Below are 115343 nucleotides of genomic sequence, written 5' to 3'. Positions count from 1 at the left end.
GGGGTGTAGATGCTAATGCGCTGCATAAGCCTAAACGTTTCTTTGGGGCAGCACGTAACATAGAAAATGGTGGTTCTTTATCCATTATTGCAACGGCTCTTACAGAAACTGGTTCTAAAATGGACGAGGTTATATTTGAAGAGTTTAAAGGTACTGGTAATATGGAATTACAGTTAGATAGAAGAATATCTAATAGAAGAATATTCCCTGCTATTGACCTTATTTCTTCTTCTACAAGAAGAGACGATATATTGTTAGATGACAACACCATTCAACGTATGTGGATTTTAAGAAAATATCTTGCAGATATGAACCCTGTAGAAGCTATGGAGTTTATGGAGCAGCGTATTAAACAAACTAAGAACAACGACGAGTTTCTACTCACCATGAATGAGTAGTTACTTGTATAAGAATATGATTGTGAACCCCTTTGAATAATTTCAAAGGGGTTTTTTAATGCCATTTTATGAAGAATTCATTTATATTTACAACCGTTCCCCATTAATACTAATCACATTTATAACCTATGAAAACAACACGCAAACACCTAAATGGCGGTTTAACTACTACATGGGGCACCCTGTTTTTAGCTATGCTATTTGTAGCAAGCTGCGCAGAAACTCCCAAAAAAGAAAAAACTCCGGAACAAGAAAAGATTACCGAACAAGAACCCACTACTAAAATGGTTTCTGCCCCTAAACAAATTATAAGTATAGAAGAAGCAGACCAACTTTTTACTAATTATACTGAACGCCGAGCCAATGCCATATTAAAAATGGAATTAGCAGAACAAGCTGCGGAAGAAAAAGAATTTGTACCCACACGTTTTGTAACGTTTGATATTAATGTACTAAAGGAGTATATAGCCTTTGTGGAGCAAGAGGGAAAAAAAGGAGGTACGCAAGTAGACAGTCTTAGAGTTTATCTGGGTAACTACGGAAAAAACAAAGAGAGCTGGAAAAAGAAAAAAAGAAATACCGTATTTTTTGTACCAGCTGCTAAAACAGCAGAAGGTTACGGTGGTATTTTTATAGGAGACCTAGGAAAAGCAATGCTTATCAGAGATTTTTTTGCAAGTGACCAAGATACGCCACAACAAAAAGCATCCTTATTACCGTCTTTTGCTCCCGCACCACCACAAAGTCAAAGTTTAATTTTAAATGTTGGTGAAGGTGGGCCACCGCCAAGACCTGATTTTCAGTAATCACCAAAAATGCTACAAGAAATAACCACAATTATTAAGGGTCACTATAGTATTATAATATACTTGGTGACTCTTATCATAAGTTTAATTACCTACAGAAAATATTTTGATACTGTTTTAAAATATTTTCCAATGCTTATTGCTTATACTTTTCTTAATGAACTATTAGGTTATTTTATTAGATACAATGAAAACTTTCTATTATTCACTAACCTATCATTGAGTAGCGCTAATGATATTATCTACAACATTTTTCTAATTATTTTTTACAGCTATTTCTTTTTTGTCTATTACCGTCTTGTACATAAAGTTAGCTACAGAAAAATAATTAAATACCTCTATTTTTTAGTAGTGTTAGCTTTCTTGGTAAATTCTATGTTTACCAATCCACTGACGTATTTACTTTATGCTGCCAATGCAATCGGTTCTTATGGCCTACTCGTTGTTATTGTTTTGTACAAATTAGACCCAAAAGAATATAGACCTTGGCTCATAGAAAAACTAAACCTAATGTCTTGGATTAGTTTAGGGTTATTTATTTTTCATACCTTTTTTCCCATCATATTAATTATTGGTTTTGTAAATGTAGACTTATGGTATTTATTACACTTAAGAACAGTTTTACGCTTACTAATTATACTTATGTATTCTTTATTTAGTATTGGGTTTATGCTAAGCACAAGACGTGCATTTAGATAACTTTCTCATTTCAAGACACTTTTAACACTTGTTGAGTTTTCCTTATTTTTGCCGCCACAATTCGAGCAATGACTAAAAACCAACTGTGACTATTCTTATTGTTTATTTTATAACATTAATAGTAAGCCTTATAACCTACAAACGTTATTCTGACACCTACTTGGCATACTTTCCTATCTTAATTGCTTATACCTTCTTAAATGAATTACTAGGGTTTCTTATTATTAAATTTCCAGAATTTAGCCTGGTAAAAGAAATAAAATACCACACCCACAATACCGCTATTTACACGCTTTACTCACTAATATTTTTCTCTTACTGTATTAGTGTTTACCATAAGGTTTTTAAAGCTAAGCTACAGAAATGGATGTGTAAAATTGCTTGTATTATAGTTTGGTTGGTTTTTGGAGTTTCCTACTTTTTAAAAAACGTTTTTTATCAGAACTTCTATGTCAGTAATAGCATTGGAGCTTTTTTAGTGGTGCTACTTATTGTACTATACTTTTTACAGCTTCGTAAACATCAACACAGAGCTTACCGCTATAATCTCTTATGTTATTTTAGCATAGGAATGGTATTATCTAATCTTTATTTACCCATCTTTATGCTAACAAGCAATCTTTATCCAGAAGTTTACCAAGCATTATATTTAAGAGATATTTTATTCTTAGTCACCAGTACTGTCTATGGTATTTTTACCATAGGTTTTTTAACATCTAGAAGATGGGCTTTTGCCTAATCTTTTTTAATTAGAAGAAATAACCTGCATTACTTTTTTTGGCTCACCCTCGTAATTAAGAACTCCCATATGTTTTTGTGGTATTGTAACCCATGGTTTTTTACCAAAAATAGCAGGAGGTAATTCTTTAAAATCATACAACGTCCAGGCAATAAAATGCTGCTCTTGCTCTCTCACTTTATCCAAAATATACTTGTAATGTGCCTTCTGTTTGTTTTCTGAGTTACCAAAAAATGCCTTTTTCCAAGTATGCAGCCCAAATTCTCCTACCACTACAGGTTTATCCGTATGGCTTTGCCATTTGTTGTACTCTCCTGCAAAACGGTCTAAATCTTGGTAAAAGTGAAACGTTAAAAAATCTGTAGGGCTATCCTTTGCTAAAAAGGGATGTGGATGCAACCAGCCTATGGTTAATAAGTGATTGGGGTCATAATATTTAATACGTTCCATGGCAAATTCTAGCCAAGATTTTACTTCTGCCTCAGAATGGACTTGCATATCTAAATCTGCCTCATTTTTTACATCCCAAGCCAAAATAGCTTTGTGTTTTTTTAATGGTGCTACAATTTGTTTTATGTGCTGCTCCGTCAAAGACCAATTAATGATATTGTAATTCCCAAAGAAGTCAAAAAGTGTAACAATCACCTTTACTTCCTCTTCTTCTGCGATATCCAAGGTTCTTTTTAACTGCGCTAGCAAAACAGGATTTACATTCTCTCTCCCAAAATCATTAAAATTGACAAATATCCGAGCCGTGTTGAATCCCAATTCTCGAATCAATTTAAAATCTTGAGCTATAATACTATCGTTAAATTTAGAACCAAACATTTCCCATGGACTGTCTTTTGGATAGTAATTTATACCCCTTATATAAAATGGAACTCCATTATACACCAAGTTTTTTTCTTTACGTTGAACCAAATCTGCAACAATACTATCTGGCTTAACTTTAATAGTATCTTCAGCGTTAGAACGCACCATATGGCGAATACGCCAAAAGCCATCCTCTAACAGCATTACTATTTTGTAGTTAGAGATACTCTTATGTTGCCCTACTAAACTATCGCCCTTAAAAATACGCTGCACCTCTCTAACCCCCTTATCGTCAAATGCTACCAATTTACCATCTGCAGAAAAGAAATTGATATCTATATTATGACTTAGCGTTGTACTGTGTACGGTAACATTATTTTTCTTGTTTAAATCGATATAATCATAAAGATTTACACGGGAACTATCCGTATAAAAATCAGCTATCCCCTTAGTTGTATTTACAGAAAAACTGATATTCCTTACATACCAAGAATCGGTGTAATCCCGTTGCAATTCTCCCATATTTTTTTCTAGAAACTCACGCCCCGGATTCTCTACATTACTAAAAGAAAACAGTGGTTTATAGTAATCATTGACCCTTAGCACTTTTGCCATCATCTGCTCCCTATCTGCCCCAGATTTCACAAATGCCAATACACTCCCTATTCCCCGTACGATAAAGAAATTAGCTGCTAAAAAAATAGCAATTAGGATCACTCTATAAACCCACCTACTCATCTGTTAATGTCTTAGTAAACTGTTTTTCTAAGCCTAATAAGGCCAGTTTAAATTGATATTTTCCTGACGGATAATAAAAATCCCTTAGGATAAACTCCGTAGTACCACCAACGGTATATTGTACAACTTCTTTTTCCTTACCATTGCTTATTATGGTTAGCACTACCTCTGTACCATTTGGGACCAGTTGCCCCATATAACTTGTAATAGGCCCTACTATTATTTTACGGTCCTTATTTACAAAAGCTACAGGAAAATCTTGTGTTATATTTTTAAAAGAAATTTCTAGCAAATTGCTTTTTGCAAGACCTGGAACGAATGCCTGCACCGACCAATTAACAGCCTGAACAGGATGCTGAATCTTTGTAGTTGCAACCCCTTTTACGGTTTTAGCAAAAGCGGAGAGCTTTTTTCCTGAGTCTGTAGTAATTAAAAAACGGACAATAGTTCCATTTTGCAATTCATTGCCATAAATATCTAGAAGGCGTTCCGTTTTTAAAGTAACCACCTCATTACCATCTGCATATCCGTGTTCTTTAGATTGATAAATTGTAAAGTCGTCTGGAGAAAAAGGATATACATCCGTAGTTTTCTCTTTAGTGGTCACTCCATTTTCACTGGTCATGGACACTGTAATTTTACCCGTTTGCGTGTAAGAATAAAACCGTTTGTACGCCACATAATCTTTTGTTTGCAACTCGTGAACGCTTTGTGTTTCTTTAAAATTTTCGTTTACAGTAATTTCTGTTTTATCTGGCATAGGATTATCATAATCGTCTACAGGAACCACAGTTAGCATCGTAAAATCTCTACCGCCTGCCAAAATAATTCTAGGCCCAAAATAAGATTCTATAAAATCTATTTTCTCCGTTGCTGTAGTGACATTTATTGCATCTGTATAAATCACCTTTTCCCCATAAGTTAAGGTAAGTTGTACTACCCCTATCTTTTCTGCTACGTTATCTGGCAAGGTAAAATTCACTTTACCATTGATTATTTTTTCTGTTAAGACTACTGGTCCATAAGAGGTGTGCGCAACAGCCATTAAATCAACATTAGGATAACAAGGCACTAAGTACTCCAAACTAATCTTTTGACCAGCTATGAATACTTCTGAATGATTTGATTGCACCTCACAATTATAAGTTGCATATACTTTTTCTCTATAAGTAACTAGGTCTGTTTTGGTAATTGTTTTGGTTATTAGTAAGAGAAAAAGTAATACTATTATTGGACTTGCTATACCAAAAATTCTACTAAACGGCCTTAACTTTTTATAATCTGAATAAGGAAAAATCCATATTCTTTTAATGTACTTTAGGTTAACCCATACAAATTTAAGTGGCCAAAATAACCATCCCTTACGGTACCATTTCCTAATTTTTTTTTGGATAGGCACCAAAAAGAAAAGCAGTAGCTTTTTAAAATATGTAAACAGCTTTTTTAGCATTCTTTTAATCTGGAGACCCTATATAATTGTTGATTTCTATTTTGATGTAGGAGTAAATATCACCGTCTACAGGAATCAAATCTGTGTAAAACAATTCTGGTTTACGGTGCTCCAAATATTTCTGCTTTATATCGTCATTAGGCAATCCATTTACAAACCAAGAATCCTTTTCTTGGTGATAATTAAAGTAACATGGAAATTTTTTCAACTTAAATTCAAAAGGGCTTTTACGCTGTGGGCGTATGGTTTGCATCACTATATCTTCATCTACCCAAACCAACTCGTTATCATCATTGTAGTAAGAAATTATGAGCTGTGGAATGGTAACATCAGAAATTCCGTAATTGTAGAGATAGCCTGTTACCCTATCGTCCTCTATTTGTACATCATTCAACGTAACTTCTCTATACAAATCTTGACTAGAACCATTGGCAGATATTTGTAAATCAAAAATCTGAGGATATTCTTGCCATACCATAGGTGTAAACGTATCTGGGTCAAACACCTGTGGCATGCTATCTTTTATCTTTTGCCATGCCACGGCTTCAAAGTGAATTTTAAAAGCCGAATGTTCTTTTGGTAGCAACTTGTGTTTTACAAAATTCTGAGCATTATATACTCCCATTTCTTTGTAATCCTTGGTATAAATAGTAGACTTTACGTTAATGTCTGCGGGTAGATTGTCTATATTTTGTAGTCTGCCAATAATGTAAAACTGATTATCACTTTCTATAAGCTTGGCTTCTAAAACCTCTACAACAGGCTGAGGAACAATATCTTCATGAAAAGTTTGTTGGGTTGTCACTCTACGCCTTCCGTGATTTTTATACTTAGGCTCACTTACAGAATAAAGTTGCTCATTGGGCACATCAACATCAAAAACATCTGGTACTATGTACCATTTATTGTCTTTCTTTTTATTTAGCTCATACACCGTGGTATCTAAAACATAAGTGAGCGGCGTAATAAATTCTGTATATACCCTAGCCTTGGCATGATTTTCCGTTCGGTCAAAAATATCAAACTCAATTCCATTAAGTTTTCCGTAAGAATTTAAAAGACCATCACTTACAGAGGTTTCCAGCATAAATTGGTCAAAGGTCTTACCATAGTCCTCATCATAATAACTATGCGCTTTTTTAAATCGCTTAAAATCCAAATCATCATGGTAGGCTAAAATTACATTTTCCGGAGAAATTTGTTCTTGACTTTGAATAAAGAAGAAATAAATAATATAGAAGATACACCCTAAGGTAAAAACAAACCACCCTGCCATAATACCCGCTAATTTTGGCTTAAATCCAAAAGTTACGGTACGGAATTTTTCGTACGCTGCGGGTTCCGTTTTTTTAAGCTTAAATGCCGAAATAACAATTAACCTAATGTTTACAAATAAAGCAATCAACACCGTAGAAACAGGTATAATACCCCACATAAGTCTTTGATATCTAGGGTAGTCTTTATACGGCTTTATCTCAGGTATTGGTTTTATTCCCAGACGCTGCCAGACCGCAATACCATTGGCCAATGGCTTTATTCGTTCCCAACCGCAGAAATATAAAATTGGATCATAAAACTTGTCATTAGAAAATATGAACTTAATATTATACTTATCTGGCACTGTTAAAAACTGCTGTAGCGAGCCCAAACCCTCTACGCCTAAAAACTTAGCATTTTCTAAGCGTTCCACTGCTCTGGTTGTCAACTCCGGCAATCGTCTTGCAGAATGGTAATTACCATCTATTTGTAAAGCATTTGTATTGGCAGAAAGCCAAGCCATTTGGTCTCCAAAACCTAATGTTAAATACCGCCACTTGTAATGTTCATCTGCTTGCAAGAAGTTGATGATAGGCTGCATATTTATTTTCTGAGGTTGCAATGGTTTAAAATATCCCAAATTAACTATAGAAACCGCGTTGAAAATAATCAGAAAACCAACCACAGCTCCCATTGCCCTGTGGGTTACAGAACCTAATTTTTTCTGTATAAAAGCTTTTAAATCTGTATGCGCAAAACGATATAAAAACTCACCATAAAATGGTAGAGCCATTATAGAGCCCCAAAGTGTAAAACGGTCTAAGGTTAAAATATTAAACGCTGTATCTCCTAATAATAATCTAGGTAAAGGTGTGGTACCCCCTGTTCCTAATAAGGATAACATAGCAAAAGACAACCCAAAGAAAATAAATCGTTTAGAAAAGAAACGATAATAGAAGTAGGGAAAAATAAACATCATGAAACCCCACGGAATAATAAAGAATGCCAATCCAGAAGAAGTCACCTCTAAAAAACTATCCCTAGAACCATGCGGTATAGGAACCTGAGTAATTGGCTCATTATGCGTAGTTATCCAATAGGGTAAAATCAACATTACTAAACAGAATACTACACTTAAACCAAATATGACAATACGTGGCAAACATGGTTTTAACGCTTCCATAAAATGGCGTAACCGTACAGCCTTAAAACTACCAGCCCGTTCTGAAGCTACATCCATCACCACCGTACCCATTAAAGGAGCTATAAAAAATACCATGCCAAACAGGGGTGTTACGTGGTGCGATGTAATTGTAAATGCCATCATGGACATGCAAACCAAGTAATACTTACCCTTACCTGTTTTTATGTATTTATATACTTCTGGCATAGCGTGCATTAGCATAGATACCCCAAAAAGACTTGGCAACTGCCCAAACACATGCAATGTTTCTATAAATGAAGAAGAAAAAACAGCAATTAAAGCTGTAAATCCTGCTATATCTCTGTTACCAGTCATCATCTTACCGTATCGGTAGGCGCCAGTAGTAAAAAGTGTTATAGCAACAAAACAGCAAACAAATAACCCAAACTTTAACCCTCCAATATAAGAAAACAGCGCAATAAGTTGATGCACCAAAGGAGGATAAGTCATTACAGAAAAACCGGTATACCAACGTGGCTCCCATGGATCCCACCAACTATTTGCATAGTGATCTGCAAAGAATAAGTGTATCAATGCATCGTAAGTCTTCTCTATAGTAAAGAAAACTCCTGCCCCATGGAATATTAGTGCCAAAATTAAGGCTGCTACCAGATATTTATTTGTTGTTATACGCATTACCTATTAAAACGCTAAAATATTTAGAAATAGGATAAATCTAATTTCTTATTATGGCAATACACAACGTATTTGTCAGATTTTACAACATTTTTCTAATGTGCATTAAATTTTGGACAAAAAAAAAGTCCTGATGGATTACCATCAGGACTTTATATCAAATAAAAAGTACTGCTTAAAGTGCAGCTACTTTTCTCATCAACTTACTCTTTAAGTTAGACGCCTTGTTTGTGTGAATGATATTCTTCTTAGCTAACTTATCAATCATACCAACAACTGTAGGCAACAAAGCTTCTGCTTCTTTCTTGTCTTCTTCATTACGAAGCTTTTTAATAGCGTTACGTACAGTTTTATGTTGGTATCTGTTACGTAAACGAACGGCTTCGTTTCTTCTAATTCTCTTTAATGCTGACTTATGATTTGCCATTTTAAATTTTTGTTTTTGTAGCCCGTAGGGGAATCGAACCCCTGTTACCAGGATGAAAACCTGGCGTCCTAACCCCTAGACGAACGGGCCATTAAAATATGAACAATTCTTTCAAAAAAAACTTCGTAGCCCGTAGGGGAATCGAACCCCTGTTACCAGGATGAAAACCTGGCGTCCTAACCCCTAGACGAACGGGCCATAATGGTTGCATAATTGCGGACGCAAAAATACAACTATTTTTAAGTATTGCAATACCTAAACCATTTTTTTTTAATTCTTAGTATGCTTTTGCAAAAAGTACCCTATAATTTGCTGGTTTTCCTGTTACCATACAAGCCCCATTTTCTTGTTTAACCCCAATAGGAATGCAGCGTATGGTTGCTTTGGTATCTTGCTTTACTTTTTCTTCTGTTTCTTTGGTACCATCCCAAAAAGCAGAGATAAATCCGCCTTTTTCTTCTAAAACTTGTTTAAATTCATCGTAAGAGTTTACTTCTGTGATGTTTTCTTGCTGAAACGATTTAGCTTTATTGTAAATGTTTTCTTGTATTTCTGTCAGCAAACCTTCTACTTTTTCAACAACCTCTTCTAATGCTACAGAAGTTTTTTCCAAGGTATCTCTCCTAGCCAATTCTACGGTACCGTTTTCTAAATCGCGTTTCCCCATTGCTAAACGCACAGGCACACCTTTTAATTCGTATTCATTGAATTTAAATCCAGGTTTATGCGTATCACGGTCATCAAACTTAACAGAGATATTCTTTTCTCGCAACGCGGTTACTAATGGATTGATTTTTTCTCTAAGCACGTCTAATTGTTCTTCGCCTTTGTAAATAGGTACAATAACTACCTGTATTGGCGCCAAATTAGGAGGCAAAACAAGTCCATTATCATCGCTATGCGTCATAATTAAAGCCCCCATTAAACGCGTAGACACGCCCCAAGATGTAGCCCAAACATGTTCTTGCCCGCCTTCTTTAGTAGCATATTTTACGTCAAACGCCTTTGCAAAATTCTGACCTAGAAAGTGAGAAGTTCCTGCCTGCAAAGCTTTACCATCTTGCATTAGTGCCTCTATACAATACGTTTCTACAGCACCTGCAAAACGCTCACTTTCTGTTTTAACGCCTTTTATCACTGGCACCCCCATAAATTGCTCTACAAAATCTGCATACACTTTTAAGATAAGCTCTGCTTCTTCTATAGCTTCTTTTTCGGTAGCATGAGCCGTATGCCCTTCTTGCCATAAAAATTCTGCCGTACGTAAAAACAAGCGCGTACGCATTTCCCAACGTACTACATTTGCCCATTGATTTAACTTTAAGGGTAAATCTCTATAGGACTGTATCCATTTTCTATAAGTATCCCAAATGATGGTTTCAGAAGTAGGTCTTACAATTAACTCTTCTTCTAATTTTGCATCTTCATCCACTACAATACCGCTACCGTCTTCAGCATTTTTTAATCGGTAATGTGTAACTACAGCACATTCTTTGGCAAAGCCTTCTACGTGACTAGCCTCTTTACTTAAATAAGATTTTGGGATAAAAAGTGGAAAGTAGGCGTTCTCATGACCCGTTTCTTTAAACATTTTATCTAATGCAGCCTGCATTTTTTCCCATATGGCAAAACCGTAAGGCTTTATAACCATACATCCACGTACTCCTGAATTTTCTGCCAAATCTGCTTTGACTACCAATTCGTTATACCATTTAGAATAATCCTCTGCCCTGCTCGTTAAGTTTTTTCCCATCCAATTTAGTTTGGCACAAATCTTGTGACTAGTTTTAACAAAAATAGAACGGTAAAACTAACTATTTTTTAGTATGTTCAATAATAAAAAGATTTGTTATGTACCATAATTTACCCCTCTCCAAGATATCTACAGTGATTTTATGTTCACTAGGATTGGTTTTAGCCTCTTGTGGCTCTTACCAACAGGCTTCTTACTATGATAATGATGGCATCTACGGCAATAGCAACGAAATGGTTTCTGTAGAAAAAAGAAATGCAGAAGGCGTAAGAAACCAACAAACAGCAACCAACACCTATGGAACTTACTTTGGCGAAAAAGCAAATCAGTACGGAGAAATTCTAGATTCTGAGGTTTTTACGGATGTAGATGAGTACTATGGGCAGCAATACAATGACAGTGTTGGGGTAAATATTCCACAAGATTATTATGCGCAAAATGACTACCAAGGTTATGGTGGTTGGGGTGATAACGCTACTAGCGTACAGATAAACGTTTATGATAATTCTTGGGGATGGAATGACCCTTGGTTATGGAATGCTGGCTGGAATGGCTGGGGATGGAATGCTTGGAATACTGGCTGGGGATGGAACAACAGATGGTACAACCCATACCGATGGGGACATGCCGGATGGGGTTACGGCTGGGGATGGAACGACCCTTGGCTCTTTAATAGTTGGAGTTATGCTGGATGGGGTTACGGCTGGGGTTGGAACAACTGGGGCTACGGAGGTTATTACGGTAGAAACTGGGGTAGACCTTACTACAATAACTACAACAATAGGTATTATGCGTACAACAGAACCCGCAGAGGATATAATGCTATAAATACCAATTACAATAGAGGTAGATCTAGCGCTTACAGCAGCTCTAGAAGAGCCACGAGCGCCAGAAGCACAACTGGGCGTTCTAGTCAATATTCTAGCGGTCGTAGTACAGGCACAGTAAACCGCTCAGCAATCAACAGAAATCAACAATACCGTACTAGTAGAAGTTCACGATCTGTACCTAGATACAGTGGTGCCACTAGGGGCTACCAATATTCTAGATCTTCTGCAGGTACTAGTAGGTCTGGTTACAATAGAGGTTCAAATTCAGCATATAATAGAGGAAATTCCACTGGGACATATAGCCGCAGATCTAGCAATACAGGTGTAAGCAGAAGCTCTTCTGGTACCAATAGGTCTTACGGACGCACCTCTTCTGGCTCATCTAGCAGAAGCAGGTCTTATAATAGCGGTAGTCGCTCTAGCAGCAGAAGTAGCGGTAGTTACAGAAGCTCTGGAAGTTCTAGCAGAAGTAGCGGTAGTTATAGCAGGTCTAGCTCTTCTGGTAGCAGATCTTCTAGTTCTGGACGTTCAAGTTCTGGCAGAAGCAGTGGTAGAAGACAATAATTTTCTAAAAAAACACAGTATTTAAAACAACGCTATGAAAAGAATATTAACACTCATATTGGGATTGGCATGCCTAAGTGCAAATGCCCAGAATATAAATGATGTTTTGAGATTAGGGTTAGAAGAATCCCAAGGCACAGCTCGGTACCAAGCAATGGGCGGCGCGTTTGGTGCATTAGGTGGTGATTTATCATCATTAAATAGCAACCCCGCAGGATCTGCCATTTTCAATTACGGACAGTTTGCCATTTCGGGCTCCAATTACAATAGGTCTAACGACCAAGGCTACGGCAGCTCTTTTAATAATACCACCCTGAATTCCGTTGAATTAAACCAAGTTGGTGGTGTTTTTGTATTTAACTCTCAAAATCCAAATAGCAATTGGAAAAAAATGGCATTAGCTGTTAACTATGATTTAGTTGACAGTTTTGACAACGAATACCGAATTAACGGAAACAGTACAACTGGGGTTGACCAGTACTTTCTAGGGTTTGCCAACGGAGTCCCATTTGGCAGTATTAATTACGACCCTAACAGCGAATTTGTAGACGATGTTTACTTAGAGATTGGAGAATTACAAAACTTTGGCAACCAACAAGCCTTTTTAGGTTATGCAGGTGGATTAATCTCTCCAGCCGACCCAGATAATCCGGATGGTGAAAGTTACTTATCTAACACAGAATACAGTCAAGTAAATCAGCGTTATTTGCAATCAACAGCTGGATACAATAGTAAGTTTACCCTAAATTTTTCTGGTCAATACCAAGAAAATTTATACTTGGGTGCCTCCTTAAATTTTCATTCGGTATTATTTGAAAGATTTACCCAATTAGATGAAGATGGTTACATTACTGATTCTCCCGTTAATTTTTCTTCCTTTGATAATTTATTGCAAACTGAAGGAAATGGCTTTTCTTTTAGTCTGGGTGCTATAGCCAAACTAAATGACAATATTAGGGTTGGTGGTAGTTATCAATCGCCTACCTGGTACTATTTAAACGATAATTTATCACAACAAATTAATTCTAACCTGGCTGATAGTGAAATTCGTTTTATCAATTTTAATCTTATTAATTTTTACGAAGATTACACAATTCAAACTCCAAGCAAAGTGACTGGTAGTGCCGCTATAGTTTTTGGTAAAGATGGATTACTAAGTTTTGATTACAGCCATCAGGATTTTAGCAAAGCGGAATTAAGGCCAAACAACGACCCTGTATTTGAAGAAGAAAACACCTTTATAGCAAGTGAATTAGGCGCAGTAAATAGTTATAAATTAGGAGGTGAATACAGAATAGAAAGATTGAGTCTTAGAGGTGGATACCAAATAATAGAGAGTCCCTATGCAGACAAGCAAATCATGGATGATTTAAGCGGATATTCTGCAGGATTGGGGTATGATTTTGGCGGTAGCAAACTAGATTTATCCTTTGTACACACAGAACAAGACATGGATTTTGCATTACTAGATGCAGCTTCGAATACTGCAGCGAGTACCTTTACCAACACTAATGTGACTCTAACGTATACATTAAAGTTTTAATAGATAAACTCTTATTGAATTAGCTAAATAGCCGAGTGAAATCCACTCGGCTATTTTTTTATCGTAATAAAGAAAAATGATTACGGACGGTCTTAGCCACTAAAACACTTTCTTCATTTTGATTGTATTCTAGCTTAAACCAATAGTCTGAAGAAGGTAAAGGGCGCCCATTAAAAGTACCGTCCCATCCTGCATCAGCTGGGCCTAGTTGTTTTAATAATTTTCCATACCTATCAAAGATATAAAGCACCGCACTATCTAACTGAGACATACCTAACACCATCCAAGTATCATGAGCAAAATCTCCATTGGGAGTGAAAAATTTTGGGTAACCAATGACTAAGAATGGTAAAGGTTCTGTAGTACCACAACCATTTTTATCGTTTATAATGATTGTATTTTCTCCGGGAGGCACATCTAAAAACACGGGAGAATCCTGAAACTCTCCACCATTAATGGCATATTCGTAATCTCCTGTACCATCTACCACAATCTCCACTGCATATTTATCAGGGTCATTGGCATTAGACAAGTCCTCTATTATGAGTACCTCTTGCAACGCAGGTGTTGGATAAAATGTAATTAAAATATCATCAGAATATGTCTGGTTTGAGCTATTCGTAATAGTAGCAAAATAGCGTCCAGAATCTGGACTAGAGACTACCAGCTCTCCGCCAAAATCTCCTGTACCTACCAACGTCGTATCTATAGTACCATCATCATCGTAATCTACAGACCAATCAACGCTTACAATACCACTCCCTGCAGGAGAATTAAGTGCTGATAGTGTAATATCTGGGTCGCCTTCACAAGCAATGATATCAAACCCTAAAAATTCATCTCTCAATGTACAATCTAGTGCCGTATCCTGATTTTCGTCTACGGATTCTCCAGTGAATGTTAAAACGTAAGACTCTGGTTCATTATCAAAATTAGTATTGTAATTGTTTATAAAAAGATAATAAATTTCCCCCGCAACAACATCTAACCACTCATCATAGGTATTATTGTTAGATGCTAAGGGTGGAGCTCCAGCTTGCCCGTTTTCTGGATTTACTCCAACACCAGTAAATTGTGTATCGTTTACCTCGTAGTTACAACGTATGGGTTGCATAGAACCATCACCAATTACACCACAATAATTTATGTTGTCTTCTTCATCAAAAGGACCATAGAGGGCAAAATCCCACTCTGCCGTTATTGCTGTATTTCCATTTGCCGGCAAAGCTTCTATATCAAACCCAATTCTGCCGTCTGTACCTGCTCTAAAAACAAACCAAGAAGTATTGTTTTCAATGTTCGCAGAACTGTTACTGCCTTTTTCTAAACAGCCGGTTTCTCTAATAACATCAGGATCAAATTCGTCTATATCTCCACTGCCTTCTGCAATGCCAATAATAGGTGCATCGGCACAAACAGGAATGGCGGTACGGCAATCTGCAGAGTTCTGCGCGCGTACCAAAAAGGTAGTACCTAACAGAAAGGTAAAAACAATAAGTAGTGTTCGCATGGGTTGGGGCGCTCTAGTTTTCAATAGAGTTTAACTGCAAAACACCCAAATTTATTATATAAAACCTAGTAAAATATCGATAAATCGATGTATGGCAAGTGAATAGAATTAACGTCTTAGCGCAAAATGGTTCTGAATATATTTAGCCTCTACACGAGCTCCATCTGAATTTAGATACGATAAACTAAACCAGTAGTCTGATGAAGGCACGGCCAATCCTTTAAATGTACCATCCCAGCCACTATCGTGAGCGGTTAGTTCCTTTAGCAATTTTCCATATCTGTTGTAAATCCGCACTACGGCTTCATCCAACTCTTCAATGCCCTTAATATGCCAAGTTTCATTTGCACCATCGCCGTTAGGACTAAAAAAAGGAACGAATCCCAATACCACAATCTCTTCTTTTACTACTCCACAACCATATATATCCCTCATATGAATCACGTGATTTCCTGGCAAAACGTCTATAAACGTATTACTAGACTGAAAATCATCACTATCCAATCGGTATTCAAATTCACCCCCATCTACAGGAACAATAGTAACTGTGTTACTCACATTAAAATCTTCTATTATCACTTCTGCAATAGCCGGCATAACAGAAGCTACTACTTTATACGTTTTTGTACGAACACAAAACGTATTTCCACTATTATTTTGAGCTGTTAAAACATATTCTCCGGGAGTAGTAATTTGTATCAAAGGAGTGCCCTCTCCAGTGTTCCAAGAATAAGTGATATCCGGGTCCGGCGCTGTAATTCCAATAGTTAACTCTCCGTTTTCTGCACAAATGAGTAATTCTTCATCTGGACCCAAATCTGGAGAAGCTAAAGTGGTTAATATAAACTGTTGTGTGCTATCAAAACACATACTATTTTGACGATTAGCAACCCTAATATAAATAGTTTCTTCCCCAACCGAACCAAAATAGGGAATAGGCAAAGGATTGCTACCCAAATCTGCATCTAGTTGACTGCCATGATAACTGACTAAGTAATCGTTTGGACTTTGAGCTCCTAAAACCTCGTTATCCTTAGTGTTTAGATTGAACCCTATTTCATTTTGACACGTTATTTCGTCTGCAACGCTATTGGCAGTAGGTATTGCCATAAAAACCACTTGCACGTCACTAATTATTGTTTCTGACCCCTTTAAAACCTGCACACGGTAAAAAGCATCATTTATAACGGTTAAGGTTTCTAAATTTTCGCCATTTATTTGCTCAAAACCATTACCTGTATCTCTAAACCAATTGTACCCCAAAGCTCCTTCTGTGGTTGCATCTAAAGTAATTTGATCCCCTTGACAAGCTACTTGCGGACCGCCCAATAAATTATCTATGATAGCACAATCCAAGGCATCATAAGGATTCGTAACAAATATTTCCCCTGTAAACTGAATAGAAAAACCATTATTATTGTTCGTATAGTTATTTACCAACAAATAATATTGTTCACCCGGCTCCACCGTAAGCCAATCTTCAAAATGTAAAGATGCCGTATCGCCAGAAGGGTGCTCCCCTACTCCCGTGTAAGCGCTGTTGGTTCTGTTATCTGCAAAATTGCAACGAATAGGTTCTCCTAAAGCATTACAATCCTCTGCTCTGTAAAGTGCAAAATCCCAATCCTCTGCGGAATCATGGCCAATATTAAATCCCAACTGTCCACTAGCTCCGGTTCTAAAAAAATACCATGCACTATTAGATTCTATTGTACCAACCCCTGACTGCTGTAAACATCCCGTGTCTGCAGCTCCATTAAAATCATCTACGCCATACCCGTTGGTACCACCATTAATAGGCGTATCATAACAAATGGGTATAGCTGTACTACAATCCGGTGCCGTTTGTGCTATTGCTCCTAGCGATAATAACCAACAAAAAATGAAGAAGATCTTGTGAGACCTAAACATAAGTAATTACGTATTTGGAAGTTGTAAATCTATAGCACCGCCCCCCTTAACAATAATTTATGTTGTCAATGATCGAATACAAGATGTTAAATAAGGCATTAATGTATATCTTTGTGGGTCATATTTTAGGGCTAATGAAATTAGATCAGACTTTGGAAGAACAGTATGAAGAAAGAGGCGACGACCACGTTGGCTCCTCATCGGACACCCCTTTACGCAAAGATGCATTTTTACTTTCCGATGACGAAAAGATAGACAGAATCCAAGATAATGTAAGGGAAATATTGCTCACGCTAGGCATGGACCTAGACGACGATAGCTTAAAAGGAACTCCAAAACGTGTAGCCAAAATGTTTGTAAAAGAAATATTTGGCGGCTTACATCCAGACAAAAAACCAAGCGCATCTACTTTTGACAATAAGTACAAGTACGGTGAAATGCTGGTAGAGAAGAACATTGTACTTTACTCTACTTGTGAACACCATTTACTCCCTATAGTAGGGCGCGCACATGTGGCTTACATCTCTAATGGTACTGTGGTAGGCCTTTCTAAAATGAACCGTATTGTGGATTATTACGCAAAAAGACCACAGGTACAGGAAAGGCTCAACATACAAATAGTAAAAGAACTACAAAAAGTATTAGGCACAGAAGATGTGGCTTGCGTTATAGATGCGAAGCACCTTTGTGTAAATTCAAGAGGTATTCGTGATATAGAAAGTAGCACGGTTACAGCAGAATACGGCGGTAAATTTAAGGATGAAGCCGTGAGAAGCGAATTCTTGGATTACATTAACCTAGATACCGAATTTTAATGCAACTGTACAATCAGCAAACCTTAAAAGTCAGCAATTCCTTAACCGGAAAAAAAGAAGTTTTTAAATCCATAAAAGATGGCTATGTAGGCATGTATGTTTGCGGACCTACGGTATATAGCAATGTACACTTAGGCAATTGCCGTACGTTTATGTCTTTTGATATGATTTTTAGATACCTTAAACACTTAGGGTATAAGGTGCGCTATGTACGTAATATAACAGATGCCGGGCATTTAGAAAATGATGCAGACGAAGGAGAGGATAAAATTGCCAAAAAAGCGAAGTTAGAACAGCTAGAGCCTATGGAGGTGGTGCAACGCTATACGGTAGACTTTCATGAAACCTTGCAGCATTTTAACCTATTACCTCCAAGCATTGAACCCACAGCAACAGGGCACATAATTGAACAAATAGAAATCATCAAAAACATTTTAGATAATGGATTTGCCTATGAGGTAAACGGTTCTGTATATTTTGATGTAGTTAAGTTTAATGAAAGTAATGACTATGGTAAACTTAGCGGCAGGAATTTAGAAGATATGGTTGCCAATACCAGAGTGCTTACGGCGCAAGATGACAAACGCAATCCGCAAGATTTTGCCCTCTGGAAAAAAGCAGAACCCCAACACATTATGCGCTGGCCATCTCCTTGGGGAGATGGTTTTCCTGGATGGCATTTAGAATGTACCGCAATGAGCACCAAATACTTGGGCGAAACATTTGATATTCATGGCGGCGGAATGGATTTAAAATTTCCACATCATGAGTGCGAAATAGCTCAGGCAGAAGCTTGTAATAGCCAATCCCCGGTTAACTATTGGTTACACGCCAACATGTTGACTCTTAATGGTAAGAAAATGTCTAAATCTACCAATAACAACATTTATCCATCAGAGATATTTAGTGGTAATAACGACATTCTTAGTAAAGCATTTACCCCTGCCGTAGTTCGGTTTTTTATGATGCAAGCGCACTACACCAGTATCTTAGACCTGAGTGATGAGGCCCTATTAGCTTCAGAAAAAGGCTATTACAAGTTAATGGAAGCTATGAAATCTTTAAGTAAGTTAGAAACAGCTACCACCACAACTAATTTTGATGTAGATGCATTTAAACAGCAGTGTTATGATGCCATGAACGATGATTTTAATACACCCATACTTATAGCAAAACTTTTTGATGCAGTAAAACGCATCAATCTTATAAAAGAGGGTAAAGAAACCATTAGCGAGGCCGATGCTAAAAAATTAAGTGCCACTATGGAAGTTTTTGTAAGTCAAGTATTAGGCCTTAAAGACCAAGCCACTACAGATAACAATAGTGAAACCTTAGAAGGTGTAGTAAATCTTCTAATCAATTTAAGAAACCAAGCAAGAGCTAATAAAGATTTTGCAACTTCTGATAAAATTAGAGACGAGCTAATAGCTATGGGCATACAGTTAAAGGACGGAAAAGATGGCACCACCTTTAGCATCAACTAGCCTTAAAAAAATACTGATAGCGCCGTTCATTTTTCTAGTTCGGATATACCAAAGATTTATTTCGCCTTTAACCCCACCAACGTGCCGTTATTCTCCTACCTGTTCTCAATACACGTTAGAGGCCTTACAAAAATACGGCCTATTTGTAGGCGGTTGGTTAGCCATAAAACGTATTTTAAGCTGCAACCCGTTTGGTGGTAGCGGTCATGACCCTGTACCCTAAGGTTAGTTTTTAATTTTACAAAAATCTATACGCTAAAACAAAAGCCAGCTTATTCCTATAATAATTATCTTAGCCCAAAACAAATGCACATGTACTTTCTTGGTTTTACCTGGAATCCAGACGACACCCTATTTACAATAGGTTTTATACAGATTAAATATTACAATTTACTTTGGATTGCAGCCTTTGTATTAGGCCTTTACATCATGAAGCGAATTTTTAAGCACGAGAATAAGTCTATGGAAAAACTAGACTCTCTGTTTATGTACTGCGTAATCTCCATTATGTTAGGAGCAAGGTTAGGCCATGTTTTTTTCTATGATTGGGAGTATTATAAAGACCACCTTTTAGAGATTTTACTACCCATAAGAGAAAGTGCCAATAGCAGCCTTTTTGGTTTTATTAATGGGTATGAATTTACAGGTTTTACAGGATTGGCTAGCCACGGAGCTGCTATTGCTGGGATATTAGGGCTATACTTGTTTTCTAGAAAGTATAAAGACATGAGCGTACTTTGGCTCCTAGACCGTGTTGCAATTACTTGTGCTATAGGTGGTGCTTTTGTACGTATTGGCAACTTTTTTAATTCTGAAATCAATGGCAAGGTAACCGAAGAGTCTTTTCCGTTGGCTGTGCGTTTTATACGTGACTCTGATGATATGTCTGGCTACCAAGCAATGATGTTAACTAAAGAAAGAACTGCAAGTGCAGCTTATAAAGCTATAGAAAACAATCCAGATTTTGCTTCCGTATTAGAAAGTATCCCTTTTAGGCACCCTGTACAATTGTACGAAGCTTTTGGGTATTTAATTGTATTCTTAATCATGTATTTTTGGATGTATTGGAAAACCAATCTTCCAAAGAAAGAAGGTTTTCTTTTCGGGTTTTGGCTAGCCACCATGTGGGGTCCAATTCGTTTTTTCTTAGAGTTTTTTAAGAAAAGTCAAGGTGGATTTGAATCTAATTTAGGTGAAACGTTAAGTACAGGACAATGGCTTAGCATCCCTTTTGTCCTTATAGGCTTGTATTTAATGTTTAGACCTACCAAAGAAAAAACAGCAATCTCCTAAGTATGAAATATTCCTTTGCACTATTATTCTTAGCACTTGTAAGCTTTACCGCCTGTAAAGAAACCGAAAGCAAAACTATAACTACAGAAAAAATTGCATTTACCAAAGAGGGTGAATTACGTATACATAAAAACGACTCGCTCTTGGTGCAGTTAGACATAGAATTTGCAGAGACGGAATACGAAGTGCAAACTGGCTTAATGTACAGAGACCATATGGAAGAAAAACAGGGTATGCTCTTTATATTCCCAGATGTAAGCGTGCATTCCTTTTATATGAAGAATACAGAGATTCCGTTAGACATCATTTATATTGATGAAAATTTGAATATTGCTAGTTTCCAAGAAAACGCAAAACCTTTTGATGAAACCGGACTTTCTTCTTTGGTACCTATCCAGTACGTCTTAGAGGTCAATGCGGGCTTAGCAGAAAAATGGAATCTAGAAGTTGGCGATAAAATTACTTATAATAGATAGGAGATGTCATCTTCTTACTTATTAGAAGGAGAAGAAACGGAGCGTTTGTTCTTTAGAAAGGTGTTACCATCTGATTTTGACGCATGGTTACCCTTCCATCAAGACAAAAGAAGTTCTCAATATTGGTACGGCCTGCCACAAGACCCAAAAACTGCCTGTACACAGCAATTTGAAGGTATTTTTGAACGATACCAAAATAATACTGGTGGCATGAATGCCTTAATCAGCAAACAAACCAATGAACTGGTAGGTCTTTGCGGCTTGCTACTACAGGAAGTAGACGATAAGATGCTATGGGAAATTGGCTATTCTATCTTACCACAATATTGGCAGCAAGGTTACGCCACAGAAGCAGCCACGGCTTGTAAAATTTATGCCACTCAAAAGCAGCTAGCCCAAGAATTAATTTCTATTATAGCAATCAAAAACCTACCCTCCATAAAAGTAGCAGAAAAGAATGGCATGAAACTCAACAGAACCACAATATATAAAGGAAATACGGTTGGCATTTATACCGTACATTTAAGCTAAAATAGCTTATGCAAAAATCCGTTGCTCTACTGATACCTAACGATACCAATACTGCCACCCTTCATACAAACATTTTAGCAAATAAATACAAAGAAATACCTATCACTAACTCTAAAAGTGTTGGACTTTTTTCTAACACCACAATAGCCCATTACATAGATTTAGAAGACCGGTTAGCGCAGAAGATTTTAACCAAAAATACCGACCAAGCCTTAAAAACCATGAGTAGCGGTGAACGCAAAAAATTACTACTGCACTATTTACTAGCACAAAATTATGAAACTTTATTACTGATTAATCCTTATGATAATTTAGATGTAGCAACACAAGAGCATTTAAAAAAAGATTTTGATGCTTTGTCTAAGACACATCAGATAATACAAGTAGTAACAAGACCTTCAGATATACTTCCCAGTATATCTCAATGGTATTATTTAACTAAAGATGGTATCGCCAGCCACGCAACTAAACCTAAAGAACCAACTATTACGTTTACCGAAGACATTCCCCAGCCACTAACCACCACAAAGGTTTACAGAAACATTGCTAAGTTCACAGCTGTTTCCGTATCCTTTGGTGCTAAAAAAGTTCTAAAAAACATCAACTGGACTATTAAACCAGGGGAATTCTGGCAGTTAATTGGCCCAAATGGTAGTGGTAAGAGCACCCTTTTAAACATAATTACCGGTGATAGCCCTATGGGATACGGTCAGAATCTAGAGTTGTTTGGCCATAAAAAAGGTAGTGGAGAAAGTGTTTGGGACATCAAAAAAATGATCGGTTATTTTTCTCCTGCAATGGTAGATAAATTTAAAGGCTATCACACTGTTGAAAATATGCTTATTGCAGGTTTACATGATTCCGTAGGTTTATACACCATTCCAAATGCTATAGAAAAAAACTTGGCTAAAAAATGGCTTAACGTTTTGGGTTTTACATCAAAGGCAAACAGCTATTTCAAGGACTTGAGTACAGGAGACCAACGATTATTAATGGTAGCAAGAGCCATGATAAAGCACCCACCATTACTCATCTTAGACGAACCTACTGTAGGTTTAGATGACGAAAAAGCGGCACTCTTTGTAGCCTTAGTAAACACTTACAGCAAACAGAGCAAAGCAGCCATTTTATATGTATCGCACAGACAAGAAGCAAATTTAAAACCCTCAAAACAATTTGTATTAACTCCTACAGAAGAAGGTAGTATAGGACGCCAAGCATAAAAAAAGCCATCTGTTTCCAGATGGCTTTTTTTTAAAATTAAATTATAACGTTTACGCTTCCTCTGTAGCAGTTACCGCACCAGAAGAAATTTTCTTCTTCAAAGAATCGTACATAATTGGCGTTGCAATGAATACCGATGAGTACGTACCTACTAATACACCCACAATCATAGCAAACATAAACCCTCTTAAGCTTTCACCTCCAAAAATAAAGATGGCCAATAACACTATTAATGTAGTTAAAGAGGTATTTAACGTACGGCTTAAGGTACTGTTCAAAGCTTCATTTACATGCGCACCAGCACTCCAACCTTTAAGGCCTACAATTTCCCTAATTCTATCAAAAACAACCACAGTATCATTCAAGGAATAACCAATAACCGTAAGTATTGCCGCAATAAATGCTTGGTCTATTTCCATGTTAAAAGGCATTATAGCACTTGTTAAAGAGAAAATACCCAATACAATCATAACATCATGGAATACCGCTACCACAGCCCCTAAAGAAAACTGCCATTTTTGGAAACGGAATAAAATGTACAAGAATACTACTGCTAAAGAACCTAGAATAGCCAAATAAGCATTCTTTTTAATATCATCTGCAATCGTTGGTCCTACTTTAGTTGATTGTAGAATACCAATAGATTTTTCCGAGGCACCTACTGTAAAATCTTCAAAAGACGTACCATCTGGCAAATACTTTTGTAAAGAAGTATAAAGCTTGTTCTGTATTTCATTATCCACCTCTATGCCTTCTTCCTCTACTTTATAAGGCGTAGTTACTTTTATCTGGTTAGCATCACCAAATGTTTTAACATTGGTACCACTACCAAATTCATCGTTCAATTCGGAAGCAATTTCTGATGGATTCACCTCTTTCTCAAAACGAATTTGGTACGAGCGACCACCAATAAAATCTACACCTTGTTGTAACCCATTTCTAACCAAAGAAAATACCCCAACAGCTACTAATATACCCGATAAGATATAGGCAATTTTACGTTTACCTAAGAAATCTACACTTAAGTTAGAGAACAAGTTCTTAGTCATAGGTGTAGAGAATGCAAGTTCTCTTCCTTTCCTAGAGATGTACCAGTCTACTAATAACCTAGTTATAAATATGGCAGTAAATAAAGAGGTAACTATACCGATTAATAAGGTAGTTGCAAAACCTTTAATTGGTCCAGAGCCAAAGATAAACAGTATAATTGCAGTTAAACCTGTAGTAATATTGGCATCTAAAATAGAAGACAATGCATTACCAAAACCATCTGCAATGGCTTGCGATTTTCCTTTTCCTTTCGCTAACTCTTCTTTAATACGCTCAAAGATTAACACGTTAGCATCTACAGACATACCAATAGTTAATACAATACCTGCAATACCTGGCAAGGTCAATACCGCACCAAGGCTAGTTAAAACCCCAAATATTAAAACAATGTTGAATAGTAAAGCAATATCTGCAAACAAACCAGCTCTACCATAGTAGAACACCATCCATACCAAGACAAATGCCATTGCAATTAAGAAAGACATAAAACCGCTATCAATTGCTTCTTGTCCTAAAGATGGACCAACAACCTCTGACTGAATAATATCTGCAGAGGCAGGTAATTTACCTGCACGTAGCACGTTTGCGATATCTTTAGTTTCATTGATTGTAAATGTACCTGTAATCTCTGAACGTCCTCCAGATATAGGTCCTGTAGATACTCCCGGAGCGGTATACACTTTGTTATCTAAAACAATAGCAATACCGGTTTGGTTATTAAAAGCATCTCCTGTAAGTTTTTCCCATTCTCTAGCTCCTTTGGTATTCATTGTCATGCTTACCGCTGGCTTATTAAATTGATCAAAAACATCTTGCGCATCAGAAACAACATCACCACTAATTCTAGGCTTACCATCTCTATTAGATTTTAAAGCATATAAATCTGCAACTTCAGAATCCTTTGGTGGCTTTTCAAAAGCAAACTTTGTAAACTGAATATCCGCAGGCAATAGCCTTTTAACCTCTGGCATTCTTAAGTAACCACCTATCTCTGCAGTATCCGCAACCAATACTCTTGCAATAGCGTGGCTACCGGGTACTGGCGGTAATAATTTACTTATTAATGGATTAGACGCTGAAGAAACATCTAATGTATCTTCTGCAACATCTGACAATAAAGAATCTAATTCTGATTCTGGCTTAACGGCTTCTTCTTCCTTTGACTCTGGCTCTAGAATTGCTCTAAGCTTTTCATTGGCATTTACAAAGAATAAACCTAAGCTTTGGTTGTTTTGAGAATAGGTTTCCCAAAACTCTAGTTGTGCCGTACTAGATAATAACTCTTGAGCTCTTTTTACATCTTTAGCACCTGGTAATTCTACTAAAATACGACCAGAATTACCTTCTCTTTGAATATTTGGCTGGGTAACACCAAAACCATCAATACGCTTACGCAACACTTCAAACGCAGAAACAACAGATTCATCTATTTTTCTTCTGATGATAGGCTTAACCTCGCTATCTGTCATTTGAAAATTGATTTCATCGCTTAGACCTTTGTTCGCAAAAATTTCTGGAGAAGCTAATTTTGTCTCGCCTTTAATTGCATCAAAAGCATTAAAGAAAAGCTCCAAATAGGTCTCATCACTATTTTTAGATGCTTCATCTGCATCTGCTAAGGCCTTATTAAATACCGCATTTTTGGTATTGTTAGCTAATCCTTTTAAAATGTCTTTAACAGAAATCTGTAGGGTAACATTGATACCCCCTTTAAGGTCTAAACCTTTATTTAACTCTTTTGTCTTTGCCTCGTCATAAGTTGTATATCCAAAAACTGGGTTACTCCCTATGGAATCTAAATAAGAAGTTTCTAGCGCTTCTCTTTTAGCCAAGTAATTATCCTCTGCCTCAGAAATTTGATTCACTGCAAAGGTTTCTGCATCATTTTCAATCTTATTGGTTATAAAAGTGTAAGAGAGTTGATATATACTCACTAAACCAAAAAGAAGCGCAAAAAGCTTTATTAATCCTTTATTTTGCATGCTACTAAATAATTTAATTTAAGTTGATTACTAATTATTGTAGTTGTGACAACTACGGTAGTTTGCTAGCACTTTTAGCTACTACATTTTTTATTTTTGTGTTGAAGTGAAACTTTTCTGTTTCTTAGGCAATAGGGCCGGCCCTTACCTCTGGGATGTTATACGAAGTATTTTTCTTAACACTAAAACTATCGCCATAGATTGCTTGCAAACCACGGACATCTATTCTTTTTATGCTATGTTCTGCCGCAATTAAATTAGCAATTGTAGGGTATGTAAGTTTATAAAGCTTTTGGTCTTGACTAGTAACCAAGGTTGCTTGTAACATTAAATTGCTATCTAACTGCATGTGCAAGTCAGATACCACAATACGGTATTTTTCCGGAATATTCTCTTTAGGTAATTCTACAGGAAATTCTTCTCCATCAGTTGTTATAGGAGTTCCAGTAAGAAAGTCTTCTACCAGATTGGCATCCATTGCGCTGTAATAACGGATACTAAGCTGCTGGGTATCATTAGTCACAACCTCAATAGCATCTGCACCAAGGAACTGCAGTTTTTGGGTAATAAGTACCAACACCTCCTCATGAGCAGTATCAGAAGACAACGCTACATCTACAAATTGTAAAGAAACTTGTTGATTAGAGGTCTTTTTTTGCTCTTGACTTAGCCCAAGTAAGGCCAGAATAATAAATAGTATACTAGCGTACCATTTTGCATTCATGCGGCAAATATAAAAAGATTTAAATGCTAGGTAGTATATTTTTTACAATATATGCCCTTGTTTGCTGTCTTCTAATAAATAACAAGCCCTTTGCAGTCTTGCTACAAAGGGCTTACTCTTTTTACATGCAGTAAAGTACTACAGCTCTAAAAGACCGTTAGTTTTAGAAACACCTTCTGCAGATTCTTGCATTTTGGCCTTTTCTGCATCTGAAAGTTCTATCTCTACAACTTTTTCTATACCGTTTTTACCAAGAATTACTGGCACACCTATACAGATATCATTTAAACCGTATTCTCCTTCTAAAAAGGTAGAACACGGAAACATTTTCTTTTGGTCGCAAGCAATAGCTTGTACCAATCCAGAAACCGCTGCACCAGGAGCATACCAAGCGCTAGTACCTAATAAACCAGTAAGCGTAGCACCACCTACCTTAGTTTCCTGTACTACGTAATCCATTTTTTCTTGGTCTAAAAATTCAGAAACTTTTACACTGTTTCTAGTAGCATGTCCAATTAACGGAACCATACCTTTATCACTATGACCACCAACTACCATCCCATCTACATCCGAAATTGGCGCTTCTAAAGCTTCTGCTAAACGGTATTTAAATCTTGCGCTATCTAAAGCACCACCCATACCTATAATTCTACTTTTTGGCAAACCTGTGGTTTTATGCACCAAGTAGGTCATAGTATCCATAGGATTGCTTACTACAATAATGATAGTGTTAGGAGAATGTTCCAATAAATTTTGAGATACCGTTTTAACAATACCAGCGTTAATACCGATTAGCTCCTCTCTTGTCATTCCAGGTTTACGTGGAATACCAGAAGTAATTACTGCAATGTCACTATTGGCGGTCTTAGAATAATCATTAGTACTACCAGTGATTTTAGTATCAAAACCGTTTAAAGAAGCAGTTTGCATTAAATCCATGGCTTTACCTTCTGCATAGCCTTCTTTAATATCTAATAATACTACTTCTGAAGCAAAGTTCTTAATTGCTATGTATTCTGCGCAGCTTGCACCTACGGCGCCTGCACCAACTACAGTGACTTTCATTTATATTGATTTTTTAAGTTCTAAACAGCCCAAAAATAGCGAATTTTAAAGCATTCTTTAAGGATTTTTATCATTGTTTAAAAAGAATAAGAATTTGTTATAAATTCTATAATATCATCTCTAAACATCGATAAACGACCATTTCACTACCGTTTATCGAAAAATTACAACATTACCTTTTCTTACAGCGTTCTAATAATCCCAAATCTTATTGTTATGCTTATGAAGAGGCTCTTATACATTATGGGCATTTTTGCCATTGTATTGGTTAGTAATTGTTCTGAAATTCCGGAAAACGATGACCCTATTTTAGGTGTCTGGGTCAAGACCGAATTACAACAAGACGCATCCAAAAACACAAATTCTAACGTGAAAGAAGAATGGACATTTAACGATGTTTACTTAGGTAGGTATGAGCGTTTTAAAAATGGCTCTTTGGAATATTCTACGGACTTTAGCTGGGAAGTAGACAACGGGGTTTATTCCCTAAAGTACGAAGTAGACCAACTAAACCCTTTACAACTTACCATGGATTTGCCTGAGCTATTATTGCAAAACGGTGAAATTTTCGCAACCAAACAATAATGTATATTAAAAAAGTTGAAAAAGGCGCTTGATAAGTATATCAAGCGCCTTTTTTTATACTCTTAACTCGGATGTTTATCTAAAGCCAAAATGCATCCCAGCTGTTAGTGTATTAAACTCAGCTATATTATAATCTACGTTAAGTCTAAAAAATCCTATTTTTATCTTGGTTCCTAAAGTAGCAGCAATTCCGCTAGCATCATTTTTTAATGTAAATGGATCAGTAACTGTAGAAGTAAAGAATGGACCATTAGCTTCATAAGTCCCTAAAAATGCCGTTTCTGATGTACCAGTAATATATCCTAATCCGCCGTAAAAATTAATTACAGGAATTTCTCTTGTAGAAACTACAGCACTAAAATTCCAAGTTTTAAAATTGGCATCTATACGCTGATTATCCCCTGCAATTAAATTAGCATCTGTAAAATTATACTCGCCGTTTAAATTGGTATATCCAATCACTGCAGAAATAGCTACAGGCAGTATTTTATCTGCAGGTAAAAGTTTGGTAAAATCGTACTGCAAACCCGCACCAAACAAGCCTATTTTTACATCATCCGTGGCTATTTTAGGTAAAAATCTAGCCTTAACTTCCATTCCCTTAATAAGGCCGACACTGGCTTGCACAAAACCCGTAGGCACAAAATTGATGTTCTCCCCTGCCAAACCCGAAGGCAACTCAAATTCCTCACTAAATAAACCACTTTCATCTTCAATTAAAACACGTACACCCTCAATGTCTCCTAAAGCTGTAGAAACTAGTTTTGAGGTACTACCATCTGCAAATTGAATATTTTCATAATCTGCGGTATCTAGGTTAAAAGCCTGTTTGTCATCTTTATTCTTAAAACCAGTGATATTCCCAACAATAGAAATTTCAAAACCACCCAAAGGTTTTGCATCCGCAGTATTATACCACCCGTTAGACATACTAAATATGGTTGCTTCTGTTGCAGGCATAAAGTAAGCATTGGCAAAACGTTCTGCATCTTCTACCCCTGCTGCAAACAAATTACCAATACTAGTTTGAGCAGAAATTATAGAAAATGAGGCAAATGCGAAGACAAGAGCTATGTATTTCATCTGTTTATTTTTCTTAAAACTAAAAAACCTGGTCTTTAAACCAGGTTTTTTTGTTGTGAAATTACCGTTATATGTACACCTAACTATGCGTCAATGTTGGCATAAACCGCATTTTTCTCTATAAATTCCCTTCTTGGAGGCACTTCGTCTCCCATAAGCATGGAGAAAATTCTATCAGATTCTGTAGCATTATCTATAGTTACTCTCCTCAAAGTTCTGAACTCAGGATTCATGGTTGTATCCCACAATTGTTCTGCGTTCATCTCACCAAGACCCTTATAACGTTGTATGCCTGCTTGGCCTCCCATAGATTCTACAATCTCATCGCGCTCTTTGTCATTCCAAGCATAACGTTTTTTAGCACCCTTCTTAACCAAGTATAGTGGTGGTGTTGCAATGTAAACATGTCCGCTTTCTATCAACTCCCTCATGTATCTAAAGAAGAAGGTAAGAATCAAGGTTTCAATATGGCTACCATCTACATCCGCATCACACATTATCACTACTTTATGGTAACGTAACTTTTCTAAGTTCAATGCCTTACTGTCTTCTTCCGTACCAATTGTAACACCTAATGCCGTGTAGATATTTTTAATCTCTTCGTTCTCAAAAACCTTGTGCTGCATGGCTTTCTCCACATTAAGAATTTTACCCCTTAATGGTAAAATAGCTTGGAAGTTCCTATCTCTACCCATTTTAGCTGTACCCCCTGCAGAATCTCCCTCTACTAGGAATATTTCGCATTTTTCTGGGTCTTGGTCAGAGCAATCTGATAATTTACCTGGTAATCCGCCGCCACCCATAGGGTTCTTACGTTGTACCATTTCTCTTGCCTTAGCAGCTGCATGCCTTGCTTGAGCGGCTAATTTTACTTTTTCTACAATTTGCTTAGCATCATCTGGATTCTCTTCCAAATAGTCTGTAAGCATCTCAGAAACTGCTTGGCTTACCGCACTGGTTACTTCGCGGTTACCCAATTTTGTTTTGGTCTGGCCCTCAAACTGTGGTTCTGCAACTTTTACAGAAACAATGGCCGTTAATCCTTCACGGAAATCATCACCAGAAATTTCGAACTTAACTTTATCTAATAAACCCGAACTATCTGCATATTTTTTTAAGGTTGATGTTAAACCTCTTCTGAAACCAGATAAATGAGTACCACCCTCATGCGTGTTAATATTGTTTACGTAGGAGTGCAGGTTCTCTGAAAAACCTGTGTTGTACACCATGGCTACTTCTACAGGAATACCATTCTTTTCTCCTTCCATGCTAATAACATGGTTTATCAATGGTTCTCTTGTGGCATCTAAGAACTTGATAAATTCTTTTAAACCTTCTTCTGAATGAAAAGTTTCTCCAACATACTCACCTTTCTCGTCCTTCTCTCTTTTATCTGTAATGGTAATTGTGATTCCCTTATTTAAATAAGCCAACTCCCGCATACGGTTAGCAAGGGTTTCATAATTGTATTCTGTAGTTTGTGTAAAAATAGTATCGTCTGGGTAAAAGGTAACTACAGTACCTGTAACATTGGTTTCACCAATACTTTTTACAGGATATAGCGCCTTACCCCTTTCGTACTCTTGTTCCCAAACTTTACCTTCTCTATGTACAGTAGCTTTTAAGTGATTGGATAATGCGTTAACACAAGAAACACCAACACCATGTAAACCACCAGATACTTTGTAGGAATCTTTATCAAATTTACCACCTGCACCAATCTTTGTCATTACTACCTCTAGGGCAGACACACCTTCTTTTTTATGCAAGCCAACTGGGATACCCCTACCGTTATCTTCTACAGTAATTGAGTTATCTTCATTAATGGTGACTTTAATGTTATCACAGTACCCACCCATTGCCTCATCAATAGAGTTGTCTACCACCTCGTAAACCAAGTGGTGCAATCCTCTAACGCCTACGTCTCCAATATACATGGACGGACGCATACGCACGTGCTCCATACCTTCTAGGGCCTGTATACTGTCTGCTGAATATTGTTTCTTATTTAGTTCTTCGCTCATAGTTTAAAGCTGCGTTTATTGCATTTTTCAAATCTTACAAATATAACCAAAACCTATACAAAACGTGGTATTTAGCACATTTTACCCCACCAAGTTATCAACAAACTACTGTGAAAAAATAAGATAAAGTAGGCTTATTATCCACGATACTTATCTGCTAGTAATAACTTACTCATAGTAAAACAGAAAGCGCCTTGCGGCGCTTTCAATCGACTAATTAAAATGAATAAAACTACTCCTCTTCTAAAATGAAAACAAGCTTTATTTTACGTAGGCATCTGTATGCACTTTGGCTACAGCCCTACCAGACGGATCGTTCATGTTTTTAAATGCCTCATCCCATTCCAAGGCAATTTTTGTACTACAAGCTACAGATGGCTCTTGTGGAACACTTTTAGCTGCGGCATCTGATGGAAAATGCCCTTCAAAAATACTTCTGTAATAGTACTCTTCTTTTGTAGTTGGAGTTTGTATAGGAAACTTAAAGTGTGCATTCTGCATTTGCTCATCTGTTATTTCCTCTTCCACCAAGGCTTTAAGCGTATCTATCCAGCTGTAGCCAACACCATCAGAAAATTGTTCTTTTTGTCTCCAAGCTACGCTTTCTGGCAAGTAATCTTCAAATGCTTTTCTGATTACCCATTTCTCCATACGCTCGCCATTGATCATTTTATCCTTTGGATTGATACGCATGGCTACATCCATAAATTCTTTATCTAAGAATGGCACTCTACCTTCTATACCCCATGCTGCTAAAGACTTGTTTGCACGCAAACAATCGTACATATGTAGTTTGTCTAACTTACGTACAGTTTCTTCATGAAAATCTTTAGGACTAGGTGCCTTATGAAAATATAAATACCCCCCAAACAACTCGTCCGCACCTTCACCAGACAACACCATTTTAATACCCATAGATTTAATTACTCTCGCCATTAAATACATTGGCGTAGAGGCTCTAATGGTAGTAATATCATATGTTTCTAAGTTGTAGATTACATCTTTTATAGCATCTAAACCTTCTTGAATTGTAAACTTAATTTCATGATGAATAGTTCCTATATGGTCTGCTACTTTTTGTGCAGCCGCTAAATCTGGACTCCCGTCTAAGCCTACACTAAAAGAGTGTAATTGTGGCCACCATGCATCTGCCGTATCTCCTGATTCTATTCTTTTTTGCGAGTATTTTTTAGCAATAGCAGAAGTAACTGAACTATCTAAACCACCAGAAAGCAATACCCCATAAGGAACATCTGACATTAATTGACGGTGTACTGCAGCTTCTAAAGCATCTTTTAATGCTTGGATGCTTGTTTCGTTTTCCTTTACAGCATCGTACTCCATCCAGTCTCTTTTGTACCACCTTACAAACTCGCCAGAACTACTGTGCATGTAATGCCCCGGAGGGAACAGCTCTATTTTTGTACAAGTACCTTCTAAAGCTTTTAATTCTGACGCTACGTAGAACGTTCCGTTTTTATCCCATCCAATATATAATGGAATAATCCCCATATGGTCTCTAGCAATGAAATACTCATCTTTATCTGTGTCATAAATTGCAAAACCGAAAATGCCGTTTAACTCATCAATAAAATCTGTTCCTTTTTCTTGGTATAAAGCTAGAATTACTTCACAATCAGATTGTGTTTTAAATTGATATTTTCCGTCAAATTGCTTTCTAAGTTCACTATGATTATAAATTTCGCCATTAGCGGCTAAAACCAGTTTATTATCTTCACTAAATAAAGGTTGTTTTCCAGAAGCAGGGTCTACAATTGCTAATCTTTCGTGTGCTAAAATAGCTTTCTCATCAGCATAGATACCACTCCAATCCGGCCCACGATGTCTAACTTTCTTGGACATCTCCAACAACTGTGGTCTTAAAACCTCAGCAGTTTGCTTTAAATCAAATGCGCAAACAATTCCACACATATCCGTCTATTTAATTTTAAATTACAATACAAATGTGGGCATTGACTAACAGAGATGAAACTATAATCAACCTTTTAATTACATATTAAAACTAAAAAACACTAAATAAAGTTTAATCATAATAAAACCAACAGTATCCTTTAAAAATTGTTTTAAAGTGAATTCTAAAAATTTAACGCCAGTTTAAGGTTTGTCTGTTAAGTACATTATAGTTTTAACGACTCAAGAAACGAGATTCAAAAAAAAATTAAAAACATCATGAAGAATTTATTAGGATTAGGCCTTTTACTTACCGTATTCTTAACAACTAGTAATTTAACTGCACAAAAATTTAGCGGTTTAGACAAAAGTCCTGCAGATATTGCTTCTTTCCCAACGAGCTACAAAGAAAGTGACAAAGCAGTACGTGTTATTTACGGAAGACCACAATTAAAAGGAAGAGATTTAGAAACATTGGCTCCTACTGGTAAAGTTTGGAGAACGGGTGCTAACGAAGCTGCAGAAATTACTTTTTATAAAGATGTAAATTTTGGAGGAGAATCTGTAAAAGCAGGTACTTATGCTTTATTTACTATTCCAGGCGCAGATGAGTGGACTATTATTTTAAATAAAAACCTTAATCAATGGGGAGCTTATTCCTATGACAATGCAGCAGACGTAGTGCGTGTTAGCGGAAAAGTAAGTAAAGGTTCTGAATCTTTAGAAGCCTTTTCTGTCGCTTTTAAAGAAGTAGATGGTGGTGCCCATTTAATAATGGGCTGGGATACTACAAGAGTAGCCGTACCTGTTACTATGTAATTAAATACCCTTTAAAACTTAGAATCCCCGATACTAACAAAGCATCGGGGATTTTTTTATTTTACTTTTTTGCCAGATAAATAAACCTGTTCTGCCTTAAGCAGTGGAATGCTGTCTACGGGCACCTTCATAATATCAGAACTTAGGATGGTAAAATCTGCAAACTTACCAGGTTCCAAACTTCCTTTTTCATCCTCTTCAAAATTGGAATAGGCTGCCCAGATAGTCATACCTTTTAAAGCCTCTTCTCTAGTTAAAGCTTCTTGCATTTGAAAACCGCCTTCTGGATACTTATCCGTATCCTGGCGTGCTACTGCTGCGTAGAAAGTTAAGAATGGGCTAACCTGCTCTACTGGAAAATCCGTACCTAAGGCAACTTTACCCGCCTTCTTTAATAATGTTTGATATGCGTAAGCTCCTTTAATACGTTCTTCTCCTAAACGGTCTTCTGCCCAATACATATCACTGGTAGCATGGGTGGGCTGCACTGAAGGGATAATTCCTTTTTCAAAATAATCAAAATCTGCCTGCGAAACTACTTGAGCATGCTCCACCTTCCATCTTCTATCCGTTTTTCCCTTAAGCGCTTTATCGTATGCTCGTAAGACCACGATATTGGCAGAATCTCCAATGGCATGTGTATTCATTTGATACTCTGTGGCAGCAATGCGTTGCGCTAGTGCATCAATTTGGTCTGCAGGCGTAACTAAAGCACCAAAATGATGTGGCTTATCAGAATATTCTTCTCGTAAAGCAGCTCCTCTAGAACCTAATGCACCATCACCATATACTTTTACGGAACGAACGTTTAGTTTATCGGTCTTTAAAATTCCTTTTTCTAAAAAGTGGTCTAAATTCTCTGGTGTATTACTAACCATAGCATAAACACGCATATCTAGTTCTCCTGCCTTTTGCAAACTATCTATTAGGTAAATGGTAGCTTTATCTAAACCCGCATCGTTCACAGTAGTAAGCCCGTAATCAAAACAAATTTCTTGAGCCGCCTTTAGTGCTTCAATTTGTGATGCAACGTTTGGTTTTGGCATAACTTGATCTACCAATGCCATGGGGTTATCTACCAAGACACCACTAAGCTCTCCATTTACCAAAACTATTTCTCCACCTTCTATCTTAGTTTCTTTGGTAATCCCTGCCAACTGTAAAGCAGCATTATTTACAAAATAAGCATGACCATCTACACGCTCAAGAACTACTGGCTTATCCGGGAATAACTGATTCAATTTGTCATTGACAGGAAATTCCTTAACCTCCCAATCATTTTGGTCCCACCCGCGACCACGAATTACGTTCGCCGGATTGTCTTTGGCAAAAGCCGAAACACGCTCCAGCACCTCTTCATAACTATTTGTACCTACTAAGTCTACAATTTGCTGATTTAATCCTAAGCCGTAAAAATGGCAATGGGCATCTATTAGACCAGGAACAATGGTTTTACCTCCCGCATCCAACATTTCTTTAGAAGTGTACTTTTGATAAATATCTGCTGTTTTTGCAACAGCTACTATTTTACCATCTTGGATAGCCATACAGCAAGCCTCTGAAAACTCTGAGTCTACCGTATAAATCTTAGCATTATTGACAATTAAGTCTACCTCTTGCTTTTGAACGCAAGAAACCCCTAGTACTAAAAATACTAAGGGTAGCATATATTTTTTCATGTGCGCTTTTGGTTTTTACCAAAAATAAGCAAATGGTATTACATTAATCTTGGTAGTGTGTCATTACAAATTCTACACGGCGCTCTCCAAGACCTTGTTTTTTTAGCCCATCTTTTTGTAGCGGCTTAGAACTACCTACACCTTCCCACACTATTCGCTTGTCTTCTATACCTAATTCTTTTAGATATAAAGCAACCGCCCTTGCACGCAAAGAAGAAACAAACTTGTTATACTCTGGACTACCGGTGTTGTCTGAGTGGCCCGTAATTTTTAACTGCAGTTCTGCATTATCTTTTAAAAATTTAAATATTTTTTGAATGTTGGCCATAGCCGTATCGTCTAATTCATAACCTTTTGGTTGGTACGGATTACGCTCTAACACATAAATCTTGTCCTGCTCGTAATTAATTCTTGGCAACTCTTGTAAATCAAAATCGTCTATAAAATAATACGCATAATCGCTAGTAGTAGATTTGGAAGTCAACACCTGCGTTTTAGTACCGGTATTTGTTTCAAAATTTCCTATAAGAATGTGTTTTTCAAAACCCTTTGCTTCAAATTCTGCAGTTAAGGTTACCCATCCGTCTTTGCTTGCCAGAGTACTATTCTGCTGAAGCCTCACTTTGGTAAATTCTAGCCCATCTTGTAAATGCAACCTATTTTCCGTCAATAAAGTATTGTTAGGTAATGTCAATGGCTTATTCAACAAGACTATATACATTTCTTGTAATGCTAAGGCAGAACTTTCTGCTAAACTCACTTTAAATTGTAATCTGTAAGGATATTTTTCTCGCAATGTTTTGGTTAACCCTAATTGCAAATATTCTCTGTAGTCTTTTAACGCATGAAAGTAAAGCCCCGTATACCCAGCACCTTCTGCTGCTTTCTCAGCACCTCTAAAATTAGATGGTACTGAAAAATCTCCTGTACTACACGCATTAAAATAATCTCCTGAGCTACCCGTAGGTATGGAAACATTTTTAAGTAATACGTTAAGGTTTGATACGGAAGAAGGACAATTGTTCTTCTCTTCAAAACTAGGATTGAGAATAAGGTTTTGCGCACTCAAGCCAAAACTACCTAAAAGGCAAAAAAACAGAACTAAACGAGTGTAAAAATTGGTCATAGTTGGTCAATTTTTATAGGCTCTCGTTTTCAGGAATAAAAACGCCACTCCATTGGCATTATTGCATTTTGATGCTTTTAATCGAAAAAAAGGTGTAATTAAACTCTTGCGACACTAAATATTAGCGCGTTACCGTTATCACTATCCAAATCTTACTGTAATGCGCAAATTGACCTCAGCGTTATTTATGTCTGCGGCCTTTACTTTTGCCTATAGCCAACATACCGTAAAAGGTAAGGTTATAGATGAATTAGGCCTACCTGTTTACATGGCTCAAATACAAATTTTGGGTGCAGATACAACAACATTCACAGATGTGGATGGTTATTTTAAATTAGAAAGCGAAAAGGGTTTTCACTGGAAATTAGATATCGGCTCCGCAGGCTTTAAACCAGAGACCTTTTTTGTGTTAAGTGCTGGCCGCACTGAAGATATTGTATTAAAATACGATACGGCCATCAAAAGTTTGATTGGCCGTACCGAGAACTAATCTAAAATCGAATTTTATTCTTGGAAGTCTTCAAACTCTGTAATTACAAATTCTACTCTTCTATTTTTTCTCAAAGAAGTCATATCTAATCCATTATACAAAGGATGTTTTTCTCCGTATGCTTCAATTTTAATATTATCGGCAGGCATACCTAAAGAGGCTAAATATGCTTTTACAGAGGCAACCCTTTTCTCTGACAACATTAAATTATATTCTTGACTCCCTATATTATCTGTATGCCCTTTTAAAACAACTTTGTCTTTATCTGGATTGGCTAAGGACGCATACAATTCTTTTAAATATACTTTTGACGCCTGATCAAGTGTAGCACTATTTTCATCAAAATTAACCTTATCTAATACAAAAGATTCGTTATAATCTATGTCTAAATCTATGTTGCTTTGCTTGGTTAGTTTAACATCGTCAATATAGAAATAAGCCATCTGTGCACTACCTGGGGCAGGATTTGGCACCTTCATTAAATAATCTTTGGGCACCTTACCAAAACTACCGATGGTTACGAATTTTTCAAAGCCGTCTGCGGTATATTCTAATTCTACAGGTATCCACATTTTTGTATTGGTAAGTTTGGCTTGAGCTTTCATATTTTTTAAAGAATAACTGCCATACTGCTCCCCTACGTCTCTTAAATTAATAGTGGAGGTGTTTCTAAATTCCATCTTTTTACCAGTAAACAAGGCATTTACTTCTTTCACTGAGAATTGTGAATCTTCCGCTAAACTTACATAAAACTTAAGGGTATATTTTTCTCCGGCAACCAATTGTTGTTTTAATTGCAATTGAATGTATTCTTTGTATCCACCACCAGCAAACAAATACATTCCCATGTACGTTTTACCGCTTTTTGGTTTTTGATATCCTCTAAAATTTCTGGGCACACTACTTTTTCCACGAGCACATTTACTAAATACATCTGTGGTCCCTTTAGAAGGGGTTGTAACAAACTCTACATATCCGTTAACCTTACTAAGACCATCCGGACATTGAGTCATACTCTCAAAATCACCGTTATGCACTAAGTTTTGTGCCTGTATACCAGTTAAGATAGAAAATAATAAAACGAATATACTTGTTGCCTTCCAAGTAGTTATCTGTTTCATATGGTGTACGTATTACTAGTTAGTGTTTAATTAGCTTATTACACCACAAACCTACAAAACGAAATATTTTTCTTACAAAACAGAAAGTTTAAACATACAAGAGTGTCGACGGATGGTAAACATCCGTCGATGAATTAAAAATCAAATTTATAAGAAATCCCTGCTAAAGCCTGAAAACCTTGCACATAGTAGGTACTCCAACGCTCATAATTCTTATTACTTAGATTAGAAAACTTAGCAAATACAGCCAACTGGTCATTAAAACGATATCCTAAATGCGCATTGGCATCAAAATAACTATCTAAGGTTACCCGTGTAGCTTCAAATTCATTTGCAGGAATACCTGCTGCGGCTATAGATTGTAAATCTTCTCTTTCCCCTACAAAGAATAAATTAGCACCGGCATACCAATGGTCTGTAATCTGATAATCCATAAAAACAGTGCTTTTTAGTTTTGGTAAGTTCCAAGCCGGGTTATCTGTTTCTGTGCTGTAAACATTATACTCTCCATTAATACCAAGGGTAAAATTACGATTGATATCGAAATTCAACTCTGCAAAAGCGCCTACAGTTTTTACATCGTCATAAAACACTTGAAACGAATTACCGTAAGCGTAACCTTCTTCTGAACGAGCAGAATTTAATGGATTAAGCAAATACAATGGTTTTCTATTTTCTGCCTTATAAAAAGCCCTTACATTATACCCAATATTATTTACTAATTGTCCTTTAATACCTGCATATGCATTGTATTGCATATCTGTGGGCTGTATACCCAAAGTTGGTGATACATAAGGATTATTTGCCACCAAACTTTTATAGGTATTTTGCTCCAAGTTACCCTCAATACCACCATAAGCAATGACTTGGTCTTCCATAACACGGTAAGATGCCGTTACAGCAGGATAAATGTAAAAACTACCCTCACTACGCTCCATGTCTAAACCGTACACAAAATTAGCGCCTAATTTTAGCGTAAGTTCGTCCCTATAAACCATAAAAGAAGGACTTACTCCTGTGATAAGCTGGCCGTAGTCTATGCCCATCTCGTTTGTAGTACTATTAAGGCTGGCGTTCTCAAAGCTGCCTGTAACGTAATCTGCCTTGGCTGTAATGGATACCATTTCTGAAGTAATAGGTAGCTCCACAGTTACTGCACCATTTGCCCTTATTTCTGCAGATTCTTGACTATCCCAAAAACGATTTACTGCTAGTTCCGCATGCTTAAAAAACGAATCTTCTACATTAATAAAACCATTCACCCCTGCATTAAAATAATTTTGACGCTCATCTATACTATCTACTTGGTCTTGAGTAAAAACACCACTTTGTAAGCCATACCAATTATACAGTTGATGTCCAAGTTCCAAGCCTGTACCCCAATCATAATCCATGTCTTTTTTAGACAAAGAGATAACTGCGTCCGTATTGTAAAAATCGGTTTCTAAAGGCGTGCTGTTAATATCTCCTCTAGAAGATTGATGCGTTAACCCTACATCTAATAGTTTTTCATCTCTTCCCAACTCTCTACTCGTATAAAAATCTACTAAGGCATTATTATAATTACCAAGCCCTACGGCGGCATAGCTATTATACAGAGTAGGTGCTGGAGTACGTTCTACTTTGGCTGCTTTTGCCTTTGCAGGTGTAAAAGTAGACGCTACTGGTACGGAAAAAATATGGTAGGTTATAGGTTTCTTTTTAAGCGCTATGGAATCTGTAATTTTAGGAGCTGTTTTTACCTTAAAAGCATCAGAAACAGATGGTGCGTATGGTTTTACTACGGTAACTGTTTCTGTACCTATATTATCTTCTTTTTCTTGCGCGTTACTCCAAAACACAAATAATAATGCACTTAGAGTTGCTATATATTTAATCATCTTCATAGTGTGTCTCTAGATTATTTACCGTTAGGATTTACGGATGAATTGCGTTGTGCTTCTTGCGATTTTATCAAGGCCAATTCTCCTTTAGCTTCTGCCACCAATTCTGGAAACTCACTAAAGTTCTCTTGCACACTTTCTAAAATATAAGTGGCTTGGAAAGCATCTTCTAAAGCGTAAAAATTCTTAGCCATAAGTAATAGCCCCTTGCCGCCCCATTCTTTGTAAGAACTAAAATCTTTTACCAATTTTTGTACAGAGACATTAGAGTCCTCATAATTGTTATCTTGGCGTTTAAAATAAGCATCGTAGTACCAAGCTTCTGCCCCAGCTCTGCCAGTTGCTATCTCCTTTACCTCTGAAAACGCCTGCTCTGCTAATTGCATATCTCCAGTTTCTATAGCGGACCTTGCAATCATTATTTTAGCATCGCTACGTATTCTATCATCTAAATTGGGGGCTTGCAATACTTTCTCTGCATACACCAAAGTTTGCTGATATTCTTTTTTATCGTAATACCCTTTCATTAAATTGCTTTGAGCAAAAACTCGGTTTTGACTAATCTCCGCCACCGTTTCTAGTTGCTTTAAATAAGGCATTGCGCTTGCATAATCACCTTTACCCACGTATATCTCACAAACACGAGTTAAAGCCTGCTCCATATATTCACTACTACCTCTATCTGCAACATTTTTATAGTTAACTAAAGCTTTCTCCTTTCTATTTGAACTAAAGTGTAATTGTGCCAATGTAAAGTTTGCTTGTACCGCATGAACTCCATTTGGAAATTCTTTTAGGTAATTTTCAAAAGCCTTTACTGCTGCATCTGTTTTACCTTCTACGTATTTACGGTCAGCCGCCTCAAAACTAGCTTCTTCTAACTCACTATCCGTAACTTCTACAAAATCTAGATTACGTGCCCAAGCAGCATACTCATTTACCTTACCTATATCTACATACACTTGCTTTGCAGTGCTTACTGCCTGTACCGCTTCTTGGGATTTTGGATATTCTGATACTACATGTTTAAACTTATTTATGGCTTGTTCATTTCTGCTTGCATTGTAATGTACCAGTCCTTGTCTTAATAACGCCTGCGGTGCAAATTTGCTATTAGAAAATTGAGATACCAATTTATCATAAGCAGCAAGGCCTTCTGTTTCTTTATTGGTTTTAATGTACGTATTCGCCAATTCAAACAAAGCATCATCTCTTAATGAAGATTTTGGATGATACGTATTGAAAGAAGCTAATTGCGAAATTTTTTCTGAATTCTTACCTAAAAACCCATTACTCATCGCTACTTGATAAGCAGCATAATCTCTTTCCGGTCCATTGTAAGATGATGCCTTGTCATACGCTTTAATAGCTCCATTATAATTACTGCTTACAAAATAAGTGTCTCCTAAACGGATTAGAGCATCCGTTTTTATCACCTCTTCTAAATTAGTATTGGTAGCGGCGCTATTAAAATGGCTAATTGCTTTATTGTACTCCTTTAATTTAAAATAACAGTAGCCTAAATTATAATCTAACTGCTCTATTTCTTCTATTTCTGAGCCGTTCACTGCTTTAAAACTACCTAAAGCTTGTGCAAACTGATTAAGGCGATATTCTGATTCTGCCTTCCAAAATTGCGCTTTAGCCGCCAACTGCACGTTTTCTTTCTTCTTTAAGGATTTATCAAAAGCCGCTAAAGAACCTGTATAGTCCGTATCTGCAAATAATTCTACTCCCCTGTAAAATGCAACTTTCTGGTAGGTAGCATCACTAGCAAAGGAGGGATTTTTTTCTAGCAACTCCATCGCACCAGCAAAATTTTTAGACGTTATGTAAGAGTCTACGAGTAAACTTTGTATTTCTTCTTCATTCTCATCTTTAGGATACTTTTCTAGATAGGACATCATTACCTGCGGCACGGGTTCATAAGCATTACCAATCTCGTAACTTAATCGTGCATAATTTAACAAGGCATCTTTGCTAATCGCATCATTAAAATCCATACTTGCTGCATTCCTAAAAGCATTTAATGCTTCGGACTTTTTATCTAACTTTAAATAACACTCAGCTAAATGGTAATATGCATTTTGTGCTACGCTGTTGGTACCATTTATAATTTTATTAAACTGCCCAATAGCACTTTCAAAATCGCCCTGTTTATAAAAACTATAACCTAATAAATAGTAATCTGTATTGCTCCATTTACCCCTTTTGCCTTTGTATTCTTGCAAATAAGGAACGGCTTGATCATACTTTTCTAAGTTAAAATAACTTTCTCCTATGATTTTATTTAGTTCAGAAACCTCTCTTCTATCAGACTTTGGTAATTGTTTTTTAGCCATTGCAATGGCTTCTTCAAACTTGCCTAGTTTAAAATTTAAATCGGCTTGGTAATAGGATAGCTTTTCCTCTAAAATTTCTGGGTCATTTATCTGGTCAAAGCGTTGGTTAGCTTCATCATAATCGTCTTGTTCATAAGAAATATACCCTAAATAATATTTAGCTTGGCTACCAAACTTGTTAGAATTGGTCACCTTAGAAAGGTATTTTTCTGCCTCGTCTGGTCTGTTACTGGCATAATAACTGTATCCTGTATTAAAATTAAAGCGTTCCTTGTCTTTTTTAGACATGCTATTTTGCTCTACTTTTTTATACCATTTTAAAGCATTTGGGTACTTGCCCGTTTCAAAATAGTAATCTGCCACATCCATAAATGCAGAATTTCGTTTGGTAGAAGTTGGGTAACGCTCCACAAAATCTTCCATCAATTTATCTGCACCACGTTGGTTTAAACGTATAGCAGCATTAGCCACATAGTAAACGCTATTTGCTTCTGTTTCTTGGTCTGTTGTAGATTCTTTAACCTTATAAAACAGAGCCTGCGCGGCTTGGTATTGCTGTTCATTATACAATGCTAATGCATCTTGGTATAACTTATTATCATGTGTATAAATCTGGGTTTCTTGGGCATAGGCAATTGTAGTAAGCCCCATCCCCAGAAGGAGTAAGGTATATATGTTTTTCTTCATAAGTGTTCTGTGCTCTCTAAGCTTATTTCCATTAACGTCAAATTCCACGCCAAAGTATGTTACTATCCTTGGTTATGATAAAATTAGCAGTAAAAATCTAGATATACATAGAACTTGTTACCTTTAGCCTAAGAATCTTGAACACATGTCCACACCCATTTTAAAATTACAAGACGTTTCAATTTTTCAGAATGAAAATCTTGTATTAAGCAACGTTACCCTACAAGTAAAGAAAGGTGAGTTTGTCTATGTTATTGGTAAAACCGGAAGCGGAAAGAGTAGTTTTATGAAAACTCTTTATGGTGATTTATCTCTTAGACAAGGTACTGGTAGCGTTGTTGATTTTGATTTAAAAACTTTAAAGGAAAATGACATTCCTTTTTTAAGAAGAAAACTAGGAATTGTTTTTCAGGATTTTAAGTTATTACCAGACCGAAATATTAATAACAACCTTTTATTTGTTCTAAAAGCCACAGGTTGGACAGACACCAACAAGATGAATGCTAAGATTGAAGAAGTCTTGGATAAAGTAGGCATGAAAACAAAGGGCTTTAAATACCCGCACGAACTTTCTGGAGGCGAACAACAACGCATAGCTATTGCTAGGGCATTGCTGAACGACCCTGAATTGATTCTTGCCGATGAACCCACTGGAAATTTAGACCCACAAACCAGTGTAGAGGTGATGAAAGTACTACAAGAAATAAATGATAACGGACGTACCATTTTAATGGCCACCCATGATTATGCCCTAATTTTAAAGTACCCGCATAAAACTATTAAGTGCGATGGCGGCAAAATGTTTGAAGTAATACAAAAGGCAGTGTAAGCAGTTGGTCTACTATTCTTTTAAAATTACTATACGTTTTGTTTCTTTGTTAAAATTATTTTAAAATTTCCTATATGAAGCTTCTAGGGATAGATATTGGCGGTACTGGAATGAAAGGTGCCATTGTGAATGCGGAAACCGGAGAAATGATAACGGAGCGATTTAGGGTACCCACCCCAAAATCTAAAAAGCCAGATGACATGGCTAAAGTGATTAAGGAAATTACGGACCATTTTGATTATGAAGGCCCTGTGGGTTGTGGCTTTCCTTCTATTGTAAAAAATGGGGTGTGTAAATCTAACGGAAACTTACACAAAAGCTGGGTTGGCGTTAATATAGATGAGCTTTTTACGGCAGCTACGGGGCACGAATTTACCGTACTTAACGATGCTGATGCAGCTGGTTATGCCTCAATGAATTACGGTGTTGGCAAAGGCAAAGATGGCTTAGTAATAATGCTTACGGTAGGCACAGGATTGGGAAGCGGTGCATTTTTTAATGGACAACTATTACCAAATTTTGAGCTGGGGCAGATTCCCTACAAAAAATATAAAAAGATAGAACTCTATGCCTCTAACTTTGCTAAAGAACGTGACGATTTGTCTATGGAAAAATGGGCAAAACGTTTTAATAAATTTCTGAACTACGTAGAATTGTTGGTGAATCCAGACTTGTTAATTGTAGGGGGTGGTATTTCTAAAAAATGGAACGATTTTGGTCATCTACTAGATACTGAAACCCATATTGTAAAAGCTGAATTAATGAACCATGCAGGAATTATTGGCGCTGCAATTGCTTGCCTAAAAGAGCATCATCATGGTCATCTAGTCAAATAAAAAAATACACTTGTATACAAAAAAACCGGGCTGATGCTCGGTTTTTTTTTAATTATGATGCTACTTATACTTAGAGTTTCTTTGCTCCTTCTGGCATTTCAAAGAAATCTTTAGGCAATTCGGTTACAAACTCCATATCGCTAATTTCGATTTTGGTAATGTATTCTCCCGGCATACCATCTACCGTCCAATGCGTTTTCAATAAACTAGGCAATAGAACTCCGTCCACATCTACTAATTCACCAACCTCCATAAATTTTTCTGGATTGTGGCCACCATCTTTAAAGTATTCAGGATAAGAAACAATATATCTAGTTGCCATTAGCAAATACGTCTCTGCATCAAAATGTAAAATATAGTAATCGTCTGGAGCATCTCCTGTACCCGCATCATATGTCACTTTAACAACCTTGGTGTTCTTATCTTTATAAGTAGCATCTGGCAATAATTCTAAATTAACGCCCTCCCCATCTTCTACAAACGGGTGTCCCATTAAATAAAGTGGTGTTAAAGCCCAAAATTTGGTATCATAAGCAAAAGCGGTTGAATCTGCTTTTATCCATGCTATTTCTCCAGTATAACCAAACGTGGCCTCTTTATCTGTAGTACTGGTATGCACTACCCTATTGTTCCATGGGTCTACAATTTCATAACTGTCGCGCTGTGTTTTATCTTTTTCTAAAGGCTGGTAATTAAAACGCATACCCAAGGGCCCATTTTCAAACCAAGTAGCTAAACCACCGTGCGCTTCCATGGACTTCCAAATTACAGTACCAGCCGAAGAAGCTGTTAGGCGTTCCTTTGCTTTTTTAACCCTATTTGTAATCCATGTATCTGGTATGGCTACACTATTTTCTACCACTGTTGGATCTGGTAGAACATTTTCTTCGTTTTCTTTTTTTTGCTCTTTACAAGCTATTGTACTGATTAATAGGGCGGTCACCCCTATCTGTTTAATTAAGTGTTTCATTTTGTCCATTTTAAGCTTTGGTAGTCGGCGTATATTTAAAAACCTTTCAAAAAAAAGCCCCGATTAAAATCGGGGCTTAAACTTATACTTTGTTACGTTTTCTGTCTACCTCTTTAAGAAATACCTTTCTTAACCTTAAGTGGTTTGGCGTAACCTCTACATATTCATCTTTCTGTATGTATTCCAAGGCTTCTTCTAGAGAAAATTTAATTGCTGGTACAATCTTAGCCTTATCATCTGCTCCTGAAGAGCGTACGTTAGACAGCTTTTTGGTTTTAGTAACGTTTACCGTCATATCATCTTGGCGTGAATTTTCACCTATTACCTGGCCCTCATAAATATCCTCTCCTGGATCTACAAAGAATTTACCTCTATCTTGTAATTTATCAATAGAATAAGGAATTGCAGTACCGGTTTCCATAGAAACAAGAGAACCGTTGATTCTACCTGCAATGTCTCCTTTAAGTGGTTGGTATTCCACAAAACGGTGTGCCATTATAGCTTCACCAGCTGTTGCAGTTAATAACTGGTTTCTTAAACCAATAATACCTCTAGACGGAATCATAAATTCGCACAACATACGCGAACCTTTGGCTTCCATACTCACCATTTCACCTTTACGTACAGATACCATTTCTACAGCTTTACCAGATACTTCTTCTGGTAAATCTATTGTCAATTGCTCTATTGGCTCGCATTTAACACCATCTACCTCCTTAATAATTACCTGCGGCTGACCAATTTGCAACTCGTACCCTTCTCTACGCATGGTTTCTATTAGTACAGATAAGTGTAACACCCCACGCCCAAATACTAAAAATTTATCTGCGCTATCTGTTTCTTGCACTCTTAGCGCCAAGTTCTTCTCTAATTCTTTTTCTAGACGTTCTTTAATGTGTCTAGAAGTAACGAACTTACCGTCTTTACCAAAGAATGGACTGTCATTAATAGTAAATAACATACTCATGGTAGGCTCGTCTATAGCAATAGTCTTAAGCGCTTCTGGATTTTCTATATCTGCAACGGTATCTCCAATTTCAAAACCTTCCATACCTACAATAGCACAGATATCTCCGGTTTGAATTTGCTCTACTTTTACACGTCCTAAACCTTCAAAAACGTATAGTTCTTTTATTTTAGACTTTACAACTTTACCGTCTCGCTTAACCAATGATACTTGTTGTCCTTCTTTTAAAGTGCCACGCTGTAATCTACCAATAGCAATTCTCCCTGTAAAAGAGGAGAAATCTAAAGAAGTGATTAACATCTGTGTAGTACCCTGTTCTGGTTTAAATTCTGGAACGTGGTCTAGCACCATATCTAATAATGGCTCAATATTTTCGGTTGGTTTTTTCCAATCCTCACCCATCCAGTTGTTCTTTGCAGAACCATATACGGTAGGGAAGTCTAATTGCCATTCTTCTGCACCCAACTCAAACATTAGGTCAAACACCTTTTCGTGTACACCTTCTGGGTCACAGTTTTCTTTATCTACCTTGTTTACAACAACACAAGGTTTTAACCCTAATTCAATGGCCTTTTGCAACACAAAACGTGTTTGTGGCATAGGACCTTCAAAAGCATCTACCAACAAAAGAACACCATCTGCCATGTTTAAAACACGCTCTACCTCACCACCAAAATCGGCGTGACCAGGAGTATCAATGATATTAATTTTGGTATCCTTATAGATAACGGAAACGTTCTTAGAAACAATTGTAATTCCTCTTTCTCGTTCCAAATCGTTGTTGTCCAAGATTAAATCTCCTTTGTTTTCGTTCTCACGAAACAACTGACAGTGAAACATAATTTTGTCTACCAGGGTAGTTTTACCGTGGTCTACGTGCGCTATGATAGCGATGTTCTTGATTTTCTGCATCTTCTGATAATAAGGGCGCAAAATTACATTGTTTTTTTTGCATTCTTATTTTACCTAACAAAAAAATAATCTGATTTTGGGATTTTAAGGCTATTTAAGTCTATTATTCCCTTTAATTGAAAAAATAGAACCCTTAGTAACTTACTCCAAAATCTGCCTGTTGCTTTCTGCGTTTGGTGGCCACCCAACCAAAAGTGAAGTTTAGCATTGGCCCATGACCATTTAAAACACCATCGCCACGGTAATAACCATAACCCGCTTCTATACTGTAATTAAATCCTTTTTTATTGGTACGTTGTATGCCGTAAACCCCACCATAAAATGCCACTGCAAAGTCTTTATCCGGTGCCATATTTTGAGACAATTGTAGTTTTCCCCAGAAGATAGAACGGGCTGGAGCCAAATAGTTGGCCGAATTGCCTATTACATTTTTGTTGGCATCCAAACGTTTTTGAATGTTATGGTAATACCTAATACGAGTATGCCATGCGTAACCAAAAGTGTATCCTTCTTGATATGTTGCCAGGCCAGGTGAAAAACTGGTAGATGCGGTTACATTACGTAGTAAACCAATTTCATATCTAAATCCAGGTCCTAAAAGGTTAAAAGTTACTTGGTGTTTTTCTAAATGTAATAACCCAGTACCTTTTTCACTTAAGCGATACTGCGCCTGTAAGGTTGGTAATGCCGAAAGGCAAAGTACTAGCCAAAAAATACGTTTCATGATGGTTGTTTAGGGCATAAGATAATTTTCTTATACCCTATTTCAGTCGGCTTTAGCTAATTTTTAGGATTTTAACTGATAAGTTATCGTCTTGACTTCCCCAACACAAAGCCCAGTTTTAGTGCTGTAGCTATGGCAAAACCGCCATCGTATTCTGAAAAGAGATATGCAGGCCCCACTTCAAACCGAAACTGCAAACCTTTCTTACCCGTACGCTGCAATCCGTATACTGCACCTGCCAAGGCAAAATAATCCTCGTAAAAATCCAAATCGCCAATAAATGCCTTTCCGCCTTGTACCGCCAACAATGGCGCTATATAATTCCCAGAATTACCGGCAATATTCTTGCCTTTAGACAATCTTCTATCAAAATTTAAGTAGTTGCGGTACTGCAAACGACCAATCGGGTAAATACCAAAACCACTTTCTGAAAATGAAGATTCCACATACTGAAAGCCAATCGTTCCTTCTAGAGCCATGGTAGATTTGTCTCCTACCGCTGCCTCATAAATTACTCCAGGCAACAGCAGATTAAGTGTTATTTGCGATTCTTCTACCTGTCTATTCTGTGCCATAACAGGCATAATTAGCCCTATGGCCAATAGTGTGGTGTAAATGATTTTCATGATGGATTGTTTAAGCATTTAGGCTATCAAATAATGAGCCAAAAAAGTATCTTTGTCAAAATACTACATTATGAATCTTTCTTTAATACCGCAACTAAAACATGCCCAAAGCGATAACTTTTTTTTACTATCTGGCCCCTGTGCCATCGAGGGCGAAGACATGGCCATGCGTATTGCGGAGCATATTGTTACGGTAACGGACAAGCTTAAGATACCCTATGTATTTAAAGGAAGTTTTAAAAAAGCCAACCGCAGCAGAGTAGATTCTTTTACTGGAATTGGCGATGAAAAAGCACTTAAAATCCTTAGAAAAGTTTCCGAAACATTTGAAGTACCTACTATAACGGATATACATGAAATCTCGGATGCAGCCATGGCTGCAGCATATGTAGATGTATTACAGATTCCCGCTTTTTTGGTAAGACAAACAGATTTAGTAGTTGCTGCCGCTGAAACTGGAAAAGTTGTAAACTTAAAAAAGGGACAGTTTATGAGCCCAGAAAGCATGCAACACGCCGTAAATAAAGTTAAGGAAAGTAATAATGACCAAGTTTGGATTACGGACCGTGGTACCATGTTCGGTTATCAAGATATGATTGTAGATTTTAGAGGCGTACCCACTATGAAGCAATATGCTCCAGTGGTCTTAGATGTAACCCACTCTTTACAGCAACCCAACCAAGCTTCTGGCGTTACTGGTGGTAGGCCGGCATTAATTGGCACTATGGCAAGAGCAGGTATTGCTGCAGGCGTAGATGGCATCTTTATGGAAACACACTTTGACCCAAAAAACGCAAAAAGTGATGGCGCAAATATGCTCGATTTAAGTCTTTTAGAGAAAGTTCTTACGGATTTAACCGCTATAAAAAGAACCATCAATTCTTTATAAGTTGCCTAATTCGCAACCAGCATTATTAAATTTTATAGAATCCGTTTCCCCTTAAAGAATATGCCTCTTCTAACACCTCATGCAAAACTTGGTCATCTATTGCTTCTAGAGAAGAATACCGGAGTGATTTTACCACTTTACGATTTTCGGAATTCATTTTGTCTAAATGCTTGGTCAAATGTGCGGAATTCCAAAAAGCGATGTCAACATATTTGTTTTTGTGCGAAGCATTTAAATAACAAATTGGGCTTTTACCCACATAAAAACAGGGTATATTCCATTTGTATTTGAGTTCCACATCTGGTACTAAGCTTTGTATGGTCATTTGTAAGTGAAGTAGTATGCTACGGTACGGTTCTGGTTGATTAAGTATGTAGGCCTCGGCTGGATTCATTTTATTCTCACAGGCATTAAAATTGTTAATTTACCAAATCTAACTTACTACGCTCCCCATTCATAAAAGCATTAAAGTTTTTGAAGCCGTTTTCTCTGTATTTGAGTGGTGTTTCCTTTGCTACCTCTATTTTACCAGATTCTATGTGTACATTAAAACTGAAAGAAGAAAAATCTCCACTACAATCTTGGTCAAAATGCTCTAATAGGTAACGAAATAGTTTAGGGCGTATAAGATACTCCAACTCTATACGCTTCTTTTCTTGAGCCTCTCTGGTTGTTGGATTATATATCCAATTAATTTTCACTTTTTAATTGTGTTTATCTTGGAACAAAGTACAAAAAATACCCTTATTATCAATTGGTTATAAATCCTAATCGGTAAAGGGATTAATTTTCCCCTTAAAACAACGATGTCTAATTAAAAAGCTACAGGCACTTTACCAAACTCCGCTTTAAAGGCCTTCTTAATTTTTTTCTTATATTCCTTTGGGGTATCCTTTGCAATACGCACAATTCTCTGGTCCAAGTCTACATCAAAATAGAAACAAGAAAAATCTGTGCAACATTCATCTTCAAAAGTTGCTAGTAATATACGCACGATTTTTGGTCGTATTGCGTACTCCATTTCCCTCTTCGCTTCATAAAAGTCAGCGGAAGCCTCTGGAGATTGAATCCAATTAAAATACATTTGATTAACGTAAAAGAAAGGTCAAATTTACATTTATTTAACATAAATGCAAATTTTTTTATAACTCTTTAAATTTAACCCAACACATAATCAGCAAGATATTGGTATCGCTGCGTTAATTGCCCACCCTTCGTCATCCTTGCTCTTTCTAAGATACCGTCTTTATCATTATTAAAAAAGGCAGGAATTACGTGTGTCATAAATGCTTCTCCAAAGCCCCCACTAGCATCTCTAGGTAATTCTGCAGGCAAATTATCTACAGCCATTACTGCAATAGCGTCTTTGTGTAAGAAATCTACTTCTTTCTCCGTTTGGGCATCATAACCGTAAATGGGTTCTGCAATGGTAGATGGTTTAATGGTACTTGCCACTGGCCCATCTATATCACAACTTATATCTGCTACAACCTTTATCTTAAAATCTGGGTGCTTTGCATCTTCTCTAGTAAATAAGTACGGTGCTCCATCTCCATAAAAATGCCCTGCAATGAACATGTTTGACACTTTTGCAAAACGGAAGAAATTAGATTCGTATCCAGATGGATCATTAAAAAACGCTTGCTTATCCCCATCTGAACCGTCTTTAGGTTTATTATAATCCAATACATCTATTTGGCAATACACGGCCTCTTGATATTCTTTAATTAAATAGTCTGCAACGCTAACCTCTTTAATACCCATACCATCTAGCATTTCTTTAGCACCATTACCTACTCTGCCCATACCAGTAAGCACAATTTTAATGGCTGGCAATGTTATTTTTTTGAGTTCTGTGATTAATGCAGCTTGGTCCTTAAGGTTTTCTGCTTTGGGTAAGTTAAAAGATTGTTCTTTGAGACCAAATGCTCTTATCCCATTATAAGCACCTACAATACCTGCATACCTACCAAAGGCTACTAAACGTTGGCCCTGGGTATTGGTAATTACTTCATGATCATACAATTCTATATTCTTATCTAATATAGCCCTAAGCAAATCTCTATTGTAAGGTTGCTTTTTTATGGTATGCGAAAAGAAAAAGTATTTTTTATTGGGTAGCAATGCGTTTATCGGCACTTCTTTTACACCTAAAAGTACATCACAACTTTCCATAGCATCTTGTACCGGCACTCCTGCATCTAAATATTCCTGGTCTGTAAACACCCGAATAGATGACGGCTCTACAACGAGTTGTGCCTCTGGATAGGTTTCCATGACGGTTTGGCATAATGCTGGCGGCAACACTACGCGCTTGTCTGGTGGATTTTTACGTTCTTGTATGATTCCGAATTTCATTGCAGTTGTGGTATAATTTTTGTCTAAATTACCTAGATTGCTAAGGTTGTACAAACTTTTTAGTTGTTTGGTGAAATACTATTACCTTTGCGGTCCGTTTTCCCGAAAGGGAAAATGTGCGTTAGGGATTGCGGCTTTGTTGGAGCTCTTCTTTTTACTCTTGAAAAGGATAAATAGAAAGCGACTGCCAAAAGCCCGACCTGCCAAGGCAGGGAACGCCCTACCGTTCTTTGAAAAAAGTGGGCAGTATTTTTTTACTGACTTACTAATGGGGCCGACTGGTTTTGACAGCAAGACCAATGGCGGTGTAAGCATGCCGAGCTATGGGAATGATGCTCGTAAATACAATGTCTCAACTTTTTTAAATGGCGAGTCTAACTACGCTTTAGCTGCTTAATTGACTGAATTATAGTAAGTCCAAGCCTAGTCGCGCAAGGCGCGAAAGCTGAATGTTCCATGGTAGCCCTTGTTGATGGCGACCAGTTTAGGAGCACCATAAAAGTCAACACCGAATTGTTTGTGCTTCGGTAACAATTCTAAACTAAAGAAGCTAAGCTTAAGATAGGCGGTTTTGGGTCGGTCTTAAGTCGAAAAATGAACCAAGACTAAGCATGTAGAAAGCTCAGTTATTGCTTGTTTGGACGGGAGTTCGATTCTCCCCGGCTCCACTTTAAAAGCCACCTTACGGGTGGCTTTTTGCATTTTACCTACGGTATTCAAAGGCCTGGGCGGCAGGCTCGCTCCTGCACTAAAAAGGTCTACCAGACCTTTTCTTAACGTTTGGCCGTCCCCGGCTCCACTTAAAAAGCCACCTAATAGGTGGCTTTTTTGTTTATTTCTACATTTTAGCACAACTAATTGTACCCGTTGAGGGTTAACAACTGCAATACCATTTTATAGAATTGAAAGCCTGCTCTAGCTTTTCCTTAAAGTGAACTAAATGCGCTTTTAGCCCTAGCCAATCTTCCGCAGCAATTAAATCTGGTTTAAAAAGATTACCCCCCATACCAAATGCCTTTGCCCCTGCTTGGGCAAATGGACTTAGATTATCTATTGTGACACCTGCGGTGGGCATAAGTTCTATTTGGTCTAGTGGAGCCAATACATCTGCTATATATTTTGGCCCAAGCTGGGTTGCAGGAAAAACCTTGACCATTCTAGCCCCTGCTTTTGAAGCAGTATAAATTTCTGTGGGCGAATAAGCTCCAGGAAAAATAGGCACTGCTTTAGCAACACAATGCGCTATAACTGCCATATCTACCACTGGCGATACAATAAATTGCCCTCCTACTGCTACAACTGCATCTACTTGCTTGGCATCTAAAACAGTACCTGCCCCTATATTTAATTGCGTTTTAAAGGTTCTTGCTAATTCTTCAATGATTTGAAGCGCATTCGGCGTATTCATGGTAATTTCTAAATTAGTAAACCCAGCATCAGCATATACTTCTGCAATCTGCATTACCTGTTTTACTGTATACCCCCTAAGAATACCAACCACAGGTGTTGTTTTAAAAAGGGATTCTGAAAAAGAACTCATTTGGTATATTTTATATTTAAACGTACATGGCTTGCTCTAGCTCCAAACAATTAACAGGTTCTAACCCGTGCTTTATAAGAAACCGAAGAGAACTAATGTAAATAAGTCCTAAAAGAACAACAACCAGAGTCTTTCTATACAAATTTTAAAACATTGCAAACCCAATAAGTAAAGGGTTCAAAGTAAACAGTGTACAGTTTTTATCTAGTAGTTGTGGATTTTAAGGTGAAGTATATCTAAGCAATTACTATGCTTTTGTCCAAATACGATTGCTAATATTAAGCTCTGTAATTGAATTCTGGACTACATTTAAGTCCTCCTTAATAGCTTCTAGAGAATTTACTTTAACTACTTTCTCTTCTACCGTAATGTTCTCAAAAAAGTCTTTGTTCATTGGTACCGCCAAATATAACTTACCATTTTTTAACGTCATGGATAAATCTTTTGTTTTTATGCGCTTTTTCAGCTTGTAAGTACAACAAACAATGCAAAGCAATCTATGAACGCATAGTAGCTAAGGGAAAAAGCAAAAAACTTGCTTTGATAGCGGTATGCAACAAGCTTTTGAAACAGGCTTTTGCTATTGCAAAATCCGGAATACCTTACGATGAGAAATATGTGTCGAAATTGAACTAAAAGAACTTGTTTTTTAACTCAGTTCTTTGTTGTGTATAGTGTTTTTATTTATTCCAATAATTAGAAAATCTTTCGGTTATCATTGTTCCTAAAACAAAGAACAATTTTCTTGAATTAGTGAATTCCTCTAACTCAACATTATGAGGGTTATTCTCGTATAATTCCATAAATATCCAAGCACCAATTGCTTCTGAAAGTTCATTTAAGCTATTGATTTTATTTTCAGAAGTTAGATTATTTATGTACCTGCCAAATTCAATCAATAATTTTGAACTTTGAGAGTTCCAATTAGATGTTTCTCTATTTATTGCATAAATGTATTCTTGGGTTTCTCTTGGATTGTATGAATATCCTATTTGAGTCATTACTACTCCAATTGAGGCAGTAGTTACAAGAATATCAAATTCATCAAGTAGTCCAGAGTCAGAAATTAAGGTCAGTTTGGGAAATTCGTCGACTAATGGCATATAAAATGTAACAGCTGAAGCATTAGCGACCTTAACTAATTTAATAGCTTCAAGAGATTTCGTTTTATCTGAAAATCCGTTTTCTTTTTTTCCAAAGATTTTTTTGAAAATTGACATATTTATAATGTATCTAACCTGTCATTTATTAAATAAAGTTTTCCGCTCAATTCCGAGTTAGATTTTTTGAGTTCGTTTATGTCAGCTTGCAAACTCTCTATTGTCGTCATTAAGTCAATAATTGTTTGTTCTAATCTTTGTATGTCAGTCATAATTTCTTTGTTTGGTCAAATGTTGCACAACGGTTGGGCTATGATTTCGTTGCGGACTTTTCCAACGGAAAATGTCCGCCCGTCTCTAAAGATAATTGATTGCAGGAATTAATTATACACCGTGTTGCCTGTAGTTTTTTATAGTTCCAGTAATCTTTTTTTTCAGTTTTTCAAAAACTTCGGGTTCAAAACTTGGTCTTTCTTTTTCGATATCCATTAGCATTTCCATTCCTTTCGTTCGGTCGCCTGTTTTGGCAAAAAGAAACGAAGCCACATATTTTGGATTCGGCCAATGGGTATTATACACTTTGTCGTCGAATTGACTTTTTGCAATTTCAATAGAACCGTCTATTGTTTTTCCTTTTTCCAGCCATTCGAAAATTTCTATCTTTCTTTTATCAAATAATTTTGAAATAGATTTTCGACACTCCTTTTCTCCCCAGGTCGATGTTACTCCATTTTCCAGGTCTGATTTTTTGTTTAGAAAATTGTCGGTTGTAGCAGAAGATTGAAATAATTGAGGTCTTGCTGATTTGAAAGTCCTTTGCAGAACAATTCTTTTTCCGCTTACCATTGGAAGAAAATCATAGCACATTCCCCAGATAAAAGTCCCCATCAGTCCCTTTCCGACTTGATGCTTTAGCACTTTCCTTATTCCATTTTCAGAAGGACCAATCCATTGGTTTTTCCCATTCCATTCAAGTCCAATTTTGGAAACTTCGGGCGAAATGTAGTCCATTAGAACGCTACGCAGAGTTTCCGCACTTACTGGCTCAGGATGTTTTTTAAAAAGTGAACTAATGAATTTCAAAATTACAGGCAACAATTCAATATCCGTCATAGCTAACGCATATCTCTTTTGCATAAAACTAGCTATAAAATTAAAACCAAAACATTCTTTTTATCAACATAAAAAATCTTGCGCTTAACTTAAGCCATAGCATTACGCTACACCTTCTGTTTTCTATACCTCCAAGCTACCTACTGTAATCATCCAAATAAGAAGAAAACAACCACTCACACCTAAAGCCACAACAAAACAAAAATGTTAACGTTAAAAATTTTTAATTAATAATAACTAACTAAAATGTCGATTAAAAATTACTTTTCTATTTTTTTATTTGTTGCGGTCTTAACTTCTTGTTCTTCTGATGCAGACAATGACACCGAAACCGTAAACCAACCAGAACCGCCAACCGAAGTTACGCTACAAGCCTTTGAACAACCTTATGCCTATGTCAATGATCAGGTAACTCTTGTAGGTACCAATTTTACCACCAATGCAAGTGAAATTAAAGTCTTGCTAGATGATATTGAGGCCACACTTATTTCTGCTACCGCCACAGAACTTACTTTTACCATACCTGCAGGAACTAGCGCCAGCCCTTTTGTTGCTATTGAAATGCCAAATACAAATGTTTCCTATGCAGACACCTACCAACCTATTGCCGTAGTTGATAACACCAAAGGTGAATGGATTACCTATCCATTCTATTTGGAAGCTATTAACGCAGTAAGAAACATACAAGCCACTGGCAAAGAGGAAATTTATTTTTCAACCGAAGCCAAAAGAGAAGAAGGTGGTGGAACTGGCATAATGAAAGTGCACAATACCTTAAATGGCGGTGTTTCTATTGCATTTTTTAATCAGGCGTATGCTTTTACCGAGGAAAATGGTGACTTTTTGGTTGGTCCGCAAGGGGGTGAATTCCTTCTGGGCTCAAATTATTTATCTTATCTAAAAGCTGATGGCACACAAACCATTTTTGAGAATTTTCCCAGTAATGTAAATTCTTGGACCAGAGGTTTGTTTGTTAATGAAAACGAACAAACCATAATTATTGGTTCTGCAGAAGGTAGAATCTACAAGTCTACAAACGGTGCACAATCTTTTGACATGATACATTCCAGAGAAAGCAATACTTATGAATTTTTGAGCTTTTATGCCCATTCTGAGAATCAAATATGGCTAGCAGGCTACACCTTTCCTTTTCCAGAAAACCTAGATTACTATCCCGCCAAACAATTGAGACTAAAAGATGGGGTTTGGGAAGATAGTGCCATACAAATAGAACCCGGAAACAGAACAAGGGAAAGGATAGAGCGTATTAAGTTTATAGATGGCGTTACGGGCTATGCTTCTGCTTACATTGTAGATTTGGATACTGGAGCAGAGAAATATGTTTTAATAAAATCAATTAATGGCGGCGATAGTTATGAAATTGTACAAGAAGAAGATACCCGTATAGACGATTTTACCTTTAAAAACACCAACGAAGGTTGGTATATTTCTGGGAACGAAATATTTGCTACCACAGATGGAGGCAGCTCTTGGCAACTAATGCACACCACTGCCACTTCTTGTAAAGGTATTTTATATAATGATGGTATTTTATGGGTAATTACCGATGGCAAATTATTGAAATACTATTTCTAAAATTCTAGCAAACACTTTTAAACTCCTTGTAAATCCTTACAAGGAGTTTTTTATGCGCTTTTGGGAACTGACTTAGATAAGCCTCCGTTTTTAGTTTTTAACATGGGCGAACACTAATTCTTTTTAATTTTAAGAACTAAAAGGAAAGGGTAGCTTTGTACACGGTAATAGATGTTGAAACAACAGGTAATGGATTAAGAGGTAATAAAATTACTGAAATTGCAATCTTTAAAACCGATGGCACCGTAATTTTAGAAGAATTCACCTCTTTAGTAAATCCTGAACAGCCCATTCCCTACCACATTACAGCGCTTACCGGTATAGATGATGCTATGGTGGCTAATGCACCAACGTTTGCAGAAATTGCTCCACAAATTATAGAAATAACCAAAGACACTATTTTTGTTGCGCACGCTGTAAACTTTGACTACGGGGTTATTAAAGAGGAGTTTAAACAAATGAATCAGGATTTTGTGCGTAAAAAGTTATGCACAGTTAGGTTAAGTAGAAGGTTGACCCCTGGATTTAATTCGTATAGCCTAGGAAAATTATGTTCTAGTCTTTCTATTCCTTTAACAGACCGCCACCGAGCTAGAGGGGACGCCCATGCAACGGTATTACTATTTCATTTGTTGTTAGAAAAATCAGAGGCTCCAGGAGTGGTAACATCATTTCTAAATTCTAAAAGCCAAGAAGCCACCTTACCACCACATTTAAATCGTGCAGAAGTAGAAAGAATTCCTGCAAAACCAGGGATCTATATTTTTTACAATCAGAAAAGAGAAATTATATACGTTGGCAAAGCTAAAAACCTAAAAAAAAGAGTTCTTGGACATTTTTATGATAAAAGTGAACACGAGATTATGCTTTGTAGAGCAGTTGCCCATATTGATTTTGAGCTTTCTGGGAGCGAATTTTTAGCCTTGTTAATGGAGAGTCATCGCATTAAAAAACACTTTCCAAAATTCAATAGAGCACAAAAAAGAAAAGACCAGCAATTTGCTATTTTCTACTATGAAAATAGAGCTGGCATTTTACAATTGGGCTACAACAATCTAAAATTGGTAGCTGCGCCATTAGTGGTTATGAACAATCCTACGGCTTGCAGAGATTTACTGTATCAGCTAGCAGAAGATTTTAAACTGTGTCCTAAATATTGTCAGCTACGGCAAGGAGCAGCAATCTGCAAAGACATTCCCATCAGTAATTGTGAAGGTATTTGTGCAAAACAAGAAGCAATTAGCGCGTACAACGCCAAAGTAAAAAGGGCTATTGCTCATCTTAAAGCCACCGCAGAAGAAGCTGTAATTCCGCTACCTGGCAGACATAAAGAAGAAAAAGGTTTTGTTTTTATAGAACAAGGACAATATCGTGGTTATGGTTTTATACCTAAAGACCAAAATATTTGCAATATTGCTGATTTAGAAGCTTTTTTAATTCCGCAACAAAACACCATTGAGGCGAGACAAATTATTAATACTTTTAGAAATAAAGTAGAATTTATACCAATTGCACAACTTTATGTTTAACTTACCGTAGGTAATGTTCTAAATTATGTTGTTCAAAAATTCTAAGCCCTATACTGGTTTTGATGATAAATATTTTGTCTTAGCCGCTATTTTCTTGAACACCCAAATACTTCTTTCCTTATTTTACCAAGGCGCTCTGTATGCTTTACCGTTTAGCACTTATTTAAAAAAATGGGTAGAATATGGTGGCATTACCCTTTTATTGATAGGGGTTTTACGTGTGGTATATTTTATTCAATTAAAAAAATATCCTGGGTATCAAAACCGTAACAAGAGATGGCTAACTTTACCCCTATTGCTTATTCCTTATAGCATTATCTTAGGGGGCTACCTTATTTTTATAGAACCTTACATAGGTAATGAGCTGCCTGGTTACCAACAACCTACCATGCAAACGCTTTTAATAAATGGTATAGTGCTACTCATCTGCAATGTAAGTCTATATACAGTGCTTATCTATATTTACCAGTTAAACAAAAGTAAAATTGATGCAGAAGTATTGAAACGAGAAAATGCAATCGCCCAATTGAAAGCATTACAGCAACAAATGGACCCACATTTTTTGTTTAACAGCCTTAATACAATGGTTTATTTAACAGAGAATGACCATGCAAAGAGCATAGAGTTTTTACACAAACTTGCTTTTCTTTACAAGAGAATGGTTTCACAAAACAATAAAAACCTCATCTTTTTAAAAGAAGAACTAACCTATATAGAGGCTTACGCTAGTTTGTTACAAATTAGGCATGGAACTAATTTAGATTTTGTACAAAAAATAGATAATGACTTACACGCCACCTACGTGGTACCAATGGCCTTACAAATAGGGATAGAGAATGCGGTAAAACACAATGCTGTTTCTAAAAAGGAAAAATTGGTAATTGCCATATACAATACCGATAAACACCTAATCATCAGAAATAATATTCAAAAAACGAACAAAACGGCAGAAAGTACAGGGCAAGGTTTAGACAATATAGCAAAGCGGTATCAACTAGTCTGCAAAAAGAATATAGAATGGCATAGAGATAATAGGTATTTTGAACTAAAAATTCCTATTGTAAAAAGCTTAACAGAGCTTGTTGTATAATGTTAAATCGTAATAGAGCTTAGCATAACTTCTTAGGCTTACGTATTTTGCACTTGGTTACAATAAGTTGTTAATTTACATATGATAACAGCAGACGATTTTAATTTAGAATGATTGATTATTTTAGCAGTTGATGGTAGATTCTCTAAAAATTGTAATTGTAGAAGATGAGCCTATTTCCACGGCTTATTTAAAAAAGTTAATACGAGATACAAGAAAACCACATAGTATTATGGCAGAAATAGATTCTGTAAATGATGCTTTACAGTTCTTTGGAGTGGCAGAAAATTTTGATTTGGTGTTCATGGACATACATTTGGGAGATGGCACTTGTTTTGAAATTTTGAATGCGGTACAAATTAAAAAACCCATTATCTTTTGTACTACTTTTGATACCTATGCCATTGATGCCTTTAACTACAATAGCTTGGATTATATTCTAAAACCACCAAAATTAGAAGATATACAAGATGCATTAAACAAATACTGGTCTTTAAAGGCTATTGAACGCCAAAGTTATGTACAACGTACAGACCAAATGGTAAGTTCTTTTACGCCTCCCAGTTACAAAAAGCGTTTTTTAATTAGAAATGAAAATAGAATAACGCTAATAGAAACTAAGAATATTTTCTGTTTTTATTCTGATAATAGCAGTACCTATTTGGTAGAAAAGTGTGGTGCGAAACATTTGGTAGAATATACGCTAGATAAATTAGAAGGACTATTACACCCAGAGTACTTTTTTAGAATTAATAGAAAAGTGACCATCTCTATTGATGTAATACAATCTGTCAAAGACTATCCCAACCATAGGCTATTGATAGAACTAGAAAACGATTTTGATTTGGATTTAGTAGTGAGCAGAAACAGGGTAAAGGATTTTAAAAATTGGCTAAAGGGGATTGCTTAAGAACTATTTTTTCATCTTTTTATACATCCTTGCTACAAATATCAGCCAAACGACAAATACTATAGCTACGATAATGGAATACACTAGAATAAAATCCATTATTCATTGAGTTTAAAATAAATCATAAATCCTAATATCGTAGGCGCCCAAAAAGCAATAAATATTGCTTCTAATTTTTCTCCTCTTAAAAAAAGAATTTCTGACACTACAATAATTGAGAGCACTACCACTAGCATAATGCAGTTCATTACGCCTAGTTTTTCAATAAATTCTTTGAACATAACAGTTTACCCGTCTATTTTCATATTTGAATATACACATTACTTTGCATAAAATGTTAAATTTTTTTAGTTTTATTTAACATATTAGGGATTAAGCAAAAAAAGCCCCAAAACTTGGGGCTTTTCGCAATAAATACAACAACCTACATAAACTGAGCCGTCTCCGTGCTCCCCTCCATGGCTACCGTAGAAGCCTTACCGGAGGTTACCGTATTCTGCACCGCATCAAAATAAGTGGTGCCAACAAAAGCTTGGTGTTTTACAGCTCTAAAGCCATGCTTTTGCAATAAGAATTCTCTTTCTTGGAGTTCTGAGTACCCTGCCATACCTCTTTCTTTGTACGCCTTGGACAACTCAAACATACTGGTATTTAAGGCATGGAAACCAGCAAGGGTAATAAATTGGAATCTATACCCCAAAGCAGCTAATTCCTCTCTAAAAGTTTCCATTTCTGGAACACTTAATTTAGAGGCCCAGTTAAATGATGGAGAACAGTTGTATGCCAACATTTTTCCAGGAAACTTAGCATGGATGGCTTCTGCAAATTTTCTAGCCTCTTCTAAGTTTGGGGTAGAGGTTTCTAACCAAATTAAATCTGCATAAGGTGCATAACTCAATCCTCTATCTATGCCTTGCTCCAAGCCATTTTTTACATAAAAGAAACCTTCTGGAGAACGTTCTCCTGTTACAAACTTCTTATCTCTGTCATCAATATCACTCGTTAGTAAATTTGCGGCATCGGCATCTGTACGAGCAATAATAATGGTAGGCACATTCATAACATCTGCTGCCAATCTTGCTGCAATAAGCTTATTCACCGCCTCTTGAGTAGGCACCAATACCTTACCGCCAAGGTGTCCGCATTTTTTAGCAGAACTTAATTGGTCTTCAAAATGTACACCAGACGCTCCATTTTCAATCATTCCCTTCATCAACTCAAACGCATTTAAATTGCCTCCGAATCCTGCTTCTGCATCTGCAACTATAGGCACTAGATAATCTTTTTTATCTGCTACCCCATTTACCGTCTGTATTTGGTCTGCACGTAATAGTGCATTATTTATACGCTTAACCACCATCGGCACACTATTAGCGGGGTAAAGAGATTGGTCTGGGTACATTTCTCCCGCAAGGTTAGCATCTGCTGCTACTTGCCATCCGCTTAAATAAATAGCTTCTAAACCTGCTTCTACCTCTTGTATTGCTTGGTTACCCGTTAACGCTCCTAAACCAGCCACCCAATCTTGGGTATTTAATTTTGTCCACAATTTCTCTGCACCCAACCTTGCCACAGAATAATCAATATCATAAGAACCTCTTAGATTAATTACCTCCTCTGCAGTATAAGGCCTTTCTACTCCTTTCCATCTTGGATTAACCGTCCAATCTGTTACCAATTGTTGGATCTTTTCTTTTTTTTCCATAATTTTAGATTTTCGAAATTGATATCTATCCCAAGATGTGTTCGCCCACGCTTGGGATTTTTTTTGTTTAAATAATTTCTGTATACGCTTTTAGCGTTAAGAATTCTTGAAATTCTCTATTGGTCACCAATTCATCAAACAGCTCAAAGGCTTTATTAAATTGTGTGCTATGCATATTGGCTTCGCCTACCAAATGCTTAATTTTTTCTTTTTCCTCCTTAAAAATGGTTTCGTATAATTCCTTTTTAAAGCTACGACCATCATCTAGCCTAACATTATACTTTAACCACTGCCAAATCTGAGTTCTAGAAATTTCTGCCGTAGCGGCGTCTTCCATTAAATTGTATAAGGCTACACAGCCCTGCCCACGCAACCAGGATTCTATATAAAGTACGCCAACATTGATATTTTTTCTAATACCTTCTTCTGTAATGGTACCTTTAGGAATGGCAATTAAATCTTGTTCTGTGATTTGCTCGCCCGCTCTCATTACATGCATTTGGTTATTACTAGGCATGTGTTTATTGAATACCTCTAGTGCAATTGGCACTAAAGCTGGGTGAGCCACCCAAGTACCATCATGACCATTCTTAACCTCTCTTTCTTTATCTGCACGTACCTTTTCCATTGCTTTTTCATTCGCAGACGGATTATTTTTAATTGGAATTTGTGCCGCCATACCACCGATAGCTAAAATTCCTCTTTTATGGCAACGTTGAATTACCCGTTTAGAATAGGCATCCATAAAGGGCACCGTCATAGTTACTTGGTCTCTATTGGGCAAAATAAATTGAGGGTGATTTCTAAATTTCTTGATGTATGAAAATATGTAATCCCAACGGCCACAGTTTAGTCCCACAATATGGTTTTTAAGCTCATAGATAATTTCATCTAATTGAAAACTAGCTGTAATTGTTTCTATTAAAACAGTTGCTTTGAAGGTACCTCTAGGCACTTTTAAATAGTTTTCTGCATAGGTAAAAACCTCATCCCACCATCTTGCTTCTAAATAATGCTCCAATTTTGGCAGGTAAAAATAGGGTGCACTGCCTTTTTCTAACAGCACACGCGCGTTATGAAAAACATATAAGCCAAAATCTATTAAACTAGCAGAAGCTTCCTCACCATTAACTAACAAATGACTTTCATCTAAGTGTAGTCCTCTTGGCCTAACCAATAAGGTCGCCGGATTTTCATTAAGCTCATACTGCTTACCTTTCTTGCTATCATAAAACTTAATAGTACCTAAGTTAGCTTCTAATAAATTCTGCTGTCCTAACATGCAGTTGTACCAAGTTGGCGCATTGCTGTCTTCAAAATCTGCCATGAATGTGGTTGCCCCAGAATTGAGGGCATTAATGACCATCTTTCTATCTACAGGACCAGTAATTTCTACTCGCCTATCTTGCAAATCTTTTGGTATGTGCGGCACTTGCCACTCCATATTTCTTGTTTGCTCTGTCTCTACCGGAAACGTAGGAAACTCGCCCGCATCTAATTTTGCCTGCGCCTTGACGCGCTCTTGCAACAATTGCAATCTGGCCTTGTTGAATTTGCTATTTAACGCAATCAAAAAATCCAAGGCACCATCTGTCAACAATTCTGGATAATAGTTTTTAACGTTATCCGCGAACTGAATTTCCGAAGTGGTCATCATACTTTCTTCCATGACTTCTTTGTTTTTGTTGCAACAAGAATAGATCAAACTTTGAAACAAAACAAGCGAACGTTCGCTATTTTTATATTTTTCGCTATTTTTAAATAATTCGCAAAAAATTGTACTTTTGATCAAGAATAATGGAAGAAGAGTATATAAAACTGATTTTTGGACTTAAGTTGAAGCAGCTTCGACTTAAGAAAGACTTGTCTTTGTTTGGCTTAGCAAAGCTTACAGGACTTTCTAAATCATACTTAAACGAGATTGAAAAGGGAAAAAAATATCCGAAAACGGATAAAATTATTCTATTAGCAGAAAAACTAGAAATACCCTATGATAGTTTGGTTTCTCTTAAATTAGATAAGAATCTAGCACCGGTTGGTCAGCTATTTCAATCTAAAATTTTAAAAGAAATTCCGCTCGACTTATTTGGCGTAAAGGAGCGCGACTTAATAGAAATAGTTGCTAATGCCCCTACAAAGGTCAATGCTTTTATCAGCACCATCATAGAAATTGCTAAACAATACAACTTTGGCAAAGAGAGCTTTTACTTAGCCTCTTTACGCTCTTTTCAAGAAGCGAATAATAATTACTTTCCAGAATTAGAACAGGCTGTTGTAGATTTTGCCAAAGCGTACCATGTAGATTTAGGCAAGAGTGTTTCTTCTAATGAACTAGAAGAAATATTGGTAGAGGAATACGGCTACACTATAAATAATGACGATTTAAATAAACATAAAGAGTTAGATTCTTTGCGTTCCGTCTTTGTACCAAAAACCAAAACTCTTTTAATCGCTAGCCATATAGATGAACCACAACGTACATTTATCTATGCTAAAGAACTTGGCTATAATTACTTAAAAATAACAGAACGCCTCTATACTTTTAGTTGGATAAATTTTGACCATTTTGATCAAGTACTGAACAACTTTTACGCTTCTTATTTTGCGGGCGCATTACTAATCCCTAGAAATTTACTGAAGCAACAGATTGACCAAATGCTAGCTAAAACAGCGTTTGACAAATCTTTTTTATCTGAAATACGTAGTAATTACAATGCGTCTCCAGAATCTTTATACCAACGATTAACCAATTTGCTGCCTCACGATTACCAATTAGAGAACTTATTTTTTCTACGATTTTCTCATACCAAGGGTAGCACGCGTTATGATATTACTAAGGAATTGCATCTTACCCATCAGCATTCTCCTCACGGTAACCAGACGAATGAAAAATACTGCCGCAGATGGGCTTCTATACGGGTTTTAAAAGACATTGCCAACCAGAACGAGGAACATATTATGGATTTACAAGTGTCTCATTACCCAGATGACCAATTGTCCTATCTTATTTTGGCTTCTGCCACCAAAGACCCCTTTAAAGAAAGTCAATACCGTAGTGTAAGTATTGGATTGCAAATTACCGATACATTAAGCAAGAAAGCTAAATTTTTAAAAGACCCTGCAATTAAACAAATGAATGTTGGGGTCACCTGCGAGCGCTGTTCTATTGCTGACTGTGCTGAGCGAGCTGCGGCCCCTATTTACTTACAAAACCGTGCAAAACACCAAGAAACTGCACAGGTAGTGCGGCAATTGCAACAAAAATTTAGTTAACTACTAGGTGTTAATTTAACCGAAAAATTCACTGGAGCATGCAAGTGCTCAAACCCCTCATGCAATTGTGATTGTGGCACAGCGTATGGGTAAAAACTTATGGGTTCTATACACACCATGTTACGCACCTCTGTCCAACACATAAAATTTCCAAAACCCGTAGTAGTAATTGTAAGCTCCTTAGCGTCTTTGAGCGTAATACTACTGCAGTTTGGCACTTCCAGAGCTCTACTGCCTACTGCTAAAACCTCATCTAAAGTAATTGTGGTATCCCCTGCTATTATTCTTGGGTCTGTAGTATGTATATTAAATGCAGGATGATACCCTAGCATGTAAGGCATATCTTTATCACCTTCTACTAAAAAGCTAATCAAGACTCCTTCTTCTGTAAGTTCTATGGTTTTTGTAAACTTAAAATCATAAGGCCAAACCAAAAATTTGCGATTGCTTTTTTCTGGATATTTACTATTTTCTATCGGCGTCATTGCCTTATATTCTTTGACAAAAACAGCTTTTGTAGCGTTTGCCTCTTGTAGCTGATACGGAAACTGACGCAATAAACCATGTTGGTCCTGTATGGCTTGCCCTTTATTTACCTGAACCATAAATCTAGCTTCATTCACAGGACCTATAATGGGGAACATTTCTGTATCTGTGGAGCCCCAACCTGGACTTCCTTTTTGATGCATAAATTCGTGCTCAGAAACTTTATAGCTTACTAATTCTCCTTTATCTATCTGTACAGACTGTGTTCCTAATGTTAATGTTGTCATTTTTAGTATTGATTGATGAGTCTATAAATTAAAACTGCCGTTCTTTTAGTCAATGCTTCAAAGGTATTAAGATTTACGGTTTCTTCTGGGGTGTGTGCCCCTGTACCCATAGTTCCTAAACCGTCTAAACAATCTACATAACTTGCCACAAAAGAGACATCTGCTGCTCCACGCTTGCCTGGGTCATAAGCAACTACTTCTCCTTGACCTAAATCCAAACTAACTTGATTAAGAGTTGCTAATAATTGTTGATTACCTGCTGTGTGCTGCATGGCTGGGTAACTGTCTTTAAACGTAATCTCTGCCGTGGTTTGGGATAAATTTTCTTTGATAATGGCCCGCATTTTATCTCTTGCTCTTTCTTTCTGCTCTTCAGAAATAAAACGTAATCCACCACGTACTACTGCAGATTGCGCAACCACATTTGTTTTACCAAACGCATCTCCTTTCCCTGTTTTTGTGTCATAATTTAAAAAAGTACCTCCTAAGAGCACACCAGGATTAAAGGTTAATAAATCTTCTCCTTTTACTTCTGTATAAAACTGATGCAATATTCTAGACATTTCAAAAATGGCCCCAGCACCAACACTTTCATTAAATATTCCCGAAGAATGGGCACGTTTACCCGTAACTTCTACTGCCCATCCAGATGAACCTCTCCTTGCCACAGTAGCATAATTAAACCCTGTAGAAGTTTCGAACCCCAAAGCAACATCGCTACGCTTTGCTGCATCAACTAAATCTTTGCGGCTAACCGATAAAGGACTACCTGTACTTTCTTCGTCCCCAGTAAAAGCAACAATTACCTGTGCATCTTCTAATAAGCCATTTTCTTGTAACGCTTTTAAGGCATACAATACGATAACATTACCACCCTTCATATCGTTACCACCTGGAGCATGGGCTATAGAATCATTTACCATGGTAAAAGTTTGGAAAGGACTGTCTTCTTCAAAAACCGTATCTAAATGCCCTATAAGCAATACTTTTTTGCCCTTTTTTCCGCTAGTTTCTGCAAACAAATGCCCTGCTCTATTCATTTCATCTGGCATAGCTATCCATTCCGTTTTAAAACTGATAGCATCAAAAGCTTCCTTAAAAATTTTACCTACCTTTTGCACGCCTTTTAAGTTTAACGTACCGCTATTAATATTTACTACCTCTTCTAAAAATTGTAATGCCTCTGAATTATTTTTTGCAACCGTCTTTACTAGCTTTTTCTCTGTTTTGGTTAATTGTTGCGCTTTTAGCATGTAGCACCCTAAAAGTACTAACATGGTTATAAGTGTATTGGTTTTCATGTTGTATTGTGTTAGTTCCTTAAAGTTAAGCTATATCCTGTTAGCACATAAAAGTTACTTTTACTACTCTAAACTATTCTCTTTTTTAAATCGACTTAAAAATTCGTGCGTAATACCAAGGTAGCTAGCAATTTGCTTATCTGTAAGTTTAGCCGCTATTTCTGGATACGTAGTTATAAAGTATCCATAGCGTTCCCGTGCGGTTTCACAATGATTTCGTATCAACCTGCGTTGCCACGCTACAATAGCTTTTTGAAACATCACCCTAAATAATTTCTCTACTACCGGGTATGCCTCATACAACGCTAATTTATCCGTTTTTGAAATGAAAAGGACTTCACTAACTTCTAGCGCTTGCACATTAAGATTAGATGGTGTATTGTTCATAAAACTATCAATATCCATTAACCACCAATTTTGTACAGCAAAATAGAGTGTACTCTCATTCCCTTTTTTATCTAAGGTAAAAACTCTGAAACAACCAGAAACTACAAAGAACTCCTGATTAACAATACTGCCCTGGGTAAAAACAAATTCTTTTTTCTGATATTTTTTTAGTGTAAAAGCATCGCAGATAGCTGTTGATTCTTCTTCTGTAAGTTGAACCGAATTTTTAAAATGTTGTTCTAAAAGGTAGTGTCCCATTTAAAAAGCAAGATACTAAGTTTAGTGCAACTCCAAACCTACTCAAACTTAATGGCTTTAACAGGCGCTATTTTGGAGATAGCGTAAGACGGAATAAGTAACATAAGTAAACAAAGTACCATTACTCCTACATTTAAAATAATAATGGTAGGCACATCTATAGATACTGGAATATATGTAACGTAGTATTCTTCTGGATTCGGGAATTTTAAAAACTGAAATCTATTTTGAAGGTAAATTAGACCTAAGCCCAGTAAATTTCCCCAGAATAAACCTAAAAATATTAGGTATGCTGCATTGATTAAAAACATTTTACGAATGCTCCAGTTGCTAGAACCCAAAGCCTTTAATACCCCAATCATGGGCGTGCGCTCCAAAATAAGGACCAACAAAGCCGTTATCATATTAATGCCCCCCACTATAATCATGATACCTATAATAAGAGCAATATTAAAATCAAACAGTGGTAACCATTCAAAAATTTTGAAATACTTGTTTTTAATATTTTGTGTATCTAAAGTGGACAGGGTTTTATCGTAAATCTCTCCTGTTTTTTGCTCCAGCTTATCAAAATCATCTAAAAAAACTTCAAAATGTCCAATCTGGTTTTCATTCCAACGATTCATACGTTGTATATGCCTTAAATCAACTAAAATGTAAGAGGCGTCTAATTCCTCAAAACCACTTTCATATATACCTTTAACGGTAAATCTGCGGTTATTTGGTGGTCTAGATGGGTCTCCTTCTTTAAGAAAAATAGCAAGAAATGTATCTCCTACCTTTAATTCTAATTTTTGAGCAAGTACTTTAGAAAGTAATGCTTCTTGGTTTAGTTCTCCAGAGAAATTTGGTAATTTGCCTTCCACTAAGAATTCATTAAAAGAATCCCATTTAAAATCTGCGCCAACACCTTTAGCTAAAATACCTTCAAAGGTTTTTTCTGTACGGATTATGCCTGCCTTAACCGCAACAGCTTGTACGTGATTTACACCTTCTACCGAGGTAAATTCAGGATAAAAATCTTGTTGTAAGGATAGGGCTTCTACAGAAACATCAGAACGATTGTTATCATAGTTATAAATCTGAATATGCCCATTAAAAGCCGCTATCTTTTCCCTAATCTTTTCTTTTAATCCCGCGCCACTAGCAAGGGCAATCAACATCATCACCACCCCAATTGCAATTGCCGCAATTGCAATTTTAATGATTGGAGCAGAAATACTACTTTTATCTCCCTTGCCTGTAATTAGACGTTTGGCAATAAATAACTCTAAATTCAACGAATGCCATTTTTATTTCAATTCAAATGTACAGTTTTATGGTTTAGTTGTATGCTGATGGCATGCGGACAAGCAAAAAAAACGGAGGATATAACAATAACACCTATAAAAACAGTAAAAGATACCAGTTTGGTTTTAGCTGCCAACCAAACAGAAGCTTATTTACCTCTTTTGAAAGACAAAAAAGTAGCCTTAGTGGCAAACCCAACTTCTGTAATTTTTAAGAAAGATGGTAGCTACACCCATTTGGTCGATTCTCTTTTAGCGCATAAAATTCAACTACAAAAAGTATTTGCCCCTGAACATGGTTTTAGGGGAAATATAGATGCAGGCGAGGTAGTTAAGGACGGTAAGGATACCAAAACAGGTCTCTCTTTAATATCATTATACGGAAAAAACAAAAAACCTAGCCCAACCCAACTGCAAGATATAGATGTTGTTTTGTTTGATATACAAGATGTTGGAGTACGCTTTTACACCTACATTGCCACTTTGCAATTAGTTTTAGAAGCTTGTGCAGAAGCTGATATTCCTGTTGTGGTATTAGATAGACCTAACCCTAATGCCCATTACATAGATGGCCCTACCATGGAAGCAGAACACACTAGCTTTTTAGGGATGACAGAAATACCCTTGGTATATGGAATGACTATTGGAGAATATGCCAACATGATTAATGAGAAAGGATGGTTAGCCAAAGGAATTAAGGCGAAACTTACCGTTATCCCTTTAAAAAACTACACACATACCACAGCATATTCCTTACCTATACGTCCTTCTCCAAACTTACCTAACGACCAAGCCATACAGTTATATCCTTCTTTAGGATTGTTTGAGGGCACAAACATAAACGCAGGTAGAGGCACGGAACATCAGTTTCAACGGTTTGGAGCCTCTTTTTTAGATAGTACGCAGTTACATTTTTCATATACACCACAACCCAATTTTGGGTCAAAATTTCCTAAGGAAAAGGGTAAAAAATGTTATGGCATGGATTTATCTAATACTCCAAGATTGAATAAGGTTAGTATGGAATATCTGGTAGCAGCTTACAACCATTGCCTTGCTAAAGAAAAGTTTTTTTTAACCAACTCATTTACCAAGCATGCAGGCACTAAAAAATTACAAAAACAATTAATGGATGGACTTTCCGCTACTGCAATACAGGCAAGTTGGCAACCACAAATAGCGGATTTTAAAAAAATAAGGGCGAATTATTTGTTGTATCCTTAGTCTATCAACATAGGTTTTAAGACTTCTAATTTACCATCCACAGGCATTAGCATCTTTAATCCTAATAATTCTGCGACTAGGGGATAAATATGGATATTCTCTACAGGAGCTAGAGTTGTATTCTTTTTGATTCGTGGACCTTCTACATACAAAATACCACCCATTTCTTTTATTACGAAGGGGTCGAACCCGTGCGTACCTTCAATCCTATCAAATTCTCTTTTATTACTTTCTGTATGTGTAAACGTATAAGGAGGTTCCGCAATTAGGACTAAATCCCCAATTCTACTGTTTTTATTAAAATTGAGGTAATCTGGAACCGCTTCTCTTGTATAGGTAAGAAAACCTTTTTGTGCATTTAACTTAGTTAGATACCGCTGTTTTTCTTCTTCTGATTTAGTATAAATCATCCCCACGGGACCACCAAAAAATTGGTCTTTAGGCACGTCTATATAATCTTTTACATTGATAAGATTCTTAATTTCCGCCATACCGTGGTCAGAGGTTACAATTAAATATACTGGCAAACCAGATGCAGCTATCCCTTCTCTTAAAGCTCCTATTTGCTCATCTACATATTGTACTGCCTCTTTTGTTTCTTTACCATTAGGACCAAATCTATGCCCTTGGGTATCTACCAAAGAAAAATAGAGTGTTATCATATGCGGGCGTTGACTTTCTGGTAATTTTAACCAATCTAACACACGTTTTACCCGTAAATCGTAAGGTAATTTTTTATCGTACTGGTAATAGTATTTAGGATGCAAACCATTTACATTAGCCTCACTACCAACCCAAAAGAAAGAAGCCGCAACCATGCCTTGCAACTGTGCTAAATTCCAAAGCGGCAATCCACCGTACCAACTACCATCTTCCACAGCATTTCTATTACCAATACTATATCTTTTTTTGGTTTTTGTATCAATAAAAGAATTGGCTACAATACCATGATGCTGCGGATATAATCCTGTGGCTAACGTATAATGGTTTGGAAATGTTTTGGACGGAAAGGATGGCAATAAACGCTGTACACTTGATCCTTGCTGTGCCATTTTTAGAATATTACTGGCACCGTGCTTTTCTGCATAATCATACCTAAAGCCATCTAAAGAAACCATAATTACGTAAGGTTTCTCTTGAGCGCTGCTGGTATTTTCTATACTATTGGCAATTATTTCTTTGGCCAAAACCTCATCATACGTTTGGTTTTGTGCTATTCCTAAAAAATGTATCGCTAGTGCACCATAAACGAATAAAATCCACTTCATTACCAACTTAATTTAAGCCAGTGAAACTACAAAAAACAATGTAATCTTTGGGTTAAGAATAGGGTTTAACCAGTTGTTGGTTTGCGGTATTTATGAAATGGTTGTTTTAAGAGCCCTTTAATGCTGCTATTCTCTTTTTCATTTGGAAAAGTATCCACACCATATACAATCTTTTCTCTGTCTAGTTCCATGTAAGTACCAAAAATACGGTCCCAAATAGAAAATATATTACCATAATTAGAATCGGTGTAAGGCAACACATAATGATGATGCACCTTGTGCATGTCTGGGGATACCAGAATATAACTTAGTAATTCATCCGCCCGTTTGGGTAAGGAGATATTAGCATGATTAAATTGAGAAGACACCACAGACAAACTTTGATATAGCATTATAATGCCTACAGGAGCACCTACAAGAAACACACCTATTAGCGTAAAAATATAACGTATAAAACTCTCTAACGGATGATGCCTATTGGCGGTGGTAGTATCTACATGATGGTCTGAGTGATGCACTAAATGCACCATCCACAAGGGTTTAACCTTGTGTTCCACTAGATGAGCCGTATACGCACCTATTAAATCTAACAGCAATACCCCTAAAACTACATATAGCCAGAGTGGCATTTCTGGTAACCAATTTATAATTCCAAACTTGTGTTCAATGGTCCATCTAGAGGTTTTCAATAGCAAGAAAGCTAAGGGAAAATTGACGACTATAGTAGTTAACGTAAAAAATAAGTTGGGCAATGCATGCCTCCATTTTTTGTAACCAACGGTAAACAGTGGCAAAATCCCTTCTAGAATCCAAAAAAACGTAATACCACCTACCAAAATTAAGGTACGGTGTAAGGAGGGTATGTTTTCAAAATAGGTAATAACACTTTCCATGGCAGTTTAGATTGGTGTTCTTTAACAAGATACCAAAAAAATAAATTTACAGAGATTACTCTTAATTAACATGGCTACAATTTAGCCTTCATGGCTTCTACAATGTTATAAGCCGCTGGGCAAATAGCTACGTTTTTAAGGGTAAGATTACTAATTTGATGAAATTTTTTGCGGTCCGTATGCGGAAACTCCCTACAGGCTTTAGGACGGACATCATAGATAGAACAAAAATTATCTGCCCCTAAAAAAGGGCAAGGTAGCTGTTGTAATACATAGTCATCATCTTCATCTATACGCAGATAATTTTCAATAAACACAGAAGGCTTTTGCCTAAAAGATTTGGCTATCCGTTCTACATCTGCATTTGTAAATAAAGGACCAGTAGTTTTACAGCAATTAGCGCACGTTAAACAATCTGTACGTTCAAACTCCTTTTGATGTAAATCTGCCATAACATAATCTAAATCCTTAGGCGGCTTTTTTTTAAGCTTGGCAAAGAATTTTTTATTCTCGTTATGTTTTTCGCGTGCTTTCTGTGGTAATTCTTGTAAAATATGTTCCATTATTCTCCTTGCAAGAGCAGCACCGCAGTTTGGTACAAATCCTTACTCCAATATTCAGACACCGCGGCAATTTCCTTAGTTAGCGCTGCTTTTTTTTCGTTTAGTTTTTGACCAACAGGTGAATAAAAGAAGTCTTGTACCGTGTTGCGTTGGTCTTCTGTCAATTCTTCTTTATTTGCTACGAGCTGTTTGCCTGTATCAGAAGTGTAAAAACTAAACATCTGATTCAGCTCTTCTTCCGTAAAATGCTGAATGTAAATGGGCGCTAACAAATCTTTAATTTCCATCAACGCTTTTGGTTCGTTTCGTTCTAAAAAAGTCCAGCCATTTTTGTTAGCTTCCGTTTTAGGGTATTGCTTTTCCATCAAAATCAAAAGTTGTTGGTACGCATCTGCATATTGCCGCATAGTGCCATTGGCTTCTAGGTAGGTGCCAACTTGCGTTACAACTTTATTTTCTTGGGCCCTAATTAATGCTGGCATACACGCCATAACAAAAAGGATTACGGTAACTTTGAACTTTTTCATAGCTATTGTCAATGGTTCTTGAACGCAAAATACAAATAAAATTATGTCAGATGTATTTGGTAACGCCCTTTTAGATTATCAGCAAGGTAATTACTCAGAAGACATTACCACACACTCTTCTTTAGGCGATACAGACTGTATGCCTTTACCTTATATTTTCAGGGATTTTAAAGCAATGCCTACCATTGAACAGAAAGCTTTGCATCTTGCTGAAGGCAAAATTTTAGACGTAGGGTGTGGCGCTGGCAGTCATAGCTTATGGCTACAAGAACAGGGTAAAGAAGTGGTGGCTCTAGACGTATCTAAAGGCGCTATAGCAACAAGCAAAGCAAGAGGGGTAAACAGCACATTTTGCACAGACATTCTTAATTATAACGATGATAAATTTGACACCATAATGCTATTGATGAATGGTATTGGGCTTGCTGGCACATTGACTGATTTACCAAAATACCTATCTCACTTAAAATCACTTTTAAAACCAAACGGACAGCTACTTTTAGATAGTAGTGATATCATTTACATGTTTGATGCGGATGAAGACGGTGGTTATTGGGTTCCTGGGGATGGAGATTATTATGGCGAAATGGAGTTTGTAATGGAGTACAAAGGAAAAAAAAGCAAGCCTTTTCCTTGGCTCTATGTAGATTTTAACACCTTACAGCGAACCGCTCTTTACTGTGGCTTGACTGCGGAGTTGATAGTTGAAGGGGAGCATTACGACTATTTAGCTAAACTTACGGCAGTACAATAATAGATTGCCGTAATCCACGTTTTAATAGCTAAAAGAATTGGTATGAAGAAGGTGTTTCTTGGGTTAATCTGTTGTTTTATTTTGTTTTTATCAGCATGCTCTAAGTCTAGTGATGATGGGGAAACCAATACAAGCGCTACTGATGATGATGGGGTTGCTACGGTAGACAGAAGCTTAAACAGACAAATAATTGGTAGTGCTGCTAATGCTATTTTAGCCAACGATACCTATGATAGAATACAAATACAAATAGTACATGCGCAAGGTTTTAAACCGCAAGAAGCCTCCATTACTAACTTTACTGCGTTCTTAAGACAATACACATTTAAAGAGGATATTGAAGTTTTTTACACGGAATTAGAACCTACAGGGCAAGAAAAGATAACCTTGCAAGAAATAGATGCTATTGAACAAGAGCATCGTACGGCTTTTAACCAAGGGAATACTCTAGCCATATACATATATTTTACGGATGCCGCCTCTGACACTGATAATGAGGAAGAAAACTTAGTAACCCTAGGTGCTGTTTACTGGAACACATCTATGGTTATTTATGAAAATACCATCCGCACTATAGCCAACCGAAGTTCTAATTCTACCGAAGAAATTGAGACTGCTACATTAAACCATGAGTTTGGCCATTTATTTGGTTTGGTAAATTTAGGTGGTAATGTAAATGGCGAACAGGTAGTTTTTACACCTATGGTTAATCCGCACGAAGATGAAGAGGCGCCAAATCATTGCAATGTAGAAGGCTGCCTAATGCGTGCAGAATTGCAGTTTAACAATGGTATTTTAGGTAAAAACACAACAAACCACTCCGGTGACATTAAAGTAGGTTGCCAGATTTCTGCTGCTAGTGTTCTTAAAATACTAAATGCAAAAGCAGCACAAAATTCTCGTGTTCCAGGACTAGACCAGGAATGCATGCTAGACCTACAAAATAATGGAGGGCGTTAAGTTTAAGGGATATTTAGGTATTTATGTGTTTGTAAAGACACTTTCCATTTAGGATTAGCCATAACATAATCTACAATCATAGGCACCACCTTGTCACGTACGCTCCATTCTGGCTGTAGGTATAAAATACACGTATCGCTTACTTTGGCCGCTTGCTCTTCTGCAAAAATTAAATCGTGCTTATTATAAACAATCACCTTTAGTTCGTGTGCCAAAGGGTAGATTTCGTCCACTGGTAACTTCATTTTTTTAGGAGATAGGCAAATCCAATCCCAGTCACCCGTAAGTGCGTAGGCTCCAGAAGTCTCTACATGCGTTTTTAATCCTTCATTTTTTAATCCTGCAGTTAATGGACCCATATCCCAAGTCAATGGCTCCCCACCAGTAATCACAATGGTGTCAGAATAACTTTTAGCGTTGGCAATAATTTGTTCAATGGCCGTTGGCGGGTGGGTACCGGCATTCCAACTTTCTTTTACATCGCACCAATGACACCCTACATCACAACCACCAACCCTAATAAAATAAGCCGCTGTACCTTTATGATAGCCCTCTCCTTGAATGGTATAGAACTCTTCCATCAGTGGCAACATCTGCCCTTTCTCCACCAAATCCATTGCTTCTTGTAAAACCATGCCACAAAGATAACATTACTTTACCGCAATCACATCAATCTCTACTTTGGCATTCAATGCTAAATTTTTAGCCGCAAATGTGGTACGTGCAGGTTTTTTGGTAAAATATTTACTGTAGACCGCATTAAAGGCTGCAAAATCTTCCATAGTACTTAATACCACGGTGCACTTTACAACATTATCCAATGTCATACCGTGCTGTTCCAATACTGCTTTTATATTTTTTACTACTTGTTCTGTTTCTGTAGTTATTCCAGGCTGCACCATAGTTCGGGTACTATGTTCCATTCCTATTTGCCCTGATAAAAAGAATAAGTTCCCTGCTTGTACGGCATCAGAATAGGGAGCGTTTGCTTTTTTAGGTTCGTGAGTAGGGTGAAAAACAATTTCTGTTTGCGCAAAAACTTCATTTGTCACTCCACAAAAAAGAAAAAGTAGTACTAGTGGTAAGGATATTTTCATAATGTTCTTTTTAAAACGATACGATTAACGATTTACTGTTTTTTAACTTCTCCTAAATTACCCTATTTTTATCGCAAACTAAACCCCTATGGATACTAAAGAAGTATTTTTTAATACTATTGAAAAAGGATACACCACTAAAGGTGATGCTTTAATCATGGGTGCTGGTATGTTAGACGGGCAAGCCGTAACCAACGCTTTAGTTAAAGTGCCTTTAAAGACTATGAATAGGCACGGTCTTATTGCTGGCGCTACAGGAACTGGCAAAACAAAAACACTGCAGGTATTAGCAGAAAACCTATCGGATAAAGGAGTACCAGTTTTATTGATGGATTTAAAAGGGGATTTAAGTGGTATTGCACAACCAAGTCCGGGACATTCAAAAATAGATGAGCGCCACGCTGCCATAGGCATCCCTTTTGAGGCCAAGGGCTTTCCTGTAGAGATGCTCACGCTTTCTGAGCAAGATGGTGTACGTTTACGTGCTACAGTTTCTGAGTTTGGACCCGTTTTATTGTCTAGAATATTAGATTTAACAACTACCCAAGAGGGTATTATTGCAGTAGTTTTTAAGTACTGTGATGATAATAAAATGCCTTTGTTAGATTTAGAAGACCTAAAAAAGGTATTGCAATACGCTACCGGTGCTGGTAAAAAAGAATTTCAAGAAGAGTATGGGAGAATTTCTACCAGTTCTACCGGAACCATTTTAAGAAAGATAATTGAACTAGAACAACAAGGAGCTGATTTATTCTTTGGTGAAAAATCTTTTGAGGTCGATGATTTAACCCGAATTGATGAAAATGGTAAAGGGTATATTAATATAATCCGTTTAACAGATATACAAGACAAACCAAAGCTGTTTTCTACATTTATGCTAAGCTTACTAGCAGAAATATATGCTACCTTTCCAGAACAAGGAGACAGTGACCGTCCAGAATTAGTTCTTTTTATTGATGAAGCACACCTGATATTTGAAAATGCCTCTAAAGCGCTATTAGATCAAATAGAAAGTATTGTTAAACTTATCCGTTCTAAAGGAATAGGGCTTTACTTTGTAACGCAAAATCCTGCGGATATTCCAGATGATGTTTTGGCCCAACTTGGTTTAAAAGTACAGCATGCGCTTAGAGCTTTTACTGCTAAAGACAGAAAAGCAATAAAACTAGCCGCACAGAATTATCCAGAATCAGAATTTTACGATACCGAAGAACTTTTAACCTCCTTAGGTATTGGAGAGGCGTTGATTTCTGCTCTAGACGAAAAAGGAAGGCCTACCCCGTTGGCGGCTACCTTATTACGTGCACCTATGAGTAGAATGGATGTTTTAACCAACAAAGAATTAAAAGAAGCCATTAGCGCGTCTAAATTGACTAAAAAATACAATGAGGTCATTGATAGAGAAAGTGCTTATGAAATTTTAAACGAGAAGATTGCAAAAGCAGAAGAAGAGGCAGAAAAAGAAAAAGAGCGCAAAACAACAAGCAGAAGAACCACATCTAGAAGAAGTTCTACGCGTATGAATCCGGTGGTAAAAGTACTCACTAGCGCCACTTTTATTAGAGGAGTTCTTGGAGTCTTAAAAAAAGTAATTAGATAATATTAGAATGAAAAAAGTACTTGGTCTTTTGACCTTAGGCATATTAGCCAATATATCTTGCGGAGATAAAGACAACACCTTTGTAATTACCAATGACAGTATTGGCAAATTAGACCGAATTAGTTTGGTGCGAGATTTAGAACTTATTTACGCAGATGACTCTATTGTAAAAGACACTTTTGCCACTAGAATACAGGCGAGTAATAAAAAGATTAAGGTTTTTGAAAAAGGAGGTAAACATCTGTTAACTTTAACACCTACGGATGATAGTATTCCAAAGATTGAAAACATACAAATAATGGACCCCCGTTACACCACGGAAGAAGGTATTGGTTTGAGCAGTACTTTTAAAGATATACAAGCTAAGTATACCATAAAAAAGATTGTAAACGCTACCAATAATATTATCATCTTCATTAACGAATCTAACCTCTATTTTACCATTTCTAAAGAAGAATTACCAGAAAGTCTTCGGTATAATAGAAGCTCCATAGAAGCAGTACAAATTCCGGATGAAGCTAAAATTAAGTACCTAATGTTGGCTTGGGGAGCGTAATCCATAACGCGCCCTATTTGCCATAACTTTAGGACTATTCTCGTGCATCCATTCAGTTAACTCTAAAAGTTTTTCTACATAGTCTTTACCAAACTGTGTTAGGTTATACTCTACTCGTACAGGCACTTCTGCGTAAGCCATACGTACAACGTAACCGTCCGCCTCTAATGCTTTTAACCGCTGGCTTAGAATTTTATTAGAGATACCATACACGTACTTTTTTAATTTATTAAAGCGCAGCACAGGAAAATACGCCAGCCATAATAATATTAGGGTGCTCCATTGGTCAGAAGCGACAGACATGACATCCCGCACAGGACAAAGCTCTGGAGGATGCTTGTAGTCTATATGCCCGAACATTTTTTTCATTTTTTCTGACACGATAAGCTGCTGATTATCAATATTAGTTTCCATAAATCAACTTAGTTTTACAATGAATACCGCTTGTTACAACCAAATGCAATGCGTATTTTAGTTACCTATACAGCCTAAGTTACCAAAAGAAACCAAATGAAAAAAGTGATACAAAAAGCGATGCCTTTAGTTTACGGCAAATACTTAAACGTTCTTGCTACAGTTAACCCTAGAAAGGCTGCTAAAGTGGGATTTGATATTTTTTGTACCATTAGAAAAGGTAGAGTAACCGAACTGCAAAAGGAATACTTAGATAGTGCTAAACTAAACGTTGAAAAAGTAGGAGAACAACACATACAAAGTTACCGATGGCCCGGCACAAAAGAAACCGTACTATTGATGCATGGTTGGGAGAGCAACACCTATAGATGGCGTAACCTTATTAAATTTTTACAAGAAAAAGATTTTAATATCATTGCATTTGATGCTCCAGCACACGGATATTCTACTGGCAAAATGCTACATGTTCCGTTATATGCAGAGACAACTCGCCATTTTATTACCAAATACCAACCAGATTACGTAGTGGCACATTCTATTGGCGGTATGACAATCTTATTTGATCATTACCAACATCCAGAATCTAAGGTTAAAAAAATTGTGACCGTAGGATCCCCTTGCGAGTTTCAACAATTTATAAATCACTACCAAGCTTTGCTCAAATTTAACGCTAAAGTGAAAGCTGCAATGGACCAACGACTAAAGCAAGAATTTGGTTTTCATATTCATGAGTTTTCTAGTGCTAAGTTTGTTTCTAATAACACTAAGAAAGGATTGCTCTTCCATGATAAGTTAGATTTACAAGTACCCCACACCGAGTCAATACGCGTTCACGAACACTGGCAAGGAAGTAAATTGGTCTTAACAGAAGGTTTAGGACACAGTATGCATCAAGATGGTGTAAATGAGCAAATAGTAAGTTTTTTAGAGGAAAGTTAAAAGAACACACTATCGTACTTTCAACCTAAAAAATTATGGCAAGTACAGATAGACCTCAAATTAAAAATGATGAACAATATGAAGCTTTGCGAGACAAAGGCTATAGCAAAGAAAAAGCAGCTAGAATAGCCAACACAGAAAATGCAGGTAAAAAAGGTGGTAGTGCTAACACTTACGAAGAACGTACTAAAGAAGAATTATACCAACAAGCAAAAGAATTGGATATAGAAGGCCGTTCTAAAATGGATAAGAAAGAGCTTATTAACGCCCTACGTAACAATTAAGAAGTACTATCTTTAACCATAAATAGTATTTATGGATATTCTTAATCCCTTTCATTTAGCAATTCCCGTTCATAATTTAGATATCTGTAGAATTTTTTACAGAGATACCTTGGGTTTTACAGAAGGTAGAAGTAGTGAGCACTGGGTAGATTTTAATTTTTTTGGGCACCAACTGGTTATCCACTACAAACCAAAATCTGAAGAAGTTTTACACACCAATGCCGTGGATGGCAAAAACGTACCTGTACCTCATTTTGGGGTGGTATTAGAATGGGAGGCATTCCATACCTTTTCTAGTCATCTACAAAACAAAAACATAAATTTTGTAATTGAACCTTACATACGCTTTCAGGGCGAAATAGGCGAGCAAGCAACTATGTTTTTTTTAGACCCTGCTGGCAATGCTCTAGAATTCAAAGCTTTTAAAGATAGGAGTCAGCTATTTGCCAAATAGCTACTCTAGCTCAACCATTTCAAACGCAGCTAACAATTTACTAATGTAAGCATGTAACTTTTCTCCAGTTTCTAACGCAGCGTCTAATTGTCCATCATACACCGCATTTTCTGTTTGCTTACATAAGTCGTACCCTTCTTCTACTCCTAAAGAGCCAAACGTACCAGTAAAGTAATGCGCTTTCTTTTTAATATTTTCATAATCTTTCTCATCCAGTGCTAAACGAAATTCCTCTAAGGGTTTTGGTATAGTACGCAAAAACACCTCCACCACTTCATTCGCAAAACCATCCATAAAATTTTCATTGAACGATTGTAGCATTGCTGTCATCTCATCTGTGGCTATCGTTTTTTCTGTTTCCTCCACATTTTCAGGAGTCATTAAAACTTGTTGTTTTTCCTGGTCTGTAAAAAATTGCAATAAAGAATTTAAAAGTTCTTGTTCCGTATAAGGCTTGCTTACGTAATCATTCATCCCGATAGCTAAGCATTTTTCTTTTTCATTTACCATAGAATGTGCGCTACAACCAATAATAGGAGTTGTTACATTAAGCTCAGTACGAATTACTTCAGTAGCCTGGAACCCATCCATCACAGGCATTTGCAAGTCCATAAAAATAGCATCAAAAGCTTGTTCTTTAACCAAATCAATACCATCCTGACCGTTATCTGCCATTACAGGATTAATACCCCATAATTTTAAGTAATTTTTAATTAGCAATTGGTTGTGCGGATTATCTTCTAAAACCAATACATTCTTCCCCTGTAAAATGGGAGATAGCTGACTGGTATTTAGATTTTCTACAACTCTAACATCCTCTTCCGCAGCATGCTCAAAAGATAAATCTACCGTAAAGCATGTCCCCTTACCCAAGGTGCTTTCTACTTTTATCTCTCCCTGCATAAGACCTGTTAGCCCCTTAACGATACTAAGTCCCAACCCAGTACCACCATATAAGCGAGTTGTACTAGATTCTGATTGGGTAAAGCGTTCAAATATTTTATCTAAATTTTCTTGAGCTACACCTATACCGGTATCCGTTACCTGAAACCGAATTTTACTGCGCTCCTCCCCTACTTCTAAAACAAAAGCTTTTAACTCTACTTGACCTTCATGGGTAAATTTAATTGCATTACTAATCAGGTTATTAAAAATTTGTGCTAATCTGGTCTGGTCCCCTTTAATATATTCTGGCAAATCCGCATCAAAACTTTTTAATAATCGAATACCTTTCTCATTTGCTAACGGCAACTGCAGCTTCATGATATGGTCCAATAAAGCATTTAAAGAAATAGGCCTTGTTTCTAAATCTATTTTTTCACTCTCTAGTTTAGAGTAGTCTAAAATGTCATCTATAATAACTTTTAGGTTTAAAGAAGATGTTCTTATAGTATCTAGATATTCTTTTTGCGTATTATTTAATTCCGTTTTTCTCAATAAGTCATTAAACCCAATAATGGCATTTAAAGGTGTTCTAATTTCGTGGCTCATATTAGACATAAACTCTTCCTTAGCCTTAGCCAACTTCATGGAGTCTAACCTGCTTTTACGCAAAGTAATTAAACTCATAGCTGTTTTTGCTAAGGTTTGCATAAGTTTAGTTTCTTTCTCTGATAATTCTTTTGGTTTTTGGTCAATAGCACAAAAGGTACCTATAGTATGGTTATCACCGTCCGTAATAGGAACACCAGCGTAAAAACGAACCTTGTAGTCACCTGTTACAAATATGTTATTCCTAAACTGTTCACTTTCTAATGTATTGTTAATGACCAGAGGCTTATCGTCTAAAATGGTGTACTTACAAAAAGAAATATCGACAGGAGTCTCGTTAATATCTAAACCCACCTTAGATTTAAACCACTGGCGCTCACCATCTATTAAGCTAATGTATGCTATGGGTACATCTAATATTTGGGCTGCTAATAAGGTCAACTCATCAAACATGGCTTCTTCTTGGGAATCCATTATCTCATAATGGTCCAATTTTTTTAACCTGGCCTCATCTTGTAATATTTCCTCAGCTTCTGCCATTTCTATTAATTGTAGGTTTTTTCTTATAACTTAAAATAACACATAAAATTGCGTTTACCTTAAAAAATGATGTTAAACTTTTTGGGTTAAAACACACCTTAAATTACTGTATTTAAGCTAAAAACCGGATAAAATATAAGATTAAGCAGGAAAAAACGTTGTCGTTAGTACCCAAATGCAAACGTATGAGTACCATCCTACTTATTTTAACCATAGGTTTTACTATCATGGCCGTGCGCAGCTGCCTTACCGAACAACAAGAAAATGTTCCGCCAGAAAGAAAATTAGAGAGTAAAGAAAACAGCCTTAAGAGCGACGTTTTCTAGCCAAAAGTGTATTTTGCAATAGCATTGCAATGGTCATTGGACCAACGCCTCCAGGAACAGGAGTAATATAAGATGCTTTAGGGGCTACCTCATCAAAATCTACATCTCCAGTGATGTAATATCCTTTTTCTGAGCTGTCTGGTACACGTGTAATCCCAACGTCTATAATCACAACACCCTCTTTAACCATATCTGCTTTTAAGAAATCTGGTACGCCAAGGGCAGAAACAATGATATCTGCATTTTGTGTAAACTCTTTTAAGTTTTTGGTTCTACTGTGAGTTAAAGTAACAGTGGCATCTGCTGCTTTCCCTTTTTGACTCATTAAAATACTGATAGGCCTACCTACAATATGGCTTCTACCAATAACTACCGTATGCTTACCAGAGGTATCCACGTTGTACCTGCGCAATAATTCCATAATACCAAAAGGTGTTGCAGGAATAAAAGAAACCATATCTAATGCCATGCGCCCGAAGTTTTCTGGATGAAAACCATCTACATCTTTACTAGGATCTACCGCCAATAATACCTTTTGCTCGTTAATGTGTTTTGGAAGTGGCAACTGAACAATATAACCATCTATCTCTGGATTATTATTAAGTTCAGCTACTTGCGCTAACAATTTTTCTTCAGAAGTATCTTCTGGAAGTTGTATTAGGGTTGACTCAAATCCAATTTTTTTACAAGAACGCACCTTACTACCCACATAAGTTAAACTAGCCCCATCATTGCCAACTAAAACAGCTGCTAAATGAGGTACCTTCTCCCCACGGTCTTTCATTTTAGCTACTTCTACTGCAATTTCTTGTTTAATATCGTTAGATATTTTTTTTCCGTCTAGGATTTCCATAGGTGTATGTTGTGGGTAGATACTTAGTTTTATTATTTTTATTAACGCATATTTTGCATCATCTGCATCATACGCTTTCCGCCGCCGCCTTGCATCATTTTCATCATTTTGCTCATTTGGTCAAATTGTTTCAGTAACTGATTTACATCTTGTACTGAACGACCACTACCTGCAGCAATACGCTTTTTACGACTTGAGTTTAATTTATTTGGATTAGCACGCTCATCTGGCGTCATAGAATGGATAATGGCTTCTATATGCTTAAACGCATCATCATCAATATCTATTCCCTTCAAGGCTTTACCCATCCCCGGTATCATGCCCATCAGGTCTTTCATGCTACCCATTTTCTTAATCTGCTGAATCTGGGATAGAAAGTCATCAAAACCAAATTTGTTTTTGGCAATCTTCTTTTGGATTTTACGTGCCTGTTCTTCATCAAACTGTTCTTGTGCACGTTCTACAAGAGACACTACGTCTCCCATACCTAAAATCCTGTCTGCCATTCTAGAGGGATGGAAAACATCTATGGCATCCATTTTTTCCCCTGTACCAATAAACTTTATTGGCTTATCTACAACGGACTTGATAGATATCGCAGCACCACCACGCGTATCACCATCTAACTTGGTTAATATAACCCCATCAAAATTTAAAACATCATTAAAGGCTTTGGCAGTATTTACTGCATCTTGCCCCGTCATGGAGTCTACTACAAATAAAGTTTCTTGCGGTTGTATAGCTTTATGGATGTTAGAGATTTCATCCATCATTTCTTGATCCACAGCTAAACGTCCAGCGGTATCCACTATAACTACGTTACAACCTGTTGTTTTTGCATGGGCTATACCTGCCTGTGCAATTGCAACTGGATTAGTATTACCCCTGTCTGAATATACTTCTACCCCTATTTGCTCCCCAACCACATGCAATTGGTCTATTGCCGCAGGACGATATACATCACAAGCAACTAATAAAGGCTTTTTAGTTTTTTTGCTTTTTAAAAAGTTGGCTAGTTTACCAGAAAAAGTGGTTTTACCAGAACCTTGTAGACCAGACATTAAAATTACGGATGGTGCACCAGACAAATTAATATCTTCTGCCTCACCCCCCATTAGTTGGGTTAGTTCATCCTTTACAATCTTAACCATTAACTGGCCAGGTTGCAAAGTAGTAAGTACGTTTTGCCCTAGCGCCTTATCCTTTACCTTATTAGTAAACTCTTTGGCTATCTTAAAGTTAACATCTGCATCTAATAGTGCCCTTCTTACCTCTTTTAAGGTTTCTGCAACATTAATTTCCGTTATCTTTCCATGACCTTTAAGGTTATGGAGGGCTTTGTCTAGCTTATCACTTAAATTATCGAACATCTGCTTACAACAATTTATTTTTGAAGAGCGACAAATTTAAGCAATACCAATGGATTGCACAGAAAGTAAGCGTGCTTATTTTCTAGAAGTTAAACCAAAAAAGAAAAGGACAGCTTTGAGGCAAACTGTCCTTTTCGGGTTAATGAGTTCTGTAAATTAATGTGATATTAGGGTTTCTTTTCAAAAACTACCACTTTTACGGTTTCCTCATTTTCATATACCATTTTAATTCTATTCTCTGACACTTCCGTTATGTACCAAGCTTCTGACAATACTCCTAAATCATAAACATCTGCTTCAAAATTCAATGCCATTCTTAAATCTCCTGGATAATCTCTGTAATTTCTCCAAAGCCCTGCAGTAATTGGGTCTTGGTTGATACTCAATTCTACTTGATGCATCGTTTTAAAATCAAAATCGAAGTCAGAATGATTGGCTGTTAAAACCATGTCTCCTTCTGTCAGCTCAGTAATATTCCATAAGCCACTCATTAAAATGGTTCTTATGGATTGTACATCTTCATCATTTTCTTGCTCGCACACACGTTGTATGGTCAATTCTTTTCCTGTTTCTTCAATTTTAAAAGTTAGTTTTTGCTCCAGCATTTCTACAAGTGGCCACTCAAAATTTAATTCTTGTTCTGCCATCATAGAAATTACTATTGCTAATTGACCGCTGGCATTAAACCCTAATTCCCAATTGCCTTCTGACACCACTTCTGCCTCAGCTTCTAAAGTCACCGTCCCATTAGCATTAAAAAGAAACTCATAACCTAAATAACGATTGTATCTAGCTCCTTCTTGTTTCATTCTTTGAATAACCCAAGAACACTCTTGCAAGATAGTTGCTAATCTGTCTGCAGAAGGCAACTCAAACTCACAATCTTTCTCTAAAACTACGTAAGCGTTATCCGCGTTACCTAATTTAATGCTACCAGGTTCGCATTCTAAAACAGACCACTCTCCTAATAAGCCCTCTAAATTGGCAGAGAATAAGGCATTAAATTTAAATTTACCTTCTTGGGTTAACTCCCAATTCCCTTCGTCTACAAAAGCACCGCTATTCTGGTATGCATGTATATTGAAGTTAGAAAAGTCTATAAGACCATCAAAATCTATGTCCCAACTAGCGTCTGCAATTCTCCATTTACAACCAGAAAGATTAGCTGCCACATTGGTTATATCACAAATAGTGTTATCTGTGCATGCTCTTCTTAACACCATCTTATTGTCATTGTCCGAGTAGAATTTAATAATTCCTTCTTCTAACTCATACACCCGCCATTCTAAAGAAAAATCGGTATTCGTATCAAAAGCCATAAGAATTTTTGGCCCATCTTCTGTAAACGCTAAGGACCATTCCCCAGCAAAACTGTTACCTAACATTCCTTCTACCTCAACAACACCCTCGTCATCAAATTCAAATATAAACTCAAGATATTGCCCTGTTTGGTCACCACCATTTCTAACAATTTCTTTTAACACCCATTCACAAGACGTTAAATATTCCACAAAGCTATTATCTTCAAAATCATCATCATTATAGTCATTATCATCATCCTCGTCACATTCATCTTTTGCATTAGATAAAGCCGCTGCTAAACCGGCATTATTCACTACTTCTAATGTAGTACCATCCGCTTTTTTAAGGGTGATAGGAAAATCTATACTCACCAATTCCCCTAGCGTTTTATCCTTAAAGAATAAACGCATTTCCCTGTCACTGTTTACCGTAACCGAACCGGATTGTTGGTTTTGCACATCAAAAGTGAAAAGCGTAATAGGGTATACAAAATCTATACACTCAATATCATCATCGTCCCCACCCTCTAGGCAGTCTGCTGCTAATTCTCTTAGTGCTTCTTTATTTTCTATTACTACTTCTGTAAAATCGGAAAGAGTTACCGTAACCGGGAAAAATATTTCCAATAAATCATCATCAGTATCTACCTCATCAAATAACTCTTCTATCACCTTTAGATCCGCAATAGAATCAATAGTAATCTCTACCCCTGCAACTGCTACGGTGTAAGGAAACTGTACAGCAATACAACTACTACCGTCCACAATGTTATCAAAAGAGCCATCATTAGCACTTGTATTTTCTATTAAAAGGGCTGTATTGCTACCCACTTCTATAGCTTGTTGTTCTTCCTGATTCCCAATCTCTTCAAATTCTTCTTGGCAAGATGTAAACGCAAGCGCCATAAAAAACAGGCTAGCGTAGGTTAGTTTTTTTAATATTTTTTTCATAATCCGATTTGGTTTTTACGTTTATTCATCTTCTAAACAATCCCAATTAAAATTACCCTACCAAAAAAATTATTTTTTTTAAAATATCTTTGATTGCAACTAAATATGCCGGTATGGATAATGTGTGCGAGGAGCAACAATACAATACTATTTTTAAGACCACTAGTAAAACGGTCTTTAACTATATCTATTATAAGTTTGGGAACGAAGAAAAGGCGAATGACGCTGTACAAGAAGCCTTTGTTAAACTGTGGGAAAATTGCAGCAAGGTTGCCCCAGACAAGGCAAAATCTTATTTGTTTACCGTGGCCAACAATTTATATTTAAATGTAATCAAGGCAGAAAAAGTGCGTTTGAAACATGCCGACAAACACCGAAATGAAAGCACTAACGAGTCGCCCGAATTTCTATTAGAAGAACAACAGTTTAAAGAAAAGTTGGAGAACGCTTTGGATGCGCTACCCGAAAACCAACGAACCACCTTTTTGTTAAATAGAATTGATGGTAAAAAATATGCAGAGATAGCAGAACTAGAAGGTGTTAGCGTAAAAGCAATTGAAAAACGTATGCACCTGGCTCTAAAAAGCTTAAGAGATAAAATTGATGGTATTTAGGAAAAGGTTATAGAATTAATACTGAGTTCCATAAATAAGTTTATTATAGAATATTATCTAAAATAAGTAGGGTTTTTGCAAACCCGATTGTTATATCAATATAAAGTGAAGAAAATGCAAGAAAATTACTTAGCAAAATGGCTCAACAATGAGTTGACGGATGAGGAGTTAGAGGCGTTTAAGGCCACGGCTGAGTATGCACAATACCAAAAAATAAAAGAGACCACGGATAAACTTTCCCCACCAGAATTTGATATAGACCAAGCATGGATGCAACTAAATAGTCAACGAACGGAGAAGGCACCTAAGGTGATTACGTTGAGCCCATTTAAAAAGTTTCTACGCGTTGCTGCGGTTGCTGCCGTACTTATTGTAGGTTCTTATTTTTATTTAGGTACGCTAAACACACAAGTTACCACACAAATGGCAGAACGTACGGAGCTTACTTTACCAGATAACTCTGAAATTATTTTGAATGCGGACTCCAAGGTAACCTACAACAAAAAGAATTGGGACAACGAGCGTAATGTTGAATTAGAAGGAGAAGCCTTTTTTAAAGTAGCTAAGGGCAAAAAATTCACCGTAGCTACAGATTTAGGTGACGTTGCCGTATTAGGCACACAATTTAATGTACAACAGCGAGATGATTATTTTAAGGTAACCTGTTTTGAGGGCTTGGTACAGGTGAGTTATAAAGACCAAATACTTAAATTACCTGCGGGCCATTCTTTTGCTGTAGTTAATGGTAGTATCACAAAACAAAGCACTACCGCTACCCAACCCTCATGGATGCAAAACGAAAGCACCTTTAATAGCGTACCCTTAAAGTATGTTTTGGCAGAGTTTGAGCGCCAATATGATTTTAAGGTTGAAACTAAAAACGTAGATACCGAACAACTTTTTACGGGAACATTTAGCAATTCTGATTTTAATGTAGCTTTGGAAAGTATAAGCACCCCATTGCAATTAAAATACACTGTTGGCACTCTAAATGTTGTTTTCTATGCGGAGGATACTCCATAGGCGTTTACCCTTTCTTTTAGGGGTTCTAGTTTTCTTTTTACCTATATACCTATCTGCCCAAGATAGTACCACCATAGGTCTTAAAGAATACATTGCTAAAATAGAGCAAGCTTTTGAAATAAAAATTTCCTATGCCGATGAAGACGCAGCTGGTAAAACCATTTCTTTTTCTTCTTTAGAAGACCTAAAGACAGCCCTATCTAGCATTGAACTACAAACCGGTTTAACCATAAAAAGTATAAGCGAACGCTATTACAGCTTGTACTATCCCAACACCATTGCTATTTGCGGAAAAGTGTTGGATAATTTTGCCGCCAATACCATTCCCGGGGCTACCGTAGCTGTGCTGGGAACGGACATAGCACTGGTCACAGATACCAATGGTGTTTTCAATATTTCTAACGCACCTAGAGATGCATCTTTACAAATACGCTATTTAGGTTTCCAAACCAAAGTGGTACCCGTCAGCAATTTTATAGGCAAGGAATGCCCAAAGGTGTTATTGTCAGAACAACGAGAGCAATTAGAAGAAGTTATTGTATACCAATTTTTAACACCGGGATTGGTTAAGGAAACAGATGGGAGTTTTAGCCTAAACACAGGAGAATTGGGTATTTTACCTGGTTTAATAGAACCAGACGTATTGCAGTCTATACAGGCCTTACCAGGAATAGAAAGTGTGGATGAGACCGTATCTGACATTAATGTGCGGGGCGGCACCAACGACCAAAACCTTATCTTGTGGAACGGAATTAAAATGTACCAATCTGGGCATTTTTTTGGGTTGATATCTGCCTTTAACCCCTACCTAACAGATAAAGTAACGATTTATAAAAACGGAACGCCCGCCCAATACGGTGATGGGGTTAGTAGCGTAATTAGCATGCAGACCCAAGACGAAATAGGGTATACGGCTACAGGCGGGGCCGGCTTTAATCTAATTAGTGGAGATGTGTATGCCCATCTTCCACTAAGCGATAATTTTGCCCTTCAATTTTCCGCAAGAAGGTCTACCACCGACTTTTTGAACACCCCCATCTATGGTAGTTTTACCGATAGGGTTTTCCAGGATACCGAAATTAAAAATGAAGACAACGAATCCGTAGACAACTTTATAGAAACAGCCGAAAACTTTGCTTTTTTTGATGTTTCTGCCAAGTTATTGTACAACATTAACCCAGACCATAAATTAAGATTAAGCCTAATAGGTATTGACAACGATTTAGACTTTATAGAAACCAATACCGATAACAATACCAGCTCCCAAAGCTTTCTAGACCAAACCAATGTAAGCGCGGGCCTGCAATACCAAGGACAATGGAACAATAAACTTACCACAACGGCTAATGCCTATTTTTCTCAATATACCTTAGATGCGCAAAACATACTAAATAACAACCAACAGCTATTTCAAAAAAACCGGGTAGAGGAACGCGCCGCAAAATTTAATATTAATTATGCGTTGAGCGATGCATGGCAATGGCAAAATGGCTTTCAGTACATAGAGACGGGAATCACCAATTTAAGTGATGTTACCCAGCCACCGTTTCAAAGTAACATAATTGAAGTAATACGCACATTTGCACCCTATTCTAGCTTTACCTACACCGCTTTTGAAAACAAATTGATTGCCACGGGCGGCTTACGTGCCAATTACATTATAAACCTAGATACTTTTGGGGCCGATTTTAAGACATGGCTTTTAGAACCACGCCTAAATCTTAACTTTAAATTGGCCAATTTCTTGCGGGCACAGGTAATGGGCGAATTTAAAAGCCAAACCACCAATCAGGTTATCGACTTGGAACAAAATTTCTTGGGTATCGAAAAACGCAGGTGGACATTGTCTAATCAAGAAAACTTACCACTTACCCAGAGTAAACAAGCATCGGCTGGTATAGTTTATGAAAAAAATGGGTTTCACGCTGGGGTAGAAGCTTTTTATAAAGAAGTAGATGGCGTAAGTACACGAACCCAAGGCTTTCAAAATCAAGACCAGTTTAATGGAGAAATTGGTCTGTATAAGATTAAAGGCATAGAACTCTTGTTGAATAAAAAAGGAGAAAATTACAGTAGCTGGTTAAGTTATACCTATAATAAGAATGATTATACTTTTGACAGTATTGTGCCGGCCCGCTTCCCTAATAATTTAGATGTGCGCCATAACATTACATTGGCCAGTACCTATACGCTGGGCAATCTAAAACTAGGGCTTGGCTTAAACTATAGAACGGGTAAACCTTATACGGAACCAGATGCTGAAAACTCAATAGACAACACCGTTTTTCCCAGTAAAATAAACTATGCCGCACCTAATAGCAGTAGATTACCAGAGTATTTACGTTTAGATGGCTCTGCTACCTACAGTTTTAAAATTTCTAATAGCATTAAGGCAGATACCGGTATTTCTTTGCTGAATATGACCAATAGAAAAAACCTCTTGAACAAATACTATCGTATCAATGAAGATGAGGAAATTCAAAGTATAGAACGTATTTCTTTGGGCATTACCCCTAATGCCAGTTTTAGGATTCGGTTTTAATACTATTAAAAAGCCGATGCATTACAATTACGTGAGGAAAAGTAATTAGTAAAAGCATGTAAAAAATTACGTTCAAAAAATCATAATGATCAAAGCTAAAGAACCAGTACAATACAATTATTCCTAGGAGCGAAATCAGCCAATACGGCCAAGAAGATTTAATATATCCAAAATAGGCCTGTTTATCCGTTTTTCCATACAAATGCTTTATCTGGTCTCGTAAAGAAGGTAAGCTATGCCAAAACACAAAATATATGGCAAAACCAAGAGGAAGAGACACCAAGTATAGTATACCTGTTATGATAACAAAATAAGCCAATTCTATTGCTACTTCCTTTTTAAGCAAGTTTCTATTATAACCTAATATAAAAAACGACAGTACCAAAATCCCCAATACTATAGTAGGCACATAAACCAATAGCACCGGTAAACTATAACCACTAAAATCAAAAACAATTTGTTGAACCTTGTTTAGGTTTATAGAAAATATAATAAACAATATTAAATTACCGTAAAAAAGGTAAAGCACACTCAATAGCCTTGAGGGTTTAAGCACATATTTAACCAAATGTTGCTCCCCAAAATGAAAGCCACTCACAAGAATAAATAAAAATAAGGTAAGTGGTTGAAAAAGAATAAAAAGAAGAGAAACTCCAATTATCACAAACACATACCACAGTAAATAGCCTACAATACCAGATGAATTAGAAACTTTTCTAATGATACTTAAATCATTAGCCCCATGCAGCAAGCCTATTGTTAGAATTAGTGAAAAAGCAAATAATTGCACCTGACTCCCGTCCATTTTTGTAGAAATCCAAAGACTTAAAAAAGATAATATCAGAGCGGTTTCCTTCACCTATATTCTAGTTTTGTTTAAATATATTGATTTTTTATTAAACATTTATGATTGTGTTTTGTTTATTGTTTTGTAATTTTAGTTCAACAATAAATTGCTAAAAAAGATGTTATGAAAACTTTATTACTAAACTTACCTCTGTTTGCGGAGGTTACAAAAATTGCCAATGACGACTACGTAGGCTTTACATTCTTTGTTGGATGTATGGCTATGATGGCCGCGTCTGCATTTTTCTTTTTATCAATGAACAATTTTGATAGAAAATGGAAAACTTCAATTTTGGTTTCTGGACTTATTACTTTCATTGCTGCGGTTCACTATTGGTACATGAGAGATTATTGGGGTGCAATTGGGGAGTCACCAACCTTCTTTAGATATGTAGATTGGGTTCTTACGGTTCCCTTAATGTGTGTAGAATTTTACTTAATTCTAAGAGTAGCCGGAGCAAAAAAATCTTTAATGTGGCGATTAATCTTCCTTTCCGTAATTATGTTGGTTACTGGCTATCTAGGAGAAGCCGTTTACATAGACCAAGCATGGTTTTGGGGGCTAATTTCAGGTATTGCCTACTTCATAATAGTTTATGATATTTGGCTAGGTAGTGCTAAAAAGCTTGCGGTACAAGCAGGCGGCTCTGTACTTAACGCTCATAAAATGCTATGTTGGTTTGTATTAGTGGGTTGGGCTATATACCCTATCGGTTATATGGCGGGCACACCCGGCTGGTACGAAGGAATCTTTGGTGGACTTGCCATGGACGTAATTTATAATATTGGAGATGCCATCAATAAAATAGGATTTGGCTTGGTTGTATACGGTGCTGCAGTGGCCAGCCAAGAAAAATCTGCTTAATAGTATTTAGTTGGTTGATGTAGAGGGGTAAATCTTGTCCAGCGCTTTGCCCCTTTACTTTAGCTATTTAGTAGAAGTACCCAAGTTAAATATCCTGGTCATCAAATAAAATAACCCAGGATAATGGGTTTTAAATTCTGACGGGCTCTCCACAAAATTTTCTACTGCTACCGCAAAAAACTCTATAAAACTTGTTTTACCATAGGGTCTAAAATAAGTAGAACCTTCCAGTACTTTTTTAAAGTTTGGATTCTCAAATAATTCTTTAAATTTCCGAATACCCAATCTAAACTTACGCGCTTCCCAACTGCGCATCCTATCAAATTCAAACATTAATGCATGGGCGGCCTCATGCAACCCTAGGTTCTTGTTATCGTTAGGAATTCTAAAACCATGTGCTAATTCATCCGCGGCAAACACAAGTGTTTTAAACCGTGGATTGTATTCCCCTAGATGATACCGCTTCGCTATCTTGGAATAATAGGCAGATGGATAAATTATAATTCTTCGTATAGAATTTTCATACTTATAATTTCTCAAACCCATAGTCAATAAAATTGCAGATGCCGTTACGTAGGCTTTTATCTGTTCTGGCTCCTCAATAGCACCGTAAAAAACAAAAGATTTTCTAGATCTAAACCAAGCGAATCGTTTTAAAAATTGTTTTCGTTCCACATGGGTAAATTGTTGATAGGGCAATAAAAACGCAGCAATAAAATGACGTTCCTTTTCGGTAATGGGTTGCACCTTATTAAAAAGCTTTCGCCAAGCAAAACGCTCTTTTGCCAGTATTTGATTCACGCCTTTTAGCACCACTACTAGAATAGAGAACGTTAAAAAAATTAGCGCAATGTACTTTTCTGTTGGATTAAGGACCATCCAGATTACATTCTCACAGGCACATGAATCCCTAGCAATAAAAATGCATCTTTAATAACATCTGCTACCTTTTTACTAAGGTTTACACGGAAAGCCTTTATTTGAGCATCCTCTTCACCTAAAATAGATACCTGTTGATAAAAAGAATTGAACTCCTTGACCAAATCATACACATAATTTGCCACCAATGCAGGACTATGGTTTTCTGCGGCTTCTTGTACTTTATCCGGGAATAACTCTAATTGCTTCAACAATTCTTTTTCCTTTGGATGCACAGAAGTTACAGCCACTGTTAAGTCTAAATTCAACTCATTCGCTTTTCTAAGAATACTTTGTATTCTAGCGTAGGTGTACTGTATAAATGGCCCCGTATTACCTTGAAAATCTACAGACTCCTCTGGGTTAAATAGAATTCGCTTTTTAGGGTCTACCTTTAAGATGTAATATTTTAGAGCTCCTAAACCAATGGTGCGGTAAAGTGCTTGTTTTTCGGTATCTGAATAACCATCTAGCTTACCTAGTTCTTGAGAAATTTCTGCGGCTGTATCTTCCATATTCTGGATAAGGTCGTCCGCATCTACTACGGTTCCTTCCCTACTCTTCATTTTACCGGATGGTAAATCTACCATTCCGTAGCTCAGATGATACAACTTATCTGCCCAGCTATAGCCTAGTTTTTTTAGTATTAGGAAAAGTACTTTAAAGTGATAGTCTTGCTCATTACCTACGGTATAAACCATGCCATTAATATCTGGAAAATCGGTAACACGCTGTATGGCCGTACCTATATCCTGTGTCATATACACCGCGGTGCCATCAGAACGAAGTACAATTTTCTCGTCTAAGCCATCTTCGGTTAGGTCTATCCAAACGCTACCGTCTTCTTTTTTAAAGAAAACACCTTTTTCCAGTCCGTCTTGTACCACATCTCTACCTAGCAAATAAGTATCACTCTCATAATACAGCTGGTTAAAATCCACACCAAGATTCTCATACGTAGTATCAAAACCTTTGTATACCCAACCATTCATCATTTTCCAAAGCTCCACCACTTGTGCATCTCCGGCCTCCCATTTACGAAGCATTTCTTGGGCTTCTAATAAAATAGGCGCTTCCTTCTCCGCTTCGTCTTTACTTTTACCGGCACTTATCAATTCCGCAATTTCTGCTTTATAGACCTTATCAAAAGCCACATAATACTTACCAACCAAATGGTCTCCTTTTAAACCTGAAGAATCTGGTGTTTCTCCCTCGCCAAACTTTTGCCAAGCCAACATACTTTTGCAAATATGTATACCCCGATCATTAATAATTTGGGTTTTATATACCTTATGACCGGCAGCTTTTAAAATTTCCGCAACGGAATATCCCAATAAATTATTTCTAATATGCCCTAGGTGTAGTGGCTTATTGGTATTAGGACTAGAATATTCCACCATAACAGCGTCCTTAGAGTTGGCCGGCGCATAGCCAAACTGCTCTACCGCCAATATAGATTTGAAAAAGTTAATGTAATAGGCATCACTCACCACCAAGTTCAAAAAACCTTTTACCACGTTAAACTTGGCAACTTCTTCTACATTTTCTACCAAGTATTCCCCAATTTGCGTACCAATAGCTACTGGATTACCTTTAACCACACGTAACATAGGAAAAACCACTACGGTGATGTCTCCCTCAAAATCTTTACGAGTTGGTTGAAATTCTACAGCAGGCAAGTCCTGACCAAAAATAGATTGTACCGCTTCTTTTACTTTTTCTTCTAATACCGTGGTAAGCTTCATAAACATGCCTTTTTGTGGCCTGCAAAACTACATTATTTTACCGTTTTTTCCCTGTTTTATATGCAATAGTGCCATTTCCGCCGTATCTTTAAAAGAAAAGATTGCACGGAACATTTGCTTGCTACCAAGCTTGTTTTAGATTCATTTATTGGTTTTAGAACGTAATACTTCTGAGGATAGAAAATAAATTTAACCATATGGCTTGCAAGAATCTCGCTTTTTTAATTTAATAGCGTAACGTTTATACTTGTAGCAAACACATCTTTTATCTAAGAGGGCTATTAAATTTGTTTTGGGCAATCTCTAATACTATTAGATTATGCTATTGAACGTATCTTACAATAATAAAGAGATTACCAGAAAAATAGATGCTGAAGTGGGTAAGCCTTTTCCACTAAAAGACCGTATTAAAATGGGCGGTATTGGCTCGCCAAAATTGGAAATCAAAGAAGCAAGTGTTGAAATACGCAATTTGCTTATTCTAGATAACAATGCCAATGTTTGCAACATAGAAATACGCCCAAAAGGCATCATACTTGGCTTTAGGTCGTTATTAGAATCTTATGCCCTAGTAATTCCTTTTTACAAACTTACCATCTATAAGGGCGATATGGCCTTTTATTCGGTTTACCGTGACCATTATTTTGTAAAGGTTTTGGCAGACACTAAGGCGGTGCAGAAATTTTTTAAGAAGTTATTGGATTATAAAGCAGATACCGCACCAACCTCAATAGAAGATTTATGAAAATTCTACTAACAGGAGCAAATGGCTACATTGGCATGCGCCTTTTACCAAACTTACTGGATTCTGGGCACCAATTGGTGTGCGCTGTGCGCGATAAAAACCGACTGTCTGTAGAGGAAGAAATTCTAGAACAGATAGAAGTTATTGAGGTAGACTTTTTAAAACTACCAGAAAACAACCCTATACCTACAGATATAGATGCCGCTTATTATTTAATACATAGCATGACATCTTCTATCACGGATTTTGATGAAAAAGAAGCTTTAGCGGCAGAGAACTTTAATAAATTAATGCATGGCACCAATGTAAAACAGGTAATTTACCTAAGTGGCATTGTTAATGAGCAGGAGTTGAGCAAACATCTTTCTTCTCGAAAAAATGTAGAAGAAATCTTGTACAAAGGGCCTTTTAATCTAACGGTACTACGGGCTGGAATTATCGTGGGCTCTGGAAGCTCCTCCTTTGAAATTATTAGGGATTTGTGTGAGAAACTCCCCGTAATGATAACTCCCAAATGGGTGCTAACAAAAACCCAACCTATTGCCATTAGGGACGTAATAGCCTTTTTAACCCAAGTTTTGGGGCATGCAGAGACGTACAACCAATCTTTTGATATTGGCGGACCAGATGTGTTGACCTATAAAGAAATGCTACACAAATACGCTAAGGTAAGGGGCTTTAAAAATTGGATTTACACGGTACCAGTAATGACACCAAAGTTATCTTCTTACTGGCTATATTTTGTAACCTCTACTTCTTACAAGCTTGCCGTGAATTTGGTAGATAGCATGAAGATGGAAGTAGTTGCAAGAGACAACAAATTACAGCAATTATTAGGTATAGAGCCGTTAACATATGAGCAAGCTATTGATTTTGCATTTAAAAAAATAGAACAAAATTTAGTAGTTAGTAGTTGGAAGGATAGTTTAGCAAGCGGGCAGATACGTAGAAACTTAGAAAAATACATTCAGGTGCCAAAATATGGCGTACTAACGGATAAAAAAACGCTTGCCATAACAGATGTGGAACGTACCCTTGACAATATTTGGAAAATTGGTGGAGAAACGGGTTGGTATTATGGCAATTGGCTTTGGAAAATAAGAGGTTATCTAGACAAAATGAATGGTGGCCCTGGTTTGCGTCGTGGGCGTACGCATCCCGATAAAATATTTCCTGGAGATGCGTTGGATTTTTGGCGTGTGCTTTTGGCAGACCGAGATAAAAAACGCCTTTTGCTTTTTGCAGAAATGCGCTTGCCTGGCGAAGCGTGGCTAGAATTTAGAATAGACGCCAACAATACCTTACACCAAACAGCAACCTTTAGACCAAGGGGTTTAAAAGGTAGACTATACTGGTATAGTGTACTACCTTTTCACATTTTTATTTTTAAAGGAATGATAAATAACTTGGTTAAGGCGCAATAATGTAACAACTTAGAAATTTATTCGTGTTAAGAGGCAACCATTTAAGAACATAAGTTGTCTTATTAATACAAACAAATGCTAAGTATGCCCCATAAAGCCTTTTTCCTATCCACCTCTCTTGTATTTTTCTGCTGTATTTATCAACTACAAGCACAAACCTTTGCTGCTAAATTAGTAGATGGTAAAACAAAAAAAGCTATTCCGTATGCTACTGTGGCCTATGGAGAACATGCAGGTGTTATTACCAATGACGAGGGACTTTTTTCTTTTACATTAAAAGAAAACGAAAAGAAACTAGACAGTATTTACATTTCTAGCATGGGGTACGAGAAAACAGGTTTCCCTTTTGTTGCCCCATTAGACTCTATACTTTATCTAACACCTAAAGCCATAAACCTAGATGGTGTGTTCTTGTTTGATAAGGAATTAACGGTTGATGAAATCATTGAAAAGATGATTGAAAATATTCCTAGCAACCGAAACTTGTCTCCCATAAAACAACGTTATTTTTTAAGAAACTCAGAATTTGCGAACATCCATAAACTAGATTTTGGTTTTGAAAAATCCAGTATTGAAGAGTTAGACAAAGAATTAATAGATAGTATTGGCAGAGCTGTACCAAGAAATACCTATCATTATACAGAAGCGTTGGGCGATTTATATGCTTCTAAGGAAAAGAGTAAAATTGGTCTGATAAAAGTTGCAGAAATGTACAACAAAGACCAATTAAACTCTATTGAAGGCATTGGCGATTACATGGAAACCATCTTTAAAAAACACGTAAAACCTAGCTCCTATTTAAAAGTAAAATCGGGTTTGTTTAGTCAAAAAATACAGGTAGATTCAATTTTGAACGATATAAAAGAAGAAGAGGCAAAAGAATTGGCCAGCGAAATAGAAAAAGCCAAGGACACTACTAATGGGGCGGTACGCGGACAACGTTGGATGTTACGAGATATTTATGAAGAACTATACTACAAAGAAGATAGTAAACTAAATATTGTTGATAAATACAAGCGCTATAATTTTAGTCTAAACGGATACTCAGAAATAGACGATAATGGTGTTTATGTTGTGGATTTTGTACCCAAAGGAAAGGCAGATTTTAAGGGAAAAATCTATATTAACATCGATGATTTTGCCGTAATGCGAATTGATTTTGAGAACGTAAAAAACCTAAGAAATTTTAGACTTCTTGGTATTTACTATAGAGATGTAACCTATAAGGGCACCATGCGTTTTGGCAAAATAGCCAATGGTCGTTACGCATTAAAATTTGCAGATATAACTTTTGGCAAATGGTTTAGAATAGATAGACCTTTAGACGTTATAGAGAAAAACAAACACGTAAAAGGGAGACGCAAGCAAAATGAGCTGCGTATGAATCTGGATTTTCAAATTTCTAATATTGATAAATACGAGTTGGTCATTTTTCAAAACGAGCTAATAGATAACACTGCTATTGATAACTTTAAAGAAGATAAAGCTTTAAAGCCAACTTATATGCCGGCATACAATGCCGATTTTTGGGCAGGTTACAACATTATGGAACCCAATGACGCCATAAAGAGTTTCAAAACAACTGTTAGTGATTAAAATTACAGGCTTGGTTCTAAATTTTGGTTGTTGATTGCTGCATTATTAGTACAAAACCATTTTACCAATGCTTTTTGATCCTCACTATACCAATCCATTCCGTTTTGGTATATGGTTAAGCTACGATGTATTGGCTCGTAATCACTAAAATCTAAGCTTTCAAAAATTAGTTTTACCTGCTTAAGCACTCCTTCTTTAAGCTCTTGAGTAGCTGCTATTTCAGCAAAATAACCTTCTCTAAAATTGAGTAAAAAGGCAGACCAATCGTACACTAAATCTTTATAACCACGTTTTTTTGCTTCTGCTATTACGTAATAACCTACGTTGTAGATATTCATTCTCTCATAAGAAAAATCTATATCCAGTTCCGTTCTATTGAACATGCCTGCATCAAAACCATACAACTCTGGAATATTTTCCAAATTCCACAATACATGCTTTTTAAATGTTGGTTCTAATTCTGATTGTTTGATGAGCTCAATTCCACTAATGATTATCTCATCTATTTCCCATAAAGCCATAGTGAATAAAAATAAAGGTTAATCATTTAACGTAAATTCTTACAAAAAATTACGAATTTATTCCACAAACAACAACCTCCTATCACTATTCAATAAGCACTTTTAGCAAAAAATTAACATTAAGCTATTTTTTGGGTAAAAATACCTCAGCCATCATGCATCTTGCAGAACCTCCCCCACAGGTTTCTATAGTAGACAGTGGGCTATGTAGTATGGCGCAATGTTGCTCAATAGTTTTTAATTGATTACTAGTTAAACTGTTATAGGCTGTAGAACTCATCACTAAATAGCGGTTGTCATCTGCTCCTAAAACCTGCAGCATGTTCCCCGCAAAACTGTGCATCTGTTTTTCCGTGATTGCAATAATTTCTTTACCATCTTTTTTAAGATGGTCTATTACATTTTTACGCTCTTTTTTGTCATCTATTGCTTCTAAACAAATCACTGCAAATGTCTCTGCAAGTGCCATCATAACATTGGTATGATAAATAGGTAATCGCTTACCATCTACGGTTTGGTTAGCCGTAAAAATTACTGGAAACATATCAAAATCCTCGCAGAATTCTATAAACAATTCCTCATCCGCCCTATCAGACAAAGCACAATAGGCCTTTTTATGTACACGGTCCAAAATTATACTCCCTGTACCTTCTAAATAAAGTTCTTCCTCTTCTGCACTAGTATAGTCTACAATCTTATCAATAGCAAACCCTTTATCTTCTAATACATCAAAAACATCTTCTCTACGTTCTCTTCTTCGGTTTTCTGCAAACATAGGATAAACACCGATGGTACCATCTTCGTGAAAACTAATCCAATTATTAGGAAAAATAGAATCTGGTGTATCTTCTTCTATTCTATCTTCTATGACAACAACTTGCACCCCATGCGCTTGTAATTTAGTTACAAATGCATCGAACTCCTCCTGCGCCTTGAGATTAATTTCTTGATTTTTAAGTGATAAATCTTCTTGAAAATAATTGTTAACCGCCGTCTCCTCGTTCATCCTAAACGCTACCGGGCGTACCATTAATATTGTGTTTGTAATCTGCATTGTTGTTGAATTATTCACGAATCAAAGGTAAGGTGCTGCAACGTAACAATCCTTCTTGTTTTGCAATTTCTCCATAGGGTATTTCTTCTACCGTAAACCCTTGCTCTCGCAACCAATTATTAAGTCTTGTGAAGTTTTTTTCTGACACAACAACTTCTGGTGAAATGGAAAATACATTGCTAAACATGCGGTACATTTCTTCTGCTGTAATTTCAAAAACATTTTCCTTACCAAAAAAGTTTAGTAGCCACTGGTATTCTTCTTCTACTAGAAATCCATTCTTATGCACTATTGCTTTTCCTTTTCCTAATGGCTGAAAACAACAATCTAAATGCAATGCATTTTCTTTAGCGTTAGTGTTAGACTTTCTAAGTTCAAAAGACTTTACTATTTTATTAGGAAATTCCTTTTGTAAAAATTCTACAGCAGCTTTATTAGTTCTGGCAGTAATAAAAGAAGAATAATCTGGCGCTGTATACGTGCCCACAAAAATATAATTATTCCAAGGCATAACATCACCTCCTTCTACGTGCACATTTTCTGGAGGCCTTATTAATTTATTTGGATCAATTACATCTAGCACATGCTGTATGGCCTCAAATTCATTCTCTCTGTCTGGTAATATATTGGCATGATATATTTTATCTTCTATCACAAAAGCAATATCTCTAGAAAAAATCTGATTACAGTCCTTTATAATTGTTGGTCTATAGACTGTTACACCATATTTTTTCAAAACTGTTTCAAAAGCTGTCATTTCTTTAACCATATCCTCCTCTATAGGATAGGTGCCCGCTTTTATATGCTCCATAGACTTTGGGTCATAAGCTTCTTCTAGAGTAGGGATTGGTCCATTACTTATTGCCGTTCCCAAAACAACTGCCTTTAACTGGCCAATTTCATCAACTACATTTAGATTCACAGTACTTGTTTAAGATTTGTTGCAGCCTCCTTTTATTTAACAAAAATTTAATCCATAATTTCTGTTGAAAAATTGTGTAAAATTTGACTACATTTTATTAATTTGTAAGAAATTTCTTTCTATGAAAAAAGTTTACGCTGAGTCTATGGTTTCAATCATTCTTTTTGGTGGTCTACTCATTTCAGTACTGTCGCCAGCAAGTTATGCGCAGTCACCAGACGGTGATAATAAACCATACTCAGATAAACGATTTAACACCCTTGTCGTCCCTAATCCTACAGTAAATTCTAATGCACTTAGCAACCTTGGTTCTGATAGAAATGCTGAGAATTATAAGAAAACTCAAGAAATTTGTTACAATTATAAACAAAAAGTAATCGCCCAACTCTATCAATTAGATAAAGATGAGCGATTAGCTCTTTTAAATTATATCTTCAGAACCAGTTCTAAGGCAATGAACAGTAAAGATTCCGTGCAATATCCTTACCATTATTATTTTGAAAAATATTGTGCGGAATTTTCTAAAGATTTGCTGAAAAAACTCGAAAGTTCTAGCGGTCGGCTATCTTTTTAAATTCCCTATGGTTTGCTCCAATATAAACCTGTCTTGGCCTACCTATTGGTTCTTTACGCAAACGCATTTCTCTCCATTGTGCAATCCAACCAGGCAAACGACCTAAAGCAAACATTACGGTAAACATATCTACAGGTATCCCTAGGGCTCTATAAATTATCCCAGAATAAAAATCTACATTAGGATACAACTTTCTTTTTACAAAGTAGTCATCTTCCAAAGCCTCTTTTTCTAAACCTTTAGCAACATCTAGAATAGGGTCGTCAATACCAAGGCTACCCAAAACTTCATCTGCTGCCTTCTTAATGATTCTTGCTCTTGGATCAAAATTCTTGTATACACGGTGCCCAAAGCCCATTAATCTAAATGGGTCTTCTTTGTCCTTGGCTTTACCCATGTATTTTTTAGTATCACCACCGTCTTCTTGGATGGCTTCTAGCATTTCTAAAACGGCTTGGTTTGCTCCACCATGTAATGGTCCCCAAAGTGCAGATATACCTGCAGATAAAGAAGCAAATAAACCCGCATGAGAAGAACCTACAATACGTACAGTAGAGGTAGAACAATTCTGCTCATGGTCAGCGTGAAGAATTAATAACTTATCTAAAGCATCAATTACAGTACTATCCTTCTTATAATCCTTGTTTGGTCTTTTGAACATCATTTTATGAATGTTCTCTACATACCCTAAATTATCATCCCCATAATCTAAAGGTAGTCCCATTTTTTTGCGCATTGTCCATGCTACAAGTACTGGGAATTTTGCCATGATTCTTACAATTGCACTGTACATGGCTTCTTCTGAATCTACATCTACAGAAGAAGGATTAAAAGCAATTAAAGCACTCGTTAAAGAAGATAACACGCCCATTGGGTGCGCAGATTTAGGAAAACCATCCAAAATCTTTTTCATTTCTTCATCCACGTGAGACTCTGCCTTTATATCTGCATCGAATTTAGCAAGCTGCTCTTTGTTAGGAAGTTCACCAAAAATTAGCAAATATGCCACTTCTAAAAAGTCCGCCTTTTCTGCTAGGTCTTCAATGGAATACCCTCTGTATCTTAAAATACCCTTTTCTCCATCCAAAAAGGTAATTGAACTTTCACAAGAACCTGTGTTTTTAAACCCTGGATCTATAGTTACCATACCCGTTGTGGAGCGTAGCGTTTTTATATCAATTGCTAATTCGTCCTCGGTTCCCTTTACTACAGGAAACTCATATTTTTTCCCCTCAAATTCTATTGTAGCAGTTTTCGACATCTATAATTTTTATTAGTAAAATCTTTGCGGCTAAATTTACGAAAAAGCCAAAGCTTTAACAATTTAAACAGGCCATTTTGAACTATTATTAACGAATATCTTTATAAGTGAACAACTTATAACCGATATAACGCTTCGTAGTATTGATCCACAGATTTTTTCCAAGTGAAACGTTTGCGTTTAGCAGCTGTTTGCATTTTTTTCCACCTTGGTTTATCATTATTAAAAATATCTAATGCCAAATCAAAGCTAGCGAGCATGCTCTGTATTTTTTCTTCATAGGAGCCACCATCAAAAGCAAAACCTGTCTGTAAATGGTCTACTGTATCTCTTAAACCACCTGTATGATGCACCAAACATGGGTTTCCATTACGCATAGCTAACATCTGACTTATACCGCAAGGCTCAAACAAACTAGGCATAAAATATAAATCGCATTCCTGATACATACTGTCAATTAAACACTCTGATTGCCCATTAGTGAATATAAAGTTATCATACTTGTAACTTATTTTTCTAAAAAGTTCTTCGTATTCTGGCGCCCCTGTACCTAAAAGCATAAAGATTCCATCATGCGTTTTAAGTTTTTCTAAAATTGCCTCAAAAGCTTCAGGAGAACGTTTAAAAAAATAAAATTTCTGTTCTGTAAGTCGGGCAACGCTACAAGCAATAAATTTTGGTTTACCGTTAGAGACGTATTCCATAATTTTTTCACCAGTATGCGCAAGAAAATCTGCCTTATATTTTTTAGATTCCTCTTGCAACCATTGAAAAAGTGATTTTATGGTATTTCTATAAATATTGCCAGAGGCCTCTACATTAATGTTACTATAATTACAGCCGTTTAATATTCCAAATAACCGCCCTTCTTCGTCGGCTTGCTGCAAGTCTATCTCTAATCCTTCTCCTCCAATAAACTCTGGAGGCGTGCTTGGTTTCATCACATCCGCTTTATAACTAGGAGAAACCGTATGTACCGCATCTGCTAAACGTATACCAACAGCCATAAGATTAACACAATCTTGGTAACGGTAGTCCATTAATTTATTATAATCTAACGGTGCTGTAGGAAACCAATTTAACAAAGAAGCATAATTATCCTTAAACGGACGTATACCTTGTATGGCTAAATTGTGAATGCTATAAACAAAACGAATAGGTTTTAGCGCTTCATATTCTGCCACATATTCTCTTAGAAAAAGCAATAGACTAGAATGCCAGTCATGTAAATGAACTACATCTAAATCGCCAAAAACACCTTGTTTAATAGCTTCTGCCACGGCTGTACAAAATATAAAATATTTTATTGCATCGGTATAAAAAGGCTCCTCTGGATCATCATGGTAAATATGAGCAATGCCACCAGCTTGTATTTCTGGATGATGAATTACATAATGATGTATATTCTCATAAATTTTCTTTGGCGGCACTTCGTATATTTCTGCAGTATAAGTAATACCTCTTAAACTAAATTTGAGGTTGGTCCTAAATGTACCGTTTTGATGCAGTCTACCATAAGAAGGCACAACCACATGGGTACGGTCTCCCCTTTCTGATATTTGCCTGGGAACATCTCTTACTACATCGCCCATACCACCAGCTTTGCATTTAGGAATAGCATCGTTTTCTGCAGCTGCGAATAAAAAGTTTTTCATGTAGAACTTGGCGATTGTTTAAAACATTAATATACAATATAAAAAAAAGCCTTTCTAGTTTAAGAAAGGCTTTTTTATAGCTAAATAATTGTTATTATTTGATTTTGAAAGCTTTTTGCTGTGGATAATAAGCAACATCTCCTAATTCTTCTTCTATTCTAAGCAATTGGTTATACTTAGCCATCCTATCACTTCTGGATGCTGAACCTGTTTTAATTTGCCCTGTATTTAGTGCTACGGCCAAATCTGCAATTGTGTTGTCTTCAGTTTCTCCTGAACGGTGAGACATAACAGAAGTATACCCCGCATTTTTAGCCATGTTTACGGCTGCAATAGTTTCTGTTAGTGTACCAATCTGGTTTACTTTGATAAGTATAGAATTAGCAATACCATTCGCTATACCTTTGGATAAACGCTCTACATTAGTAACAAATAAATCATCACCAACTAATTGTACTTTATCACCCACTTTTTCAGTAAGTAACTTCCATCCATCCCAGTCGTTTTCATCCATACCATCTTCAATGGAGATGATAGGGTACTTCTCACACAATTCTGCCAAGTATGTGGCTTGCTCTTCAGAAGTTCTTACTACTCCCTTATCACCTTCAAACTTGGTATAATCATACTTACCATCTACGTAAAACTCAGCAGAAGCACAATCAAGAGCAATCATTACATCGTCTCCTAATTTATATCCTGCTTTATCTACCGCCTTAGCAATAGTATCTAATGCGTCTTCTGTACCACCAGCCAAGTTTGGTGCAAAACCACCTTCGTCACCAACTGCAGTACTTAGGTTTCTATCGTGCAATACTTTTTTAAGGTTGTGGAAGATTTCTGTTCCCATTTGCATGGCATGACTAAAATCTTTCGCCTTAACTGGCATTACCATAAATTCTTGAAATGCGATAGGAGCATCTGAATGAGAACCACCATTGATTATGTTCATCATCGGTACTGGTAAGGTATTCGCAGAAACTCCACCTACATATCTATATAAGGGCATACCTAATTCTTCCGCGGCTGCTTTTGCCACGGCTAAAGAAACCCCTAGAATTGCATTTGCACCCAATTTAGATTTGTTTGGGGTACCATCCAATGCTATCATGGTAGCATCTATATAGTTTTGCTCAAAAACAGAAGTACCTACTAACTCTTCTGCAATGATTGTGTTTACATTGTTTACGGCTTGGCCTACTCCTTTACCCATGAAGGAATCTCCACCGTCTCTAAGTTCAACGGCTTCATGCTCTCCTGTAGAAGCTCCTGAAGGCACAGCTGCTCTACCTAAAACACCGGTTTCCGTGATAACATCTACTTCTACCGTAGGGTTACCACGAGAATCTAATATTTGTCTTGCATGAATGTTGACGATAATACTCATAATCTATTTTTTAAGGTTGCATTTAACTAAACGAAGATACGAAAGGCACATCTTTAAGCGGAACATTTACAGTGTAAAAACACCGTTAATAACTTAAAAATAAACTCAAACGATTTAGTTGGCACTAGCCTTTATAGCTTCGAAAAATTGGTCGAATAAATAATCCGCATCATGTGGGCCAGGGCTTGCTTCTGGATGGTATTGTACAGAGAATACATTTTTATATTTCATTTTAATACCGGCCACAGTTCCGTCATTTAAATGGGTATGAGTTATCTCTAAGTCTGGATGCGCTTCTGTCTCTTCTCTGTTGACTGCGAAACCATGATTTTGACTTGTAATTTCTCCTTTCCCCGTCATTAAATTCAAAATTGGGTGATTAATTCCTCTATGCCCATGATGCATTTTATAGGTAGACACCCCGTTTGCTAAAGCCAATACTTGGTGCCCTAAACAAATTCCAAATAACGGTTTGTTTGTTTTTAGTATATCTTTTGTTGTTTGAATGGCATCTTTTAAAGGTTCTGGATCACCAGGACCATTAGAGATAAAGTAACCATCTGGATTCCACTTTGCCAATTCCTCTTGCGAAGTATTATATGGGAAAACCTTTATTTGCGCACCTCTCTTTTCTAAATTTCTAAGGATATTTTTTTTGATACCGATATCTAAAGCCGCTATTCTGTATTGCGCGGAATCTTCCCCATATATATAAGGTTCTTTTGTAGATACTTTAGAAGCTAATTCTAAGCCTTCCATACTAGGAACTTGTTTAAGCTCTTCTTTTAGTTGCTCTACTTCATTGACACGTGTAGATATCACCGCATTCATAGCTCCATTATCTCTAATGTAACTAACCAAAGCCCTAGTATCAACATCAGAGATGGCCAATAAATTATTATCATTTAAAAATTCTAATAAGCTTTTATCGGCACTTGGTCTTGAATATTCATAACTAAAGTTCTTACAAATGAGACCTGCAATTTTAATAGAGTCTGACTCAATTTCATCTTTATTGGTACCATAATTACCAATATGGGCATTAGTAGTTACCATTAATTGACCAAAATAAGACGGGTCTGTAAAAATTTCTTGATAGCCGGTCATCCCAGTATTAAAACATACCTCGCCAAAGGAGGTGCCCTCCTTTTCTCCTACTGCTTTACCGTAGAATATTGTACCGTCCTCTAAAAGTAATAGTGCCTTTTTTCTTTTTTGATATTTCATAGTGGGTGCAAAAATTTTACAAAAAAACATAAAAAAAAGGATACGTTAAAAACGTATCCTTTTAAGTTATGAATGAATAATAAACATTTTATTCTTCAGAATCATCAGTTGCTGGTTGAGTTTCTTGAACCGGCGCTACCTCTGTAGCTTTTTTGCCTCTTCTACTTCTTCTAGTAGTTTTCTTTTTACTAGTATCTGTGTTATAAACTTCATTAAAGTCCACTAACTCTATCATAGCCATGTCAGCATTATCTCCTAGACGATTACCAAGCTTAATAATTCTTGTGTAACCTCCTGGTCTATCACCAACTTTTTCTGCTACTGTACCAAACAACTCTGTAATAGCTTCCTTGCTTCTAAGGTTACTAAAAACAATTCTTCTGTTGTGCGTACCTTTTTCAGTAGTCTGATTGTTTTCAGTTTTAGCCTTCGTAATTAAGGGCTCTACAAACTGCTTAAGCGCTTTTGCCTTAGCAACAGTTGTATTGATTCTTTTATGTTCAATTAAAGAACAAGCCATGTTAGCTAACATTGCCTTTCTGTGGGCAGACTTTCTACCTAAATGATTGAATTTTTTACCGTGTCTCATGGTTTTCCTTTATCATCTTGCTACCACATCCTTACATCCTAAGGAGAGCAAAATATGATTATTTAATCCTTATCTAATTTATATTTGGTTAAGTCCATGCCAAACTGAAGGCCTTTGTTAATAACCAACTCTTCTAATTCTGTTAATGATTTTTTACCGAAGTTTCTGAACTTCATCAAATCATTTTTGTTAAAAGATACCAAGTCTCCTAAAGTATCTACTTCTGCTGCTTTAAGACAGTTCAAGGCACGCACAGACAAGTCCATATCTACCAACTTAGTCTTAAGCAACTGACGCATATGCAATGACTCCTCATCATAAGTCTCTGTCTGCGCAATTTCATCCGCCTCTAGAGTTATACGCTCATCAGAGAATAACATAAAGTGGTGTATCAAAACTTTTGCAGCTTCTGTCAAGGCATCTTTAGGATGAATAGAACCATCAGAACTAATTTCAAAAACTAACTTTTCGTAATCTGTCTTTTGTTCTACCCTATAGTTCTCAATGCTGTATTTTACATTTTTGATAGGAGTGAAAACAGAGTCTACTGCTATTGTACCAATAGGAGCATTAGACTTCTTATTCTCTTCTGCAGGTACGTACCCACGACCTTTCTCTATAATGATTTCCATGTTCACAGACACCTTAGCATCCATGTTACAAATCACTAAATCTGGGTTCAAAACTTGGTAACCAGAAATAAATTTTTGGAAATCACCAGCAGTAAGTTGTTCTTTACCACTTACAGAGATAGATACCGTCTCACTCTCAACATCATCAATTTGTCTTTTGAAACGAACTTGCTTTAAATTCAAAATCATTTCAGTAACATCCTCAACAACACCAGGAATTACAGAGAATTCATGCTCAACGCCGTCAATTCTAACAGATGTGATGGCAAAACCTTCCAAAGAGGAAAGTAGTACCCTTCTTAATGCGTTCCCAACAGTTAAGCCATAACCAGGTTCCAAAGGGCGAAATTCAAATTTCCCCTCGAAATCTGTTGAGTCTATCATTATAACTTTATCGGGCTTCTGAAAATTAAGTAATGCCATAATTGGATTAATGTTGTTATTATTTAGAGTATAACTCGACGATTAGCTGCTCCTTGATATTTTCAGGGATTTGAAGCCTTTCTGGTACTGTTACAAAAGTACCTTCTTTCTTTTCTCCATTCCAAGTTAACCACTCATAAACTGAACTATTGCTATTTGTTAATGAGTCTGTGATTGCTTGTACAGATTTAGATTTTTCCCTTACACCAACAACATCACCAGGTTTTAGGGAATATGATGGAATGTTCACTAAATCACCATTTACCGTTATATGTCTGTGAGACACTAACTGTCTTGCGGCTCTTCTAGATGGTGCAATACCCATTCGGTATACCACATTATCCAATCTAGACTCACAAAGCTGTAGTAAAACCTCACCAGTTACACCATCTTTACGCTTTGCAGCTGCGAACAAATTTCTAAATTGACGCTCCAAGATACCGTAGGTATACTTCGCCTTTTGCTTTTCCATCAACTGGATAGCATATTCTGACTTTTTACCTCTTCTGCGGTTGTTACCGTGTTGTCCTGGAGGATAATTCTTTTTCTCAAACGACTTGTCGTCGCCAAAGATAGCTTCACCGAACTTACGGGCTATCTTAGTTTTTGGTCCTGTATATCTTGCCATTTTCTAATAAATTTGAATGTACGATTATGAATTAAGGCTTATCCTTCGATAATCATTATTGCACACTCGATGAATAAAAGTCTGTCCTTGTGAGACAGACTCCATTATAATTAAACTCTTCTTCTTTTTGGAGGTCTACAACCGTTATGTGGTAGTGGAGTAACATCTACAATTTCTGTAACTTCTATACCAGCGTTGTGTATTGAACGGATTGCGGATTCTCTACCATTACCAGGTCCTTTAACGTAAACCTTTACTTTTCTTAAACCAGCTTCGTGCGCTACTTTAGAGCAATCTTCAGCAGCAACTTGGGCTGCATAAGGCGTATTCTTTTTAGACCCTCTAAAGCCCATCTTACCAGCAGAAGACCAAGAAATAACATCTCCCTTCTTATTGGTCAAAGAAATAATAATGTTGTTAAAAGAAGCTACAATGTGAGCCTCTCCTGTTGATTCAACAACAACTTTACGTTTTTTTGCTGTTTTGGTATTTGACTTTGCCATAATGCCCTAGCTATTATTTAGTTGCCTTTTTCTTGTTAGCAACTGTTTTACGTTTTCCTTTTCTTGTCCTAGAATTATTCTTTGTTCTCTGACCACGTAATGGTAGACCAGCTCTATGACGTATACCACGGTAACAACCGATATCCATTAAACGTTTGATGTTCATTTGTGTTTCTGAACGCAATTCACCTTCAATGGTATATTCAGAAACAGCTTCTCTGATTCTACCGATTTCGTCATCGTTCCAATCAGAAACTTTTGCATCTTCGCTTACATTAGCTTTTGCCAAAATTTCTTTGGCACGGCTTTTTCCAATACCGAAGATGTAGGTCATTGCTATAACACCTCTCTTTTGTTTTGGTATATCTACACCTGCAATTCTAGCCATAATTACCCTTGTCTTTGTTTAAATCTAGGATTCTTTTTGTTAATTACGTACAGTCTACCCTTTCTGCGTACTATCTTGCAGTCTGCACTTCTTTTCTTTATTGATGCCCTTACCTTCATATCAATTTTCTTAATATCTATATGTAATTCTTGCTTTAGTCAAATCGTAAGGACTCATTTCTAATTTTACCTTATCTCCTGGTAACAACTTAATGTAGTGCATACGCATCTTACCAGATATATGTGCCGTTACAATATGACCATTTTCTAATTCCACACGGAACATTGCATTGGACAATGCCTCAATGATACTTCCGTCTTGCTCTATAGCTGCCTGTTTTGCCATGTTAAGCTACTTTTCTATTTTTTCCGGTTTTCATCAATCCGTCATAGTGTCTATTCAACAAATAAGAATTTACTTGTTGTACTGTATCTATAGCCACACCGACCATAATTAACAGTGAAGTACCACCATAAAACAGCGCCCATCCAGCCTGAACATCCATCAATTTCACTACAATTGCCGGTAAAACCGCCAAAAGTGCTAAAAATATTGAACCTGGAAAAGTAATTAAAGACATTATTTTATCTAAATAATCTGCAGTCTCCTTTCCGGGACGTATACCAGGTACAAATCCACCACTTCTTTTTAAATCATCTGCCATTTTGTTCGTTGGAACTGTTATAGCCGTATAGAAATAAGTAAAAATGATTATCAAAGCAGCAAATAATATATTATATGCCCAACCAAAAATATCAGCAAACTGAACTTCCATCCATTGCCCAGCAGTAGTATTGTTAAATGTTTTACCAATAAGCGCTGGAGCAAACATAATTGCTTGTGCAAAAATGATAGGCATAACTCCAGAGGCATTCAATTTTAAAGGAATGTACTGGCGAGAACCCATCACGTTTTTCTCATAACCACCCGTAGCACTTCTTCTAGCATATTGTACCGGTATTTGCCTTACAGCCATTACCAACAATACACTAGCAAGAATAACCAAGAACCAAACAATAACTTCTACTAGAATAAACATTATTCCCCCAGGAGTATTAGTGGTTCTAGAAATAAATTCCTGTAAAAAGGATTGCGGCATAGTTGCTATGATACCTATCATAATCAACAAAGAGATACCATTACCAATACCTTTATCAGTAATTCGCTCTCCTAACCACATGGCAAAGACACATCCTGTAACTAAAATAATTACAGAAGGAACAATAAAGTTAAGACCTTTACCCAAAACAAAAGCACTATCTGGAACACCCAATGCACTTAACCCATATAAATAGGTTGGTGCTTGAACAATACAAATAGCAATGGTTAGCCAACGTGTAATTTGGTTTTTAGTTTTTCTTCCGCTCTCGCCTTCTTTATCCAATTTCTGCAGATAAGGAATTGCAATACTCATAAGTTGCACCACAATAGAGGCAGAAATATATGGCATGATACCTAACGCAAAAACAGAGGCATTAGCAAAAGCTCCCCCTGTGAATGCATTTAAAATACCTAAGATACCGTTCTCTGTTTGGGAGGTTAGTTGTGCCAATTGAGTAGTATCTATACCTGGAAGCACCACTTGCGCACCAAAACGATACACCAATAGTAAACCAAGGGTTATTAGGATACGGTTCCTAAGTTCCTCAATCTTCCAAATATTTGATATAGTCTCAATAAACTTCTTCATATCTTAAAATTATAAACTTATTGCTTCTCCTCCTGCAGCTTCTATAGCAGCCTTTGCAGAAGCACTAAATTTATGGGCAGAAACTTTAAGTTTGGTTTTTAATTCACCACCACCTAAAATCTTTACCAAATCGTTTTTACCTGCTAAGCCATTTTCTACAAGAGTGTCCAAAGATACTTCATCTTTTACACCTTTCTCGTCTACTAAAGCTTGTAATTTATCAAGATTGATTCCTTGATACTCTTTACGGTTAATATTTTTGAAACCGAACTTAGGAACTCGTCTTTGTAATGGCATCTGACCACCCTCGAAACCAATTTTCTTAGAGTAACCTGATCTAGATTTGGCCCCTTTGTGACCACGTGCAGCAGTACCACCTTTACCAGATGCTTGTCCTCTACCAAGACGTTTACCATCTCGGTTCTTTGCTCCTTCTGCTGGTTTTAAATTACTTAAATCCATTAGTCTTGGTTATTTAGGCTTCCTCTGTGGAAACCAAATGTTCTACTTTCTTTATCATTCCAAGGATATTTGGAGTAGCCTCATGTTCTACTACTTG

Annotated in this window: 109 protein-coding genes, 2 tRNA genes, 1 other RNA gene and 1 pseudogene (2 of these 113 cut by a window edge); 43 read left to right on the top strand and 70 right to left on the bottom strand. The window is 36.7% G+C overall.

Annotated features, from left to right (window positions below; genetic code table 11):
* The 4 genes from rho to HCO57_RS16595 all read left to right on the top strand — a co-directional run.
* Nucleotides 1–398, top strand: partial view of a transcription termination factor Rho gene (gene rho, locus HCO57_RS12310; RefSeq protein ID WP_167989265.1) — the end only. Its footprint begins 1210 nt before the window's first position; 398 of the gene's 1608 nt are visible here — the last part of the coding sequence; the start codon falls outside the window, past its left edge; its stop codon occupies nucleotides 396–398.
* A gap of 128 nt (nucleotides 399–526) precedes the next feature.
* Complete coding sequence (locus tag HCO57_RS12305; RefSeq protein ID WP_167989264.1) at nucleotides 527–1204, top strand: hypothetical protein; 678 nt, start codon at nucleotides 527–529, stop codon at nucleotides 1202–1204.
* Between the two features lie 9 nt (nucleotides 1205–1213).
* Nucleotides 1214–1903: a hypothetical protein gene (locus tag HCO57_RS12300; RefSeq protein ID WP_167989263.1), complete on the top strand. Its 690-nt coding sequence runs from the start codon at nucleotides 1214–1216 to the stop codon at nucleotides 1901–1903.
* 85 nt (nucleotides 1904–1988) lie between these two features.
* A complete protein-coding gene (locus HCO57_RS16595; RefSeq protein WP_209066157.1) occupies nucleotides 1989–2642 on the top strand; it encodes a hypothetical protein in 654 nt (217 codons plus the stop codon).
* A 6-nt stretch (nucleotides 2643–2648) separates the two neighbouring features.
* On the opposite strand, the gene HCO57_RS12295 is transcribed toward HCO57_RS16595, so the two are convergent.
* From HCO57_RS12295 to proS, 7 genes are all read right to left on the bottom strand, one after another.
* Nucleotides 2649–4193 (bottom strand): cellulase family glycosylhydrolase, encoded by a 1545-nt coding sequence (locus tag HCO57_RS12295; protein ID WP_136951112.1) that lies wholly within the window; start codon nucleotides 4191–4193, stop codon nucleotides 2649–2651.
* The gene (locus HCO57_RS12290; protein ID WP_167989262.1) at nucleotides 4186–5325 is read right to left on the bottom strand and encodes a hypothetical protein; all 1140 of its coding nucleotides are present in this window, start codon (nucleotides 5323–5325) and stop codon (nucleotides 4186–4188) included. The genes HCO57_RS12295 and HCO57_RS12290 overlap by 8 nt, the downstream gene beginning before the upstream one ends.
* Nucleotides 5326–5647: 322 nt before the next feature.
* A complete protein-coding gene (locus HCO57_RS12285) occupies nucleotides 5648–8740 on the bottom strand; it encodes a hypothetical protein (protein WP_167989261.1) in 3093 nt (1030 codons plus the stop codon).
* Nucleotides 8741–8915: 175 nt separating this feature from the next.
* Nucleotides 8916–9167, bottom strand: coding sequence for a 30S ribosomal protein S20 (gene rpsT, locus HCO57_RS12280; RefSeq protein ID WP_136951115.1), 252 nt, complete (start codon nucleotides 9165–9167; stop codon nucleotides 8916–8918).
* Nucleotides 9168–9185: 18 nt separating this feature from the next.
* Nucleotides 9186–9257, bottom strand: a tRNA-Glu gene (locus HCO57_RS12275).
* A gap of 36 nt (nucleotides 9258–9293) precedes the next feature.
* Nucleotides 9294–9365 (bottom strand) — tRNA-Glu (locus HCO57_RS12270).
* A gap of 79 nt (nucleotides 9366–9444) precedes the next feature.
* The gene (gene proS, locus HCO57_RS12265; protein WP_167989260.1) at nucleotides 9445–10920 is read right to left on the bottom strand and encodes a proline--tRNA ligase; all 1476 of its coding nucleotides are present in this window, start codon (nucleotides 10918–10920) and stop codon (nucleotides 9445–9447) included.
* Between the two features lie 98 nt (nucleotides 10921–11018).
* Between proS and HCO57_RS12260 the strand changes: the two genes are divergently transcribed.
* On the top strand, nucleotides 11019–12314 hold the full coding sequence (locus HCO57_RS12260) for a hypothetical protein (protein ID WP_167989259.1): 1296 nt from the start codon (nucleotides 11019–11021) through the stop codon (nucleotides 12312–12314).
* A gap of 34 nt (nucleotides 12315–12348) precedes the next feature.
* Nucleotides 12349–13857 (top strand): OmpP1/FadL family transporter, encoded by a 1509-nt coding sequence (locus HCO57_RS12255; protein ID WP_167989258.1) that lies wholly within the window; start codon nucleotides 12349–12351, stop codon nucleotides 13855–13857.
* 58 nt (nucleotides 13858–13915) lie between these two features.
* Here HCO57_RS12255 and HCO57_RS12250 read toward each other — a convergent pair whose 3' ends face one another.
* The gene (locus tag HCO57_RS12250; RefSeq protein ID WP_167989257.1) at nucleotides 13916–15367 is read right to left on the bottom strand and encodes a T9SS type B sorting domain-containing protein; all 1452 of its coding nucleotides are present in this window, start codon (nucleotides 15365–15367) and stop codon (nucleotides 13916–13918) included.
* Between the two features lie 108 nt (nucleotides 15368–15475).
* Complete coding sequence (locus HCO57_RS12245) at nucleotides 15476–17278, bottom strand: T9SS type B sorting domain-containing protein (RefSeq protein ID WP_167989256.1); 1803 nt, start codon at nucleotides 17276–17278, stop codon at nucleotides 15476–15478.
* Nucleotides 17279–17412: 134 nt separating this feature from the next.
* Between HCO57_RS12245 and folE the strand changes: the two genes are divergently transcribed.
* The 7 genes from folE (at nucleotide 17413) to HCO57_RS12210 (ending at nucleotide 23100) form a co-directional block, all read left to right on the top strand.
* Nucleotides 17413–18093 (top strand): GTP cyclohydrolase I FolE, encoded by a 681-nt coding sequence (gene folE, locus HCO57_RS12240; protein ID WP_136951124.1) that lies wholly within the window; start codon nucleotides 17413–17415, stop codon nucleotides 18091–18093.
* Nucleotides 18093–19577, top strand: a complete 1485-nt coding sequence (gene cysS, locus HCO57_RS12235) for a cysteine--tRNA ligase (protein WP_167989255.1) — start codon at nucleotides 18093–18095, stop codon at nucleotides 19575–19577. Before folE ends, cysS begins: the two co-directional genes overlap by 1 nt.
* Nucleotides 19552–19800 carry a membrane protein insertion efficiency factor YidD gene (gene yidD / locus HCO57_RS12230; RefSeq protein ID WP_167989254.1) on the top strand — a complete coding sequence of 83 codons (249 nt, stop codon included), beginning with the start codon at nucleotides 19552–19554 and terminating at the stop codon, nucleotides 19798–19800. The genes cysS and yidD overlap by 26 nt, the downstream gene beginning before the upstream one ends.
* 89 nt (nucleotides 19801–19889) lie before the next feature.
* The gene (lgt, locus tag HCO57_RS12225; protein ID WP_167989253.1) at nucleotides 19890–20870 is read left to right on the top strand and encodes a prolipoprotein diacylglyceryl transferase; all 981 of its coding nucleotides are present in this window, start codon (nucleotides 19890–19892) and stop codon (nucleotides 20868–20870) included.
* A gap of 2 nt (nucleotides 20871–20872) precedes the next feature.
* Nucleotides 20873–21346: a DUF192 domain-containing protein gene (locus tag HCO57_RS12220; RefSeq protein ID WP_167989252.1), complete on the top strand. Its 474-nt coding sequence runs from the start codon at nucleotides 20873–20875 to the stop codon at nucleotides 21344–21346.
* 3 nt (nucleotides 21347–21349) lie between these two features.
* A complete protein-coding gene (locus HCO57_RS12215; RefSeq protein ID WP_167989251.1) occupies nucleotides 21350–21877 on the top strand; it encodes a GNAT family N-acetyltransferase in 528 nt (175 codons plus the stop codon).
* An 8-nt stretch (nucleotides 21878–21885) separates the two neighbouring features.
* Nucleotides 21886–23100, top strand: coding sequence for an ATP-binding cassette domain-containing protein (locus tag HCO57_RS12210; protein WP_167989250.1), 1215 nt, complete (start codon nucleotides 21886–21888; stop codon nucleotides 23098–23100).
* Nucleotides 23101–23151: 51 nt separating this feature from the next.
* On the opposite strand, the gene secDF is transcribed toward HCO57_RS12210, so the two are convergent.
* The 3 genes from secDF to mdh all read right to left on the bottom strand — a co-directional run bounded on the left by secDF (nucleotide 23152) and on the right by mdh (nucleotide 27922).
* Nucleotides 23152–26133, bottom strand: coding sequence for a protein translocase subunit SecDF (secDF, locus tag HCO57_RS12205; RefSeq protein WP_167989249.1), 2982 nt, complete (start codon nucleotides 26131–26133; stop codon nucleotides 23152–23154).
* Between the two features lie 124 nt (nucleotides 26134–26257).
* The gene (locus HCO57_RS12200; RefSeq protein WP_167989248.1) at nucleotides 26258–26857 is read right to left on the bottom strand and encodes a hypothetical protein; all 600 of its coding nucleotides are present in this window, start codon (nucleotides 26855–26857) and stop codon (nucleotides 26258–26260) included.
* A gap of 138 nt (nucleotides 26858–26995) precedes the next feature.
* A complete protein-coding gene (mdh, locus tag HCO57_RS12195; protein WP_167989247.1) occupies nucleotides 26996–27922 on the bottom strand; it encodes a malate dehydrogenase in 927 nt (308 codons plus the stop codon).
* 222 nt (nucleotides 27923–28144) lie between these two features.
* Here mdh and HCO57_RS12190 point away from each other — a divergent pair, with 222 nt between their 5' ends.
* Nucleotides 28145–28507: a lipocalin family protein gene (locus tag HCO57_RS12190; protein WP_167989246.1), complete on the top strand. Its 363-nt coding sequence runs from the start codon at nucleotides 28145–28147 to the stop codon at nucleotides 28505–28507.
* Between the two features lie 75 nt (nucleotides 28508–28582).
* Here HCO57_RS12190 and HCO57_RS12185 read toward each other — a convergent pair whose 3' ends face one another.
* The 3 genes from HCO57_RS12185 to asnB all read right to left on the bottom strand — a co-directional run bounded on the left by HCO57_RS12185 (nucleotide 28583) and on the right by asnB (nucleotide 33546).
* The gene (locus HCO57_RS12185) at nucleotides 28583–29590 is read right to left on the bottom strand and encodes a DUF6588 family protein (protein ID WP_167989245.1); all 1008 of its coding nucleotides are present in this window, start codon (nucleotides 29588–29590) and stop codon (nucleotides 28583–28585) included.
* A gap of 83 nt (nucleotides 29591–29673) precedes the next feature.
* Nucleotides 29674–31614 (bottom strand): DNA topoisomerase (ATP-hydrolyzing) subunit B, encoded by a 1941-nt coding sequence (gene gyrB / locus HCO57_RS12180; RefSeq protein ID WP_167989244.1) that lies wholly within the window; start codon nucleotides 31612–31614, stop codon nucleotides 29674–29676.
* 261 nt (nucleotides 31615–31875) lie between these two features.
* The gene (gene asnB, locus HCO57_RS12175) at nucleotides 31876–33546 is read right to left on the bottom strand and encodes an asparagine synthase B (RefSeq protein WP_136951137.1); all 1671 of its coding nucleotides are present in this window, start codon (nucleotides 33544–33546) and stop codon (nucleotides 31876–31878) included.
* A gap of 258 nt (nucleotides 33547–33804) precedes the next feature.
* Between asnB and HCO57_RS12170 the strand changes: the two genes are divergently transcribed.
* Nucleotides 33805–34344, top strand: a complete 540-nt coding sequence (locus HCO57_RS12170) for a DUF2911 domain-containing protein (RefSeq protein ID WP_167989243.1) — start codon at nucleotides 33805–33807, stop codon at nucleotides 34342–34344.
* 56 nt (nucleotides 34345–34400) lie between these two features.
* On the opposite strand, the gene HCO57_RS12165 is transcribed toward HCO57_RS12170, so the two are convergent.
* The gene (locus HCO57_RS12165; RefSeq protein WP_167989242.1) at nucleotides 34401–36023 is read right to left on the bottom strand and encodes an amidohydrolase; all 1623 of its coding nucleotides are present in this window, start codon (nucleotides 36021–36023) and stop codon (nucleotides 34401–34403) included.
* A 43-nt stretch (nucleotides 36024–36066) separates the two neighbouring features.
* Nucleotides 36067–37149, bottom strand: coding sequence for an OmpA family protein (locus tag HCO57_RS12160; protein ID WP_167989241.1), 1083 nt, complete (start codon nucleotides 37147–37149; stop codon nucleotides 36067–36069).
* Between the two features lie 160 nt (nucleotides 37150–37309).
* Here HCO57_RS12160 and HCO57_RS12155 point away from each other — a divergent pair, with 160 nt between their 5' ends.
* Nucleotides 37310–37639 carry a carboxypeptidase-like regulatory domain-containing protein gene (locus HCO57_RS12155; RefSeq protein ID WP_167989240.1) on the top strand — a complete coding sequence of 110 codons (330 nt, stop codon included), beginning with the start codon at nucleotides 37310–37312 and terminating at the stop codon, nucleotides 37637–37639.
* Nucleotides 37640–37653: 14 nt separating this feature from the next.
* Here the strand turns inward: HCO57_RS12155 and HCO57_RS12150 are convergent, their stop codons facing one another.
* From HCO57_RS12150 to HCO57_RS12140, 3 genes are all read right to left on the bottom strand, one after another.
* On the bottom strand, nucleotides 37654–38760 hold the full coding sequence (locus tag HCO57_RS12150; RefSeq protein ID WP_167989239.1) for an OmpA family protein: 1107 nt from the start codon (nucleotides 38758–38760) through the stop codon (nucleotides 37654–37656).
* A 134-nt stretch (nucleotides 38761–38894) separates the two neighbouring features.
* Nucleotides 38895–40646: a TonB-dependent receptor gene (locus tag HCO57_RS12145; protein ID WP_245167588.1), complete on the bottom strand. Its 1752-nt coding sequence runs from the start codon at nucleotides 40644–40646 to the stop codon at nucleotides 38895–38897.
* Between the two features lie 14 nt (nucleotides 40647–40660).
* Complete coding sequence (locus tag HCO57_RS12140) at nucleotides 40661–43672, bottom strand: tetratricopeptide repeat protein (protein ID WP_167989238.1); 3012 nt, start codon at nucleotides 43670–43672, stop codon at nucleotides 40661–40663.
* A 145-nt stretch (nucleotides 43673–43817) separates the two neighbouring features.
* On the opposite strand from HCO57_RS12140, the gene HCO57_RS12135 reads away from it, so the two are divergent.
* Both HCO57_RS12135 and ppgK read left to right on the top strand, forming a co-directional pair.
* Entirely contained in the window at nucleotides 43818–44501 is a 684-nt protein-coding gene (locus HCO57_RS12135; protein WP_167989237.1) for a cell division ATP-binding protein FtsE, read from the top strand.
* 74 nt (nucleotides 44502–44575) lie between these two features.
* Nucleotides 44576–45337 carry a polyphosphate--glucose phosphotransferase gene (gene ppgK / locus HCO57_RS12130; protein ID WP_167989236.1) on the top strand — a complete coding sequence of 254 codons (762 nt, stop codon included), beginning with the start codon at nucleotides 44576–44578 and terminating at the stop codon, nucleotides 45335–45337.
* A 70-nt stretch (nucleotides 45338–45407) separates the two neighbouring features.
* Here the strand turns inward: ppgK and HCO57_RS12125 are convergent, their stop codons facing one another.
* The 4 genes from HCO57_RS12125 to HCO57_RS12110 form a co-directional block, all read right to left on the bottom strand.
* Nucleotides 45408–46307 (bottom strand): hypothetical protein, encoded by a 900-nt coding sequence (locus tag HCO57_RS12125; RefSeq protein ID WP_167989235.1) that lies wholly within the window; start codon nucleotides 46305–46307, stop codon nucleotides 45408–45410.
* Nucleotides 46308–46389: 82 nt separating this feature from the next.
* On the bottom strand, nucleotides 46390–48186 hold the full coding sequence (gene typA, locus HCO57_RS12120) for a translational GTPase TypA (protein ID WP_167989234.1): 1797 nt from the start codon (nucleotides 48184–48186) through the stop codon (nucleotides 46390–46392).
* 133 nt (nucleotides 48187–48319) lie between these two features.
* Nucleotides 48320–48910 carry a hypothetical protein gene (locus HCO57_RS12115; protein WP_167989233.1) on the bottom strand — a complete coding sequence of 197 codons (591 nt, stop codon included), beginning with the start codon at nucleotides 48908–48910 and terminating at the stop codon, nucleotides 48320–48322.
* An 83-nt stretch (nucleotides 48911–48993) separates the two neighbouring features.
* Nucleotides 48994–49536, bottom strand: a complete 543-nt coding sequence (locus HCO57_RS12110) for a hypothetical protein (RefSeq protein ID WP_167989232.1) — start codon at nucleotides 49534–49536, stop codon at nucleotides 48994–48996.
* 70 nt (nucleotides 49537–49606) lie between these two features.
* Between HCO57_RS12110 and kdsA the strand changes: the two genes are divergently transcribed.
* Nucleotides 49607–50425, top strand: a complete 819-nt coding sequence (kdsA, locus tag HCO57_RS12105; protein WP_136951150.1) for a 3-deoxy-8-phosphooctulonate synthase — start codon at nucleotides 49607–49609, stop codon at nucleotides 50423–50425.
* A 25-nt stretch (nucleotides 50426–50450) separates the two neighbouring features.
* On the opposite strand, the gene HCO57_RS12100 is transcribed toward kdsA, so the two are convergent.
* From HCO57_RS12100 to HCO57_RS12085, 4 genes are all read right to left on the bottom strand, one after another.
* Nucleotides 50451–50819, bottom strand: coding sequence for a DUF1801 domain-containing protein (locus HCO57_RS12100; RefSeq protein WP_167989231.1), 369 nt, complete (start codon nucleotides 50817–50819; stop codon nucleotides 50451–50453).
* Nucleotides 50820–50844: 25 nt separating this feature from the next.
* Entirely contained in the window at nucleotides 50845–51126 is a 282-nt protein-coding gene (locus tag HCO57_RS12095) for a hypothetical protein (protein WP_167989230.1), read from the bottom strand.
* A 113-nt stretch (nucleotides 51127–51239) separates the two neighbouring features.
* Complete coding sequence (locus tag HCO57_RS12090; protein ID WP_136951153.1) at nucleotides 51240–51509, bottom strand: hypothetical protein; 270 nt, start codon at nucleotides 51507–51509, stop codon at nucleotides 51240–51242.
* A 74-nt stretch (nucleotides 51510–51583) separates the two neighbouring features.
* Nucleotides 51584–52783 carry an NAD(P)-dependent oxidoreductase gene (locus tag HCO57_RS12085; RefSeq protein WP_167989229.1) on the bottom strand — a complete coding sequence of 400 codons (1200 nt, stop codon included), beginning with the start codon at nucleotides 52781–52783 and terminating at the stop codon, nucleotides 51584–51586.
* Between the two features lie 270 nt (nucleotides 52784–53053).
* Between HCO57_RS12085 and ssrA the strand changes: the two genes are divergently transcribed.
* Nucleotides 53054–53454: a transfer-messenger RNA gene (gene ssrA, locus HCO57_RS12080) on the top strand.
* A gap of 203 nt (nucleotides 53455–53657) precedes the next feature.
* On the opposite strand, the gene HCO57_RS12075 is transcribed toward ssrA, so the two are convergent.
* Both HCO57_RS12075 and HCO57_RS12070 read right to left on the bottom strand, forming a co-directional pair.
* A complete protein-coding gene (locus tag HCO57_RS12075; RefSeq protein ID WP_167989228.1) occupies nucleotides 53658–54323 on the bottom strand; it encodes a bifunctional 4-hydroxy-2-oxoglutarate aldolase/2-dehydro-3-deoxy-phosphogluconate aldolase in 666 nt (221 codons plus the stop codon).
* A gap of 247 nt (nucleotides 54324–54570) precedes the next feature.
* Entirely contained in the window at nucleotides 54571–54756 is a 186-nt protein-coding gene (locus tag HCO57_RS12070; RefSeq protein ID WP_167989227.1) for a DUF3137 domain-containing protein, read from the bottom strand.
* Between the two features lie 8 nt (nucleotides 54757–54764).
* On the opposite strand from HCO57_RS12070, the pseudogene HCO57_RS16670 reads away from it, so the two are divergent.
* Nucleotides 54765–54959: pseudogene (locus HCO57_RS16670) on the top strand (IS110 family transposase); the annotation flags it as partial.
* Between the two features lie 44 nt (nucleotides 54960–55003).
* Here the strand turns inward: HCO57_RS16670 and HCO57_RS12065 are convergent.
* Both HCO57_RS12065 and HCO57_RS12060 read right to left on the bottom strand, forming a co-directional pair.
* The gene (locus tag HCO57_RS12065; protein WP_167989226.1) at nucleotides 55004–55543 is read right to left on the bottom strand and encodes a hypothetical protein; all 540 of its coding nucleotides are present in this window, start codon (nucleotides 55541–55543) and stop codon (nucleotides 55004–55006) included.
* Nucleotides 55544–55807: 264 nt separating this feature from the next.
* A complete protein-coding gene (locus HCO57_RS12060; protein ID WP_167989225.1) occupies nucleotides 55808–56560 on the bottom strand; it encodes a hypothetical protein in 753 nt (250 codons plus the stop codon).
* 222 nt (nucleotides 56561–56782) lie between these two features.
* Between HCO57_RS12060 and HCO57_RS12055 the strand changes: the two genes are divergently transcribed.
* The 4 genes from HCO57_RS12055 (at nucleotide 56783) to HCO57_RS12040 (ending at nucleotide 61661) form a co-directional block, all read left to right on the top strand.
* Nucleotides 56783–58132 (top strand): IPT/TIG domain-containing protein, encoded by a 1350-nt coding sequence (locus tag HCO57_RS12055; RefSeq protein ID WP_167989224.1) that lies wholly within the window; start codon nucleotides 56783–56785, stop codon nucleotides 58130–58132.
* A 155-nt stretch (nucleotides 58133–58287) separates the two neighbouring features.
* The gene (locus tag HCO57_RS12050; RefSeq protein ID WP_167989223.1) at nucleotides 58288–59661 is read left to right on the top strand and encodes an exonuclease domain-containing protein; all 1374 of its coding nucleotides are present in this window, start codon (nucleotides 58288–58290) and stop codon (nucleotides 59659–59661) included.
* 25 nt (nucleotides 59662–59686) lie between these two features.
* Nucleotides 59687–60751 (top strand): sensor histidine kinase, encoded by a 1065-nt coding sequence (locus tag HCO57_RS12045; RefSeq protein ID WP_167989222.1) that lies wholly within the window; start codon nucleotides 59687–59689, stop codon nucleotides 60749–60751.
* A 133-nt stretch (nucleotides 60752–60884) separates the two neighbouring features.
* Nucleotides 60885–61661, top strand: coding sequence for a LytR/AlgR family response regulator transcription factor (locus tag HCO57_RS12040; protein WP_167989221.1), 777 nt, complete (start codon nucleotides 60885–60887; stop codon nucleotides 61659–61661).
* 98 nt (nucleotides 61662–61759) lie between these two features.
* Here the strand turns inward: HCO57_RS12040 and HCO57_RS12035 are convergent, their stop codons facing one another.
* The 3 genes from HCO57_RS12035 to aceB all read right to left on the bottom strand — a co-directional run bounded on the left by HCO57_RS12035 (nucleotide 61760) and on the right by aceB (nucleotide 65035).
* Nucleotides 61760–61909, bottom strand: a complete 150-nt coding sequence (locus HCO57_RS12035; RefSeq protein ID WP_245167587.1) for a hypothetical protein — start codon at nucleotides 61907–61909, stop codon at nucleotides 61760–61762.
* A 176-nt stretch (nucleotides 61910–62085) separates the two neighbouring features.
* Nucleotides 62086–63366 carry an isocitrate lyase gene (gene aceA, locus HCO57_RS12030; RefSeq protein ID WP_209066156.1) on the bottom strand — a complete coding sequence of 427 codons (1281 nt, stop codon included), beginning with the start codon at nucleotides 63364–63366 and terminating at the stop codon, nucleotides 62086–62088.
* Between the two features lie 67 nt (nucleotides 63367–63433).
* On the bottom strand, nucleotides 63434–65035 hold the full coding sequence (gene aceB / locus HCO57_RS12025) for a malate synthase A (RefSeq protein ID WP_167989220.1): 1602 nt from the start codon (nucleotides 65033–65035) through the stop codon (nucleotides 63434–63436).
* Nucleotides 65036–65163: 128 nt separating this feature from the next.
* On the opposite strand from aceB, the gene HCO57_RS12020 reads away from it, so the two are divergent.
* Nucleotides 65164–66639 carry a helix-turn-helix domain-containing protein gene (locus tag HCO57_RS12020; RefSeq protein ID WP_167989219.1) on the top strand — a complete coding sequence of 492 codons (1476 nt, stop codon included), beginning with the start codon at nucleotides 65164–65166 and terminating at the stop codon, nucleotides 66637–66639.
* On the opposite strand, the gene HCO57_RS12015 is transcribed toward HCO57_RS12020, so the two are convergent.
* The 4 genes from HCO57_RS12015 to HCO57_RS12000 form a co-directional block, all read right to left on the bottom strand.
* Complete coding sequence (locus HCO57_RS12015; RefSeq protein WP_136951168.1) at nucleotides 66636–67412, bottom strand: aldose 1-epimerase; 777 nt, start codon at nucleotides 67410–67412, stop codon at nucleotides 66636–66638. The two genes, HCO57_RS12020 and HCO57_RS12015, sit on opposite strands and share 4 nt — an antisense overlap.
* Nucleotides 67413–67414: 2 nt before the next feature.
* The gene (locus HCO57_RS12010) at nucleotides 67415–68713 is read right to left on the bottom strand and encodes a M20/M25/M40 family metallo-hydrolase (RefSeq protein ID WP_167989218.1); all 1299 of its coding nucleotides are present in this window, start codon (nucleotides 68711–68713) and stop codon (nucleotides 67415–67417) included.
* 63 nt (nucleotides 68714–68776) lie between these two features.
* The gene (locus HCO57_RS12005; RefSeq protein ID WP_167989217.1) at nucleotides 68777–69358 is read right to left on the bottom strand and encodes a Crp/Fnr family transcriptional regulator; all 582 of its coding nucleotides are present in this window, start codon (nucleotides 69356–69358) and stop codon (nucleotides 68777–68779) included.
* A gap of 38 nt (nucleotides 69359–69396) precedes the next feature.
* The gene (locus HCO57_RS12000) at nucleotides 69397–70638 is read right to left on the bottom strand and encodes an ABC transporter permease (protein ID WP_167989216.1); all 1242 of its coding nucleotides are present in this window, start codon (nucleotides 70636–70638) and stop codon (nucleotides 69397–69399) included.
* Nucleotides 70639–70641: 3 nt separating this feature from the next.
* On the opposite strand from HCO57_RS12000, the gene HCO57_RS11995 reads away from it, so the two are divergent.
* Nucleotides 70642–71871 carry an exo-beta-N-acetylmuramidase NamZ domain-containing protein gene (locus HCO57_RS11995; protein WP_167989215.1) on the top strand — a complete coding sequence of 410 codons (1230 nt, stop codon included), beginning with the start codon at nucleotides 70642–70644 and terminating at the stop codon, nucleotides 71869–71871.
* Here HCO57_RS11995 and HCO57_RS11990 read toward each other — a convergent pair.
* The 4 genes from HCO57_RS11990 to HCO57_RS11975 form a co-directional block, all read right to left on the bottom strand.
* Entirely contained in the window at nucleotides 71868–73139 is a 1272-nt protein-coding gene (locus tag HCO57_RS11990; protein WP_167989214.1) for an ectonucleotide pyrophosphatase/phosphodiesterase, read from the bottom strand. The two genes, HCO57_RS11995 and HCO57_RS11990, sit on opposite strands and share 4 nt — an antisense overlap.
* A 65-nt stretch (nucleotides 73140–73204) precedes the next feature.
* On the bottom strand, nucleotides 73205–74032 hold the full coding sequence (locus HCO57_RS11985) for a sterol desaturase family protein (RefSeq protein WP_167989213.1): 828 nt from the start codon (nucleotides 74030–74032) through the stop codon (nucleotides 73205–73207).
* Nucleotides 74033–74106: 74 nt separating this feature from the next.
* A complete protein-coding gene (locus HCO57_RS11980; RefSeq protein ID WP_167989212.1) occupies nucleotides 74107–74595 on the bottom strand; it encodes a YkgJ family cysteine cluster protein in 489 nt (162 codons plus the stop codon).
* On the bottom strand, nucleotides 74595–75122 hold the full coding sequence (locus HCO57_RS11975; RefSeq protein ID WP_167989211.1) for a DUF2059 domain-containing protein: 528 nt from the start codon (nucleotides 75120–75122) through the stop codon (nucleotides 74595–74597). The genes HCO57_RS11980 and HCO57_RS11975 overlap by 1 nt, the downstream gene beginning before the upstream one ends.
* A gap of 43 nt (nucleotides 75123–75165) precedes the next feature.
* Here HCO57_RS11975 and HCO57_RS11970 point away from each other — a divergent pair, with 43 nt between their 5' ends.
* Both HCO57_RS11970 and HCO57_RS11965 read left to right on the top strand, forming a co-directional pair.
* Nucleotides 75166–75876, top strand: a complete 711-nt coding sequence (locus tag HCO57_RS11970) for a class I SAM-dependent methyltransferase (protein WP_167989210.1) — start codon at nucleotides 75166–75168, stop codon at nucleotides 75874–75876.
* A gap of 42 nt (nucleotides 75877–75918) precedes the next feature.
* Complete coding sequence (locus tag HCO57_RS11965) at nucleotides 75919–76836, top strand: hypothetical protein (RefSeq protein ID WP_167989209.1); 918 nt, start codon at nucleotides 75919–75921, stop codon at nucleotides 76834–76836.
* Nucleotides 76837–76838: 2 nt separating this feature from the next.
* Here HCO57_RS11965 and HCO57_RS11960 read toward each other — a convergent pair whose 3' ends face one another.
* A complete protein-coding gene (locus HCO57_RS11960) occupies nucleotides 76839–77471 on the bottom strand; it encodes a 7-carboxy-7-deazaguanine synthase QueE (protein ID WP_167989208.1) in 633 nt (210 codons plus the stop codon).
* A 15-nt stretch (nucleotides 77472–77486) separates the two neighbouring features.
* Entirely contained in the window at nucleotides 77487–77933 is a 447-nt protein-coding gene (locus tag HCO57_RS11955) for a Rid family detoxifying hydrolase (protein ID WP_167989207.1), read from the bottom strand.
* Nucleotides 77934–78021: 88 nt separating this feature from the next.
* Here HCO57_RS11955 and HCO57_RS11950 point away from each other — a divergent pair, with 88 nt between their 5' ends.
* Both HCO57_RS11950 and HCO57_RS11945 read left to right on the top strand, forming a co-directional pair.
* Complete coding sequence (locus tag HCO57_RS11950; protein ID WP_167989206.1) at nucleotides 78022–79533, top strand: helicase HerA-like domain-containing protein; 1512 nt, start codon at nucleotides 78022–78024, stop codon at nucleotides 79531–79533.
* A gap of 7 nt (nucleotides 79534–79540) precedes the next feature.
* A complete protein-coding gene (locus HCO57_RS11945) occupies nucleotides 79541–80089 on the top strand; it encodes a hypothetical protein (RefSeq protein ID WP_167989205.1) in 549 nt (182 codons plus the stop codon).
* Here HCO57_RS11945 and HCO57_RS11940 read toward each other — a convergent pair.
* Nucleotides 80066–80503, bottom strand: coding sequence for a winged helix-turn-helix transcriptional regulator (locus HCO57_RS11940; protein WP_167989204.1), 438 nt, complete (start codon nucleotides 80501–80503; stop codon nucleotides 80066–80068). The genes HCO57_RS11945 and HCO57_RS11940 overlap by 24 nt on opposite strands.
* 96 nt (nucleotides 80504–80599) lie before the next feature.
* On the opposite strand from HCO57_RS11940, the gene HCO57_RS11935 reads away from it, so the two are divergent.
* From HCO57_RS11935 to HCO57_RS11925, 3 genes are read left to right on the top strand one after another with little or no spacing between them, the layout of a single operon-like run.
* A complete protein-coding gene (locus tag HCO57_RS11935; RefSeq protein ID WP_167989203.1) occupies nucleotides 80600–81442 on the top strand; it encodes an alpha/beta fold hydrolase in 843 nt (280 codons plus the stop codon).
* Nucleotides 81443–81477: 35 nt separating this feature from the next.
* Nucleotides 81478–81726, top strand: a complete 249-nt coding sequence (locus tag HCO57_RS11930; protein ID WP_167989202.1) for a Rho termination factor N-terminal domain-containing protein — start codon at nucleotides 81478–81480, stop codon at nucleotides 81724–81726.
* A 31-nt stretch (nucleotides 81727–81757) separates the two neighbouring features.
* Nucleotides 81758–82180 carry a VOC family protein gene (locus HCO57_RS11925; RefSeq protein WP_167989201.1) on the top strand — a complete coding sequence of 141 codons (423 nt, stop codon included), beginning with the start codon at nucleotides 81758–81760 and terminating at the stop codon, nucleotides 82178–82180.
* Here the strand turns inward: HCO57_RS11925 and HCO57_RS11920 are convergent, their stop codons facing one another.
* Nucleotides 82181–84211 carry an ATP-binding protein gene (locus tag HCO57_RS11920; protein WP_167989200.1) on the bottom strand — a complete coding sequence of 677 codons (2031 nt, stop codon included), beginning with the start codon at nucleotides 84209–84211 and terminating at the stop codon, nucleotides 82181–82183.
* A gap of 185 nt (nucleotides 84212–84396) precedes the next feature.
* Here HCO57_RS11920 and HCO57_RS11915 point away from each other — a divergent pair, with 185 nt between their 5' ends.
* On the top strand, nucleotides 84397–84537 hold the full coding sequence (locus HCO57_RS11915) for a hypothetical protein (RefSeq protein WP_167989199.1): 141 nt from the start codon (nucleotides 84397–84399) through the stop codon (nucleotides 84535–84537).
* Here HCO57_RS11915 and HCO57_RS11910 read toward each other — a convergent pair.
* From HCO57_RS11910 to HCO57_RS11900, 3 genes are all read right to left on the bottom strand, one after another.
* Nucleotides 84518–85390, bottom strand: a complete 873-nt coding sequence (locus HCO57_RS11910; RefSeq protein WP_136951188.1) for a bifunctional 5,10-methylenetetrahydrofolate dehydrogenase/5,10-methenyltetrahydrofolate cyclohydrolase — start codon at nucleotides 85388–85390, stop codon at nucleotides 84518–84520. The genes HCO57_RS11915 and HCO57_RS11910 overlap by 20 nt on opposite strands.
* A 41-nt stretch (nucleotides 85391–85431) precedes the next feature.
* Nucleotides 85432–86760, bottom strand: a complete 1329-nt coding sequence (ffh, locus tag HCO57_RS11905; RefSeq protein ID WP_167989198.1) for a signal recognition particle protein — start codon at nucleotides 86758–86760, stop codon at nucleotides 85432–85434.
* Nucleotides 86761–86927: 167 nt separating this feature from the next.
* Nucleotides 86928–89012, bottom strand: coding sequence for a hypothetical protein (locus tag HCO57_RS11900; protein WP_167989197.1), 2085 nt, complete (start codon nucleotides 89010–89012; stop codon nucleotides 86928–86930).
* Nucleotides 89013–89125: 113 nt separating this feature from the next.
* Here HCO57_RS11900 and HCO57_RS11895 point away from each other — a divergent pair, with 113 nt between their 5' ends.
* From HCO57_RS11895 to HCO57_RS11885, 3 genes are all read left to right on the top strand, one after another.
* Nucleotides 89126–89626 carry an RNA polymerase sigma factor gene (locus tag HCO57_RS11895; RefSeq protein WP_167989380.1) on the top strand — a complete coding sequence of 167 codons (501 nt, stop codon included), beginning with the start codon at nucleotides 89126–89128 and terminating at the stop codon, nucleotides 89624–89626.
* Nucleotides 89627–89740: 114 nt separating this feature from the next.
* The gene (locus tag HCO57_RS11890; protein ID WP_167989196.1) at nucleotides 89741–90649 is read left to right on the top strand and encodes a FecR family protein; all 909 of its coding nucleotides are present in this window, start codon (nucleotides 89741–89743) and stop codon (nucleotides 90647–90649) included.
* The gene (locus HCO57_RS11885) at nucleotides 90630–93191 is read left to right on the top strand and encodes a TonB-dependent receptor (protein WP_245167586.1); all 2562 of its coding nucleotides are present in this window, start codon (nucleotides 90630–90632) and stop codon (nucleotides 93189–93191) included. Before HCO57_RS11890 ends, HCO57_RS11885 begins: the two co-directional genes overlap by 20 nt.
* Here the strand turns inward: HCO57_RS11885 and HCO57_RS11880 are convergent.
* On the bottom strand, nucleotides 93175–94050 hold the full coding sequence (locus HCO57_RS11880) for a Brp/Blh family beta-carotene 15,15'-dioxygenase (protein ID WP_167989194.1): 876 nt from the start codon (nucleotides 94048–94050) through the stop codon (nucleotides 93175–93177). The two genes, HCO57_RS11885 and HCO57_RS11880, sit on opposite strands and share 17 nt — an antisense overlap.
* A 111-nt stretch (nucleotides 94051–94161) precedes the next feature.
* Between HCO57_RS11880 and HCO57_RS11875 the strand changes: the two genes are divergently transcribed.
* Nucleotides 94162–94902, top strand: coding sequence for a bacteriorhodopsin-like (locus HCO57_RS11875; protein ID WP_167989193.1), 741 nt, complete (start codon nucleotides 94162–94164; stop codon nucleotides 94900–94902).
* Between the two features lie 63 nt (nucleotides 94903–94965).
* On the opposite strand, the gene HCO57_RS11870 is transcribed toward HCO57_RS11875, so the two are convergent.
* Together HCO57_RS11870 and argS are read right to left on the bottom strand one after the other, a co-directional pair.
* Complete coding sequence (locus HCO57_RS11870; protein WP_167989192.1) at nucleotides 94966–95781, bottom strand: zinc-dependent peptidase; 816 nt, start codon at nucleotides 95779–95781, stop codon at nucleotides 94966–94968.
* Between the two features lie 5 nt (nucleotides 95782–95786).
* The gene (gene argS / locus HCO57_RS11865) at nucleotides 95787–97565 is read right to left on the bottom strand and encodes an arginine--tRNA ligase (RefSeq protein WP_167989191.1); all 1779 of its coding nucleotides are present in this window, start codon (nucleotides 97563–97565) and stop codon (nucleotides 95787–95789) included.
* Between the two features lie 319 nt (nucleotides 97566–97884).
* Between argS and HCO57_RS11860 the strand changes: the two genes are divergently transcribed.
* From HCO57_RS11860 to HCO57_RS11850, 3 genes are all read left to right on the top strand, one after another.
* The gene (locus tag HCO57_RS11860) at nucleotides 97885–98310 is read left to right on the top strand and encodes a hypothetical protein (protein WP_167989190.1); all 426 of its coding nucleotides are present in this window, start codon (nucleotides 97885–97887) and stop codon (nucleotides 98308–98310) included.
* Nucleotides 98307–99734: an SDR family oxidoreductase gene (locus HCO57_RS11855; RefSeq protein WP_080319510.1), complete on the top strand. Its 1428-nt coding sequence runs from the start codon at nucleotides 98307–98309 to the stop codon at nucleotides 99732–99734. Before HCO57_RS11860 ends, HCO57_RS11855 begins: the two co-directional genes overlap by 4 nt.
* 84 nt (nucleotides 99735–99818) lie before the next feature.
* Nucleotides 99819–101330, top strand: a complete 1512-nt coding sequence (locus tag HCO57_RS11850; protein ID WP_167989189.1) for a carboxypeptidase-like regulatory domain-containing protein — start codon at nucleotides 99819–99821, stop codon at nucleotides 101328–101330.
* Nucleotides 101331–101332: 2 nt separating this feature from the next.
* On the opposite strand, the gene HCO57_RS11845 is transcribed toward HCO57_RS11850, so the two are convergent.
* The 3 genes from HCO57_RS11845 to HCO57_RS11835 all read right to left on the bottom strand — a co-directional run bounded on the left by HCO57_RS11845 (nucleotide 101333) and on the right by HCO57_RS11835 (nucleotide 103827).
* On the bottom strand, nucleotides 101333–101851 hold the full coding sequence (locus HCO57_RS11845; protein WP_167989188.1) for a hypothetical protein: 519 nt from the start codon (nucleotides 101849–101851) through the stop codon (nucleotides 101333–101335).
* Between the two features lie 124 nt (nucleotides 101852–101975).
* Nucleotides 101976–102905: a citrulline utilization hydrolase CtlX gene (gene ctlX / locus HCO57_RS11840; protein ID WP_167989187.1), complete on the bottom strand. Its 930-nt coding sequence runs from the start codon at nucleotides 102903–102905 to the stop codon at nucleotides 101976–101978.
* 10 nt (nucleotides 102906–102915) lie between these two features.
* Complete coding sequence (locus HCO57_RS11835) at nucleotides 102916–103827, bottom strand: dimethylarginine dimethylaminohydrolase family protein (protein WP_167989186.1); 912 nt, start codon at nucleotides 103825–103827, stop codon at nucleotides 102916–102918.
* Between the two features lie 121 nt (nucleotides 103828–103948).
* On the opposite strand from HCO57_RS11835, the gene HCO57_RS11830 reads away from it, so the two are divergent.
* Nucleotides 103949–104401: a hypothetical protein gene (locus HCO57_RS11830; protein WP_136951201.1), complete on the top strand. Its 453-nt coding sequence runs from the start codon at nucleotides 103949–103951 to the stop codon at nucleotides 104399–104401.
* On the opposite strand, the gene HCO57_RS11825 is transcribed toward HCO57_RS11830, so the two are convergent.
* The 14 genes from HCO57_RS11825 to rpmD all read right to left on the bottom strand — a co-directional run.
* Nucleotides 104379–105662, bottom strand: a complete 1284-nt coding sequence (locus HCO57_RS11825; RefSeq protein ID WP_136951202.1) for a citrate synthase — start codon at nucleotides 105660–105662, stop codon at nucleotides 104379–104381. The two genes, HCO57_RS11830 and HCO57_RS11825, sit on opposite strands and share 23 nt — an antisense overlap.
* A 116-nt stretch (nucleotides 105663–105778) precedes the next feature.
* Nucleotides 105779–107317 carry a glycogen synthase gene (locus tag HCO57_RS11820; protein WP_136951203.1) on the bottom strand — a complete coding sequence of 513 codons (1539 nt, stop codon included), beginning with the start codon at nucleotides 107315–107317 and terminating at the stop codon, nucleotides 105779–105781.
* A gap of 94 nt (nucleotides 107318–107411) precedes the next feature.
* The gene (gene eno / locus HCO57_RS11815; RefSeq protein WP_136951204.1) at nucleotides 107412–108704 is read right to left on the bottom strand and encodes a phosphopyruvate hydratase; all 1293 of its coding nucleotides are present in this window, start codon (nucleotides 108702–108704) and stop codon (nucleotides 107412–107414) included.
* Nucleotides 108705–108818: 114 nt separating this feature from the next.
* Nucleotides 108819–109931 (bottom strand): glutamine-hydrolyzing carbamoyl-phosphate synthase small subunit, encoded by a 1113-nt coding sequence (gene carA / locus HCO57_RS11810; RefSeq protein ID WP_167989185.1) that lies wholly within the window; start codon nucleotides 109929–109931, stop codon nucleotides 108819–108821.
* A gap of 88 nt (nucleotides 109932–110019) precedes the next feature.
* Nucleotides 110020–110520, bottom strand: coding sequence for a 50S ribosomal protein L17 (gene rplQ, locus HCO57_RS11805; protein ID WP_167989184.1), 501 nt, complete (start codon nucleotides 110518–110520; stop codon nucleotides 110020–110022).
* Nucleotides 110521–110582: 62 nt separating this feature from the next.
* Complete coding sequence (locus HCO57_RS11800) at nucleotides 110583–111575, bottom strand: DNA-directed RNA polymerase subunit alpha (RefSeq protein WP_136951207.1); 993 nt, start codon at nucleotides 111573–111575, stop codon at nucleotides 110583–110585.
* Nucleotides 111576–111594: 19 nt separating this feature from the next.
* Complete coding sequence (rpsD, locus tag HCO57_RS11795; RefSeq protein ID WP_136951208.1) at nucleotides 111595–112203, bottom strand: 30S ribosomal protein S4; 609 nt, start codon at nucleotides 112201–112203, stop codon at nucleotides 111595–111597.
* Between the two features lie 110 nt (nucleotides 112204–112313).
* Entirely contained in the window at nucleotides 112314–112706 is a 393-nt protein-coding gene (rpsK, locus tag HCO57_RS11790) for a 30S ribosomal protein S11 (RefSeq protein ID WP_136951209.1), read from the bottom strand.
* A gap of 13 nt (nucleotides 112707–112719) precedes the next feature.
* Nucleotides 112720–113094 (bottom strand): 30S ribosomal protein S13, encoded by a 375-nt coding sequence (gene rpsM, locus HCO57_RS11785; RefSeq protein WP_136951210.1) that lies wholly within the window; start codon nucleotides 113092–113094, stop codon nucleotides 112720–112722.
* 2 nt (nucleotides 113095–113096) lie between these two features.
* Nucleotides 113097–113213: a type B 50S ribosomal protein L36 gene (ykgO, locus tag HCO57_RS11780; RefSeq protein WP_010519235.1), complete on the bottom strand. Its 117-nt coding sequence runs from the start codon at nucleotides 113211–113213 to the stop codon at nucleotides 113097–113099.
* A gap of 10 nt (nucleotides 113214–113223) precedes the next feature.
* Entirely contained in the window at nucleotides 113224–113439 is a 216-nt protein-coding gene (infA, locus tag HCO57_RS11775) for a translation initiation factor IF-1 (protein WP_026753784.1), read from the bottom strand.
* A 1-nt stretch (nucleotide 113440) separates the two neighbouring features.
* Entirely contained in the window at nucleotides 113441–114784 is a 1344-nt protein-coding gene (gene secY, locus HCO57_RS11770; RefSeq protein ID WP_136951211.1) for a preprotein translocase subunit SecY, read from the bottom strand.
* A 9-nt stretch (nucleotides 114785–114793) separates the two neighbouring features.
* Nucleotides 114794–115246 (bottom strand): 50S ribosomal protein L15, encoded by a 453-nt coding sequence (gene rplO / locus HCO57_RS11765; RefSeq protein WP_136951212.1) that lies wholly within the window; start codon nucleotides 115244–115246, stop codon nucleotides 114794–114796.
* Between the two features lie 13 nt (nucleotides 115247–115259).
* Nucleotides 115260–115343, bottom strand: partial view of a 50S ribosomal protein L30 gene (gene rpmD / locus HCO57_RS11760; RefSeq protein WP_136951213.1) — the 3' portion only. The gene runs 96 nt beyond the window's last position; 84 of the gene's 180 nt are visible here — the last part of the coding sequence; its start codon lies off the right edge, out of view; its stop codon occupies nucleotides 115260–115262.

The organism is Croceivirga sp. JEA036, assembly GCF_011882165.1.
Taxonomy (GTDB): domain Bacteria; phylum Bacteroidota; class Bacteroidia; order Flavobacteriales; family Flavobacteriaceae; genus Croceivirga.
Note: the sequence above shows the minus strand (reverse complement) of the source record. Positions and strands in the feature narration are given on the sequence as shown.

Coding starts and splice junctions, on each gene's coding strand:
- typA (WP_167989234.1), bottom strand. CDS start 48,186: ATGCAGAAAATCAAGAACATCGCTATCATAGCGCACGTAGACCACGGT.
- HCO57_RS12070 (WP_167989227.1), bottom strand. CDS start 54,756: ATGACGTTAAAAAATGGTAAGTTATATTTGGCGGTACCAATGAACAAA.
- asnB (WP_136951137.1), bottom strand. CDS start 33,546: ATGTGTGGAATTGTTTGCGCATTTGATTTAAAGCAAACTGCTGAGGTT.
- HCO57_RS12100 (WP_167989231.1), bottom strand. CDS start 50,819: ATGAATCCAGCCGAGGCCTACATACTTAATCAACCAGAACCGTACCGT.
- HCO57_RS11860 (WP_167989190.1), top strand. CDS start 97,885: ATGCTATTGAACGTATCTTACAATAATAAAGAGATTACCAGAAAAATA.
- argS (WP_167989191.1), bottom strand. CDS start 97,565: ATGAAGCTTACCACGGTATTAGAAGAAAAAGTAAAAGAAGCGGTACAA.
- HCO57_RS11945 (WP_167989205.1), top strand. CDS start 79,541: ATGAAAAAAGTACTTGGTCTTTTGACCTTAGGCATATTAGCCAATATA.
- ppgK (WP_167989236.1), top strand. CDS start 44,576: ATGAAGCTTCTAGGGATAGATATTGGCGGTACTGGAATGAAAGGTGCC.
- HCO57_RS12060 (WP_167989225.1), bottom strand. CDS start 56,560: ATGCAAAAGAGATATGCGTTAGCTATGACGGATATTGAATTGTTGCCT.
- HCO57_RS11890 (WP_167989196.1), top strand. CDS start 89,741: ATGCAAGAAAATTACTTAGCAAAATGGCTCAACAATGAGTTGACGGAT.
- HCO57_RS11885 (WP_245167586.1), top strand. CDS start 90,630: ATGCGGAGGATACTCCATAGGCGTTTACCCTTTCTTTTAGGGGTTCTA.
- HCO57_RS12160 (WP_167989241.1), bottom strand. CDS start 37,149: ATGACCAATTTTTACACTCGTTTAGTTCTGTTTTTTTGCCTTTTAGGT.
- HCO57_RS11980 (WP_167989212.1), bottom strand. CDS start 74,595: ATGGAACATATTTTACAAGAATTACCACAGAAAGCACGCGAAAAACAT.
- HCO57_RS12165 (WP_167989242.1), bottom strand. CDS start 36,023: ATGAAAAAATATATGCTACCCTTAGTATTTTTAGTACTAGGGGTTTCT.
- rpsD (WP_136951208.1), bottom strand. CDS start 112,203: ATGGCAAGATATACAGGACCAAAAACTAAGATAGCCCGTAAGTTCGGT.
- kdsA (WP_136951150.1), top strand. CDS start 49,607: ATGAATCTTTCTTTAATACCGCAACTAAAACATGCCCAAAGCGATAAC.
- HCO57_RS11990 (WP_167989214.1), bottom strand. CDS start 73,139: ATGAAGTGGATTTTATTCGTTTATGGTGCACTAGCGATACATTTTTTA.
- HCO57_RS12140 (WP_167989238.1), bottom strand. CDS start 43,672: ATGAAGAAAAACATATATACCTTACTCCTTCTGGGGATGGGGCTTACT.
- ykgO (WP_010519235.1), bottom strand. CDS start 113,213: ATGAAGGTAAGGGCATCAATAAAGAAAAGAAGTGCAGACTGCAAGATA.
- HCO57_RS11855 (WP_080319510.1), top strand. CDS start 98,307: ATGAAAATTCTACTAACAGGAGCAAATGGCTACATTGGCATGCGCCTT.
- HCO57_RS11985 (WP_167989213.1), bottom strand. CDS start 74,032: ATGGAAAGTGTTATTACCTATTTTGAAAACATACCCTCCTTACACCGT.
- HCO57_RS12255 (WP_167989258.1), top strand. CDS start 12,349: ATGAAAAGAATATTAACACTCATATTGGGATTGGCATGCCTAAGTGCA.
- HCO57_RS11925 (WP_167989201.1), top strand. CDS start 81,758: ATGGATATTCTTAATCCCTTTCATTTAGCAATTCCCGTTCATAATTTA.
- HCO57_RS12090 (WP_136951153.1), bottom strand. CDS start 51,509: ATGTATTTTAATTGGATTCAATCTCCAGAGGCTTCCGCTGACTTTTAT.
- HCO57_RS12005 (WP_167989217.1), bottom strand. CDS start 69,358: ATGGGACACTACCTTTTAGAACAACATTTTAAAAATTCGGTTCAACTT.
- HCO57_RS11920 (WP_167989200.1), bottom strand. CDS start 84,211: ATGGCAGAAGCTGAGGAAATATTACAAGATGAGGCCAGGTTAAAAAAA.
- HCO57_RS11820 (WP_136951203.1), bottom strand. CDS start 107,317: ATGAAAAACTTTTTATTCGCAGCTGCAGAAAACGATGCTATTCCTAAA.
- HCO57_RS11940 (WP_167989204.1), bottom strand. CDS start 80,503: ATGGAAACTAATATTGATAATCAGCAGCTTATCGTGTCAGAAAAAATG.
- HCO57_RS12015 (WP_136951168.1), bottom strand. CDS start 67,412: ATGACAACATTAACATTAGGAACACAGTCTGTACAGATAGATAAAGGA.
- HCO57_RS11850 (WP_167989189.1), top strand. CDS start 99,819: ATGCCCCATAAAGCCTTTTTCCTATCCACCTCTCTTGTATTTTTCTGC.
- HCO57_RS12185 (WP_167989245.1), bottom strand. CDS start 29,590: ATGAAATACATAGCTCTTGTCTTCGCATTTGCCTCATTTTCTATAATT.
- HCO57_RS11965 (WP_167989209.1), top strand. CDS start 75,919: ATGAAGAAGGTGTTTCTTGGGTTAATCTGTTGTTTTATTTTGTTTTTA.
- HCO57_RS11955 (WP_167989207.1), bottom strand. CDS start 77,933: ATGAAAATATCCTTACCACTAGTACTACTTTTTCTTTTTTGTGGAGTG.
- HCO57_RS12260 (WP_167989259.1), top strand. CDS start 11,019: ATGTACCATAATTTACCCCTCTCCAAGATATCTACAGTGATTTTATGT.
- HCO57_RS11935 (WP_167989203.1), top strand. CDS start 80,600: ATGAAAAAAGTGATACAAAAAGCGATGCCTTTAGTTTACGGCAAATAC.
- HCO57_RS12170 (WP_167989243.1), top strand. CDS start 33,805: ATGAAGAATTTATTAGGATTAGGCCTTTTACTTACCGTATTCTTAACA.
- HCO57_RS12010 (WP_167989218.1), bottom strand. CDS start 68,713: ATGAAAACCAATACACTTATAACCATGTTAGTACTTTTAGGGTGCTAC.
- ffh (WP_167989198.1), bottom strand. CDS start 86,760: ATGTTCGATAATTTAAGTGATAAGCTAGACAAAGCCCTCCATAACCTT.
- HCO57_RS12075 (WP_167989228.1), bottom strand. CDS start 54,323: ATGAGTTCTTTTTCAGAATCCCTTTTTAAAACAACACCTGTGGTTGGT.
- eno (WP_136951204.1), bottom strand. CDS start 108,704: ATGAGTATTATCGTCAACATTCATGCAAGACAAATATTAGATTCTCGT.
- lgt (WP_167989253.1), top strand. CDS start 19,890: ATGTACTTTCTTGGTTTTACCTGGAATCCAGACGACACCCTATTTACA.
- HCO57_RS11950 (WP_167989206.1), top strand. CDS start 78,022: ATGGATACTAAAGAAGTATTTTTTAATACTATTGAAAAAGGATACACC.
- HCO57_RS11915 (WP_167989199.1), top strand. CDS start 84,397: ATGAGTACCATCCTACTTATTTTAACCATAGGTTTTACTATCATGGCC.
- HCO57_RS12155 (WP_167989240.1), top strand. CDS start 37,310: ATGCGCAAATTGACCTCAGCGTTATTTATGTCTGCGGCCTTTACTTTT.
- rplO (WP_136951212.1), bottom strand. CDS start 115,246: ATGGATTTAAGTAATTTAAAACCAGCAGAAGGAGCAAAGAACCGAGAT.
- HCO57_RS12115 (WP_167989233.1), bottom strand. CDS start 48,910: ATGAAACGTATTTTTTGGCTAGTACTTTGCCTTTCGGCATTACCAACC.
- rpsK (WP_136951209.1), bottom strand. CDS start 112,706: ATGGCAAAGTCAAATACCAAAACAGCAAAAAAACGTAAAGTTGTTGTT.
- gyrB (WP_167989244.1), bottom strand. CDS start 31,614: ATGAGCGAAGAACTAAATAAGAAACAATATTCAGCAGACAGTATACAG.
- HCO57_RS12135 (WP_167989237.1), top strand. CDS start 43,818: ATGTCCACACCCATTTTAAAATTACAAGACGTTTCAATTTTTCAGAAT.
- HCO57_RS12305 (WP_167989264.1), top strand. CDS start 527: ATGAAAACAACACGCAAACACCTAAATGGCGGTTTAACTACTACATGG.
- HCO57_RS12125 (WP_167989235.1), bottom strand. CDS start 46,307: ATGAAACACTTAATTAAACAGATAGGGGTGACCGCCCTATTAATCAGT.
- HCO57_RS12040 (WP_167989221.1), top strand. CDS start 60,885: ATGGTAGATTCTCTAAAAATTGTAATTGTAGAAGATGAGCCTATTTCC.
- HCO57_RS11800 (WP_136951207.1), bottom strand. CDS start 111,575: ATGGCATTACTTAATTTTCAGAAGCCCGATAAAGTTATAATGATAGAC.
- HCO57_RS12035 (WP_245167587.1), bottom strand. CDS start 61,909: ATGAACTGCATTATGCTAGTGGTAGTGCTCTCAATTATTGTAGTGTCA.
- HCO57_RS12145 (WP_245167588.1), bottom strand. CDS start 40,646: ATGAAGATGATTAAATATATAGCAACTCTAAGTGCATTATTATTTGTG.
- rplQ (WP_167989184.1), bottom strand. CDS start 110,520: ATGAGACACGGTAAAAAATTCAATCATTTAGGTAGAAAGTCTGCCCAC.
- HCO57_RS12020 (WP_167989219.1), top strand. CDS start 65,164: ATGGAAGAAGAGTATATAAAACTGATTTTTGGACTTAAGTTGAAGCAG.
- proS (WP_167989260.1), bottom strand. CDS start 10,920: ATGGGAAAAAACTTAACGAGCAGGGCAGAGGATTATTCTAAATGGTAT.
- secY (WP_136951211.1), bottom strand. CDS start 114,784: ATGAAGAAGTTTATTGAGACTATATCAAATATTTGGAAGATTGAGGAA.
- aceB (WP_167989220.1), bottom strand. CDS start 65,035: ATGGAAGAAAGTATGATGACCACTTCGGAAATTCAGTTCGCGGATAAC.
- HCO57_RS12295 (WP_136951112.1), bottom strand. CDS start 4,193: ATGAGTAGGTGGGTTTATAGAGTGATCCTAATTGCTATTTTTTTAGCA.
- cysS (WP_167989255.1), top strand. CDS start 18,093: ATGCAACTGTACAATCAGCAAACCTTAAAAGTCAGCAATTCCTTAACC.
- rpsM (WP_136951210.1), bottom strand. CDS start 113,094: ATGGCTAGAATTGCAGGTGTAGATATACCAAAACAAAAGAGAGGTGTT.
- HCO57_RS11910 (WP_136951188.1), bottom strand. CDS start 85,390: ATGGAAATCCTAGACGGAAAAAAAATATCTAACGATATTAAACAAGAA.
- HCO57_RS11895 (WP_167989380.1), top strand. CDS start 89,126: ATGGATAATGTGTGCGAGGAGCAACAATACAATACTATTTTTAAGACC.
- ctlX (WP_167989187.1), bottom strand. CDS start 102,905: ATGCAGATTACAAACACAATATTAATGGTACGCCCGGTAGCGTTTAGG.
- mdh (WP_167989247.1), bottom strand. CDS start 27,922: ATGAAAGTCACTGTAGTTGGTGCAGGCGCCGTAGGTGCAAGCTGCGCA.
- HCO57_RS12200 (WP_167989248.1), bottom strand. CDS start 26,857: ATGAATGCAAAATGGTACGCTAGTATACTATTTATTATTCTGGCCTTA.
- HCO57_RS11970 (WP_167989210.1), top strand. CDS start 75,166: ATGTCAGATGTATTTGGTAACGCCCTTTTAGATTATCAGCAAGGTAAT.
- HCO57_RS12065 (WP_167989226.1), bottom strand. CDS start 55,543: ATGTCAATTTTCAAAAAAATCTTTGGAAAAAAAGAAAACGGATTTTCA.
- HCO57_RS12215 (WP_167989251.1), top strand. CDS start 21,350: ATGTCATCTTCTTACTTATTAGAAGGAGAAGAAACGGAGCGTTTGTTC.
- folE (WP_136951124.1), top strand. CDS start 17,413: ATGAAATTAGATCAGACTTTGGAAGAACAGTATGAAGAAAGAGGCGAC.
- HCO57_RS12150 (WP_167989239.1), bottom strand. CDS start 38,760: ATGAAACAGATAACTACTTGGAAGGCAACAAGTATATTCGTTTTATTA.
- HCO57_RS11900 (WP_167989197.1), bottom strand. CDS start 89,012: ATGAAAAAAATATTAAAAAAACTAACCTACGCTAGCCTGTTTTTTATG.
- HCO57_RS12110 (WP_167989232.1), bottom strand. CDS start 49,536: ATGAAAATCATTTACACCACACTATTGGCCATAGGGCTAATTATGCCT.
- HCO57_RS12210 (WP_167989250.1), top strand. CDS start 21,886: ATGCAAAAATCCGTTGCTCTACTGATACCTAACGATACCAATACTGCC.
- rpsT (WP_136951115.1), bottom strand. CDS start 9,167: ATGGCAAATCATAAGTCAGCATTAAAGAGAATTAGAAGAAACGAAGCC.
- HCO57_RS11995 (WP_167989215.1), top strand. CDS start 70,642: ATGCCATTTTTATTTCAATTCAAATGTACAGTTTTATGGTTTAGTTGT.
- HCO57_RS11975 (WP_167989211.1), bottom strand. CDS start 75,122: ATGAAAAAGTTCAAAGTTACCGTAATCCTTTTTGTTATGGCGTGTATG.
- infA (WP_026753784.1), bottom strand. CDS start 113,439: ATGGCAAAACAGGCAGCTATAGAGCAAGACGGAAGTATCATTGAGGCA.
- HCO57_RS12285 (WP_167989261.1), bottom strand. CDS start 8,740: ATGCGTATAACAACAAATAAATATCTGGTAGCAGCCTTAATTTTGGCA.
- HCO57_RS12250 (WP_167989257.1), bottom strand. CDS start 15,367: ATGCGAACACTACTTATTGTTTTTACCTTTCTGTTAGGTACTACCTTT.
- HCO57_RS12190 (WP_167989246.1), top strand. CDS start 28,145: ATGAAGAGGCTCTTATACATTATGGGCATTTTTGCCATTGTATTGGTT.
- secDF (WP_167989249.1), bottom strand. CDS start 26,133: ATGCAAAATAAAGGATTAATAAAGCTTTTTGCGCTTCTTTTTGGTTTA.
- HCO57_RS11845 (WP_167989188.1), bottom strand. CDS start 101,851: ATGGCTTTATGGGAAATAGATGAGATAATCATTAGTGGAATTGAGCTC.
- HCO57_RS11960 (WP_167989208.1), bottom strand. CDS start 77,471: ATGGTTTTACAAGAAGCAATGGATTTGGTGGAGAAAGGGCAGATGTTG.
- HCO57_RS12220 (WP_167989252.1), top strand. CDS start 20,873: ATGAAATATTCCTTTGCACTATTATTCTTAGCACTTGTAAGCTTTACC.
- HCO57_RS12085 (WP_167989229.1), bottom strand. CDS start 52,783: ATGAAATTCGGAATCATACAAGAACGTAAAAATCCACCAGACAAGCGC.
- aceA (WP_209066156.1), bottom strand. CDS start 63,366: ATGGAAAAAAAAGAAAAGATCCAACAATTGGTAACAGATTGGACGGTT.
- HCO57_RS12245 (WP_167989256.1), bottom strand. CDS start 17,278: ATGTTTAGGTCTCACAAGATCTTCTTCATTTTTTGTTGGTTATTATCG.
- HCO57_RS11870 (WP_167989192.1), bottom strand. CDS start 95,781: ATGGTCCTTAATCCAACAGAAAAGTACATTGCGCTAATTTTTTTAACG.
- HCO57_RS11825 (WP_136951202.1), bottom strand. CDS start 105,662: ATGTCGAAAACTGCTACAATAGAATTTGAGGGGAAAAAATATGAGTTT.
- HCO57_RS11830 (WP_136951201.1), top strand. CDS start 103,949: ATGAAAAAAGTTTACGCTGAGTCTATGGTTTCAATCATTCTTTTTGGT.
- yidD (WP_167989254.1), top strand. CDS start 19,552: ATGGCACCACCTTTAGCATCAACTAGCCTTAAAAAAATACTGATAGCG.
- HCO57_RS12300 (WP_167989263.1), top strand. CDS start 1,214: ATGCTACAAGAAATAACCACAATTATTAAGGGTCACTATAGTATTATA.
- HCO57_RS11930 (WP_167989202.1), top strand. CDS start 81,478: ATGGCAAGTACAGATAGACCTCAAATTAAAAATGATGAACAATATGAA.
- HCO57_RS11875 (WP_167989193.1), top strand. CDS start 94,162: ATGAAAACTTTATTACTAAACTTACCTCTGTTTGCGGAGGTTACAAAA.
- HCO57_RS12055 (WP_167989224.1), top strand. CDS start 56,783: ATGTCGATTAAAAATTACTTTTCTATTTTTTTATTTGTTGCGGTCTTA.
- carA (WP_167989185.1), bottom strand. CDS start 109,931: ATGAAATATCAAAAAAGAAAAAAGGCACTATTACTTTTAGAGGACGGT.
- HCO57_RS12045 (WP_167989222.1), top strand. CDS start 59,687: ATGTTGTTCAAAAATTCTAAGCCCTATACTGGTTTTGATGATAAATAT.